Source organism: Sphingomonas beigongshangi, from assembly GCF_016820445.1.
Taxonomy (GTDB): Bacteria; Pseudomonadota; Alphaproteobacteria; order Sphingomonadales; family Sphingomonadaceae; genus Sphingomonas; species Sphingomonas beigongshangi.
The window spans coordinates 223758-336315 of record NZ_JADHDT010000004.1 but is presented as its reverse complement, the minus strand read 5'-3'; the positions used below and the strand labels follow the sequence as shown (position 1 = coordinate 336315).

Below are 112558 nucleotides of genomic sequence, written 5' to 3'. Positions count from 1 at the left end.
CGTTCTGGCTCTGAACGAGCTTGAATCCTAGTAACTAATCTACGTGCGTGGAAGCGGCGTCGGCCCTCACCGCCAACCGGCCGCCCACTCGGCGTATCCTGGGTCGTCGGCCGGGCGGGGGTGAGGGCCGCTACCGCGCCGATCCAGCGTTGCTGGATCGCACGACAGCTCTTCGACCACAGAATAAAGGCGCCCGGGCCCGTCGGCCCGGACGCCCCACGGCGTCTGGAAAAGGGAGCAACAGACGCCGAACCGGTGATCAGGCCGCCTTGGCCTCGCCCGTCTGGTTCTCGACGGCGGCGAGCGGCGCGCCCGTCTTGATCGCAATGCTCTTCGGCTTCATCGCCTCCGGCACCTCGCGGACCAGGTCGATGACGAGCAGGCCGTCGTTCAGACGCGCATCCTCGACGAAGACGAAGTCGGCGAGTTCGAAGCGGCGCTCGAAGCTGCGATTCGCGATACCGACGTGCAGGAAGTTGGCGTTGCCGCCCTTGTCTTCCTTCTTGCCGGTGACGAGCAGCAAATTCTGCTGCGCGGTGATGTCGATCTCGTCACGGCTGAAGCCGGCTACCGCTAGCGTGATGCGATAACGGTCGTCGGCGAGACGCTCGAGATTGAACGGCGGATAATTCTCGGCCGCGTTGCTGCGGGCATTGGCCTCGAGCAAGTCGAACAGTCGGTCAAAACCGATCGTCGAGCGGCGATAGGGGGTCAGATCGAGTCGCATGGTCAAATCCTCCAGATGAAGCGAGATGAACGAGCCGGCATCCACCGATGTGCGATGCCGTCGCACGACCCCGAGGGCATCGTGCGAACCGACATTTGGGGTGTGTTCCGGCCATTTCAAGACCTGCTAAGCTGTTGAAAAGGGGTGCAGTTGTTGGCGGCATGAAGCTCCGCTTCGTCGCGCCCAAGGTTCAGCCGTGTTGATCCTCCATCGGAATGATGGACTTTTGCCCAAACGGTTCAGGGGACGACACGGATGACGCTCACGCTCGCGCTGCTGCTAGCCGGCCAGACCGCCGCGCCCACCACGCCGCCCACCACCTCGCCGCCGCCCGCGCAGGCTGGCGATGCCAGCCAGGCGCCCGACGCGCCCCAGACGCAGGTCGGCGACATCGTCGTCACCGCGCGGCGACGGGCCGAATCGGTGCAACGGGTGCCGATCGCCATGTCGGTGATCGGCGGCGCGGACATCGACAAGACCGGCGCCTTCAACGTCAACCGCCTGCAGCAGCAGCAGCCTGCGCTGCAATTCTATTCGAGCAATCCGCGCAATTCCGCGATCAACATCCGCGGGCTCGGTGCGCCCTTTGGCCTCACCAACGACGGGATCGAACAGGGCGTCGGCTTCTACGTCGACGGGGTCTATATCGGGCGGATCGGCGCCTCGACCTTCGACTTCGTCGACGTCGAGCGCGTCGAAGTGCTGCGCGGGCCGCAGGGCACGCTCTATGGCAAGAACACGACGGCCGGCGCGCTCAACATCACCACCCGACCGCCAAGCTTCACGCCGGAGGCGCGCGTCGAGCTGAGCGCGGGCAATTATCAGTTCGTGCAGGCGAAGGCCTCGGTCTCGGGTCCGCTGTCCGATAGCGTCGCGATCCGCCTGTCCGCCTCGTCGACACAACGCGAGGGCACGATCCGCGACGTCACCTCGGGTCGCGACCTCCATCGGCAGGACAATAACGGCCTGCGCGGGCAATTGCTCTGGAATGCCACCGACGCGCTGCACTTCACGCTTTCGGGCGATTACAACGTCCAGAACCCTTTGTGCTGCGTTCAATATTATGCCCGGGTCGGCGCGACGCAGCGGTCTCTTGCGCGGCAATATGCCGCGCTGGCCGCCGCGCTCGGCTATCGCCCGCCGAGCACCAACCCCTTCGACCGCGTCACCGACCTCGACGCCGGCATCAATTCGCGACAGGAGATCGGCGGCGTTTCCCTGGTCGGTGACTGGGACCTCGGCCCGGCGACGCTGACCTCCGTCAGCGCCTGGCGCTATTGGGACTGGCAGCCGCAGAACGATCGCGACTTCACCGGCCTGCCGATCACCACCGTGTCGCAGAACCCGTCGCAGCAGAAGCAGGTGTCGCAGGAGCTGCGGCTGGCCTCGAACGGCACCAATCGTCTGGACTATACGGTGGGGGCCTTCGTCTTCCATCAGGTCATCAACACGCAGGGTTCGCAGGTCCAGGGACCGGCGGCGAGCCGTTTCCTGCTGTCCGGCGCGGATGCCGCCAATCCCAACGTGCTCAACGGCCTGACGTCGACCAACGCGATCCGGTTCGACAACACGAGCTTCGCCGTCTTCGGCAAGCTCAATTGGGCGCTGACCGACGCGCTGCACATCCAGCCGGGCATCCGCATCAACTACGACCGCAAGTCGGGTTTCTACGAATCGATCGTCAGCATCCGCAACGCGCAATATGCCTTCACCGCCACCGCCGATAACGTCGCGCAGCTCCTCGCCGCGCAACCGACCGCCGCGGCGCGCACGACCTTCCAGAACCAGATCAACACGCTGGCACCACAACGCTACAGCCCGCGGTTCAGCGCCTGGAACACGTCGGGCGATGTCACCGTGTCCTATGACGTCAGCGCCGATATCCACGCCTATGCGACCTATGCGCGCAGCTTCAAGTCGGGCGGGATCAACCTGTCGGGCCTGCCGCTCAACGCGACCAGCACCGGCGTCGACCTGACGACACAGACGGTGAAGCCGGAGAAGGTCAACAATTACGAGATCGGGCTGAAGACGCAGTTCCTCGACCGGCGTCTGACACTCAACCTCGCCGGCTATTGGACCGACGTGTTCGATTACCAGGCCACGGTGAACAACAATGCGATCAACGTGATCCGCGGGTATCTGGCCAATGCCGGGCAGGTCCGGTCGCGCGGGTTCGAATTCGATTCGCGCTTCCAGCCGAGCCGCCGCCTCAACCTCTATGTCAGCGGCGCCTACACGGACGCGCGTTACGTCCGCTTCACCAACGCCCCATGTCCGCCGGAGCTGTCGGGCGGCACCGCGACCGCGCCGGGTGGCGTCACCGACCCGGCCGGCACGCCGGGCGGTCGCAGCCCCGCTTTCTGCGACATTTCGGGCCAGCGGTTGCCCGGCATATCCAAATGGTCCTTCTCCTACGGCGGCGAATACAGCCTCCCCGTCGGCGGCAAGGGCGGCGAAGCCTATGTCGGCTACGACGGCAATTACCGTTCGCGCTTCTCGTCGAACCCCTCGCCCTCGGCCTATACCTGGGTGGAGGGCTACGCCCTGTCCAATGTGCGGGCGGGGTATCGCGAGGGCGGGATCAACGTGTTCGGCTGGGTCCGCAACCTGTTCGACCGCGATTATTTCGAGTTGCTCTCGACGCAATCCGGCAGCACCGGGCTCATCGTCGGCCAGCCCGGCGATCCGCGCACCTATGGCGTGACGGTATCGACCCGATTCTGATGCCCGGCCGGCCGGACGGCCTTGACCGTCGCCGGCCGGCGTTATGATCCGGTTCAGGATTGATCTGCGATAGATGACAGTGCCGGACAGGGGGTGCGAATTGGAAGCTCCCATCCTCTGCCCGGCTGATCGGGTGACCGTGCGCGGGTCGCAGAAACGGCAAACGCCCGGACCGTTTCCGATCCGGGCGCCTGCGTGACGAAAACTCGTCAGCCCCCTTTAAGTCTTGTCGAGCGTCGCGCGTATCGCTGCGCCGTCTCGCCAAGTTCCCCGAACCACGGCCTTTGCCTGTGTCTCAGATGAGTTTGTGCTAGGCACCCCGACGGCAGTTGTCACCGGCAATGTCGCGGCCTGCCGACGATTGCCGCGACCCTGTGTCGAATCCGCAACATCTCGTTGCATGGGGCCGATACGCACCCTAGAGCCCGTGCCATGATCCTCTCTCGATACGAACGGATGATCGCCCGCCGCTATCTGCTGCCGGGCAAGGGGGAGGCCTTCATCTTCCTCGTCGCGTCGATCAGTCTCGTCGCGGTCATGCTCGGCGTCGCCGCGCTGGTGATCGTGATGAGCGTGATGAACGGCTTTCGCGCCGAGCTGTTCGACAAGATCGTCGGGCTGAACGGTCATGCGGTGATCCAGAGCGTCAGCGGGCGCATGCCCGACTGGCAGGATATCGTGAAGCAGGCCCGCGCGACGCCGGGCGTGACGAGCGCTGTGCCCCTGATCGAGCAGCCGCTCGCGGCGACCTACAACGGACGCGCGGAGGCGGCGCTGGTCCGCGGCATGCGCATCGCCGACATGCGCGGCGCGGTCGGGTCGAAGATCGTCATGGGCTCGATGGCCAACATCACGCCCGGCGGCGGCCAGATCGCCATCGGCTCGCGCCTAGCGGAGGCCCTGGGGGCGAGTGTCGGCAGCGAGATCCAGCTGTTCAGCCCGCAGGGACAGACCACGCCCTTCGGTACCGTACCGCGCATCGTCAGCTATCGGATCGGCGCGATCTTCGAAATCGGCCTATACGACTATGACAAGGCCTATGTGATGATGCCGATGGAGGACGCGCAGCAACTGCTGCTGCTCGGCCAGTCGGTCGGCATGATCGAGGTGCAGACCGCGAACGCGGACAAGGTGGGCGAGATACTGGCGCCGCTGGGCGACAAATTGCCGCCCGGCACGGTCATCCAGGACTGGCGATCGATGAACGCGCAGCTGTTCCAGGCGCTGGCGGTGGAGCGCGTGGCGATGTTCACCGTGCTGTCGATCATCATCCTGGTCGCGGTGTTCAATATCCTCTCCAGCCTGATCATGCTGGTCCGCGCCAAGACGCGCGACATCGCGATCCTGCGGACGATGGGGGCGACGCGCAGCGGCATGATGCGCATCTTCATGGTCGTCGGCACGACCATCGGCGCGCTCGGCACCGTCGCGGGGTTGATCCTGGGCGCGATCTTCCTTTTCTATCGGCAGGGCGTGGTGAACTTCGTCCAGTTCGTGACGGGCCAGAACCTCTGGGACCCGTCGATCCGCTATCTCACCGAACTGCCTTCGAAGACCGATCCCGTCGAGGTGATCGTCATCACCGCCATGGCTCTCGTCTTCAGCTTCCTCGCCACGCTCTATCCCGCGTGGAAGGCGGCGAGCACCGATCCGGTTCAGGTCCTGCGCTATGAATGATGTCGAAGGCCAAGCCGCAACCCGGCTTCACCAACCGGGCGGCGCCGGAACGCAGCATGCGTCCATGACCGGGGGCGCCGTTCTCCAGACGCGCGGCCTGGCGCGCAGCTTCACGCAAGGCGGCCATACGATCGACGTCCTGCGCGGCGTCGACCTGATGGTGGGGCCGGGCGAGATCGTGGCGCTTCTCGGCCCCTCGGGATCGGGAAAGTCGACCCTGCTGCAGGCGGTCGGACTGCTCGAGGGCGGCTTCCAGGGGTCCATCCGTATCGGCGACGAGGAGGCGGCGAGCCTCGACGCGCACGGTCGCACGGTGATGCGGCGCGACCGCCTGGGCTTCGTCTACCAGTTCCACCACCTGCTGCCCGATTTCAACGCGATCGAGAACGTCCTGCTGCCGCAACTCATCCACGGCGCCGAGCGGGCGCCCGCGGAAGCGCGGGCGGCGGCGCTGCTGTCCGCGCTCGGGTTGGGTCACCGCCTGACCCACCGGCCTAGCCAGCTCTCCGGCGGCGAGCAGCAGCGCGTCGCCGTGGCGCGAGCGCTCGCCAATCGCCCCATGCTGATCCTCGCGGACGAGCCGACCGGCAATCTGGACGAGCATACGGCCGACATCGTCCTCGCCGAATTCCTCCGGCTTGTTCGTGGCGAAGGGTCGGCGGCGCTGATCGCGACGCACAACGAGCGGTTGGCGCAGCGCATGGACAGGATCGTCCGGTTGCACGAGGGCGTCCTGTCGTGAACGCCTGGGGCGAGACGCCGACGCTGGTCGGGCGTCACGTCACGCTGCGACCGCTGGCGGAGGGCGACCTGCCGGCGCTTGTCGACGTCGCGCGGGCCGGCGACCTGTGGGACATCTTCTACGCCAATGTCTCGCTCATGCGGACGCCGGAACGCTGGTGGGCGGCGGCCTCGCGCGAGCGTGATTTCGGTCGCGCCCTTTTGTTCGCCGCCGAAACGCCCGACGGCGCCGTGGTCGGCACGACGCGCTACATGCGGCTTGCCCCGACGCATCGGCGCCTCGAGATTGGCGGCACCTTCTATGCCAAGGCCGTGCAGCGTACGGGCGTGAACACCGAGGCCAAGCTGCTGCAGCTCGCGCATGCCTTCGAGGCGATGGACGTGCAATGCGTGCAGATCCGTACCGATGCGCTGAACCGGCGGAGCCAGGCGGCGATCGAGCGCCTCGGCGCGAAGAAGGACGGCGTGCTGCGCGGGCATCAGCAGATGGCCGACGGCCGCCTGCGCGATACCGTCGTCTACTCGATCCTCGATCGCGAATGGCCGGGGGTGAAGGCCAATCTGCGCTACCTTCTGGATCGGCACGCATGACTCGCATCACGGACCTCGCCGTCCGCGCCGCCGATGGCGCGACGGTGCCGCTCGATCGCTGGGCGGGGCAGGTCCTGCTCATCGTGAACACGGCCTCGCAATGCGGTTTCACACCGCAATATGCGGGGCTGGAGGCGCTTCACCGCCGCTATGCGGATAAAGGCTTTTCGATACTGGCCTTTCCCTGCAACCAGTTCGGCGCGCAGGAGCCCGGCGACGCGGCGGAGATCGCCCGTTTCTGTACGCTCACGTACGACGTCACCTTTCCGGTCTTCGCCAAGGTCGACGTCAACGGTCCGGACGCCGATCCGGTCTTCACGCTGCTGAAAGGCGCCGCGCCGGGACTGTTGGGATCGAAGGCGATCAAGTGGAACTTCACCAAGTTCCTGGTCGACCGGTCCGGACAAGTCGTCCGCCGCTATGCGCCGACGACCAGGCCGGACGCGATCGCAGCGGACATAGAGGCGCTGCTCTAGGCCGTCGGCATCGCGAAGGCGGGTGCGCCCCTGCGATGATGGACGGCAGAGACGATCGACGTCACGCCGCCGAAGAGGAAGCTGATGCCCAGGATGAAGCCGGGGAGCGTCAGCGCCGACCAGGGCAAGGTGGCGAGGACATAGATCGCCAATAGGATATTGATGACCCCCAGCGCGACCATCAGCCCGCGTCCGCGCCGGAAACGAACGCCCAGGCCGATCTCCAGCGCACCCCGTATGCCGAGCCAGACGGCGACCATGAGGGTCAGCGAGAAGGCACCCGTCGCCGGCTCGAACGCCATCAGCAGCCCGACGACGAGCGACAGGACGCCGAAGCCGATCGCATAGCCGCGCCCTTCATGCCCCTTGCCGAAAACGCCGGCGCCGACGGACACGATACCCGCGGCGATGAAGAAGGCGCCGATGACCAGCGTGGCGGCGAGCGTCGCCGCGAAAGGCCAGGCAAAGGCGGCAAGGCCCAGCAGGACCGAAACCACGCCATAGGCGAGGATCCATCCCCAGCCGGCGCCGGCAGGCGCGCCGGACAGGGGGTCGGCGAAGCGGCGATCGGTCATCTCTGGTCCTTTTGCATTCTTTCGCGGTAACGGGGTTATCCACCGCCGGTTCCACCGGGCGCCTGTTCGAATCGCATCGGAGCCGCTACATCGCTGCGATGCATTCCGGGTTCGTGCCGCTTCGTATCTTCTCGTCCTATACGATGCTGGACGGTGCGATCGAACCCAAGGCGATCGCCAAGCAGGCGAAGGCGTTGAAGTTCCCCGCTGCTGGACTCACCGATCGCAACGGCCTCTACGCTGCCATGGCCTTTTCGGAGGCCGCCAAGAAGGACGGGGTGCAGCCGGTGATCGGCACGATGCTGTGCGTCGCCAGGCCGGACATGCCGGAGGGTGTCGCGGCACCGCTCGATTGGCTCGCGCTCTATGCCCAGGATGCACGCGGCTACGACAATCTGTGTGCGCTCGTCAGTCTGGCCCATCTCGATCGTCCGCTCGAGCTACCGGCGCATGTCGACTTCGGGATGCTCGCGGGGCGGACCGACGGCCTCGTCGCGTTGACGGCGGGCGGGGAGGGCACGCTCGCGCGCTTGTTCGCGGAGGATCAGGCGGGGCGGGCGGAGGCGTATTGCGACCGGCTGCAGGCGCTGTTCGGCGACAGGCTGTTCATCGAGATCGCCCGACGCGGCGATCCGGTGGAGGAAGCATCCGAACAGGCGCTGATCGATCTCGCTTATGCCCGCGACCTGCCGCTCGTCGCGACGAACCCGTGCTGTTTCGCAGAAAGCGCGTTCCGCGATGCGCACGACGCGATGCTGTGCATCGCCAATTCCACCTATGTCGAAAGCGACGATCGCCCCAAGTCCTCGCCCGACGCATGGTTGAAGCCCGCCGATGCGATGCGTGCCCTGTTCGCCGACCTTCCGGAAGCGATCGACAACACCTTGCTCGTCGCGCAGCGCTGCGCCGTTATGGCACCCAAGCGCAAGCCGATCCTGCCAAGCCTTGCCGGCGACCGCGAGGGCGAGGCGATGATGCTGCGGCGCGATGCCCATGCGGGATTGGAGGCGCGGCTCCGGCGCATCGTCGAGCTCGAACGTGGCATCGCGACGGCAGAAGTGCCGGCCGACGCGTCGCAGCAGCCGCATCCGGACATTTGCGCGGACTATCTGCGCTCGCGCTTCCCGGAGTATTTCGAACGCCTCGACTTCGAGATCGACGTCATCGTTCAGATGGGTTTCCCCGGCTACTTCCTGATCGTCGCGGATTTCATCAAATGGGCGAAGGATCATGACATTCCCGTCGGTCCGGGCCGCGGCTCCGGTGCGGGCAGCGCCGTCGCCTGGGCGCTTACGATCACCGATCTCGATCCGATCAAGCTCGGCCTGCTGTTCGAGCGCTTCCTCAACCCGGAACGCGTGTCGATGCCCGACTTCGACATCGATTTCTGCGAAACCCGGCGCGGCGAAGTGATCCGCTACGTGCAGGAGAAATACGGTCGCGATCAGGTCGCGCAGATCATCACCTTCGGTAAGCTGAAGGCGCGCGCCGTGCTCAAGGACACCGGCCGCGTGCTGCAGATGAGCTATGGCCAGGTGGACCGGCTCGCCAAGCTCGTGCCCAATCATCCGACGGATCCCTGGGACCTGAAGCGCGCGCTCAACGGCGTGCCGGAGTTGGCGAAGGAATATGCCAACGACAATCAGGTCCGCCGCCTGCTGGACCTGGCGACCAAGCTCGAAGGCCTGCCGCGCCACTCGTCGACCCATGCCGCGGGCGTGGTGATCGGTGACCGCCCGCTCGCGCAGCTCGTGCCGCTCTATCGCGACCCGCGGTCGGACATGCCGGTGACGCAATTCGACATGAAATATGTCGAGGGCGCCGGCCTGGTGAAGTTCGACTTTCTGGGGCTCAAGACCCTCTCGGTCCTGAAGAAGGCGGTCCAGCTTCTCGCCAAGCGGGGGATCCTGGTCGATCTCGACGCGCTCTCCTGGGATGACGAGGGCGTCTATCGTCTGCTGCAGAAGGGCGACACGGTCGGCGTCTTCCAGCTGGAATCGGAAGGCATGCGGCGCACGCTGTCGGCGGTGCGTCCGACCAATTTCGGCGACATCGTCGCGCTCGTCTCGCTCTACCGGCCCGGCCCGATGGACAATATTCCGAGCTTCGGCCGCCGCAAGCAGGGAACGGAAGACCTCACCTACCCGCATCCTTTGCTCGAGCCGATCCTGAAGGAGACCTACGGGATTTTCGTCTACCAGGAACAGGTGATGCAGGCCGCGCAGGTCCTCGCCGGCTATTCGCTCGGCGGCGCCGATCTGCTGCGCCGCGCGATGGGCAAGAAGATCAAGGCCGAGATGGACGCGCAACGCGCGACCTTTGTCGAGGGCTGCGCCAAGCACAATGGCATCAAGGCGGATTACGCCAACCAGCTGTTCGACTTGATCGACAAGTTCGCGGGCTATGGCTTCAACAAGAGCCACGCCGCGGCCTATGCCTTGCTCGCGTACCAGACCGCCTGGCTGAAGGCGCATCATCCGCACGAATTCTTCGCGGCATCCATGTGCTACGACATGGCGTTGACGGACAAGCTGAGCATCTTCGTCGATGACATGCGGCGCCTGGGGGTGGCGATCGTCGGACCCGACATCAACGCGAGCGAGGCCGAGTTCGACGTGCAGGAGACGGCGGATGGCCTCGTGGTCCGCTATGCACTCGGCGCGCTCAAGTCGGTGGGCGAGGGCGCGATGGAAAAGCTCGTCGCGGAGCGGGAGGCGGCCGGGCCGTTCAAGAGCCTGGACGATCTCGCCAACCGCGTCGATCCGCGCCTGATCAACAAGCGGCAGCTCGAGACGCTTGCCGCCGCGGGCGCCTTCGACGCGATCGAGCCGAACCGCGCCGCCGTCCACGCCGTGGCGGAGACGATCCTGGGGCTCGCGGCGCACACCCACGCCGGCCGGACGAGCGGGCAGGGCGGCCTTTTCGGCGCCGACGACGTCGCCGGCGACACGATCAAGCTCAACCGTTCGCTCCGCTGGAACATGGCGGCGACCATGGAGCAGGAAAAGGAGGCATTCGGCTTCTACTTCTCCGCCCATCCGGTCGACCGTCACGCGCACCTCGCGCGGATGCACGGGGCGCGGCAATATGTGTCCCTCACCGAGCTGCGCATTCCCGAGGATGGGACACGCGCCGGCGCGACGATGGCCGTGCTCGTCGAGGATGCGCGCTGGCGCACCTCCGCACGGGGCAAGCGCTACATGATGGCGACGCTGTCGGACGCGAGCGGCCAGTTCGTCGCCACCTGTTTCGACGATGCGGTCGCCGCGGACCTGGAAGAGGCGGCGCGCGAAGGCGGCTGCGGTCTCATCACGGTGGAACTCGACCGCCGGCCCGGCGAAGAGACGCCGCGCGTCTCGGTCAAGCGCATACAGCCGTTCGAAAGCCTCGCGACCCATGCCCGCTTCACGATCGAGGCGAAGGTGGCCGATCTGGCGGCGATGACCGCGCTCGCCGATCTCCTGTCGACGCAGCGCGGCGCGCGCGGCGAGGTGCGCGTGCGCATGCCGATCGACGGCGGCGAGGCGAAGCTGTTGCTGGGCCGTGATTTCCTGCTGGATCTCGAACTCGTCGCCGCCATCGAGGCGATTCCCGGCGTCACCGAGGTCGCGCTCGACCGGGCCGCCTCGCAACTCCAGCTGGTGGGCTGACCGTTCATGCCGATCGACACGAGCCTGCCGTTCCGTCCCGTCCGCATCGCCGTCCTCACCGTATCCGACACGCGCGGACTGGCCGAGGATCGCTCGGGCGACGCGCTCGTCGCCCGCATTGCGGAGGCGGGACACGAACTGGCGGATCGCAGGATCCTGCGCGACGATGTCGATGCCATCGTCGACCAGCTCGACCGGTGGGTGGATGATCCCTCCGTCGATTGCGTCATCACGACGGGCGGGACCGGCGTGACCGGTCGCGACGTGACTCCGGAGGCGATCGAGCGGATCGCCGACAAGATGATCCCCGGCTTCGGTGAACTGTTCCGGTGGCTGAGCTATGCGAAGATCGGCACGTCGACCGTGCAGTCGCGCGCCTGCGCCTGCGTTGCCCGGGGCACCTACGTCTTCGCGCTACCCGGATCGACCGGCGCGGTGAAGGACGGATGGGACGGTATCCTGAAGGATCAGCTAGACAGCCGTCATCGGCCCTGCAACTTCGTGGAGCTCATGCCGCGCCTGACGGAACGCTGAGCACGTAACGCCGTCGGTTGCCGTGCGTTGACGGCCACCGAAGGGTCAGCTCGCGGGTCGCCAAGCCTAGGCGGGCTGGACCGCCGCCAGTTCGTGTCCATCCGGGTCGACGAAGTGGAACCGCCGGCCGCCGGGAAAGGCGAAGATCTGCCTCGTGACCCGCCCGCCAGCGCTCTCGACGGCCATTTGCGCCCGTTCCAGGTCGTCGACCTCGATCACGGGCAGCGCGGATCGCGTGCGTTCCGCCGGGTCGGCCTGGAAGCCGATATCCGTATCGCCGCTCATCGTGGCCGCATAGCTCGGCCCGAAATCGGTGAAGGTCCAGCCGAATGCGGCCGCGTAAAAGCCCTTGGCCCGCGCAGTATCCGCGACCGGCAGCTCCAAATAGTTCATCCGCGCCATGGTGCACCCCATCGTTCTTGCTATGTTCCCTTTGGCCGTCTAGCATCTGCTCATGGTGGCACGCAAGCCGAGGGCCGCGCGCGGCGCGACGTCGAACCACGAAAGCACGCGGTTCAATCTCCCGCAGCAGGAGATCGACGGGGACTGGCTGGACGCGCGCGACGCGATCGACGGCGCGCCCCTGCCGCGTGCGACGACGGTGACGGTCGAGCATCCGCGCACCATCATCAGTCGCAACGCGTCGCCCGACATAGGCTTCGACCGATCGATCAATCCGTACCGCGGTTGCGAGCATGGATGCATCTATTGCTTCGCACGGCCGACGCATGCCTTTCACGATCTGTCGCCCGGACTGGATTTCGAGAGCCGGCTGTTCGCGAAGCCCGACGCGCCCGCGCTGCTGACGAGCGAGCTGCGTCGACGGGACTATGCGGTGCGCCCGATCGCGCTGGGCACCAACACGGATCCCTATCAACCCATTGAACGCGACTGGCGCATCACGCGGGGTATCCTGGAGGTTCTCCGGAAGGCGCATCATCCGGTGACGATCACCACCAAGTCCGACCGCGTGACGCGCGACATCGATATCTTGGCGCCGATGGCGGCGGAGGGCCTGGCGGCGGTGGCGGTTTCGCTCACGTCGCTCGATCCCACCACCGCGCGCACGGTCGAGCCGCGCGCACCGCATCCGATGAAGCGACTGGCCGCCGTCCGTGCGCTCGCCGATGCGGGCATACCCGCCTATGTCTCCATCGCGCCCGTCATTCCCGCGATCACCGATCACGAACTGGAGCATCTGGTCGAGCATGCCGCCGCGGCCGGAGCGCGGGCGTGTTTCTTCATTCCGGTACGCCTGCCGCACGAGGTCGCGCCGCTGTTCCGCGCATGGCTCGAGGAGCATTACCCTGACCGCGCGGCGAAGGTCATGGCGACGATCCGGTCGTTGCGGGACGGTCGCGACAATGATCCGGGTTTCTTCACGCGCATGCGTGGCAGCGGTCCATGGGCGGAGCTGATGCGGACCCGCTTTGCCATCGCCTGCCGCCGCCACGGCCTCGCCAATCGCGGCGTGCCGCTGCGGACCGACCTCTTCAAGGCGCCGGCCGGACCGCAGGGGGAATTGTTCTGATCCGTTGGCGTAGCATTTACCATGCGCTGTCATGAAGGCGCGATGATCATGGGGCTAGGCACGGTGGCGACGGACGATCGGGGCGGATTGGCTCGCCTGTGGCTGATCCTCACCATCGCGGCGCTCGTGCTGCGGCTGCCGGACCTGGGCAATCCAGTGATCGATCTCGACGAACAGATGTACCTGCTCGTCGGCAGCAGGATGTGGCACGGCGCCTTGCCGTACGTGGACATCTGGGATCGCAAGCCGATCGGCCTGTTCCTGGTCTATGCCGGCACGCAGGGGTTCGGCGGGGATTCGGTGGTCGCCTATCAATGGGCGGCCCTGGTCGCGGCGATCGCGGCCGCAGGGATCGTTGCGCTCATCGCCCGTTCGCTGGCTGGAGCGCGCGCGGCGGTGGTCGCGGGTCTCGTGTATCTCGTCTGGATCGCCTTGTTGGGCGGGCGCGGCGGGCAAGCGCCGGTCTTCTACAACCCCCTTGTCGCGCTCGCCGCATTGCTCGTCTGGCGGACGTTGCGCGACGGTTCGGCAGCGCCCGCGCGCTGGACGATGCTGCTGATCGGCCTCGCCATCGAGGTCAAGCCGACCGCGGTCGTCGAGGGCGTCGCATTCGCGGGATTGGCGCTGATGGCGAGCTGGCGACGCGATCCGCGCCCGGGCGCTATCCTCCGGGAGGGGTCGCTCCTCGCCGCCCTTGCCCTGGCCCCGACCTTCGTGGCTGCCGCTTTCTATGTCGTGACCGGGCACGGCGACGCCTGGTGGTTCGCCAACGTCCGGTCGATCTTCCTGCGTCACGTCACCGCCAACGAGCCCGTCGCGACCAGGCTGGAAGGCGCGTTGCTGGTGCTCGTGATACCCTTGGCGGTCGGCCTGCTCGGTCTGGGAGCACTAGGCGGGCGTGCGCGGCTGCTGATGGCGACGTGGCTGTCGGCGGCGATCGCCGCATGGCTCGCCATTCCCCCCTATTACAATCATTATGCGTTGCCGCTGCTCGTGCCGGTGGCGGTCGCCGCGGGCGTCGGGGCCGCGCGGCGCGGGCCTTTCCTCGCATTGCTCGGCCTGGCGGGGGCGGCGCTGCTGGTCGTATCCGGCTTTCCGCACGCGGGCGAGACGGCGGCGGCGCGGCGGGACGTCGCTCGTGGGGCGGCGCTTATTCATCGCTATGCGGCCGGTCGCGGCTGCCCCTTCGTCTTTCAGGCGCCGCCCGTCTTCTACACGGCTGCCGATGCCTGCCTGCCGACGCGCTATCCCTTTGCTTCGCACCTCACCTTCGCGGGCGAGCGGGGCGCGATCGGGGTCGACCCCACGGACGAGGTCGTGCGGATCCTGCGCGCGCGTCCGCCGGTGATCGTCACCGCGCCGCCGCAGGGCGACGTCAATCCCGCCACCTTCGCGATCGTGATGCGCGCGATCGCCACCGACTACCGGCCTGTCGGCACGTCGCTCGGCTATACGATCTACGCACGCCGGGAGGGATCGTAAGCAGCGGCCGTCGGTTGATTCCGGGCAAGGAGACAGAGATGACCGATCCCCGACCCGACCAGCAGCAACCCGACCCCGTCGAAGAGACGGAGCGCGACGACGCCGCCGAGCAGCAGCCGGAATCGGGCGCGGGTTACGGCAATCACGCGCCCGACGAGCCTTCGGACGCGTAACTTCCCGCTCAGGCGGCGAAGCGATAGTCGCGAAACGTCTCGCGCAACGCCGTCTTGAGCAGCTTTCCGGTGGCGGTGTGGGGAAGCGAGTCGACGAAGACGACCGCGTCCGGCAGCCACCATTTGGCGACGAGCGGGCGCAGATGCGTCAGCACGTCCTCCTCGGACACCGTCGCCCCCGGCTTGCGGACGACGACGAGCAACGGCCGCTCATCCCATTTGGGATGCTGCACGCCGATGGCGGCGGCCTCCGCCACGCCGGGGCAGCCGATCGCGGCATTCTCCAGCTCGACCGAGCTGATCCATTCGCCGCCCGATTTTATGACGTCCTTCGACCGATCGGTGATCTGCATCGATCCGTCGGGGTGCAGTACCGCGACGTCGCCCGTGTCGAACCAGCCCTCGGCGTCGACCGCGTCGGTGTCCGCACCGAAGTAGCGCTGGATCACCCACGGGCCGCGGATGTGGAGCCGCCCCGCGCTCTTGCCGTCGCGTGGCAGGCGATCGCCGGCATCGTCCAAGATGCTGAGCTCCACGCCGTAGGGAATGGCGCCCTGCCGGGTCAGCAGGTCCAGCTTTTCCTCGCGCGTCCAATCGTCCCAGTCCGGCGGCGGTGCGGCGGCGGTCGCGACGGGCGACGTCTCCGTCATGCCCCACAGGTGCTTGACCTCCGCGCCCATGTCCATCAGCCGTGCGATCATCGCGCGCGGCGCGGCCGAGCCGCCGATCGTCGCCAGCTTCAGATGCTCCGGCCGCTGTCCTGTCGCATCGATGTGCGCGAACATCGCCAGCCACACGGTCGGTACGCCGGCGGAGATGGTGACCTTCTCTCGGTTCATCAGGTCGCACAGCACGGCGGCGTCGTTGACAGCCGAATAGACGAGTTTCGCACCGGCGAGCGGCGCGGCGAACGACGTGCCCCAGGCGGCGGCATGGAACAGCGGCACCACCGGCAGCAGGACCGCCGCCGAGTTGAGCGTCAGCACCGCCGGGGAGGCGACGAGCAAGGCGTGCAGCACGCTCGAGCGATGCGTGAACAGAACGCCCTTCGGATTGCCCGTCGTGCCGCTGGTGTAGCAGAGCATGCAGGGATCGCGCTCGGGACCGGTGATCCAGTCGAAGTCGCCATCCTCCGCGTCGATCAGCGCGGCGAAGCTGCCGGAGCCTTCGCCGTCCATCACGACATAATGTTCGATCGTCGTCCACCGGTCGCGGAGGCGATCGACGATCGGCTGGAACGCGCGATCGTAGAGCAGCACGCGATCCTCCGCATGATTGGCGATATAGTCGAGCTGGTCGTCGAACAGGCGCGGATTGATCGTGTGGATCACGCCGCCCATGCCGATCGCGCCATACCAGGCGGTCAGGTGATGGGCGTGGTTCATCGCCAGTGTCGCGACCCTGTCCCCGGGTCGCAGGCCAAGGCGCGTGAATGCCTGTGCCAGCCGCCGCGCGTCATGGGCGATACCCGCCCAGGTCGTGCGCGTCTCGCGTCCGTCGGCCCAATGCGTAACGATCTCGCGCGCGCTATGCTCGCGCGCCGCATGATCGAGGATCGAAGGAACCCGAAGTTCGAAATCCTGCATGCCGCCAAGCATCGTCGCGCCTCTCCCATCCGCCGAACGTCGGATCGCGTCGGCGGGGGCAACATACCCGATCGCGGAACCGCGACAAGCGCGGCGCGCGTGACGAAAGGTTGCGGTCAGTCGTGCGCGACAGTGGTCGTCGAGCGTGGCGAGACGCTGCCGTTGACCGCGATCGCCGTGGCGGGTGCGCGCGTGTTGAGGCGGACCGACGACGCGCCGGGCAGACCGGGGAAGCGAGGCCAGAGGCCCTGCGCCAGCGCAGACCGGCTGGTCGATGCCTTGCGACCGGCCTGCGCCTCGTACATCCAATAGTTGCGTAGCACGGTCGTCACATACCCGCGCGTCTCCCAATAGGGGATGCTTTCGATGTAGAGCAGCGGATCGCCGCCGTCGCGGACGATGGCGTTCCACTCGCCGACCGGCTTCGGACCGGCATTGTAGGCGGCGATCACCTTGGGCAGCAGGCCGCCCGTCACGCTCGCCATGTCGCGCAGCCTTTCGAGATGCCGCTGGCCGATGTCCATATTGGTCGAGGGCTTGGACAAGGCGGCCTTGTCCACCGTCATCCCGCGCTCGCGCATATAGTCGGTCGCCGCGGCGGGCATGATCTGCATCAGGCCATAGGCGCCGGCCGGGCTGGTCACCTTGCTCCGAAAGCCGCTTTCTTCCAGCGTGTGGGCGTAGACGAGCGCCTTGTCGACGCGCCAGCCGCTGGCGGGCGTCCAGTTCGGCGTCGGGTACCGGGCCTCGGCCGTTGCGGTGACGCCCTGCGGGCAGTTGTGGGCGAGCCAAACCGTCGTCGCCGGCAGGCTCAGCGCCTCGGCGACGCGAACGAGGCTGCCGAATTCGGCTGGATCGCCGATCCGCGCCTGCTGGCGGATCACGTCGTCGGCGAGATCCGTCTCGCCGATCTCGACCAGGGCCGCCGCGACGCGCAGATTGGGGCGCCTCTCGAGCCGTTCCCAGTCCGCCGCGACGACGCCGCTGCCGGGCTTCGCCTTGTCGCGGATCAGGAGCGCCTGCCGCGACAGCTGACCATAGAAACTCTCGGAGAATTGCGCCGCGGACTGCAAGCGCGCCTGCACCTTGTCGGGTCGACCGCAGACGATATCGGCCCGCGACGCCCAGTAGAGCGCAGCCGCGCGCAGATCGACGTCCGTTGCGCGTGCCGCGACGCCTTCGAAGCCAGCCTCCGCCGCGGCGCAATCGCCCTGGCGCCAGGCGGCGAGGGCGCCCATCCATCGGCCCTGCACGCTCCAGTCGCCCGCACCGTCGCCGGCCTGCGCGGCCATCACGCGGGTGTTGGCGTCGTCGCCGGTCAGGAAATACATCCAGGCGACCTTGGCCTGCCATTCGGTCTGCGCCTCGGGCGACAAGCCGCTCGTCGTCTCCAGCAGCGCGCGCGCTTCAGGCGCCATGTCCGCCTTGACGAACGGTTGCATCTGCACGGCCAGCGTGGCCGCGATCTCGTCGGACCGCGTCGCCTTCGCCCGTACGCGGCGCGGGGCGCCATCCTGCCAGATCAGCCGCTGCGCCATCGGCAGCGGGGGCAGGTCGGTCGCGCCGCGGGCCTTCGCGAGGCGCGTCAGATCCGCCGCCTCCGGCAGCTCGGGCGCTTCGTTCAGCAGCGCGACGAGGGGCGCCATCTCGACCTTCGGCGAACCCTTGGCGGTGTACAGCTCCGCCCGGGCGATCGCATGCAGCGGGCCCGGCTTCATCGTGTCCAGCCCGATCTGCGCATCCTGCCAGCGTGCCTCGCGGATCGCCTGGAAGACGGCGCGATACCCCTCGCGCTGCGCTGCATCGAGTTGCGCGGGAACCTGTTCGACCGGGTTCGACGCACCATTGATTGCGGCCGGCGTGGCCGGTGCGGAGTCGGGCGCCGCATGCGCGGCAGCCGGAATGAGCGTCGTCGCCAGTATGAGCGCCAGCGTGCGGGTCATGCGGGCCAATCCCCCATCAGCAATTGCAGGTCCTTCCACGCCTCGGCCTTGGCCACCGGCTTCTCGATCAGGAAGCGCGGGTGAAAGGTCGCGACCACCTGTGTCGTGCCGCGTTTATGGTTAAACGGGTGTAAAGACCCGCGCGTGCCCGGCATTTCCGCCGACAGAATCGCACGGCTCGCCGCATTGCCGAGCAACAAGAGCCGCTTGGGCGCGACAAGGCCGATGTGATGGCGCGCGATATCCGCAAGCCGTTCCTCCACCTCGACCGGCATGCGACCCGCGACGGGACGGCGTGCGCAGACCGCGGCGATATGAACCGCGTCACGCGAGAGGCCGATCGCCGCGAGCATCCGGTCGAACAGCCTTCCCGCTGCGCCGGTCAGCAGGGTGCCGGCATCGCCGTCGTCCTTGTCGGGACAATCCGCCAGGACCATGATGGCTGCATCCGCCGGGCCGCTGGCCGCTACGGAAATGCCGCGCCATGATGCCTCCGGCACGTCCTGCCCCGTGCGCCACGCCACGAAGGCATCGAGCGTCTCGGGCATGGCGAGGGCGGGTACGGCCACGGCGAGCGCCTGCGTGGCAATTCCGCCTGGGGACGTTCCGAGCGGGTCGGCCGGTTCCTGCGATGGGGGCGCCAACCAGTCGCGGGGCGCGTCGTCGACAAGCATGTCGACGCCGGCGTCCTGCCACCAGGACAATGCGCTTGCCGCCGCGCCCATCCAGTCGAGATGTTGATCCGCCCCCATCGGTGCGCCTTCTCACCGTGGTTGACGTTTTCGTCAACTTGTCCGATCGCGTTTCGTGGACAAGACGTTGCCGGCCCGCGCCCGATCGCCACGCGCGGTCGTTCCGTTACGGATACCGGCATCCGGGAGTGAGATGATGTCGAACCGCGAATCGATGCCCTATGACGTGGTGATCGTCGGCGCAGGCCCCGCCGGGCTCAGCGCCGCGATCCGCTTCAAGCAGATGGCCGCCGAAAAGGGCGCGGACCTTTCGGTCTGCGTCCTCGAAAAGGGATCGGAGGTCGGCGCGCACATCCTCTCGGGTGCGGTGATCGACCCGCGCACGCTCGACGAGCTGTTGCCCGACTGGCGCGACGACGGCTGCCCGCTTGCCGAGGTGCCCGTGACGGAGAATCTGCACTGGGTCCTGTCGGCGAAGAAGAAGACCGTGCTACCCCATCTGTGGACGCCGCCCTTCCTGCACAACAAGGGCACCTATACCGGCAGCCTGGGCAATCTGTGCCGCTGGCTGGCGGGCAAGGCGGAGGAGCTGGGCGTCGAGATCTTCCCGGGGTTCGCCGCGGCGGAGATCCTGTTCGACGAGCAGGGGCGGGTGAAGGGCGTCGCCACGGGTGACATGGGCGTCGCGCGCGACGGCACGCACAAGCCCGATTATCAGCCCGGGCTGGAGCTGCACGCCAAATACACCTTCTTCGGCGAGGGCTGCCGCGGTCATCTCAGCAAGGAGATCATCCGCACCTTCGCGCTCGATAAGGACAGCGATCCGCAGGTCTATGGCCTGGGCGTCAAGGAATTGTGGGACATCGATCCCGCGCTCCACAAGCCCGGCCGCGTCATTCACACGCAGGGCTGGCCGCTGGGCGACGACGCCAACGGCGGCGGCTGGCTCTATCATCAGGCGAACGGCCAGGTCAGCCTCGGTTTCGTCACCTGGCTCAACTATTCCAACCCCTACATCTCGCCGTTCCAGGAGATGCAGAAGTGGAAGACGCATCCGGAGATCGCCGCGATCCTGAAGGGCGGCAAGCGTGTGTCCTATGGCGCGCGCGCGATCAGCGACGGCGGCCTGCAGTCGCTACCCAAGCTCGTGTTCCCCGGCGGCGCGCTGATCGGCGACAGCGCCGGCTTCCTCAACGTCCCGCGCATCAAGGGCACGCATACCGCGATGAAGAGCGGCATGATGGCGGCCGAGGCGGCGGTCGACGCGATCCTGTCGCAGCGCGAGCATGACGAACTTGCCGCCTATCCGGAGGCGTTCGACCGGTCGTGGGTGAAGAAGGAGCTGTCGATCGTCCGCAACGTCGTGCCGCTGGTCAAGAAGTTCGGCGACTTCCTGGGCTCGGGGCTGGCCGGCGTGACCATGTGGCTCGAGCATTTCGGCATCCGCATGCCCTTCACGATGAAGCATCATCCGGACCACGAAAGCCTGTGGCGCAAGGACATGGTCAAGCCGCCCGTCTATCCCAAGCCGGACGGCGTGCTGACCTTCGATCGCCTGTCGTCGGTGTTTCTCTCGAACACCAACCACGAGGAGGACCAGCCCGTCCACCTCACGCTCAAGGACGCGCACGTTCCGATCGAGCACAACCTGCCTCTGTACGACGAGCCGGCGCAACGCTACTGCCCGGCGGGCGTTTACGAGGTTGTGGGTGTCGAGATCGGCGACCCGAAGTTCGTGATCAACGCGCAGAATTGCGTCCACTGCAAGACGTGCGACATCAAGGACCCGACCCAGAACATCAACTGGGTGGTGCCCGAGGGTGGCGGAGGCCCGAATTATCCCAATATGTAAGCGTTCGTTGATTGCGTCGGCGGCGATCCTTCTGATCGCCCGCCCGGCGCAGGCCGATACCGGCGCCACCTCGCGCGGGATCGCCGACTATATGAAGGCCCGCGCCGCGGACGCGGCGGGGCAGGTGGACGCCGCCAGCGCGAGCTATGCGCGCGCGTTGATGGCATCGCCCGGCGATGCGGCAATCGCCGGGCGTGCGTATCGCGAGGCGCTGGAGGGGGGCGATCTTGCCCTTGCCGAACGCGCCGTCGGCATCCTTCAGGGAACGCCGCAGGCGCCCGGCGATCTCGCGCTGTTCCCCCTGGCGGAGGCTGCGCGTCGTGGCGACGTTGCGGCCGCGGATCGTGCCATTGCGGGGCTGGTCGACACGCCGCTCGGCGTCCTCGCCCCCGCGTTGCGCGGCTGGACCAGCTTCGTCCGCGGTGCCGATCCGGCGCCGGCGCTCGCGTCAGCCGCCGCGCTGAAGGACCCCATCGCACAGCGGCTTGCGATGGAGACCGGCGCGTTGCTCCAGATCGCGGGTGGCGACACGGTGCGGGGCGTCGCGACCGTCCGCGCGATGCAGGCGACCGGTGCCCCCATCGACCTGCGCCTCGCTGCTGCGCAACTCCTCTTCGACAAGGGGCAGCCGGAGCCCGCGCGGAGTTTCCTGACGGGTGACGACCCCGTCATCGCGGCCTTTCGAAAGGGGATCGGGGCACGGCCGACGCTGGCGTTCGGCGTATCGCGGCTGCTCGCGCGTGTCGCCGGGGATCTGGCCGGGCAGGGGCCTTCCGTGCTGGCCGTCGCGCTGTCGCGTACCGCGCTGATCGCCGATCCTGCGAACGATCGTGCGCGCATGCTGCTCGCCAGCGCGCTGGCCGCGGAGGGGATGACCGACGGCGCGCTCGCGCTTCTCGTCGCCGTTCCGGCCACCAGCCCCTTTGCGCCATCCGCCGCCGCCGCACGGATCGACGTTCTCGCGGGGGCGAAACGGGATGCAGAAGCCTTGTCGCTCGCGGCTGACCGCGCGACGGCGAGGGGCTCCACCGCCGGTGACTGGCAGCGCTATGCCGACCGCCTGCTCGCCGCGGGTCGCTACGCGGAGGCGGCTCGCTGGTACCGCCGTATCATCGACCGGGGCGCCGGCGGCGAGTGGGCAAGCTGGCTGCAATATGGCGGGGCGCTGGAACAGGCCGGTGACTGGCCGTCCGCGCGCGAAGCACTCCGCAAGGCCGTCGCGCTGGCGCCGTCCGAACCGCTGGCGCTCAATTATCTTGGCTATGCCATGGCCGACCACGGTGACGACAGAGGAGGCGCCGTCGCCATGCTCGAACGCGCGCACAGGCTGAAGCCGCAGGACAGTTCCATCGCCGACTCGCTTGGCTGGGCCTATCATCTCGTCGGACGCGACAGGGAGGCCCTGCCGCTGATCGTCGGCGCGGCGGAGGCGCAGCCGGGCAATGCGGAGATCGGCGAGCATCTCGGCGATCTGTATTGGGCGCTGGGGCGACGGTTCGAGGCACGCTATGCTTGGCGAGCTGCCGTCCTCGGGGCGAACGCGGACGTGTCGGCCCGTCTGTCACGGAAGATCGCGGAAGGACGCGTCGCCCGATGATCGAGGAGATCGCGCCGGCGAAGATCAACCTCGCGCTGCACGTCCGCCGCCGTCGCGCGGACGGTTACCACGAGCTGGAGACGCTGTTCGCCTTCGCCCGCGACGGGGACACGATCACCGTCGTCGAAGCCGAAACGGATGATGTCGCGATCACGGGCCCTTTCGGTCATGGTCTGTCGGCCTCATCCGACAATCTCGTCACGCGCGCCCGGGACGCGTTCCGCGCGACCTTCGGCGGCGGTGCCGTGGCGATCACGCTCGACAAGCATCTGCCGATCGCGTCCGGTATCGGCGGCGGCTCCGCCGATGCCGCAGCGACGCTGAGGGCGCTCGCCCGTATCGATGGCGTCGCGGTCGACGATCCACGCCTGTTCGCCATCGCCGCCGCGCTCGGTGCGGACGTCCCCGCGTGTCTCGACGGGCGAACCACCCTTGGCACGGGCAAGGGGGAGGCGTTGACCGCAGTCGAGGGCTTGTCGGGTCGGCCGCTGCTGCTGGTCAATCCGGGCGTGGCGGTATCGACCGCCGCGGTGTTCGGCCGCTGGGACGGTATGGACCGCGGACCCCTTTCGATGGGCAGCGACCTGATGGCCACGGCACGGGCGGCACGCAACGACCTGGAACCGCCCGCGATCGCGCTTGCGCCCGTCATCGCCGACGTACGCGCGTTGCTCGACGCGGCGCCGGGGGCGACCCTGTCCCGGATGTCGGGATCGGGCGCGACCTGCTTCGCACTGTTCGAGGACGAGGCGGGGCGCGACGAGGCTGCCGATACGGCGCGCGCGCGAGGCTGGTGGACGCTGGCCACCGTGCTGCGCTGATCCGGTGCGCGTGCGTGACGGCCTGTCCCCATGCCCGGCCTGCGGCGGGCCCGTCCCGATCGGGGACTGCCAGCAGCTTTCGGCATATCATTGTCATTGCTACCGTTTCTGTACGGTTGCATGATCGGCGCACGCTCTGTCGGATGGCTCGTGAACTCCCTCCCGACAGAGCGCCCCAATGGGTGACGCGATGTATTGGCAGCACCTCGATCTGACGGACTGGATCGTTATCGGCGCAGTCGCGGCCGCACCGATCGGCGCGATCGCACTCTATCGCCACGACCTGCGCATAAAAAGCCGCCGCTATGCCGCCTGGCATCGTGCCGCGTACCATGAGGGTGGCTTGATCCGTGCCCTCATCAGCCGCTGGCCACGCGGAACGGCGCGCCTCACCGACCAGCGCGCATCCCATCAGGCTGACGAATAACCGCGGCATCGCGGGATGGTCGGGGAGACAGGATTCGAACCTGCGACATCCTGCTCCCAAAGCAGGCGCGCTACCGGACTGCGCCACTCCCCGACCGAGCGACTGCGCCTAGGGACAGATGTGCCGCGAGGCAAGCCTTTGATGACTTCGCCCGCCGACCGCTGAACGTCTCTCTGCAGTCGATCATGACTTAAAGCAGGCAGCGGGCGAGATTGAACGCGGCAGACGATGTGCAGCCGGCGTCACGCGCCGGTTCATGATGGTCCTTGGGGGCATTATCGCACCCCGTTTTGCTCATGCAGGATCAGCGCTTCGAACCATAGCTGTCCGGTTGGCGGTAATAGGCAGCCCACGCCTGACGTCGGCGGCGCTTTTCCGACCCGGCCATCCTGATCGATCCGACGAGCAGGACGAGCAGCAAGGCAAGGACGATGATAAGCGGGTCCATGTTCCCCTCCTGGAAGATCGCAAACAAACCGTTAACGCGGTCGCCGGTTCCAATTAATCGCGCTTATCGGTTGGAAAACCAAGACATACATGGGGCGGGCTAGTGCATGCAAGCGCATCGGTTCCAGGAAGCGGCACGATGACCGGGCGGGCAGTGGCCGTGGAAGGAAGGGAGAGGCCCATCGTCTGGCCGCGGCATGCGGATGCCCGGACACGTATCGGTAATGGCTTGCACCCCAATGCCTAAGCGCCTGTCCGTGGCATCTGGTCGCAACCGGAAAAGATGGTTAATTGAATCCGAATCGGCGGTTCTGCCGCCTGCCGGAGGGGTTTGATGCTGATCGAGATGGCTGGCGCATTGGCTGGCTGGCGCCGCAATCGGACCCGCGGCGGTACGGTGCTGACTCTTCAGATCGCGGATTCGGCGGAAGGTTTCCGGCAGGGAAGCTATACCAAGCTGCACCTCGCGCTGAACGACCGGCAGTTGCGGTCGCTGGCGAGGGATCTGTATCGCGCGACGGACGAGAAGGGCATCACCTTGTTCGCACCCCGGCGCTGGTGGAAGCCCTGGTCGCGTAAATTGCCCGACTGACCCGTGACGTCGCGACAAATGCCGGGGAAGCTGTAGCACCCGGTCGTCGTCGACGAGGGTGCCCCCGCGTTGATCGCGGCAGGCCGCGCGCTGTGCTCCCCCGCGACCCTTTGTCGTCTTGCAAGGCGATAGTGGTGGGCCCGGCAGGACTCGAACCCGCAACCTAGCCGTTATGAGCGGCCAGCTCTAACCATTGAGCTACAGGCCCCACCCTCGTTCCCGCCTAGCGCAGGACCGGAAAAAGAAAAAGGGCGCTTCCCGCATCGGGAAACGCCCTTTTCGAACGTGCAACATGATGCACCGGCGCGTCGGGCGGACCCGACGCGGGCGCGATTACATGTTGTCGGCCTTGGCGTCGGCGGCGTCGCGGACGTTATCGGCAGCGGCGTTCATGTTGTCGGCCGCGTTCTCGAGCGTCGCAGCAGCCGCGGCGTTCGAGGTGTTGTCGGCCATGGCGTCCATGTTGTCCGCCTGCATTTCCATGTTGTCGGCCAGCATGTCACCGTTGTTCTCGACGGCGGCAGCTTCCGGCGACTTCGAGCACGCAGCGACGGACATCAGGCCGGCGGCAGCGAGAACGAAAGCGATCTTCTTCATTCGATTGCTCCCAAGCAAAGCAAAGGTTCGCGGCCGACCCGATTGCCGACGCGAGACAGCCCAAATACCGCACGACTCCCCCCGGTCAATGCTGAAATTCATCCGCCAGCAACCAATGCGGCCGATTTGAGGCAAATCGTTACGCTCGGAGATCGGCTGGATCGGCATCGGTGAGGGCAATCGCGTTCGCCGGACGGCTCAGCGGCGCGGCGTCACCGCGCCGATCTCCTCGGGCGCGTTGGCGACGATGGCAAGCATCGTCGTCCAGGCGGCGACGTTCTGGCGCAGCTGTTCGGGGTCGATCCGATCCAGGACGTCGTCGGGCGTGTGGTGCGTGTCGAAATAGCGCGTGCCGTCCTGGTTCAGGTCGATCGCCGCAACGCCCAGCGCCAGGGTCGGGCCGACGTCGGTGCCGTCGCCACCGACACCCGCGCCGCGCCCGATGCCCAGCGGCGCCAACGCCGATTGCAACCGGTCGGCGACGGGCTTCGCGCTGTCCGGCAGGTTGACCTCGAACCGCCAGACGCGGTCCGCGCCGAAATCGCTTTCGCCGGCGGTGGCATGGCGCTCGCTGCCATGGACGCGGGCATAGTCCTTGCCGCCGAAGCCGCCCGGTTCCTCCGCGCCGAACCAGACGACACGGATCGTACGGCGCGGGCGTGGACCATCGAGCAGCCGCTTGGCCGCCGCGGTCGTGATCGCGACGCCGCTGGCGTCGTCGATCGCGCCGGTACCGAGATCCCAACTGTCCAGGTGACCGCCGACGAGCACGATTCCCGCCTTCGGATCGGTGCCCGGCACCTCCGCGACGACGTTGCCCGACGTACCGGTACCCGCGAAGCGGGGCGTGAGCACGAGCTTCATCGTGATGGGCTTGCCGCGCTCCGCCATCCTCTCGATCAATTCCGCGTCCGGCACCGACAGCGCGGCGGCAGGGATCGGGGTCACCCCGTCGGGCCAGTTGGTGCCGCCCGTGTGCGGGTTGCGGTGATGGTCGGTTCCGATCGAGCGTATCACCGTCGCCACGGCACCCTTGCGGGCCGCCAGCGCCGGTCCGACGAAGCGCGCGACGCCATAGGTGCCGTAGCTCGACCCGTCCTGCGCGGGCTGCATCGCATTGCCGACATAGGCGATCTTGCCCGCGAGGCTGCCGTCCGGGGCGTTGGCGAGATCGCCATAGGTCTTGAACACGACCACCGGGGCGGTGATGCCGCCCGCGGGCGTCGCGCCCGAATTGCCCAGCGCGACGAGCTTCAGCTGCTGCGGAAAGGGGGCGACGATCTGTGCGCTTTCCTCGCCGCGCAGCCAGACCGGCATCTGGTAGGTCTCGACATGGACGTTCCGGAAGCCGAGCGCCTTGAGCTTCGCCACCGCCCAGCTTCGCGCGCGCGCCTCCGCCTCGGTCGCGGCGAGCCGCTGGCCGACCTCGGTGGTCAAACCCTCGACGATGTCCCAGGCGACGTCGTCCTTGAGCGCGGCGTCGCGCAACGCCGCGACCTTCGGGTCGACCTTCGCCGGCAGCGGCGGGGCGGCGCGCTGTGCGCCGACTGCGGCGGGCATCGCGGCGGAGGCGACCAGCGCCAACAGGGCAAGGGCGGAACGCGTCATCAATTTCCCCTTTGGATCGTGCATGTTGCCGCGGTTTGGCGGTTGCCGGCCGGGTGCACAAGCCGGGCATTTGCGCAGAGGATCGCCGGTCGCTACATGCACGTGCAAATCCTCCCAGCTTTCTCGATCAGGAGCCGTCGGCACATGGCCGTCCAGTATACCTACGTCATGAAGGGTCTGACGAAGACCTTCCCGGGCGCGAACAAGCCCGTGCTCAACAACATCCACCTGCAGTTCCTGCCGAGCGCGAAGATCGCGATCATCGGACCCAACGGGTCGGGCAAGTCGACGCTGATGAAGATCATGGGCGGCATCGACCAGGACTTCCAGGGCGAGGCCTGGGCCGCGGAGGGCGTGCGCGTCGGCTATCTGCCGCAGGAGCCGCAGCTCGATCCCGACAAGACGGTGATCGAGAACGTGCGGCTCGGCGCCGGTCCGATCGTCGACAAGATCAACCGTTTCAACGCCATCTCCGCCGAAATGGGCGACCCGAAGGACGACACCGACTTCGACGCCCTGATGACGGAGATGGGCGACCTGCAGGCGGAGATCGATGCCGCCGATGGCTGGAGCCTCGATTCGCAGCTCGAGCAGGCGATGGAAGCGCTGCGCTGCCCGCCGTCCGACTCGCCGGTCACCAATCTTTCGGGCGGCGAGAAGCGTCGCGTCGCGCTCTGCCGCCTGCTCCTCGAAAAGCCCGACATCCTGCTGCTCGACGAGCCGACCAACCACCTCGACGCGGAGAGCGTCGCTTGGCTGGAGAATTTCCTCAAGGAATATACCGGCAACGTCATTCTCGTCACCCACGACCGCTACTTCCTCGACAATGTCGTCAACTGGGTGCTCGAGCTGGATCGCGGCCGCTACTACACCTACGAGAGCAACTATTCGGGCTATCTCGAGAAGAAGGCCAAGCGCCTCGAACAGGAGGAGCGCGAGGAGCAGGGCCGTCAGAAGGCGATCGCCGACGAGCTCGCCTGGATGCGGCAGACGCCCAAGGCCCGCCAGACCAAGTCCAAGGCGCGTATCCGTGCGTTCGACGAACTGATGGCGGCGCAGGAGAATCGCGCGGTCGGCAAGGCGCAGATCCTCATCCAGATCCCCGAGCGGCTCGGCGGCAAGGTGATCGAGGCCAAGGGACTGACCAAGGCCTATGGCGACAAGCTGCTGTTCGAGAACCTCGACTTCAACCTGCCGCCGGGCGGGATCGTCGGGGTGATCGGGCCGAACGGCGCGGGCAAGTCGACGCTGTTCCGGCTGATCACCGGCCAGGACCAGCCGGATTCCGGCTCGATCGAGGTCGGCTCGACCGTGCGCCTTGGCTATGTCGACCAGAGCCGCGACGACCTCGATCCCAACAAGAACGTCTGGGAAGAGATCTCGGACGGGCTCGACGTCTTCCGCTTCGGCAAGCAGGAACTGGGCACGCGCGCCTATGTCGGCGCGTTCAACTTCAAGGGCCAGGACCAGCAGAAGAAGGTCGGCCAGCTCTCCGGCGGTGAGCGCAACCGCGTCCACATGGCCAAGATGCTTAAGGAGGGCGGCAACGTCCTGCTGCTCGACGAGCCGACCAACGACCTCGACGTAGAGACGCTGCGCGCGCTCGAAGAGGCGCTGGAGACGTTCGCGGGCTGCGCGGTGGTGATCAGCCACGATCGCTTCTTCCTCGATCGCCTCTGCACCCACATCCTGGCGTTCGAAGGCGACAGCCACGTCGAATGGTTCGAGGGCAATTACGAATCGTACGAGGAGGACAAGCGTCGCCGGATGGGCGATGCGGCCGACCGTCCGACGCGGCTTGCCTACAAGAAGCTGACGCGCTGATGGGGACGAGCCGGCCGCACGGGGACGACCTGGGCAGCTGGCTCGCCGCCAACGGCTTCGAGCCGGTGGAAGGACCGGGCACGATCGCCGACGCGGCGCTCGTGCGGACCCTTCTCGTCGCCGCCGCGCGCGATGGGCGGTCGTTGAGTTACAGCGAATTGCTCCGCGCGCTCGGGCATCGCTTTACGCGCCCCAAGATGCGCGCCTTGTGCAAGACGCTCGATGCGATCGATACGGCCGGTGCGCAGGACGGCGAGCCGGGGCTGGCCGTGCTCGTGGTCCGCGAAAGCGACCGGCTGCCGGGGCAAGGCTGGTGGGTCGGATCGGCCGCGCGCGGCTATGCGGGGTCCTGGGACGGTCCCGACGCCGTCGCCCATATCGAGGAGCGCCAGCGCGCCGCCTTCGCCTTCTGGCGGCGGCGCGGGTAGGGTCTGATTCAGGCGCCGCGAAGCGGTGCCGGCCCTCAGCGCACGCGCTTGACGAAGACCCGCCCGTCGTCGCGGCGCTCGCTCTGGAAATTCGGCACCGCCTGGATGAGGTCGGACAAGCGGCGATAGCCGTAATTCCGCACGTCGAAGCTGGAGCGGTTCCCGGCTAGCTGGCCCATCGCCGACAGGCTGGCATAGCCCCGCTCGTCGCGCTTCACCGAACCGTACGTGTCGATGAGCAGGGCGACGAGGTCGGGATCGATAGGCTTGGCCTTCGCGGTGGCGGCCGCCCCGATCGCGGCGGGCAGCGATTCGCCGATCGGCACCTCGACCGCGACGGGCTTTTGCGGCTGCACGGGGGTCATCAGCGCGTCCACGTCGATGAACCGCGTGCACGCCTGCTTGAATGCCTCCGGTGTCTTGGCGCTGCCGAAGCCATAGACGGGGATGCCGTCCTGCCGGATCCGCATCGCGAGCGGCATGAAGTCGCTGTCGGACGACATGATGCCGAAACCCTCGATCCGTCCGCGGAACAGCAGGTCCATCGCATCGATCGTCATCTTCATGTCGGTCGCGTTCTTGCCTTTGGTCAGGTCGAACTGCTGCTGCGGCTCGATGCCGTGCCGCACCGTCATGTCGCGCCAGCCCTTGAGGCCGGGTTTGCTCCAATTGCCATAGACGCGCCGGACGTTGACCGTCCCGAGCTCGGCAAGCACGGTGAGGACCGGGTCGATCGCGTGCCAGCTGGCGTTGTCGGCATCGATCAGCAGCGCGATGTTGCGGGTAGGGGTGTCGGACATGGATCCTGCGTCGCCGCTCCGGTGCGGTCCGTCAATGGCGGTGCGGCGCCTTGACCGCTTTCACGGCCGGCATGGACGACCGTTGAAGGTTCCTTAACCACGAACCCCTAGTCGTTTGTGTATGATCGGCTCCGAAAGATCGCTCAACCAGGTCGTTCTCTCCGCCGCGCGCATGTCCGGCGAGCTCGGTATCCGTACGCTCGATCTCCAGGCGGACATCGCGGCGCTCGCCGGCCGGGTGAGCGAGCAGGCCTCGACGCTCGACCAGATCGGCGGCGAGATGAACCGCCTGACCGGCGACATCGACAAGGTCGCCGGTGCTGCGGCGGAAGCCCGCAACCAGACGGCGGCGGCGCATGCCGTCATCGGCGATTCGACCACGCAGATCAACGCGGCGACCTCGGACGTCGTCAGCCTGATCGCGGAGGTCACGCGGCTCCACGACGGGCTGGGCGACTTCGATCGGGCCCTTGCCGAAGTGGGACAGGTCACCGCGACGATCCAGGCGATCGCCCAGCAGACGAATCTCCTCGCGCTCAATGCCACGATCGAGGCGGCGCGTGCAGGCGATGCGGGACTCGGCTTCGCGGTCGTCGCGTCGGAGGTGAAGAAGCTCGCGACGCAATCCGCCGGCGCGACGCAGCGGATCGAGCAGTCGATCGCGACCTTGACCGCCGAGGCGCAGGCCATGCTCGACAGCATCGGAAAGGGCGTCGCCAAGGCCCGCTCGGCGCATCGCGGGACGATGGACATCGAATCCACGGTCGGTCGGCTCGGCAGCCTGATGGAAGGGCTGTCCCGCAACAGCGAAAACGTCGCGGACCGCATCCGGTCGATGGCGACCGCGCTCGATCAGGTCGGCCTTGGCCTCGGCGCGTTGTCGACCACGTCCACCGACAATGCCAGCGGGCTGCAACGCCTGTCCGAACGCGTCAATGTCGTCAGCAACGATACCAACGGCATGCTGCAGATGCTGGCGGAAAGCGGCGTCGAGATCCCCGATTCGCGCTACATCCGCTTCGCGCTCGACGCCGCGGCCAAGGCCGCTGCCGCGGTGCACGACGCGATCGCGCGGGGGGAGTTGTCGCTCGATGCCGCGATGGGCGAGGATTATCGACAGATCGCCGATTCCGATCCGCCGCTGTTCACGCATCCCATCCAACCGGCGATGACGGCGGGGGCAAGGCCGCTGCAGGATGCGGCGCGGTCTCTCCCGGGATTCTTCGGGATCAGCTTCACCGACCGGCGCGGCCACGGTTCGGTGGCGATGCCCGAGCGCTCGCAGCCGCAACGGCCCGGCGATGCGGCGTGGAACGCCGAACATGCGCGCTGCGGCCTGTTCTTCCGCTACCCGGAGACGATGGAGCAGGTCACGATGACCGACCCCTTCTGTCTCAAGGCATACCGCCGCCCGCTGGCGGGTGGCGGGGTGATGCTGCTCAAGCAGGTCATCGCCTCGATCCGCATCGGCGGTCAGCATTGGGGCGTGCTGCAGCTCGCCTATGAGGACCAGGGCTGAGGCGCCTCCCAGGGCATTCCTGACGCAGGATTGCCGGATCGGCGCGGCAAACCCTGCTCGCCGCGCCGCCGTTCGCCTTACAGGTGGATGTTCGCACCGAAGCGGAACGTCCGCCCGATTGCGCCGATCTGCGTATAGGTCGGGTTGTAGTTGGTCGCCGCGTAATTGCCGCCGTTGAGCGGTGCCTTGGCGTCCGTCAGGTTGATGACGTTCATGTAGAAGGTGAAGCGGTCGTTGACCTTGACGCTGCCGGTCAGGTCGACGTCGATGAAGCGGCGGACGTGGCAGTTGAAGTTGGGATCGCTGCCGCCATAGGTGCTGCCGCCGTTGCAATCCGTGGTTCCGAACTGGTCATAGGCGACCGCCTTGTAGCCCGATACGTAATAGGCCGTTGCGGTGAGCGAATACGGTCCCGCATCGATGCTGTTCTGCCAGTTGCCGCGCCATTGCGGCGTGCCCGCGCCAGACGAGGTGATGTACGGCGCCTGGGTTCCCACGAAGTCGGAATAGGGCTGATCCGCGCTCGACTTGAACAGATAGTGCAGGATGTACGTCGCCTCGGCGCGGCTCGTGAACTTCACGTCCGGTGCCGGCTTGAGCGTGACGAGCGCGGACGCGTCGATACCCGACGTCTTGAGCGCCGCGGCGTTGGCGAAGGGCGAATTCACGAACAGTGCGCGGGCGGGCGCATTCGGATAGGCCGGATCGATCACGTCGGGCGTGACGGAATAGCCCGCGGGCATCGTGCCGTTGCCGTAATAGGCGGCAAGCGCTTGGTTCGACAGCGGTCCGCCGGAAATCACGTCGGTCTTCTTGATGTTGTAATAGTCCGCGGTGAAACTAAGCCAACGCGTCGGCTGCACGACGACGCCGGCGGTGAAGCTCGTCGACAGTTCCGGCTTGATGTTCGGATCGCCGACCGTGGCGAAGCCGATCGAATAGCTCTGGTTGTACGCGCTGCCGCCGGTGCAGCCCGTTGCCGTCGCGGTTGCGCCATGCTGAAGCTGAAGCGAGCACGGCGGCTTGGCCGACGTGAAGCCGATGACCGAGCCCGACAACTCGGCGAAGCTCGGCGCACGGAAGCCCTTGGAGAAGGTGCCGCGGATCGCGACCTGCTTGATCGGGGTGAACTTGGCACCGATCTTGGGCGAGAATTTGTTATAGCCCTCCTCATAGTGATCGAAGCGACCGGAGCCGTTGATCTCAAGGCTGGTCAGCACCGGCGCGTTGATCTCGAAATAGCCCGACTCGACGGTACGATGGCCTACCGCGGTGTATTGGTTGAGGCCGATCGTCGTGAGGTTCGGATTCTGGTTCGGGTCGTTCTGGGCCTCGTAGCGGAAGGAGCCGCCGACGCCCAACTGGAGCGGGCCGCCCGGAAGCTGGAACAGGGACTTCGTGATGACGCCCTGGATCATGTCCAGGTCGCTCGTGGCTTGGGTATGGACAGCCGGCGACAGCGCGCTGCGCACGGCCGCCGTATTCTGGGTCGGGTCGACAAAGTTGTAGCTGCCGGTGTTTACAGCATTGGTCAGCGCAGCGAGGTTCAGATAGCCGTTCTGCGTGATGTCGAGCCAGGAATGCGCGACCGTGCCCGACACGGAGTAGGTCCATCCATCGCCGAACGCGCCATCGATACCCGCCGAGCCGCGCAGCACATGGCTCTTATAGTCGGACGATCCCAGGATATCGCCGAAGCTGTAGCGGATGGCGGCCGGCTGACCCGCCGCCGCGAAGGGATTGTTCGGGTTGAGCTGGCCGTTGCTGAGCAGCACGGGCAGGACGATGTTCTGCGTATTGATCGGGTTGGTCGAACGGATGCTCGGAGGACCGCCGGGGGTGAAGACCTCGTTCTGGAAATAGGACGCGAGCAGGTACGCCTGCGATCGGTCGTTGACCTGCACCGTCGCATGCGCGGTGACGCCGAAGCGGGTCTGCTCGGGCTGGATGACGCCATAGTCCGCGACGGTGTTCTGCGTGCAGCCATTGCCCGCCGCACCGCTGACGGGGGTCGTCGTACCGGTACAGCCATTGGGGTTGAGCACCTGCCACGGGCCGGTGACCACGCCTGATCCGGATAGGATGTTGCCGGGCGTCAGCTGCTGGGATGGTGCGACGATGGCGCTCGTCGTGGTGCCGGGCACCACCGATCCCGCCTGATTATTGTCGCCGCCGATCGACGTCAGGTCGGCGGTGTTGAACGGAAAGCCGCGGTTGCGCGCATAGATCGCGCCATCGTGCTGATATTCGCCGCTGATGTAGAAATTGTAGCCCTTGTCGTTCAGCTTGCCGGTGCCGAGCGTCAGCGTCGCGCGCTGTTCGCCACCGTCGCCGCGCTGGCTGACGCCGCCCTCGACGGTACCGTAGACGCCGGTGATCTCCTTCTTCATGATGATGTTGACGACGCCGCCGATCGCATCCGCGCCATAGCTCGACGAGGCGCCGTCCTTCAGCACCTCGACCCGGTCGACGATCGCGTCGGGAACCGTGTTTAGGTCGACGAACGAGCGCTGGCCGTCGTCCGACAGCGGGTAGTTGGCGGTGCGCAGGCCGTCGATCAGCGTCAGCGTTGAGTTGACGGTCAGGCCGCGCAGCGACACCGCCGACGAGCCCGCGCCGAAGCCCGAGGAGAAGGCGGTCGGGATCGAGCCGCTGCTGTCCGCGGAGATCGACCGGATCGCGTCGGAGACGGTGGTGATGCCCGCCTTCTGCAGCGCATCGGCGGTCAGGACAGTGACGGGAGAGGGGGTTTCGGTATCGGTGCGGCGGAACAGGGTGCCGGTCACGACGATGTCGCCGGTGGCTTGACCCGCCGTCGGCGCAGGGGTCGATTGAGCGGGCGACGTGTCTTGCGACGCCGCGGTCGGCGCCTGTTGCGCATCCTGCGCGAACGCCGGGGCGGTCAGAAACGCGCTACCCGCCAGCACCACCGGCGCGGCGGCGACGCCACACCGCAACAGGGCGCGAAGGGCCGAAGAATTCGTCATGCTCAACTCCTCAAAACCTTACGCGACCGAATTGCTTTTGGACCGGACGGGCCCGCATGCTGCGCGAAAGGGTACGTGGTGAGGGGAGGATTGCGGCGCGCCGGGCAGGAGTAAATGGCGGCGGGCGGGCCGCGGAGCGATCGAAATCGGCCGTGCTCAAACAGTCACAGATTATGACCTAACCGTCATCGGCTGTCGCTTGCAACATGGTGAAATGAGGGATCAAGTCACTGAGAAAAATAGATAATTAACGTCCGAAATCGACGCATTGGAATCCGTGACAGTATAGTGTCATGGAAGCGTCATCGGCAATGATTGACGCCTGCCGCGCCGGGAATCGGTCCCGCGCCATCACACCGTCGGATAGGCTATCGTGACGACCTCATATTCGCGTTCGCCCGCGGGCAACGTCACGCGGCGCAGGTCGCCGACGGCGGCGCCCCGCAGGGCCCGCGCCAGCGGCGCATTCCAGCCGACCCGGCCCGCTCCGGCATCCGCCTCGTCGTCGCCGACGAGCGTCAGCACCCGCTCGTTGTCGTCCTCGTCCGCGATCGTCACGCAAGCGCCGAACCACACGCGGCCGCGGTCTTGCTGCTGCGCCGGATCGACCACCTTCGCCGCCTTCATCCGCTTCGACAGCCAGCCTAGCCGCCGGTCGATCTCCCGCAGCCGCTTGCGCCCATAGATATAGTCGCCGTTCTCCGAGCGATCGCCGTTGCCCGCCGCCCAGGATATCGTCTCGACCAATTGCGGTCGCTCGGACGCGAACAGTTGCTCATATTCGCGCCGCAGCGCCGCGAACCCGGCCGGCGTGATGTAGTTGGGGCGGTCCATGCGATCAGCCCGGTCGGTTCTTGCCGAGGTACCAGCTGAGGTTGGCGGGCCCGTGGCTCTTCGCGCGCGCCGGGTTGATCAGGTCGTAGACCACGGCGTTCTCGAGCACGCGCTGCACGTAGTTGCGCGTTTCCTGATAGGGGATCGCCTCGATCCAATCGACCATGTCGACGCTGCCGGTGCGCGGATCGCCGTTGGCGCGCAGCCATTTGTTCACGTTGCCGCCGCCCGCGTTGTACGCCGCGATGGCGAGCGGATAGCTGCCGTAGAGGCCGTAGATGCGCTGGAAATAGCTCGATCCCAGCATGATCGACATCTTCGGATCCTCGGTCAGCGCGGAGGCGGCGTAGGTCACGCCGATCTTTGCGGACTGCTCGCGCGCCGTCGCCGGCATCAGCTGCATCAACCCGCGCGCGCCGGCATGGCTGACCGCCATCCGGTCGAACTGGCTTTCCTGCCGCGCGATCGCGTGGATCAGCGTCCAATTGTCCTCATAGCCCGCCGGTATGCTGACGGTCGGGAAACCGGTGGCGGAATAGTCCGTCAGCCCGTTCTGCATCGCGCTGCGCCCGACCAGCACGCCCAGATCGGGCCGCCCGATCTGCCGCGACAGCTCCGCCGCGAGCAGATGGTCCGTCTCGCTTTCGGCATCGCTCGCGATCTGGCGGACGAATGCGGTCTGGTCCTGCCAGTCGCCGATCTGCCCCAGGAAGCGCGCGGCGCGTACCGTCTCGCGATCGGCGAAGGCCTGTCGCGTCGCGGCGGCGATCAGGGGCGTGCCGAGCGCCGGCGGCGCCACCAGCGGCCGTCCCGTCCGCTCGAGCGCGAGCTGGCCATAGAACTGGTCGCGATAGCCGGCCGCCTGCGCGAAATATCCCGCCGCGTCCGCGGCCCTGCCGGCAGCCTCCGCGGCGCGGCCGGCCCAGTAGAAGCCCTTGGCGCGCGTCTGCGGCGACATGCTGCCGCGGCCGTAGCGCTCGAACATGACCATCGCATCGGCGGGCCGGCCAAGCTTGCGCAGCGCGGTCTGCCCAGCCAGCCACACGAGGCTGGTATAGTCGTCCCGCTCCCCATAGGGCTTCTTCGAGACGTCGGTGCCCGCCGGATAGGCATCGTCGACCTGCCGCGCGATGTCATAGGCGATCTGATACTGGCCGTCGTGTTCCGCCTCGCGCGCGACGGTGAGCAGCCCCTCGTACCACTTCTCGACATTGCCTGGCAGGCTCGCGAGCGGGCGCCGGCCGGCGAGATAGCTGCGCACGCTGGGCGCCGCGCCAGCGTTGCGCAGCCATGCCGCCCGGTCGGCGATATAGCCCGGGTCGCCCGCGTACGCATCCTGGGTGGTGGTCGCGAGTGTCGCGGCGTCGGGTGCGTTCGTACGGAACGAAAGGCGCGCGGCAAATGCCGGGCGTCGCGCCGGGCTGGTCCAGCCGATCTGTCGCTGCGCCGCGCCGGTCGCATTCTGCCACAGCAGGGCGTCCATCCGTGCGTCATGGTCGTCGGGTGACAAGGCGCCGGCGAACGTCGCCTGGACGAAGCTTTCGTCCGTCGGGGTCAGCGTGCCCATCCGCCACGCCGCGCGCGCGGCAACCTGCGCCTCCTGCAATCGTCCCAGCGACTGCAGCGCGCGCGCCTGCGCGACCAGGCCGGTCGCGGTCTGTGGCGGGAAGCGCGCGAAGAAGGCGACGACGCTGGACGGCGAGGCCGTCGCCGCCTGGCGCTCGGCCGCGCGACGGTTGGCGTTTTCGCCCGGCCAGCCGGGATGCGCGGCGAGGAAACCGGCATAACTGTCGAACGGCAGCGCGTCCGTCTGACGCAGCGCGCGCCACTGGGCGATCGTCGCCGCCATCGCGCCGTCGGTGGGGGACTGCGGCGCCACCGGCGACATATTGGCCATCTGCGTCCGATAGCGGTCGAGTTGGTCGCTGCTGTCCTGCTGGGGGACGGCGACCACGCCGGCGAGGGTCGCGAACAGGAGGGCAATCGGCGCGCTGGTCGGGTGCATGGGCAAAGAATAGAGATTCCGCCGTAATCTGTCCTGAATAAAGAGCGCGTGCGATCACGGTTCGTCGCCCGGCGCAACGGTTCGTCGCAAAGCCGGGAGACGCCGCGCCGCCGCTTGACAGGTCGTTGGTCGCGTCGCACGGCGCGGGGCATGTTCTCCGGTTCCATCCCCGCGCTCGTCACGCCCTTCGATGGCGAAGGGCAATTCGACGAACAGGCGTATCGCGACCTGATCGAGTGGCAGATCGCGGAAGGATCTTCGGCGTTGGTGCCGTGCGGCACCACCGGGGAAGCGGCAACGCTGACCGCCGACGAGCATTTCGGCATCGTGCGGATCTGCGTCGACCAGGCGAGGGGGCGGGTCCCGGTGATCGCGGGCGCCGGGTCCAACGACACGATGGTCGCGGCGGCGAACCTGCGCCGCGCGAAGGACGCGGGCGCGGACGCCGCGCTGATGGTGCCGCCCTATTACAACCGTCCCGGCCAGGAGGGCATCTTCCAGCATTTCGCGTTCCTGGCGAAGGACGCGCCGCTGCCGATCGTGCTGTACAACGTACCCGCCCGCACCGTGACGGATATCCAGCCCGCCACGCTGGTGCGGATCGTCAACGCCCACCCCGACATCTTCGTCGCCGTGAAGGATGCGAGCGGCGCGATCGCCCGCGTGTCGCAGCACCGCGCCGCCTGCCCGGACGCGTTCGTCCAGCTGTCCGGCAACGACGACTCGGCGCTCGCCTTCAACGCCATGGGGGGGCGGGGCTGCATCTCGGTCAGCGCCAATGTCGCGCCGCGTCTGTGCGCCGAATTCCAGGCGGCCTGCCAGGCCGGCGACTATGCCGCCGCGCTGCGCTACCAGGATCGCCTCTACCCGCTCCACGACGCGCTGTTCACGGACGCGTCGCCGGGTCCCGTCAAATATGCGATGACGCGCGTGCGTCCCGGCTTCCCGGCCGGCCTTCGCCTGCCGATGACCTGGCCGTCGGAGGCCGCGCGGACTGCGGTCGATGCGGCATTGACGCACGCAGGACTGATCTGAGGGGCGTTGCGCGCTTCCCCTGGAGCGCGGACATCCCTACATCCGGCCGTCCATGCCACGTCCCAAGCCCGCAACCTTCGACAAGAAGAAGATCGTCGCCGAAAACCGGAAGGCGCGATTCGAGTATAGCATCGACACCGTCTACGAGGCGGGGATCGCCCTGACGGGCACCGAGGTGAAGTCGCTCCGCTTCGGCGAAGGGTCGATCGCGGAAAGCTATGCGGAGGTCCGCGACGGGCAGGTATGGCTGGTTAACGCCAACGTGCCGGAATTCAGCCACGGCAATCGCTTCAACCACGAGGCGAAGCGGCCGCGCAAGCTGCTGCTGCACGAACGCGAGATCAACAAGCTCCATGGCGCGGTGGCGCGTGAGGGCATGACGCTCGTGCCGTTGTCCGTCTATTTCAACAGCCGCGGGCGGGCGAAGGTGGAGCTCGCGCTCGCCAAGGGGCGCAAGACGCACGACAAGCGCGAGGCGATCAAGGAACGCGACTGGAAGCGCGACGCCGCGCGCATCCTGCGCGATCGCGGCTGACGGCGCGTCCATGCCGTCCCCTTGGCAGCGCCTCGTCGCCTGGGGGCATCGCAACCTGCCCACACGCGAGTCGATGGAAGCCAACCGGCTGCTGCGCCCGGTCGCGCACCGGGTGCTGGAGCCTGGTCTGTGGCGGTTCACCCGCCGATCGGTGCCGCGCGGCGTCGCACTGGGCGTGGTTGCGGGTTTCCTCTTTCCGGTCGCGCAGATCGCGATCGCCGCAGTGTTCGCGCTGCCGTTCCGCGCGAACGTCCCCGTCGCCGCCCTCACGACCTTCATCACCAACCCGCTGACGACGCCGTTCCTGTGGTACGTCGCCTACCGGATCGGCGCCTGGCTCCTGCACAGCGAGGCGGCGACGATCGTCCAGCCTGCCACCGAGGCAGCGACCGGATGGCTGCACCGGGTGACCGGCGCGTTCCAGTGGCTGTGGGCGCAGGGGCCCTCGTTCGCATTGGGGCTGATCGTGCTGACGAGTCTCTGCGCGGTCGCCGGCTATGGCGCCTCCGCGCTCGGCTGGCGGCTGTGGATTGCGCGCAAGTGGCGGTTTCGACACGAAAAAACTGGACGTTGACGAGGCGTCTTAACCGGGTACAACACGCGTCATCCTGCGTTTCTTTTCCAAGGACCTACGATGCGCAAAACGGTTCTCGCCGCCCTTCTGCTCGCCTCCGCCGCCACCGGCGCGGTCTATGCTCAGACCGGAACCTCGGACATGGGCACGACCGCCCCGGGCAAGCCCAAGCTTGGCGATTTCGGCGTCGACCTGACCGCGATGGACAAGTCGGTGCTGCCCGGCAACGACTTCTACAACTACGTCAACGGCGCGTGGATGAAGCGAACCGAAATCCCCGCGGATCGCGCGAGCTGGGGCGGTTTCGCCATCCTCGCCGACCTGTCGGAGAAGCGCACCCGCGCCGTGATCGAGGAGGCTGCCGCATCGCCGGTCGCCAGCGGGCCGATGAGCGTCAAGGACAAGATCGGCGTCACCTACGCGACCTTCATGGACCAGGCCGCGATCGAGAAGGCGGGCGCCGCGCCGCTCAAGCCCTATCTGGCGAAGATCGCCGCCATCCGCACGCAGGGCGATCTGGCCAAGGCGTTCGCCGATGCGACGATCCACGGCATCGACGTGCCGGTCGGCGCGGGGATCGAGCAGGACCTCAAGGACAACACCGTCTACGCCGTCTACCTCGGCCAGGGCGGCCTCGGCCTGCCGGACAAGGATTATTACCTCAAGGACGACCCCAAGTTCGCCGAGGCGCGCACCAAGTACGTCACCTATATCGCCGACATGATGCGCCTCGCCGGCCAGCCCGACCCGCAGGGCGCGGCGCAGCGCATCTATGATCTCGAAAAGCAGATCGCGCAGGTCCATTGGGATCGCGCCGACCTGCGCCAGGTCGAAAAGGGCTACAACCCGATGCCGGTCGCGCAGCTCGCGACGGCGATGCCGGGCTTCGACTGGCAGGGCATGCTCGCCGCGCAGGGCCTGGGAAGCCAGACCCGCGTCATCGTCGGCCAGCCTTCGGCGCTGACCGGCACCGCCAAGATCATCGCCGCGACGCCGCTGCCGGTGTGGAAGGAATATCTGGCGTTCCACACCATCTCGAACGCCGCGCCGCTGCTGTCGTCGCCCTTCGTGAATACGCAGTTCACCTTCTACGGCACGACGCTGAACGGCACGCCGCAGCTCAAGGATCGCTGGAAGCGCGGCGTCGGCCTCGTCAACGGCAGCCTCGGCGAGGCGGTCGGCCAGGTCTATGTGCAGAAGTATTTCCCGCCCGAGGCGAAGGCCAAGGCGGACGAGCTCGTCCGCAACCTGATCGCCGCGATGGATATCCGCCTCCAGAACCTGACCTGGATGGCCCCCGAGACGAAGGTCAAGGCGCGGGCCAAGCTCGCCGCCTTCACGCCCAAGATCGGCTATCCGGACAAGTGGCGCGACTATTCGTCGCTGCAGGTGGTCAAGGGCGACGTGCTCGGCAATGCGCAGCGCGTGGCGGAGTTCGAATACAACCGCCAGCGCAACAAGATCGGCAAGCCCGTCGACCGCAGCGAATGGTTCATGACGCCGCAGACGGTGAATGCCTATGCCAATCCGCTGATGAACGAGGTGGTGTTCCCGGCCGCGATCCTGCAGCCGCCGTTCTTCGATCCGAACGCCGATCCGGCGGTGAACTATGGCGGCATCGGCGCGGTCATCGGACACGAGCTCAGCCACCACTTCGACGACCAGGGGCGCAAGTTCGACCCGAAGGGCAATTTCTCCGACTGGTGGACCCCGCAGGATGTCGAGCGTTTCAACGCGCTGACCGACAAGGTGGTGGCGCAATATGGCGCTTACGAGCCGATCCCGGGCACGCACGTCAACGGCAAGTTGACGCTGGGCGAGAACATGGCCGACCTTGCCGGCATCAACGTCGCCTATGACGCGTACAAGCTGTCGCTGAAGGGCAAGCCCGCGCCGGTAGTCGGCGGCTATACCGGCGACCAGCGCTTCTTCATGGGCTTCGGCCAGGTCTGGCAGACCAAGGCACGCGAGGCCTCGATCAAGAACCAGCTGACCACCGACCCGCACACGCCGGGCCAGTGGCGTGCCTATGTCGTGCGCAACCTCGACGCCTGGTATCCGGCCTTCGACGTGAAGCAGGGCCAGACCTATTATCTGGCGCCCAACGACCGTATTCACATCTGGTAAGCGTTACCGGATTTGATAGCCTCCCGCCGCCCGCCGATCGATTCGGCGGGCGGATGTCTTTTCGGGGGGAAAGAGCATGAGGGGATGGATCGCCGCCGCGCTGCTGAGTGGGGCCTGCGCGACCGGCGCACTGGCGGGCGATAGTGTCCGACCCGCGATCGGCAGCTTCGGGTTCGACACCGCGGGCATGGACCGCTCCGTGCAGCCGGGCGACGATTTCTTTCTGTTCGCCAGCGGCGCCTGGGAGCGCCAGCTCGCGATCCCCGCGGACCGCGCCTATTACGGCGTCTGGGACGAGCTCGACGAGAAGGCGTTGCGCGATACCCGCGCCATCCTGGAGGAAGACGCCGGCACGCCCGGAAGCAAGCCGGGCGATTTTTACGCCAGCTTTGTCGATCAGGCGGCCGCGGATGCGAAGGGCGTCGCGCCGCTTCATCCCGCGCTGGCGGCGATCGATGCCGCCGCATCGCGCGAGGCGCTGGCGGCGGAACATGGCACGATGGAGCGGATGGGCGTTTCCGCTTTCTTCCGCTTTCGCATCGGGCCCGACGACAAGGCGCCCGACCAGTATATCCCGCAGCTTTGGCAGGGTGGCCTCGGCCTTCCGGATCGCGACTATTATCTGAAGGACGATGCGGCGACCGCCGCCAACCGGGCTGCGTACCTGACCTACCTGACGCAGCTTCTGACCTTGTCGGGCCGCGTGTCCGCGGCGGACGCTCCGGCGCGCGCAAAGGCGGTCTTCGATTTCGAGCGGCAGCTCGCCGCTGCCCACTGGACGCGGGCCGATACCCGCGACGTCGACAAGGCCTACAACAAATGGACGCCCGCCGATTTCGCGGCCAAGGCGCCGGGCTATCCATGGGTCGCGTATTTCCGTGCTGTGGGCGCGGAGGCGTCCGCCGCCCTGTTGGCCTGCCAGCCCACCGCCTTTGCGGGAGAGGCGCGGCTGTACGCGGCCACGCCGCTGGCGACGCTCAAGGACCATGCGGCGCTGCGCCTGCTGGATGGGTATGCGCCCTATCTGTCGCAGGACTTTGTCGCCGCGCGGTTCGCCTATCGCGGCAAGGCGTTGAACGGCGTCCCCGAGGATCAGCCCCGGTGGAAACGCGGCGTGCAGACCGTGGAAACCTTCATGGGCGAGGCCGTGGGCAAGGATTATGTCGCCCGCCATTTCCCGCCTGCGACCAAGGCGGCGGCCGATACTTTGGTCCGCAACCTCATCGCGGCGATGGACGGGCGCCTGCGGCGGCTCGACTGGATGGCGCCCGCGACGCGGGCCAAGGCGGTGGCCAAGCTCGCGAGCTTCACGCCCAAGATCGGCTATCCGGACCGCTGGCGCGACTATTCCGCGCTCTTCATCCGACGGGACGATCTGGTCGGCAACGTGATGCGCGCGAGCCGCTTCGAGCACCAGCGGCAGCTCAACCATCTGGGCCAGCCCATCGATCGTGCGGAATGGTTCATGACGCCGATGGAAATCAACGCCTATGCCAATCCGTCGCTCAACGAGGTGGTGTTCCCGGCCGCGGTGCTGCAACCGCCGTTCTTCGACCCGCATGCCGATCCGGCAATTAATTATGGCGGGATCGGCGCGATCATCGGCCATGAGATCAGCCACCATTTCGACGACCAGGGGCGCAAGTACGACAAGAACGGCGCGCTGGTCGACTGGTGGACGGCCGAGGACGTCAAGCGGTTCAAGATGCTGACCGACCGCCTGGTCGCGCAGGCGAACGGCTACGAAGTCCTGCCGGGCGTGCACGTCCAGGGCGACCTGACGCTGGGAGAGAATATCGCCGACCTCGCCGGCATCACGATCGCCTATGACGCCTATCATGCTACGCTCGCGGGGAAGCCGGCACCGATCATCGACGGTCTGACCGGCGACCAGCGCTTCTTCCTGGGCTTTGCACAGGTGTGGCGCACCAAGATCCGCGAATCGGCCTTGCGGCAGCAGGTGAAGATCGACTTCCACGCGCCCGACCATCAAAGGGCGCTAACGACTCGCAATATTGACGCTTGGTATGCCGCCTTTGGGGCACGGCCGGGGCAACGATATTATCTGGCGCCGGATCAACGCATCAGGATTTGGTAACTCTCTGCTTTTCCGTTATCGGCCAACACGATGGGTCAACAAGACCACAGTGTTTGGGAGAGAATATGAGAATGATCGTCCTCGCCGGCCTGCTCGCAGGGTCGGCGATCGCCGGCGTCGGCGCGACTATCGGCATGGCGCAGACCGCGCCCGCCAACGCGCCGCAGATCGGCCGCTTCGGCTTCGACGAACAGGGCATGGACAAGTCGGTCGGGCCGGGCGACGACTTCTACGCCTTCGCCAACGGCAGCTGGACCAGGACCACGGCGATCCCCGCGGACAAGGCGAGTTTCGGCGCGTTCGACACGCTCGCCGACCTGTCGCGCGATCGGACGCGCACGATCCTCGAGGCGGCGGCGAAGCAGCGCGGGTCCAAGATCGGCACCGCCTATGCGACCTATCTGGACACCGCGACGATCGACAGGAAGGGGCTCGCGCCGGTCCAGCCGTGGCTCACGAAGATCAAGGCGGCGACCAGGTCGAACTATGCGGCCCTGTTGGCCGAGGCGGATCGCAACGGCATCGGCGTGCCGTTCGGCGCCGGCGTCGGCCAGGACGACAAGGCGCCGGAGACCTATGTCGTCGAGATGCGCCAGTCGGGCCTCGGCATGCCGGACCGCGACTATTATCTCGACGCCAAGAACGCGAAGGAGAAGGCGGCGTACGAGGCGCATATCGCCAAGATGTTCACGCTTGCGGGCGAGCCGAATGCCGCGGCGCGCGCCAAGGCGCTGGTCGATTTCGAGACGCAGATCGCGCAGGTCAGTTGGACGCGGATCGACAGCCGCGATGCCACCAAGACCTATAACAAGATGACGGTCGCGCAGCTGGCGCAGTCCGCGCCCGGCTTCGATTTCGTCACCTATCTGAAGGGCATCGGCACGCCCGTCGATACGTTGATCGTCTCGCAGCCGAGCGCGATCCAGGGGATCGCGCGGCTCGTCGGCGCGGCGCCGATCGCGGTGTTGCAGGACCAGCTGCTGCTCCGCACGCTCGACGGCTATGCCAGCGTGCTGCCGAGCGCCTTCGATCAGGAACAGTTCGCCTTCTACGGCACGACCTTGTCGGGGACGCCGCAGCAGGAGAATCGCTGGAAGCGCGCGGTCGGCTTCACCAGCGGCGCGCTGTCCGACGACGTCAGCAAGCTTTACGTCCAGCGCTATTTCCCGCCGGAGACCAAGGCGGCGGCCGACCAGCTGGTCCGCAACGTCATCGCCGCGATGGGCAAGCGGATCGACGCGCTGCAGTGGATGGCGCCGGAGACCAAGGTCAAGGCGCATGCCAAGCTCGCCGCCTTCACGCCGAAGATCGGCTATCCCGACCGGTGGCGCGATTATGCCGCGCTGAAGATCGTGCCCGGCGACGCCTTCGGCAACGCGCAACGCGCGCGGCAATGGGCACACGACTATAACGTGCAGCATCTCGGCAAGCCGCTGCAGCGGTGGGAATGGGGCATGACGCCGATGACGGTCAACGCCTATGCCAATTTCGGCATGGTGGAGATCGTCTTCCCGGCCGCCATCCTGCAGCCGCCGTTCTTCGACCCGAAGGCGGATCCCGCGGTCAACTATGGCGGCATCGGTGCGGTCATCGGCCACGAGCTGAGCCATCATTTCGACGACCAGGGTTCGAAATACGATGCGCACGGCCAGCTGACCGACTGGTGGATGCCGGAGGACGTCACGCGCTTCAAGGCGCTGACCCAGCAGCTCGTCGATCAATATGACGCCTATGAGCCGCTGCCGGGCATGCATGTGAAGGGCGCGCTGACGCTGGGCGAGAATACCGCCGATCTCGCCGGCCTCTCGGTCGCCTATGATGCGTACAAGGCATCGCTGGGCGGCAAGGCCGCGCCGGTGATCGACGGCTATACGGCGGATCAGCGCTTCTACCTGGGTTGGGCGCAGGTGTGGCGCCGCAACTATCGCGAGGCCAATCTGAAGCAGCGGCTGCTGACCGATCCGCATGCGCCGTCGCAGCAGCGCGCCTGGGTCGTGCGCAATCTCGATCCCTGGTACGGGGCGTTCAATCCTGCCCCGACCGGCAAGCTGGTCCTGCCGCCGGAGAAGCGCGTTCGGATCTGGTAAGCATGTCGCGACGAGCGATCCGGACGTGTCCGCCATGTGCGCGTCCGGATCGTGATCGCCTGCAATCGCTTGACGGATCGCCATGATCCACCCGAAGAACGCGGGGATGGCTTCGCTTCCGCTTTCCGCCGGTTCCTCATCGACCCGTATCGCGCTTGCCGTCGCGGGCGGAGCGGCGGTGGCGGCGACGTTCGTCGTCTTCGCGCTCGTCGGCAACGCGGTCCTTGCCGCCGGTTTCTTCGCCGCGGCGCTGGTCGTCACGGGCGTCGCGATCGCGTTGCGGCTGCTGGTTCCGCGGCCCGTCGCGCCGGTGCGCAGCGTCGACTGGGACTTTACCCGGGCAGTTGCGCAGGCGAGCGCGGATGCGGTGGCGATCACCGATCGCGCCGGCAGGCTGGTCTGCGCCAACGATGCCTATGAACAGCTGTTCGCGGGCTTTCCGACCCCGCCGGGACTGCCGCTGGGCGACGAAGACGTGGCGCGGCTGGGCGATGCCGGTCGCACCGCCTGGCGCGAGGGGCAGGGCGAGACCTCCGGCCTGCGGACGGACGAGCGCCAGCTGGTCGCCAGGGTCATGCGCGCCGGCGAGGACGGCGACATGCTGGTGTGGCGGTTTACCGTGGTCAAGGAACGTGACCTCGCCGCCTCGGCGGAGCAGCTGATCGGCGGACCGACCGGCGATCGGCTGGGGGGGGCGGGCGTCATGGCCGCGCTGCTCGGGCCGGACGGCCGCGTGCGCGCCGCCAATCGCGTCCTCGCGTTGCGCGCACTGGGCGAGCCCGGCACGCTGATCGGGCGCGATTTCGGGCGCCTGCTGATCACCGACAGTCGCGGCCTCGTGCGCTTCGAGCGCGAGGGTCTCGACGGCACGCCGCTGCGCGTGCTCCAGATACCGTTTCTGGATGGCCAGGACGCCCCGGTTCTGGTCGCCCTGCTCGACGACGAGGATACCGCGCCCGCGATCGGCGCCAGCGCGTCGGCGCACGTCCGGAGTCTCGTCAGCCTGATGCCGTTCGGCATGGCGCTCGTCGATCGCGAGGGGCGGTTCCTCCAGATGAACGACGCCTTCCTGCGCGCCGCGCAGGTCGATCCCAAGGCGGCGCCGCTCTACCCCGGCGATCTGGTGGTGCGCGAGGACAAGGCGGCGGTCGCCGATGCGATCCGCCGCTTCGCGGGGGGTGCGACGCATTCGTCCGACATGGCGGTGCGCCTCAAGGACCATCCGGAGGAACCCGTCGCGCTGACCATCGCAGGCGCGCGCGGCCTCGGCGATGCGGCGGTCCTGCTCAGCCTGAAGGACAATAGCGAGGAAAGCCGGCTGAAGCGCGAGGTCGCGCAGGCCACGAAGATGCAGGCCGTCGGCCAGCTCGCCGGCGGCGTCGCGCACGATTTCAACAATATCCTGACCGCGATCATCGGCCATTGCGATCTGATGATGATGCGCCACTCGCCAGGCGACAGCGATTACGACGACATTCAGCAGATACGCACCAACTCGAACCGCGCGGCCAGCCTGACCCGGCAGCTGCTCGCCTTCAGCCGTCAGCAGACGCTGCGGCCGCAGGTCCTGCAACTCCCCGACGTGGTGGCCGAGGTATCGAACCTGCTCAAGCGGCTGATGGGCGAGCAGATCCGGCTCGACGTCAGCCATGGCCGTGGCCTTGGCGCGGTTCGCGCCGATCCCGGACAGCTCGAGCAGGTCGTCGTCAATCTCGCGGTCAACGCGCGCGACGCCATGCTCGCGGCGAACCCGCGTGGCGGGGGGACGCTGACCATCCAGACCAAGGCGGTGACCGCCGCCGAGGTGCGGGCGATGGCGTCCGACATCCTGCCCGTGGCGGACTATACCGCGCTCGTCGTCAGCGACACCGGTACCGGCATCTCGCCGGACGTCCTGCCGAAGATCTTCGAGCCCTTCTTCACCACCAAGGAGGTGGGCAAGGGCACCGGCCTCGGCCTCTCCACCGTCTACGGCATCGTCAAGCAGTCGGGCGGCTGGATCTTCGCGGATTCGAAACCCGGCCAGGGCGCGACCTTCTCCATCTACCTGCCGGTCCATGCGGCCGGGACGGTGGCGAGGCCGCAACCGCCGAAGCCCGCGGCCAAGCCGGTCGAGATGTGGGGTACGGGCACGATCCTGCTGGTCGAGGACGAGGACATGGTCCGGGCCGTCGCCGAGCGCGCGCTCACGCGGCAGGGCTATACGGTCATGACCGCGGAGAACGGCGAGGCCGCGCTCGACCTCCTCGACCGGAACGGGCGACCCGACCTGCTGATCAGCGACGTGGTCATGCCCAGCATGGACGGGCCGACGATGGTCCGGCATGCGCGCGATCGCTATCCCGACCTGCCGGTCATCTTCATGTCGGGCTATGCGGAGGAGCAATTGCGCAAGTCGATCGACATCGATGCGGTCGCCTTCCTGCCCAAGCCCTTTTCGGTGCAGCAGCTGGCCGAAGCCGCGCGGGACGTGCTCGCGGCGCGTTGAACCGGCTGCGCAACAAGATGGTGGCAATGCGTGGTCGGCGACGGTAAGGCCGGCAGATGCCATCGCCGACACAGATCCTCATCGTCGAGGACGAACCGCTGATCGCCATGATGCTCGAGGATTTCCTCGAGGTGCTCGACAAGCAACACGTCGGCACCGTCGACACGGTCGCGGGCGCGCTCGACCGCGTGGCGAGCGGCGGCATCGACGCGGCGATCCTCGACGTCAATCTGCGGGGCGGCGAGAAGAGCACGCCCGTCGCGGAGGCGTTGGCGGCGCAGAACATTCCCTTTGTCTTCGCGACCGGCGGTGGCGACGACAGCGTCGACGCCCAGTTCCGCGATCGGCCCGTGCTGCAGAAGCCGTTCACCATGGACGGTGTCGCCAAGGCCCTCGAAGCGCTTTGATCGCCTTCGCCGGCTCGTGACGTGAATGTCACGGAACCGGCAGGGGACCTTGTTCGCTCGGCCGACATGACCGAGCCATCCAAGCCACAGCCCGTCGCCATCGTCACCGGCGGCGAATCGGGCATCGGTGCCGCCTGCGTCCACGCGCTGGCGGCTGCCGGCGCGCGCGTCGCCTTCACCTATTTCAAGGACGCCGATGCCGCGGCCAAGGTCGCATCCGCGGCGGGTGGCGACGGCAAGGCGCTGGCCGTGCAATGCGACGTCGGCGACGAGGCGCAGGTAGAGGCGCTGTTCGCCGCCGCGGAGCGGGCGTTCGGCCCGGTCACCTGGCTGGTCAATTCCGCCGGTCTCAACATGAGCGGCGTCAAGCTGGTCGACATGGAGCTCGCGCAGTTCGACCGCGTGCTGCACGCCGATCTCGTCGGCCCGTTCCTCACCTGTCGTCGCTTCGTCCGCGCGCTGACGCCGTCGAAGACCGGCGGGCGGATCGTCAACATCTCGTCGATCCACGAGCGCGCGCCACGGCCTGGCGGGGTCGATTACGATTCGGCGAAGGGCGGCCTCGCGCAGCTGACCGCGACGCTCGCGCTGGAGCTCGCGCCACAGCGCATTGCGGTCAACGGCGTGGCGCCGGGCATGATCCTCACGCCGATGAACCAGCACGCGGTCGAGGACCAGGACTATCGGCACAAGCTGGAGGCGAACATACCCTGGGGGCGTGCGGGGACGGCGGACGAGGTCGCGACGCTGGTCGCATTCCTCCTGTCGCCTGCGGCGGACTATATCACCGGCACCACCGTCACGATCGACGGCGCGCTGTCGCTGGTGATCGCACAGGGAGCCTGAGCGCGACACGATGCCGACCTATGCCGTAGAACAGCTCGACACCGTCTCGATCGCCGCCGGATCGCCGCTCGACGGCATGGATCTGATGAGCCCCTTCGTCTGGCGCGAAGGCGGGCGCTACCGGATGCTGGTGCGCGGCGTGCCGGACCCGCTCGGCCCGCACGATCCCACCGGCCTGATCGCCAGCGGCTGGAGCGATGACGGGCTGGCCTTCACGCTGGACGACACGATCGCGATCGCGCCCGGGGACGACCCGGCGGATGCGGATGCCGGCGGGTGCGAGGACCCCACCGTCTTGATCGACGGTAACGGCGATTACGTCGTCTATTACACGGGCGTCGATGCCGCACGCTCGCAGGGCGTGATGATCGTCGCGACCGGCCCGACGCTGCAAAGCCTGAAGAAGCAGCGCATCGTGCTCGCCGCGCCGCCCGGAGAGGGCAACATCAAGGAAGCCACCGTCGTCCAGATGCCGGCCGGGGACTGGCGGCTGTTCTACGAATATGCCGCGGCGGAAGAGCAGGGGATAGGCGCATCGCGCGTCGGCGTCGCGAGCGCGGCGCAGCTTCACGATCGCTGGGTGTCACTCGCCGATCCCTTCCCGATCCGCGCGGATTCGTGGGATAACTGGCACCTGTCGACGGGCCCGATCTGTCAGCTGCCGGGCGCCGATCCGGTAATGTTCTACAATGGCGCGACCCTCGACGCCCGCTGGCGCATCGGATGGGTCAGCTTCTCGGCCGACTTCGCGACGGTGACCGGACGCGGGCTCGAACCGGTGATCCTGCCGCCGCCGCCGGTGGAGCGGAGCAAGACCGATATCGCCTTCGCCGCATCGACCGTGGTCGAGGACGGCATGATCTCGCTCTATTATTCGCTCGAGGATCGCACGCTGCGGCGGGCGCGCATACGCTATTACGCGTAATAAGCTTGCGTTGAGGGGCGGTCCCGCGACATAGGGCTGCGCCATGACCCAGTTCGACAAGTCCCGCCTGCCCAGTCGCCATGTGTCCGTCGGCCCGGAGCGCGCACCGCACCGGTCCTATTACTATGCGATGGGCATTCCCGAAGAGGACATCGCCAAGCCGTTCGTCGCGCTGGCCAGCGCCGGCAACAACTCGGCGCCGTGCAACACCACGCTCGATGCGCAGGCGGATGCGGCGCAGTCCGGGGTGGTGCAGGGCGGCGGTTTGCCGCGTCGCTTCAACACCATCACCGTCACGGACGGCATCGCCATGGGGCACCAGGGGATGAAGGCCAGCCTCGTCAGCCGCGAGGTCATCGCCGATTCGGTCGAACTGTCGGTGCGCGGCCATTGCTACGACGCGCTCGTCGGCTTCGCGGGTTGCGACAAGTCCCTGCCCGGCATGATGATGGCGATGCTGCGCCTCAACATCCCCTCGATCTTCGTTTATGGCGGGTCGATCCTGCCGGGACGCTTCCGCGATCGCGACGTCACCGTCGTCGACGTGTTCGAGGTGGTGGGAAAATATGCCGCCGGCGGCTGTCCCCTGTCCGAGGTGCACGAACTGGAAAAGGTCGCCTGCCCCGGCCATGGCGCCTGCGGCGGGCAGTTCACCGCCAATACCATGGCCTGCGTCGGCGAGGCGATCGGCCTCAGCCTGCCCAACAGCAACATGACGCCCGCCCCCTATACCAGCCGCGAACAGATCGCGGTGGCGGCGGGCGCGCAGGTGATGGAGCTTGTCGCGCGCCAGCTACGGCCGCGCGACATCTGCACCCGCGCCGCCTTCGTCAACGCGGCGCGTGTCGTGGCCGCGACGGGGGGATCGACCAATGCCGCGCTCCACCTGCCGGCAATGGCGAACGAGGCCGGCATCGACTTCGACCTGTTCGACGTGGCGGAGGCCTTCAGATCGACGCCCTATATCGCCGACCTCAAGCCCGGCGGCCGGTATGTCGCGAAGGACATGTACGAGGCGGGCGGCGTCTACATGCTGATGAAGACGATGCTGGCGGGGGGCCTGCTCGACGGCGACTGCCTGACGGTCACCGGCAGGACGCTCGGCGAGAACATCGACCAGGTGACCTGGAATCCGGACCAGAAGGTGATCTACGACGTCCGGACGCCGATCACGCCGACCGGCGGCGTCGTCGGTCTGCGCGGCAGCCTCGCGCCGGACGGCGCGATCGTGAAGGTCGCGGGCATGCACCGGCTCCAGTTCGAAGGGCCGGCGCGCTGCTTCGATCGCGAGGAGGACGCCTTTGCCGCGGTCGAGGCGCGCGCGATCCGCGAGGGCGAGGTCATCGTGATCCGGTATGAAGGGCCGAAGGGTGGTCCCGGCATGCGCGAGATGCTGTCGACCACGGCGGCGCTCTATGGCCTCGGCATGGGCGAGAAGGTCGCGCTGATCACCGACGGTCGCTTTTCCGGGGGCACGCGCGGGTTCTGCATCGGCCATGTCGGGCCGGAGGCGGCGGAGGGCGGTCCGATCGCGCTGGTCGAGGACGGGGACGCGATCCGCATCGATGCGGAAGCCGGGACGATCGACCTTCTGGTCGACGACGCGATACTCGCCGAACGCCGCGCGGCATGGACGCGACGGGTGAACGATTACGGCTCGGGTGCATTGTGGCGCTATGCCCAGAATGTCGGCCCGGCCTACAAGGGCGCCGTCACCCACCCGGGAGCGCGCGCCGAAACCCATGTCTACGCGGATATCTGACCTCGTCGCGGGTGGCGGCCTGCTGCTGGTCGCCGCCTGTTCCGGCCACGCCGACCGCACCGCCAATACCGAGGCGGTCGCACGCTTCGAGACGCAGCAGCGCGAGGCCGCGAGCGACGACGGTCGCATTCTCTGCGCGCACGGCGATGCAGGATTGGCGCGTACCTGCACGGTGGAACAGATGCAGACGGGCAGCGGACTGGTGCTGACCGTGCGCCACGCGGACGACGGACGCTTTCACCGTCTGCTCGTCACCCGCGACGGCCGCGGGGTCGTCGCGGCGGACGGGGCGGAGCGTGCCGTCGTCGCCATCGCGGGCGACGGGATCGAGGTGGCGATCGGCGGAGACCGGTACCGTCTGCCCGCGACGGTCCGGCGCGCGCGATGATCGACGTTGCCGGTCGGCCGATCCTGACCGCGGCCGCGACGCGCGACGCCGAGGCTCGGCTGTTCGCCGCCGGCACCGATGCCGATACGCTGATGGACCGGGCGGGCGAGGGGATCGCGCTGGCCGCTCGCCGCTTCGCGGGCGGCGACGAAATCCTCGTTCTGTGCGGCAACGGTAACAACGGCGGCGACGGCTATGTCGCCGCGCGCCGGCTGTCCGACATGGGCCATGCCGTGCGGATCGCGGCGGTCGGTGAGTCTCGCACACCCTGCGCGGCCCGCGCGCGCGCTGCCTGGTCCGGCAGGATCGAACGGCTCGCCGATGCCCCCGCCGCGCCCGTCGTCGTCGACGCCCTGCTCGGCATCGGCACCGACCGGCCGCTCGATCCGGCGCTCGACGGCGTGCTCACCCGCTGTCGGGCGGCGGCCCGATTCATAATCGCGGTCGACGTGCCGACCGGGGTCGAGGCGGACAGCGGGCGCCTGCCGCCCTGGCTGGCAGAGGCGTCGGTCGACTTGACGCTGGCGCTAGGCGCGGTGAAGCCGGCGCATGTTCTTCAGCCTGGCGCCGGCGCCTGCGGCACGGTGCGCCTGATTGACATCGGACTGACGGACCATGATGCGACCACGTACGTCGCCGGACACCCGTGCTTGCCGGAACCGGGACCGCATTCGCATAAATACAGTCGCGGCATGGTGGCGATCGTCACGGGCGGCATGGCGGGCGCCGTGCGGCTCGCTGGCGAGGCGGCGTTGCGCGCGGGTGCAGGCTATGTCGCGCTCTACGGCGACGCGGGGCAGGGTGGACCTGCCGCGATCGTCCACCGCCCCTATGCGCCCGACGCGCTGGACGATCGCCGCATCGGTGCATGCGTGATCGGACCGGGGCTCGGCCGCGATGACGAGGCGCGACGCAGGGTGGAAACCGCCCTCGCGCATGCGGATACCCCCCTGCTCGTCGACGGCGACGCGCTCCATCTGGTCACGCCCGAGGCGCTTAGCCGCCGGCGCGCGCCAACGGTGCTGACGCCGCATGCCGGTGAATTTGCCAGTCTGTTCGGCGAGGGGGAAGGCAGCGCGATCGACCGTGCTGCCGCCGCCGCCCGCCGCGCAGGCGCCGTCGTCGTGCTGAAGGGGCCGACGACGGTGATCGCCGATGGCAGGCGCGCGATCGTCACGCAGACCGGCAATCCCTGGCTGTCGACGGCCGGAACGGGCGATGTTCTGGCCGGCGCCATCGCCGCGCAACTTGCCCATCCCGGCGCCGATCCCTTCGAGGCGGCGGTCGCGGGCGTTTGGCTGCATGCACGCGCCGCGCAGATCGCAGGCAAAAGCTTCATCGCTGACGACTTGGCAAGCGCGCTCACCCCCGCCAGAGCGGGGGCGTGACAGACAAGACCTCCGACAGCAGCACGATCCTGCGCGTCGCCGCGCGCGGCGACGGAATCACCGCCGACGGGCGCCACGCCGCCTTCGCCGCGCCCGGCGACACGCTGACCGGCGATGGCCTGGTCCTTCCCGGCCCGCACCATCAGACGCCGCCCTGCCGTCATTTCCCCGCCTGCGGCGGATGCCAGCTCCAACATCTCGACGAGGCGAGCTACGCCGGCTTCTGTACGGATCGCATCGCCTCGGCGCTGGATGCGCAGGGGCTCGCCGCGCCGCTGCGCGCCCCGCTGGTATCGCCGCCCGGCACCCGCCGCCGCGCGACCCTCCATGCGGAGGCGAAGGGCGGCCGCATCCAGCTCGGCTTCACCGGCGAGAAGAGCCATGCCATCGTCGATATCGTCGAATGCCATGTGTTGCTGCCCGAACTGTTCGCGCTCGTCGCACCGTTGCGGCGATTGCTGCAGCGGCTCGGCCTGCGGCGTCGCGCCGACATCCACCTGACGCTCGCCGACCAAGGTGTCGACGTGCTCGTCCGCGGCATCGCGGCGGATGGGCTTGCGGCAGCGGAGGCGATCACCGCCTTCTGCGAGGCACAGCGGATCGCGCGGTTCGCGCTCGACGACGGCATGGGGCCGGAAGGGCGGTGGGAGCCGCAGGCGGTGACGGTCACGCTGGGTGGCGTGCCTGTGCCGTTGCCGCCCGCGTCCTTCCTGCAGGCGACGCGGGAGGGGGAGGCGGCGCTCGTCGCCGCCATGCGCGAAGCGGTCGATGGCGCGCGGACCGTCGCCGATCTGTTCAGCGGCCTGGGCACGTTTGCCTTTGCCATGCCCGGGCGCGTCTATGCCGCCGAAGGCGCGCGCGATGCGATCATGGCGCTCAAATCGGCAGCCGCACTCGCCCAGCGCCCGATCTTCGCCGAACATCGCGATCTCTATCGCCGCCCGCTCACGGTCGCTGAGCTCGACAGGTTCGACGCAATCGTACTGGATCCCCCGCGCAGCGGCGCGCGCGAGCAGGTCGAGGCGCTGGCCGCCTGCCAGACCAAGGTGATCGGCTATGTCTCCTGCAATCCCAGCAGCTTCGCCCGCGATGCGAAGATCCTGTGCGACGGCGGCTGGCGACTGGACTGGGTGCAGCCCGTCGGCCAGTTCCGCTGGTCGACGCATGTGGAGCTAGCCGCGCGGTTCGTCCGCCCACCTCAAGGATAGACGGCCCGCACGAAGAACAGGCCGTCGGGCGGCGCGTTCAGGCCCAGGCGCGCGCGATCACGCGCCGCCAGCGCCGCGGCGAGATCGTCGGGGGTCCAGCGCCCCATGCCGACCATCGCCAGGCAGCCCACCATCGAGCGCACCTGATGATGCAGGAAGGATCGCGCCTCCGCATGGACGGTGATGCGGTCGTCCGCGCGCACCACGTCCAGCCGGTCGAGCGTGCGGATCGGGCTGTCCGCCTGGCAATGCGCGGATCGGAACGTGGTGAAGTCATGACGTCCGACCAGTCGCTGCGCGGCGTGCTGCATGGCCACCTCGTCGAGCGGCTGCGGCACCTGCCAGGCGAGCCCGCGCTCGAAGGTCAGCGGCGCGCGCCGGTTGACGATGCGATATGCATAGGCCCGGCCGACACAGGAAAAGCGCGCATGCCAATCCGTCGCGACGGTGTCGCAGGCGAGGATGGCGACGGGGGCAGGGCGAAGCCGCGCGTTGAGCGCTTCCATCAGGCGGAACGGCGCGATGGCCTTGTCGATGTCGACATGCGCGCGCATCGCCAGGCCGTGCACCCCCGCATCGGTCCGCCCCGCGCAATGGACGTTGGCCGGCTCGCCGGTCACCGCGAGTACCGCAGCCTCGATCGCGCCCTGCACGCTCGGCCCGTGCGCCTGCCGCTGCCAGCCCATGAAGGGGCGGCCGTCGAATTCCACCGTCAGTGCGAACCGCGTCAAAGCGCGATGCCCGACGCGATCGGAAATCCGCGCAGCAGCTCTTCGGCGCTCGTCACGCCCCGGCCCGCGCGCTGCACCAGCACCGGCCGGATGGCGCCGTCGCCACAGGCGATGGTCAGCCGATCGTCCACCGTCTCTCCGGCGCCGCCGGGAAAGGTGAAGGGTAGCGCCTCGCACGCCAGCACCTTGATCCGTTCGCCGCGCAGCTCGAACCACGCACCGGGCGCCGGGTTCATCGCGCGCACCAATCGCTCGACCGCCACCGCGCTTCGGGTGAAATCTATCCGCGCCTCCGCTTTGTCGATCTTGGCGGCATAGGTGACGCCCTCCTCGGGCTGCGCGACCGGGGGGTGGCCGTCGAGGTTGGCGAGCACCGTCACCATCAGCCGCGCGCCGAGTTGGGCGAGCTCCGCGGTCAGTTCGCCGGTCGTCTTTCGGTCGACCGCGACGCGCCCCTCCAGCCGGACGGGACCCGTGTCGAGCCCGGCCTCCATCTGCATGATGCCGACACCCGTTTCCGCATCGCCCGCGAGGATCGCGCGCTGGACCGGCGCGGCCCCGCGCCAGCGCGGCAGCAACGAGCCATGGACGTTCAGACAGCCATGAACGGGCGCCGCAAGCACTGCCTTGGGAAGGATCAGGCCATAAGCCGCGACGACCGCGATATCGGGCGCGAGCGCGGCGAAGGCCGCCTGCGCATCGGCATCCTTCAGCGACGTGGGCGTGCGCACCACGATGCCGAGCGCCTCCGCGCGCCGATGCACGGGGGACGGGACCAATTCCCTGCCGCGACGTCCGCCTGGCCGCGGCGGCTGGCTGTAGGTCGCCACGACGTCGTGACCAGCCGCGACCAGCGCGTCGAGCGTCGGCACCGCAAACTCCGGCGTGCCCATGAAAACGATCCGCATGGCCGCCCTTCAACGCGCTGGCGGCGGACGGCGCAACCCCCTATCTGTTCCTTCATGGCGTCTCCCGAAATCGAAGCCCTGACCCAGGCGCTGGCGCGGTTGCCCGGCCTCGGCCCCCGCTCGGCACGACGGGCGGTGCTGCATCTCCTGAAGAAGCGCGAGGCGGCGCTGGGGCCGCTCCGGGCCGCGCTGGAGGCGGTCGACGAACGCCTCGAGACATGCGCCGTCTGCGGCAATGTCGACACGGCGAATCCGTGCGCGATCTGTGCCGATCCGCGCCGCGACCAGCGCGCGCTGTGCGTGGTGGAGGAGGTGGCCGACCTCTGGGCCCTCGAACGCTCGCGCCTGTTCCCGGGTCGCTTCCATGTCCTCGGGGGGCGGTTGTCCGCGCTCGAGGGCGTCCGGCCGGAGGATCTCGCCATCGACGCGCTCATCCGCCGGATCGAGGCCGGGGGAATCGACGAGGTCGTGCTGGCGATGAACGCGACGCTGGAGGGGCAGACCACGGCGCATTACCTGGCGGATCGCATCGAGCGCTTTCCCGTCCGCGTGACGCAACTCGCGCATGGCCTGCCGGTAGGCGGCGAACTCGACTATCTCGACGAGGGCACGCTTGCCCAGGCATTGCGTGCGCGTCGCCCGGTCGCGTGACCGCCGCACGGCTTGACGCCCCGCCGGCCGCACCATAGCTGACCCGCCATGGCCGTTCTTCCCATCGTCGAAATTCCCGATCCGCGTCTCCGCCTCGTTTCCAAGCCGGTCGAGGCGATCACCGATGAAACCCGCGCCTTCGTCGCGGACATGCTCGATACGATGTACGATGCCCATGGCATCGGTCTCGCCGCGATCCAGGTCGGCGTCGACAGCCGCATCCTGGTCATCGACCTGCAGGAGGAAGAGGACGAGGAGGGCAAGCCGATCCGCAAGCCCCATGCCTATATCAATCCTGAAATCCTCTCCACGTCGGACGAACTGTCGACGTATAACGAGGGTTGCCTGTCGATCCCGGAGCAATATGCCGAGGTGAAGCGCCCGGCGCGGTGTCGCGTCCGCTGGCAGGACGAGACGGGGACGGCGCACGAGGAAGAGCTGGACGGCCTGCTCGCCACCTGCATGCAGCATGAGATCGACCATCTGAACGGCGTGCTGTTCATCGATCACATCAGCCGCCTGAAGCGCGATATGCTGCTCAAGAAGCTGAACAAGACGCGCAAGGCGGGCTGATCCAAAAACCGCTGTCCCCGTCCCGTCGTTCGATCTATGTTCCTGCTGGTCCGGCATGCCTCAACGCGGTTCGGGTGCGTGGAGAATGTCCGGACACCGTGACTTTTGAGACTTTTGGGGAATAGGCGTGGAGCAACTGGTCGTCGTGGCGATATTGGCGCTGGCCGTCGGGCTGCTTCTCGGCTGGCTGATCGCCGGTCGTCGCGCTGCCGGGCTTGCCGCCGATCTCGCCGTCGCCGAGGCACGGGCACGGGACGCGGACCTCGTCCGGCAGGCGCGCGACGCGGTCGAGCGCGAACGTAACGACGCGATGCGGGATGCCGCGTCGCTGCGCGCGCAGAACGAAGAGCGCGCGGGGCTCGCTGATCGGCTCCATGCCGAACTCGCGGCAATCCGGACCGATCGCGATGCGGCCCGCGCGGAGATCGCCGGGCTGCGGGCGCAGGCCGAGGCGTTCGAGGCGCGGCTGGTCGAACTGCGCGAGGCGAAGGAGGTGCTGTCCGCGCAGTTCGGCGAGGTGGCCAACCGCCTGCTTTCGGACGCGCAGAAGGCATTCCTCGAGCGCGCCGACGCGCGGTTCCGCCAGTCGGAGGAATTGGCCGGCCAGAACCTCAAGGCGCTGCTGCAGCCGGTCAACGAGCGCCTCGCACGCTATGAGGAGGGCGTCGCCAAGGTCGAGGCGGAGCGCCGCGACGCGTTCGGCGACCTCAAGGGACAGATCGAGCAGATGCGCCTGGGGCAGGAGCGTGTGTCGGGCGAGGCGGCCAAGCTGGTCAATGCGCTGCGCAATGCCCCCAAGGCGCGTGGTCGCTGGGGCGAGCAGCAGCTGCGCAACGTGCTCGAGACGTGCGGGCTCGCCGAGCATACCGACTTCGCCATGGAGGTCAGCGTCGCCGACGGCGACGGCGGCCGGCTCCGCCCCGATGCCATCGTCCGCGTTCCCGGCGGCAAGTCGCTGATCATCGATGCCAAGGTCTCGCTGAACGCCTATCAGGACGCCTTTGGCGCGGTGGACGAGGCGGAGCGTCAGATCGGCCTGGCCGCCCATGCGCAGTCGATGCGCGTCCACGTCAACGGCCTCGGCAACAAGGCCTATTGGGCCCAGTTCGACGACACGCCCGAATATGTCATCATGTTCGTGCCGGGCGAGCATTTCCTCTCCGCAGCGCTGGAACATGATCCGACGCTGTGGGACTTTGCGTTCGACAAGCGCGTGCTTCTCGCGACGCCGACCAACCTGATCGCGATCGCCCGCACCGTGTCCGCGGTCTGGCGGCAGGAAAAGCTCGCGAGTCAGGCACGCGAGATCGGTGCGCTCGGGAAGGAACTGTACCAGCGCCTCACGGTCATGGGGGGGCATGTTGCGCGGCTGGGCAAGAACCTCGATACCGCGATGGGGGCGTACAACGCCTTTGTCGGCAGCCTCGAGAGCCAGGTGCTCACCAGCGCCAAGCGCTTCGAGGCGCTGAACATCGATACCGGCGGTAAGGCGATCGACGCGCTTCCCGTCGGCGAACAGACCGCGCGGCCGCTGACGAAGCTGGTGCCGCTGTCGGACGAGGCTGCGTGACATGGCGAGGGGGCAGCGGCCGACACGGTTGCCGCCCCCGTTCCTGAAGCGCATCGCATTCCGCCACGACGTCGCGATCGATCGCAGCGCCTATCCCTTTTCGCTGCCTGTCCTGCGGGATGACGATTTCGAATTCACCTTCGAACAATCGGTGACGATCATCGTCGGCGAAAATGGAGTCGGCAAATCGACGCTGCTGGAGGCGGTGGCCGCGCTTGCGGGCTTCGATCAGGCGGGTGGCGGGCCGGGGTATAGGCCGCTCGATCATTCGCGTGCGCTCGAATGCAACGGCGACGCGCTTGCCTCGGTTATGCGGGCGAGCTGGCTGCCGAAGGTCGGGCAGGGGTGGTTCTTCCGCGCGGAAAGCTTCTTCGCGGTCGCGCGCTATCTGGACGAGGCGGCACGCGAATCGTGCGCGGCGCCGCCCGACTTCCTCTCCCATTCCCATGGCGAGGGTTTCCTTCGCTTCTTCGAAGAGCGCTGCGAGCGGCGGGGCATTTTTCTGTTCGACGAACCTGAATCGGCGCTGTCGCCGACGCGCCAGTTCGACTTCCTGAAATTGCTGCGCCGCATGCAGGCCGGCGGCGAAACGCAGGTGATCATGGCGACGCATTCGCCGATCCTGATGGCCCTCCCCGGCGCGGACCTTGTCGGCATGACGCGTGGTGGGCTCGATCGCATGACCCTGGCGGAGACGCCGCATTACCGCTTGATCCGGGAATTCGCGCTCGATCCCGCCGGGACGATTGCCGCGATGCTCGAAGAATAGCGCGCCATAACTTCGCTCAACGCAAAAGGCTCCGCAGCTGCCGGATATTATTGCCGCAACCGACGTTCTCGATGGTGACCAGTCAGCAATTCTGACGGTTTAGGAGAGCGATGTGAGCGGGATGCAGCGGGACACCGTCGTCATGGATCACGACGGCGTATTGGAGGGTCGCATCGTCGGCGACGTCATCGTCCGACGCGGTTGCAGGGTCAGGATCTCGGCGATGATCAGCGGCGACCTGCATGTCGAGCAGGGCGCGCAGGCCGAGGTATCGGGCCTCATCGCCGGGCGCGTGATGCAGGACGGCGGGCGCGTGCTCGTGACCGGGCTCGCCTGACCCGACGATTCAGCCGCCGCGCTGCTGCGCCAGCACCTCATAGGCCATGACCGCCGTCGCCACCGCGGCGTTCAGGCTGTCCGCCTTGCCCAGCATCGGAATCTTGACCAGCGTGTCGCACGCGGCGGCATAATCCGCGGGCATGCCCTGCGCCTCGTTGCCGGTCAGCAGGAAGGTCGGCGCGGCATAGACCGCGCGGCGATAATCCTGGTCCGTATCCAGGCTCAGTCCGACCAATTGTCCTGATCCCGCGCGCAGCCAGGCGAGGAACGGTGCCCATTCGCTGCGCACCACCTTCATGGTGAAAAGCGCCCCCATGCTCGCGCGGACAGCCTCCACCGAAAAGGGATCGACGCATTCGCCGATCAGGATGAGCCCGCCCGCACCGACCGCGTCCCCGGTCCGCAGGATCGTGCCCAGGTTGCCGGGGTCGCGCAGGCGCTCCGCGACCAGCCAGATGCCCGATTCAGTACGGTCGAGATCGGACAGCGCCACGTCGAATTCGTCGAACACGCCGACCACCGCCTGGGGATTATCCTTGCCGCTCAGCTTCGACAGGATGTCCGGCGTGGTCTGGATCGACTCGCCGCCGGCCGCTTCCACCTCGACGGACAGGGCATGGACGAGCGGATGGCCCGCGCTCTGCACCGCATAGAAGAGCAGCCGGGGTATTCGCCCCGTCTCGCGCGCCTCCGTCAGGATGCGCAGGCCCTCGGCGAGGAACTGGCGCGCCGCGCGGCGATGGCGTTTGTCCCGCAGGTCCCGGACCCGCTTGACGAGGGGATTTGAAAAGGCGGTGATCTCTCGCGGCATGTCCGGGTCCCTCCCGCATCGGCGGGCGGGTCCGCAAGCTCAATCTTCGCCGAACTTCGCTTCGACCAGCTCGCAGAGCGCGGCGACCGCCTGATCCGCGCCATCGCCCGCGGCGCTGATCGTGATCGAATCGCCCTTGGCGGCGCCCAGCATCATCAATCCCATGATCGACGTGCCGGTGACGGCGCCATCGTCCTTGCGCACCTGCACCTCGCAGGGTTGCGTCGAGGCGAGGGTGACGAACTTGGCGCTGGCGCGGGCATGCAACCCGCGCTTGTTGGTGATCAGCACCGTGCGCTCCACCGCGCTCATGCGGCGGCCTCCCCCAATACCTCGGACGCGACCGAGATATATTTGCGGCCGGCCTCGCGTGCCGCGGCAACCGCGTCGACGACCTTCATCGACTTGCGCGCCGAGCCCAGCCGGATCAGCATCGGCAGGTTCATGCCCGCGATGACCTCGACGCGTCCGCGTTCCATCAGCGAGATGGCGAGGTTCGACGGCGTACCGCCGAACAGGTCGGTCAGGACGATCACGCCGCGACCGGCATCGACCGCCGCGATCGCCGCCGCGATGTCGGCGCGCCGCGTCTCCATGTCGTCGTCGGGGCCGATGGAGATGGTCGCGATCCGCTCCTGCGGACCGACGACGTGAACCATCGCCACGACGAACTCCTCGGCGAGCCGCCCGTGGGTCACCAGTACAAGGCCAATCATCTCAGACGTATTACTCATGCTTTGGCCGGTGGCCCTTCGAGCGAGTCCTGCGGCGCGGCCCCCAGGTCGCGATGCGTGATGGTGGGCGAAAAACCGTCCGCGCGCAACCGGCTGGCGAGCGTCTCCGCGACATGGACCGATCTGTGGCGTCCCCCGGTACAGCCGATCGCGACGGTGACATAGGCTTTTCCCTCCGCCCGATATCTCGGCAGCAGCAGCTTCAGCAGCCCCTCGATCCGGTCCATCGCCTCGGGATAGGCGGGATCCGCCGCGACATAGGCGGCGACGTCCGCGTCGAGCCCTGTCCCGGGGCGAAGCGCGGCGTTCCAATGCGGATTGCGCAGGAAACGCATATCGAAGACGAGGTCGGCGTTGCGCGGCAGCCCGCGGGCGAAACCGAAGGACAGGACGGAAAGCACGGGTTCGTCGTTGCCGGCGCGTGCGAACGTCTCGCGGATCTGCTGCGCCAGGGCGTGGCTGGATAGATTGGTCGTGTCGATCAGGCGATTCGACCAGTCGCGCAGCGGAGCGAGCAATTCGCGCTCCCGGCCGATGCCGTCGCTCGCCGGTCGATCCGGCGCGAGCGGATGGCGGCGCCGCGTTTCCGAATAGCGCCGCTCCAGCTCCGCGCCGGCGCAGTCGAGGAACAGCATGCCGATGTCGAGGTCGTGCACGTCCCGCAGCCTGCGGATGCGCTCGACGATCCGCACGGGATCGAAGTCGCGCGTGCGCGTGCCGATGCCGATCGCGAGCGGTTGTCCGGCGTCGCCGGTCCCCTCGGTGAGCGGCGCGTCGAGCAGGCGGTCGAGCAGCAGCAGCGGCAGATTGTCGACGACTTCCCAGCCGATGTCCTCCAGCGTCTTCAGAACGGTCGACTTCCCCGCGCCGGAGAGGCCGGTGACGAGCAGGATGTCCTTGCGATCGGTCATGCCGGTGTCGCTTCGGGCTGGCGCAGCGCCATTTCGACCTTGATCGGGGTCGACGCGTGGTGCGGGTCGAGACTGATCTCGCGAACAGCGACGCCCGCGATCCGCCGAATTCGGCGTTCCGGCAGACGGACCGGCTGCCCGTCCAGCCGCACGACCAGGCGGACCGGCAGGTCCTCGACGTGCGGCAAGGTTACGATGCCGACTCCGCGGACCTCCATCTTGCCGCGGATGGTGTCAGGTGCCCGCGCGACCAGATCGCCGTTCCGTCGGACCAGCAGCGTGTAATCGTCGCTGATCAGGACCGCGCCGCGGTCGATCAGCCTCAGCGCGAGATCCGACTTGCCCGCGCCGGACGGCCCTTCGAGAAGCACGGCGTGCCCATCGATGGCGACCGCGGTCGCGTGAAGAGTCTCCGACGAAAGGATGGCCATGCTCTTCGTTCAATCGCCTCTACTGAACCTCGGCGCCCGGCAAGCGGACGACGAATCGCGCGCCGCTCAGGCGATCCTCGCGCGATTCGACCGCGATCGTGCCCTGATGCGCCTCGACGATGGTGCGCGCAATGGCAAGGCCCAGTCCCGAATGCTGGCCGAACGCCTCGGTCGACGGCCGGATCGACTGGAAGCGCCGGAAGATCATGTCGCGCGCCTCCTGGGGGACGCCGGGGCCCTCGTCCTCGACGCGCACGACGATCATCGCATCCTGCCGGCCGGCCCAGATCGCGACCAGGCCCCCGTCGGGAGAGAAGGACAGGGCGTTGTCGATGAGATTGTCGAATACGCGCTCCAGCCGCGCGCCTTCGCCGTTCGCGACCAAGTCGCCCTCCGCGCGATCGAAGACCAGGCGCACGCCGTGCGCGAGCCCGCGTGCCTGACGCTGCGCGACCAGCCCTGCGATCATAGCACCGACGTCGACGGCCTCGAACTTGGCCCGGCTGAGCTGCGCGTCCAGCCGCGACGCTTCCGAAATGTCGGTGATCAGCCGGTCCAGCCGATGGACGTCGTCACGCACGATCGCGAGCAGTTGCTCCTGCAAGGCCGGGTCCTTGACATGGCCCAGCCCCTCGACCGCCGACCGCAGCGAGGCCAGCGGGTTCTTCAGCTCGTGCGTCACGTCCGCGGCAAAGGCTTCGGTGGCGTCGATCCGCGCCCGCAGCGCCAGGCTCATGTCGGACAGCGCGCGCGCCAGGCTGCCGATCTCGTCGCGTCGTGAGGGAAGGCGGGGAACGACGACCTCGCGCGCACGTCCCAGCCGAACCCGCACCGCGGCACGGGCAAGGCGCCGCAAGGGGCGCACGATCGTCCGCGCGAGGAACAGCGACAGCAGGATCGAGACCAGCGTCACGCCGGCCAGCACCAGGCTGAGGCGGAACCGCTCGATGCGCACCGTCTGGGTGATGTCGCGCGCGTTGACGGTGGTCATCACCGCCTGTCCCTGCGGCAACGGTGCGGCGGAGGTGATCACCGGCGTACGGTCCGGCGCACGCCAGACGCTGGTCGACACGACGTTGCGGGCGGTCGCGGCGACGTCCGGCCACTGCCGCCCATCGGTCCGTTCGCGGTACAGGGGCGCCCGGGCCGCGCCCACGACGGTGTCGATCACGGCATCGAGGAAACGTGCGACCGTCTGGTTCCAGGGCTGCTTGTCGGGATCGAGCAGCACGGCATTGCGGACGCCGAGCGCTCGGCTGTCCGCCACCGTCGCGCCGTTGCGGTCGAAGATGCGCAGGCGCGTGCCGGTGTCGCGCGACAGGCGTTCGATCAACGCGTCGCGCTGTGCCGGCTCCACCATCGCCAGCGACTCAGCGATCAGCTCCGATTCGCGGCTCGTCTGCGCGACGCGGCTGTCGACGATGCGGCTGCGGTAGGAATCGAGATAGAAGAAGCCGCCCGCGAGCAGCAGCAGCGCAACAATGTTGACGGCGAGAATACGCCGCGTGAGCGAGATGTGGCCGGACCAGCGGAGCGCGAGGTCGCGCCCTTCGCCGCCGTCACTCTTCGGAGAATCGGTATCCGGCGCCATAGAGCGTCTCGATCGCGTCGAATTCGGGGTCGACCTGGCGGAACTTGCGACGCAGGCGCTTGATGTGGCTGTCGATCGTCCGGTCGTCGACGTAGATGTCGTCGTGATAGGCGGCGTCCATCAGCTGGTTGCGCGTCTTCACGATGCCGGGGCGCTGCGCCAGCGTCTCCAGGATCAGGAATTCCGTGACCGTCAGCGTCACCACGTCACCGGCCCAGGTCGTGCGGTGCCGCGCCGGATCCATGCTCAGCCGTCCGCGCTCGATCGGCTGGGTCGGCTCCACGACATCGTTGCCGCTTCCCTGCGGCATCGCCAGGTCCGTCCGTCTCAAAATGGCACGGATCCGCGCGATCAGCAGCCGCTGGCTGAACGGCTTGGCGATATAGTCGTCCGCGCCCATCGCGAGGCCGAGCGCCTCGTCCAGCTCGTCATCCTTGCTGGTCAGGAAGATGACGGGGATCTGGCTCTTCTCGCGCAAGCGCCGCAGCAGCTCCAGACCGTCCATCCTCGGCATCTTGATGTCGAAGATCGCAAGGTCGGGGGGATTGTCGGTCAACGCCTTCAGCGCGGCCTCTCCGTCGCTGTACACGCGGGTCAAAAAGCCCTCCGCCTGCAGCGCGATCGAGACGGAGGTCAGGATGTTGCGGTCGTCGTCGACCAGCGCGATCGTCGCGGTCATGCGGGGCAGGCCTTGCTGATCATCGCCTCCGCGGTACGTCAAAGCGGCGCCCGGCTCAACCGTATCGGACATGACGTTACGGAAACCGCCGGTTTGACGCCTGCGGTTTTGCTGCGTAAGCGAGAAGGTACAGGCCGGCGCGCGTACTTTCCCTCCCCAGGACGCGCGCGCAGGCGATTTTGACGTGGGAGGATGTTGCCTGTGAACAAGCGTATTCCGCACGCAGGTCTCGACCGGCAGGGTATCGAGACGCGCGCCGATCTCCATTGGAACATGGTCACTGCGAGGCTGGTCGAGGCCGCCGTCGCGCGCGGCGAGGGCAAGCTCAGCGCCGACGGCCCGCTCGTCGTCGAAACCGGCGCGCACACCGGCCGGTCCGCGCAGGACAAGTTCATCGTCCGCGATGCGGAGACCGACGCCACGGTCTGGTGGGGCAAGACCAACAAGGGCATGACCCCGGAGGCGTTCGCGGCGCTCAAGGCCGATTTCCTGACCGCGCTACGCGACAAGGAGAATCTGTTCGTGCAGGACCTGTACGGCGGGTCCCAGCCCGAGCACCGCGTGCGAGTGCGCGTCATCAACGAGCTCGCGTGGCACAACCTCTTCATCAGGACGATGCTGGTCCGGCCGGAGGAGCACGAGCTGAAGGGGTTCGAGCCGGAATATACGATCATCGACCTGCCGAGCTTCCGCGCCGATCCGGCCCGCCACGGCTGCCGCAGCGAGACCGTCATCGCGGTCAACTTCACCGAGAAGCTGATCCTGATCGGTGGAACCCGCTATGCCGGCGAGATGAAGAAGTCCGTGTTCGGCATCCTCAACTATCTGCTGCCGACGAGTGGCGTGATGCCGATGCATTGCTCGGCGAACATGGGCGCCGACGGATCGACTGCCGTGTTCTTCGGCCTGTCGGGCACGGGGAAGACGACGCTCTCCGCCGATCCGCAGCGCACGCTGATCGGTGACGACGAGCATGGCTGGTCCGATACCGCGGTCTTCAATTTCGAGGGCGGCTGCTATGCCAAGATGATCCGCCTGTCGCCGGAGGCCGAGCCCGAGATCTTCGCGACGACCAAGCGCTTCGGCACGGTGCTGGAGAATGTCGTGATGGACCCGGTCACGCGCCAGCTCGATCTGCACGACAACAGCCTCGCGGAAAACAGCCGCGGCGCCTATCCGATCGATTTCATCCCGAACGCGTCCGACGAGAATATGGGCGGCGTGCCGCGCAACATCGTGATGCTGACGGCGGATGCCTATGGCATCCTGCCGCCGATCGCCAAGCTGACGCCCGATCAGGCGATGTATCACTTCCTGTCCGGCTATACCGCGCGCGTCGCCGGTACGGAGATCGGCGTGACGGAACCGGACGCGACCTTCTCGACCTGTTTCGGCGCCCCCTTCATGCCGCGCCATCCCTCGATCTACGGCAATCTCCTGAAGGAACGGATCGCCAGGGGCGGTGTCGATTGCTGGCTGGTGAACACCGGCTGGACGGGCGGCCAATATGGTGTCGGGCATCGCATGCCGATCAAGGCCACGCGAGCATTGCTCAACGCCGCGCTCGACGGGTCGCTGAAGGACGCCGAATTCCGTACCGATCCGAACTTCGGGTTCAAGGTCCCGGTGGCGGTCCCGGGAGTCGACAGCGCGATCCTCGATCCGCGGGCGACCTGGGCGGACAAGGCCGCCTATGACGCCGCTGCAGCGAGGCTCGTCGATCTGTTTGTGGAGAATTTCGCGCAGTTCGCCGATCATGTCGACGACGGCGTCCGCCAGGCTGCGCCCCGGAGCACCGAGGCGGCCTGATCCTCGGCGCCGCCTGCCGGTCGAGAACCGAAGCGCTGTTCCCCTTGGCCGGCAGGTGAAGGGGAACGGTGCTTCGGCCCGCCCGCTGCGGCGTCGTACGGGATGTCAGGCGGTGGCTTGATCGGGTGGCTGGAAGAAGCGGTCGATGACCTCGCGCGCCAACCGCGCCGGCTTCAGCGTCTCGGCGTCCAGGCAGCACCAGCTCGATTTCACTTCCGCCAGCACCTCTTCGCCGCGCCGGATGACGGTGCCGTAGAACGCGCGCGCGCCCTGCACCTTTTCGAGCAACACCGTGGCGATCACGTCATCGCCGAGGAAGGTCGGCTTCCGATAGGTGATCTCGTGCTTCAGCGCGACCCAGAGGTGGGTGGCGACCGCGTCCGCGGGCGCGAGCTTCTGCCAGTGGCTGACCACGGCTTCCTGCACCCACTTCAGGTAGCTGGCATTGTTGACGTGACCCATAAAGTCGATGTCGGCGGGGTCGACGCCGATCGGCACGTCGAAGGGGATGCTGTCGCTCACCCGGCGTATATAGCATCGCATTGATGGCAGCGCAGCGACAATCGGCCAGAATGCGCCAAGTGGAGGACGTGTCGATCAATCCGCATGCGGTTCGACGATCGCGACGCCGTCGCGGATCGCGCTGATGCGGACGCGTGCGCCAGGGTCCGCCGGGGCACCGCACGCGGGCCAACTGCCGTCACCCACCCGCACGCGGCCGCCCTCCGCATCGACGCGCTGCTCGACGACCACCACCTGGCCGATCATGCGGGCGGCACGGTCGTTGAGCTGCGGATCGCTGGTTTCGACCGGATAGTCGCGATACCAGCGACGGCCGATCAGCACCGAAACGATGCTCCACGCGGCGAAGGCAGCGATCTGCACCGCGACGGGCAGTTCCGGCAACGCCAACAGCGTCAGCCCGACGATCCCGGCGGCGATCGCCAGGAAGACGGCGAACACGCCCGGGATGACCAGCTCGGCGAGCCCGAGGGCCAGCGCCGCGATCAGCCAAGCGCCCGCCGCTCCGCCGATCCCGTCGAGCGTCACGGCTTGGGCAGCTCAAACGGCCCGCGCCGCGGCTCGGCGGACGCCGCGGACGGCTTGCCCAAGGCCTCCTTGGCGAGTTCGCCGATGCCGCCCAGCGTGCCGATCAAGTTGGTCGCCTCGACCGGGAACAGGATCGTCTTCGCGTTGGGACTGGTCGCGAACTTGCCGACGGCCTCGACATATTTCTGCGCGATGAAATAGTTGATCGCCTGCGTCGACCCGCTCTCGATCGCGTCGGACACGACCTGCGTCGCCTTCGCCTCTGCCTCAGCCGCGCGCTCGCGCGCTTCCGCGTCGCGATAGGCGGACTCGCGCCGGCCCTCCGCCTCCAGGATGCGCGCCTGTTTCTGCCCCTCGGCCCGCAGGATCTCGCTGGCCCGCGTGCCCTCCGCCTCGAGGATGTTGGCGCGCTTCTCGCGCTCCGCCTTCATCTGGCGACCCATGGCGGCGACGATGTCGGCCGGCGGGCGGATGTCCTTGATCTCGACGCGGGTGATCTTGACACCCCACGGCACCGTCGCATGATCCACCACCGACAGGAGGCGCGCGTTGATCTCGTCGCGCTTCGACAAGGTCTCGTCCAGGTCCATCGACCCCATGACGGTGCGCAGGTTCGTCGTCGTCAGCTGGAGCAGCGCGACGTACAGATCCGAAACCTCATAGGCTGCCTTGGCCGCGTCGAGCACCTGGAAGAAGACGACGCCGTCGGTGGAGATGATGGCATTGTCCTTGGTGATGATCTCCTGTCCGGGGATGTCGATCACCTGCTCCATCATGTTCACCTTGCGGCCGACGCGATAGAAGAACGCCGGGTAGAAATTGAAGCCCGGTGCGGCGGTGGTGGTGTAGCGGCCGAAATGCTCGATCGTGTACTGATAGCCCTGGCGCACGATCTTGATGCTGGTCATCAGGTAGAACAGCACCAGTGCCAAGGCGAATGCTGCGATGGTAATCCCCATGTCGGCCCTCCCCGGGATACCGACTCACGCGCCGGTGCCCCATATCGCTATAGCACCCCGCGCGGCCGAACCGTAAGGCCATGTCGGTGACCCCCTAGCTAATCGGGCGGACCGCGGTTACATGGCCCGCCACTTCCCCACGCCATGCGAGGAACGGCATCTTGGATATCCGGCTCGGCCTCACTTTCGACGACGTCCTGCTCGTGCCGCAGGAGTCCGATATCCTGCCGAGCAGCGCGGATACACGCACGCAGGTGACGCGGGGCATCGCGCTCAACATCCCGATCCTGTCCTCGGCCATGGATACGGTGACCGAAGCGGACATGGCGATCGTCATGGCCCAGCTCGGCGGTATCGGCGTCCTCCACCGCAATCTGACCGTCGAGGAACAGGTCGCGGCGGTGCGCCAGGTCAAGCGCTTCGAGTCGGGCATGGTCGTCAATCCGATCACCATCGCCCCGACCGCGACGCTGGCGGAGGCGCAGGCGCTGATGGCCAACCATCGGATCAGCGGCATTCCGGTCGTCGAGGCGGACGGTCGGCTCGTCGGCATCCTCACGAACCGCGACGTCCGCTTCGCGGGCAATCCGAAGCAGCCGGTCGCCGAACTGATGACCCGCGACAATCTCGCGACGGTTTCGACCGACGTCGGCCAGGACGAGGCGCGCCGCCTGCTCCATCAGCGCCGCATCGAGAAGCTACTCGTCGTCGACGACGCCTATCGCTGCGTCGGGCTGATCACGGTCAAGGATATCGAAAAGGCGGTCACCTATCCCGACGCGACCAAGGATGCGGCCGGCCGCCTGCGCGTCGCCGCGGCGACCACGGTCGGTGACAAGGGCTTCGAGCGGACGGAGGCCCTTGTCGACGCGGAATGCGACCTGATCGTGATCGACACCGCGCACGGCCACAATCGCGATGTCGCTCGGGCGGTCGAGCGGGTGAAGAAGCTCAGCAACTCGGTCCAGGTCGTCGCGGGCAACGTCGCGACCGCGGCGGCGACGCGCGCGCTGGTCGACGCGGGCGCGGACGGCATCAAGGTCGGTATCGGTCCGGGATCGATCTGCACGACGCGGGTCGTCGCCGGCGTCGGCGTTCCGCAGCTCACCGCGGTCATGGACTGCGCCGAAGAGGCCGCCAAGTCGAGCGTGCCGGTGATCGCGGACGGCGGCCTGCGCACCTCCGGCGACCTCGCCAAGGCGCTGGCCGCGGGGGCCGCGACCTGCATGGTCGGATCGCTGCTGGCCGGCACCGAAGAGGCGCCGGGCGAGACCTTCCTGTACCAGGGACGGGCGTACAAATCCTATCGCGGCATGGGGTCGGTCGGCGCGATGGGTCGCGGCTCCGCCGACCGCTATTTCCAGGGCGATATCAAGGACCAGATGAAGCTGGTGCCGGAGGGGATCGAAGGGCAGGTCGCCTACAAGGGGCCGGCACGCGACGTCATCCACCAGCTCGTCGGCGGCATCAAGGCGGCGATGGGCTATACCGGCTCTGCGACGATCCCCGACCTCAAGAGCCGCGCGCAGTTCGTGCAGATCACCGGCGCGGGGCTCAAGGAAAGTCATGTCCACGACGTGACGATCACGCGCGAGGCGCCGAACTATCCGACCCGATGAGGCAGCGGTGACGGGAGCCGGCCGATGACGCCCGCAGCGCGCAGCCAGGCCGCGATCGACATTCTCGACCAGGTCGTCGACGCGGCGCGCGGCGGCGGTGCGGCGGCGGACACGCTCGTCGCGCGCTATTTCGCGAGCCGTCGCTATGCCGGTGCCAAGGACCGGCGCGCGGTGCGCGACCTCGTCTATGCGGCGATCCGCCGCGCCGGGGAAGCGCCCGAAAACGGTCGCGCCGCGCTGGTCGGCCTCGCCCGAGAGGATGATGCCCTTGCCGCAACCTTCGACGGATCGGCGCATGGACCGGCGCCGCTGGATCCGGCCGAGCCCGCCGCCGCTGCCGGGGTCATGCCATCATGGCTCAGCGCGGCGCTGATCGCATCGGACGTCCCGTCTTCGGCTCAGCAGGCGTTGGTCGCGCGCGCGCCGCTCGATATCCGGGTCAACCGGCTTCGCACGGACGTCGCGTCGATCCGTGCGGAGATCGGCGGTGAAGCCGTGGCCGGGTTGCCCGACGCGCTGCGCCTGCCCAGTGGCACCAACGTCGAACCGCTCGCCGGGCGCGTGGAGGTGCAGGACGCGGGCAGCCAGATCGTCAGCCTCGCCGCCCGCGCGGAGCCCGGCCAGAACATCATCGACCTGTGCGCAGGTGGCGGCGGCAAGACGCTCGCGCTCGCCGCGGCGATGGACAATCGCGGCGAGTTGATCGCGAGCGACGTCGACCGCGCCCGGCTGTCGAGGCTGGCGCCGCGCGCGGAAAAGGCGGGGGTCACGATCGCCAGGCCGCTGCTGCTCGATGCGGGACGCGAGGCGGCAGCGCTCGCGCCCTTTGCAGGCGCCGCGGATACGGTCCTGGTGGATGCGCCCTGTTCGGGGACCGGGACGTGGCGTCGCAATCCCGAGGCGCGCTGGCGCCTCACGCCACAGCGGCTGGAACGATTCGCGCAGCAGCAGCGCCACGTCCTGGAGCTCGCGGCGCCGCTCGTGCGGCCGGGCGGGGCGCTGGTCTACATCGTCTGCTCGCTGCTCGATGCGGAGGGGGCGGCACAGGTCGACGCCTTCCTCGCCACCTCTCCCGGCTGGCGTGCCGAGCCGCTCGATCTGCCTGCCGGCCGGCCGCGCGGCAGCGGCCTGCGCCTCGATCCCGCGCACGACGGGACCGACGGCTTTTTTGTCGCGCGGCTGATCCGGCTTTGCTAGCTTCCGGGCCGTGCCCCCTGTGGAGACCTTCATGCGCGTGACCTCCGTCGCCATCGCCGCCACGTTGACCCTGGTGTGCGTGTCGACCTCGCTGCACGGCCAGCGGCCGGACGACCAGATCGACGCCCGTTCGATGCAGTTGCTTGCTCAGGGCAAGGCGGCAAAGGCGGCCGGCAATCTCGACGGCGCCACGGACTTGCTGGAGACCGCGCTCGCGGTCGATCCTCGCAATCGCCAGGCCTATGTCGTGCTGGCCGAGACCGCGGACGCACGCGGCCTGCCCGGCACCGCGATCCGCCTCTACCGCGAGGCGCTGTCGCTCGAACCCAATGACGTGGCCGCGTTGCAGGGCCAGGGCGAGGCGCTGGTCGCCAAGGGGGCGGTGACGCTGGCCAAGGCCAATCTCGCGAAGATCCGGACCTTGTGCAAGGGCGCATGCCCGGAGGCGAACCAGCTTGCGGCCGCCATCGCAAAGGGGCCGCCGATCACCACCGCGCAGACGCAGGCGAAGCCGACCGCCGCCAAGGACTGACGCAGTCGCCGTATGAGGGTGCGGTCAGGCGGTGGCGGGATCGGGTATCGCGATCGTTAGCAGCGGGTCGGAGGATGCGATCAGCCGCCCGCCGCGCGCGCAATGGCGACGAATTCCGCCACGGTCAGCGTTTCCGCGCGTCGGGACGCGTCGATCCCGATCGCCTCCGCCGCTGCGAGCGCACCCGGTACCGCCTTCAGGCTTTGCCGCAGCATCTTGCGGCGCTGGCCGAAAGCTGCGGCGGTCACCCTTTCCAGCACCGCCACGTCGACGCCCGCAGGTGGTTCGGCCGGGGTGATATGGACGACGGCCGACATCACCTTTGGCGGCGGGGTGAACGCGGAGCGATGGACCGGCATCGCGATCCTCGCCGCGCTGCGCCACTGCGCCAGCACCGCGAGCCTGCCGTAATGGTCGCTTCCCGGCGTCGCGACGATCCGCTCGGCGACTTCCTTCTGGAACATGAGCGTCAGCGATTGCCACCATGGCTGCCAAGGTCCCGTCAGCCAGCCGACCAGCAACGCGGTTCCGACATTGTAGGGCAGGTTGGACACGATGTGCGGCCGCCCCGTGAAGAGGGTGGGGGCGTCCACCGCGAGCGCATCGCCCTCGATCAGGCGCAGCTTGCCGGGGAAGGCGGCGCCCAGTTCCTCGAGCGCGGGGATGCAGCGGCGGTCGCGTTCGATCGCGGTGACCTGCGCGCCCGCGAGCAGCAGCGCCCGGGTCAGGCCGCCCGGGCCCGGCCCGACCTCCAGCACCTCGGCGCCGTCGAGATCGCCGGGCACCGCCGCGATCCGCGCCAGCAGCTGGCCGTCGAAGAGGAAATTCTGGCCCAGCGCCTTGCTGGCCGAGAGACCGTAGCGCGCGATCACCTCGCGCAGCGGGGGGAGAGGCCCCCCGACCGGCGACGCGCTCACGCCGCGACCGCGGCGACGCCGGCGGGGAAGCGACGGTCGGCGATCTGGCCCGCCATGGCGATCGCCGCGATCATCGCGCCGGGATGCGCCGTATCGCGCCCGGCGAGGCCGAATGCGGTGCCGTGATCGGGCGACGTGCGTACGATCGGCAGGCCCAATGTCACGTTGACCCCTTCGTCGAAATGCAGCGTCTTGATCGGCACCAGCGCCTGGTCGTGATAGGGGCACAGGACCACGTCATAGGCGGACCGCGCGCGGGCGTGGAACAGCGTGTCGGCCGCGAAGGGGCCGGTCGCCTCGATCCCCTCGGCGCGCAGTTGCGCGATCGCGGGCGCCATCACCTCTATTTCCTCGCGCCCGATCGCGCCGCCCTCTCCGGCATGCGGGTTGAGCCCCGCGAAGGCGAGCCGCGGTCCCTTGATGCCGAACCCCGTGCGCAGGCCGGCGGCCGTGACGCGCGCGCGGGCTAGGATCAGGTCGACCGTCAGCAGGCGAGAAACCTCGGCCAGCGGAACGTGCGTGGTGATCGGCACGACGCGAAGCGACGGACCGGCCAGCATCATCACCGCATCCTCCTCCGCGACGCCGCACCGTTCCGCGACGAATTCGGTCTGGCCCGGCCAGTCGAAGCCGACGCCGTACAGCTGTGCCTTGGATACCGGTCCGGTCACCAGCGCGCGCGCCTCGCCGGTCAGCACCGCGCGCGTCGCGACTTCCAGGGCGTCGAAGGCGGCGTGCGCCCCGGCGACATCGGGCATACCGGGAACGATCTCGCCCGCCTCGCGCGCGGGCAGCACCGGCAGCGCGCGGTCGAACACCGCCAGGGCTTCCGCGGCGTCCGCGACGGTCGCGATCGGGCCGTCCCAGACCCGCGCGATCGCGCGCCGGTCGCCCACCGCCATGAATGGCGGCAGGCGGCGGACGCCCCGCACCGCCCAGCTCTTGCCGATGATCTCCGGCCCGACCCCGGCGGGATCGCCCAGCGGCACCGCGAGCGGGGCGGTCGCCGGTCCCACGCGCGCTGTGCCCAGGTCGGTCACGTCAGCGATACTCGATGACCGCGTCGCGCCGCAGGTCGCGCAGCTTGCTCTGCGCGCGCAGGTTCACACGCTGCTGCTCGAGCTGCCCCTGGATCTGGTTCGCGCTCGGCAGATTGCTCTGCTGCGGATCGTCGCGGCCGCAAAGGACGAGCGAGCGAACGCCGTCCTGCGGTGAGCCGAAGGGCGGCGTCGCCTGACCGACCTGCAGGCCGAGCAGGATCTGCTGAAGCCGCGGATCGGGGACGCTGCGCACCGGCACCGAATCGTTGTCGACGACTTCGGCGCCGACCGAGGCGGCGACCTTCTCCACGCTGCCGCAGCCCTGGATCTGCTTGAGCGCCTGGGCGAACGTACCCGCCCGCGCCTGCGCCTGCGCCATGGTCGTGTTGGCCGGGAAGTGGATCGTCAGCTGCTTCAGGCTGAGCCGCGCGTCGCGCGGGTCCGCCGCGCCGACCGTGCGCTTGTCGAGCAGATAGAGGATCGAGAAGCCGCCGGGCGTCGCGATCGGGCCGGCGACCTGGCCGACCTGCATTTGCTGCGCGGCTTCCGCCAGCGGCTGCGGCAGCGTCGCCAGGCGCAGCCAGCCGAGATCGCCGCCGACCGCCTTGGTCGAAGCCTCGGAATAGCTGCGGGCATAGAATTCGAACGGCTGCTGCCCCTTCTGCAGCTCGCCGATGATCTGCCGCGCATTGGCCGCGATCTGTTCGCGGTTGGCGTCGTTGGCGCTGAGGTAGATTTCCTGAAGGTGATATTCCTCCGCGCCCTTCGACGCCTGCAGGCGGTCGATGATCGCCTTCACCTCCTCGTCGCCGACGTTGACGAAGGGCTCGACCTTGCGGCGCAGGTACCGGGTCCAGGCAAGCTCGCCCTCGATCGCGCGGCGGGCAGAGCGTTCCGAAGAGCCCGCAGCGCGCAAGTCGCCGCGTAGCTGGCTGACGGACCGTCCCATCTGTTTCGCCAGGCCGTTCATTGCCTGTTCGATTTCTGCCTGCGTGACGGTGATATCGGCGCTCTTCGCCTCTTGAATCTCCAACGTCTCGTCGATCAGCTGCCGAAGTATCTCGAGCTTGAGCTGTTCGAGCTGCTCCGTTGGCGGCGCCTTTCCACCGTTCCTCATTATGATCAGCGCCAGCCGCTGGTCGACGTCGGTGCCGGTGATGACGAAGTCGTTGACGATCGCCGTCGGCTTGCGGACGTTGGGATCGACCTTGCCGAAGATCTGCAGATTGGCCGGGATGTCCAGCGCGGTTTCGGGCGTGCTCTGATCGGTCACCGTCTGCGCCACCGCGCCGCCGGCCATCGCCGTCAGCGCCACCCACCCCATGATCCGGCCCAGCCGGGCCGCCGGTCGAATTCGATGCGTCACGTGTTCCCGTTATCCTACAGCTGTGCGCGCAGGCCGCGCGCCTTGATCCGTCCGCCTTGACCCGACCTATGCCCTCGGCCGGCTGAATGCGGGCTTAGCGACCGATGTTCTTCAACGCCAGCGACAACAGGAAGGCGTTGCCCCCGCGCGCGTCGCCCGTGTCCTGGTAGGTTCGCCGCCACGTCACGCCAAGCCGCAGGCAGTCGTCCTCATATTGCACGCCCAACCGATGCCGGACCGGCGAGAATCCGTCGGACAGCGACAGAGGGTCCTCCGACTTGTTGGTGAGGTCGATCACCGTCGAGCCGAAGGCGGACCAGAACCGCGAGACCTGCAAGCGGCCGCCGAGGCGCAGTTCCTCGCGGTCCTGCAGGTCCTCGATGCTGGGCGTGATGTTGCGGTTGAGGCGCAGATAGCCGACGAGGACATAGGTGCTGCGCGAGCCAACCGTCGCGTCCACTTCATTGCGCCGCACCGCGAAACTGTCCTTGTCCAGGCGGTAGCGATGGGTGATCGACACGAAATCGTGGACGCGCAGTTCGGTCCTGCCCACGATGTCGGAGAAACGGTCCGACAGACCCGTACCCTGCGGCAGGATCGTGGGACGCTGCGTCAGGCGATAGCTCTGTCCGATGACGGCATTGAACGACACGCCGGGAATGTTGATCGCCCATTCCGCGCCATAGGTCACGCGCGTCGTATCCTCGAACCGGTCGTAGCCGGCGAAGCGGTTGAGCGCGAAGAGGTTCGAATCCTCCAGGTCGATCGCGCGCGCATCCTCGTTGGGCACGTCGAGATTGGCGACCTTGGGCGAAGCGACGATCTGTACCCGCGGCGTCAGCACCTGCGTGCCGCCGAGGAAGCTGCCGACGAACGGCCATTTGACGTCCGCGGCCAGCGCGCCGATCGCGCGGCCGTGGAAACCGTCGAGGCCGCGATAGCTTGCGACTTCGGTGCTCGCGATATTGTCGGTGTTGTAGACGTCGGCGCGCGCATAGGCCGTCAGCGTCACCTCCTGGCCCCAGTTGGTCAGCCGCCGCAGGTCCCATTGACCGGCAACGAAGGCCCGCTGCGTATCCTGGCCCGCGGTGCGGGTGATCGCGAGCGAATTGCCCTGCAGCTGCAACTTGCCGCCGAACAGGTCGAGCCGGCGGCGATAGTCGATCTCGGGGAGGGCGATCGGTTGCTGCCCCTGGACGTCGCCCACGCGGAGCGTCTGCACGTACCAGCCGGTGATCGCGAAATAGCTGTCCGCATCGATATGTTCGAGCGACGCCGTGGTGCGCAGGCGATCGTCGCGCGAAATGTCGTAGCGGCGGAGGAAGGTACGGTCCGTCGTCAGTCGCAGCGATCCGCTCAGCGTCCAGTCCGGGGTCAATTGATAACGGGCGACGCCGTCCAGATAGCCGCGGAACGCGCGTTCGGTCTGGTTGGCGGTAATCGTGGTCAGGTCGTCGCTGCGCCGGCTTTCGGTGGCATAGCCCGTGATGCGAAAGGCGCCCGTCTGTCCCAGCGCCTCATACTGCGCCTGCATCATGGGGATTTCGCTGGAGAAGATATGCGGCGTCAGCGTCAGCCCCTTGTTGGGGGCGAGCTTGACGTAATAGGGCGCGATCAGTTCCAGCCCGTTCGACTGGCTGATCTGGAAATCGGGCATCAGCAACCCGCTCTCCGATCCGCCGCCGACCGGCGTGGAGAAGGCGGGCAGCGGCAGTGCGGGCAGGCCGAAGAGGTGGAACGACCCGCCGCCGTAATAGAGTCGCTTGCGATCCGGACGGTAGGTGATGCGCACCGCCGTGATCTTCCACGACGGTTCCTTCGGGCAGCCGGCCGAGGTCGCGACCGCGCAGGGCGTGTAGGCGGCGGTCTGCAGCTCCACCACGCCATTGGCGTCGCGCGTGCCCTTTTCGGCGGCGAGGCGGCCGCCGCGGTTGAGCACGATCAGCATGTTGTCGACCACGCCGTCCTTGAGCGAGTCGGTCAGCTCGATCGAATCGCCATAGGCGGTATCGCCCTGCGGGTTGGTCACCGCGATATTGCCCGTCGCGGTCACCCGGCCGGTCTTGCGGTTCCACACCACGCGGTCGGCGCGCAGCCGTTCCGTCTCGCGATACATGCGCACTTCGCCGCTCGCGGTCACGATGTCGGTGTTGGTGTCATACTCCAGCGCGTCCGCGCTGAAGCGAATCTGGTCCTCACCCGCCGCCGGCGGCGGCGCGGGTTGGGCCAAAGCTGGGTCCGAGACCGGGGCAGGGGAGACGGGCCTGTCGCTCAGCGACTGGGCGACAGCCGGCGCGGCGAACAGGACGAGCGGCAGCGCACAGCCGGCCAGGAGTTGCAGACGCGACACGATGATAAAAACTCACCCCTTCAATACGCGGCAGTTGCGCCGCCCTGAACGGCACGCATGCGGTTTTCGCCTATCGCACCACCCGTGCGGCCCTGCAATCGTTGTGCTTATCGCCGACGGGTCCTAGATCGGCGTTCAACGATAAAGACACAGGATTTGTTCGCATGGACGTTCGTTTCGCTCCCGCCGTTTCGCCCGACGCCGCCGTCGTGGCCGTTCCCGTCGCCAAGGGCGCCGGGCTGCCCGACTTGGCCGGCGGCGGCGCGGTCGTCGCCGCGGCCGCAAGGGCGGCGCGGTTCGGGGGCGACGCGGGCGCGGTGGTCGACGTGTTCGTGCCCGCCGGGTCCGATGCGCGTCACGTGCTGCTCGTCGGCACCGGCGCGGGCAGCGAGGTGGATTGGCAGAAGGCCGGAGGTGCGCTCGTCGCCAAGCTGCTGACCTCGGGCGTGGAGGAGGTCGCGGTCGACGTATCCGCCTCGGGTGCCACGGCGGCCGCCGTCACCGCCTTTGCGGCCGCCGCCGCGCAGCGCGCCTGGCGCTACGACGTCTATCGCACCAAGCTTCCCGAAAAGCAGAAGCCGACTTTGCGCGTCGTGACGATTGCCGGCTCGGCGCAGGGGACCGACGCCGCCTGGGCGGATGCCGCCGCGGTCACCGCGGGCATGGCGCTGACGCGCACGCTCGTCACGCTGCCGCCCAACATCCTGTATCCGGAAAGCTTCGTCGATCACGTCCGGCGGGACGTCGACGGCCTCGGGCTCGATATCACGGTGCTCGACGAAGCGGCGATGCGCGATCTCGGCATGGGCTCGCTGCTCGGCGTCAGCCAGGGCTCGGTGCGCGATGGCCGCATCCTCGCAATGAAGTGGAACGGCGGCGGCGAAGGCGCGCCGACGATCGCCTTCGTCGGCAAGGGCGTGACCTTCGACACCGGCGGCATCTCCATCAAGCCCGCGGCGGGCATGGAGGACATGAAGTGGGACATGGGCGGCGCCGGTGCGGTGGCCGGCGTCATGAAGACGCTCGCGCTGCGCAAGGCGAAGGTCAACGTCGTCGGCGTCTGCGGGCTCGTCGAGAACATGCCCGACGGCAACGCACAGCGGCCCGGCGACGTCGTGACGTCGATGTCGGGACAGACGATCGAGGTGATCAACACCGACGCCGAGGGGCGCCTCGTGCTCGCCGACGCGATCACCTGGACGCAGCGGACGTTCAAGCCGACCACGCTGGTCGACCTCGCGACGCTGACCGGCGCGATGATCATCAGCCTGGGCAACGAGCATGCCGGGCTGTTCAGCAACGACGATGGCCTTGCCGAGCAGCTGCTGGCCGCGGCCAGCGCGAGCGGCGACAAGCTGTGGCGCTTCCCGCTCGCCGATGCCTATGACAAGCTGATCGACAGCCCGATCGCCGACATGAAGAATGTCGGGCCGCGCGGCGCCGGCTCGATCACGGCCGCGCAGTTCATCAAGCGGTTCGTCGACGACGGCGTGAAGTGGGCGCATCTCGACATCGCCGGCGTGGTGTGGGCGGACAAGCCTGGCAGCCACCACGACAAGGGTGCGACCGGCTACGGCGTCCGCCTGCTCGACCGGTTCGTCTCGGCCAATTTCGAGGGCTGATGCAGGTCGATTTCTATCACCTGACCACGACGCCGCTCGACCGCGCGCTGCCGCAGATCGCCGAGAAGGTGGTGGCGAGCGGCGCGCGGCTGCTGATCGTTGCGGAGGATCCGGAGCAGCGGGCGCAGCTCGACCGCCTGCTCTGGATCTACGATCCCGAAAGTTTTCTGCCGCATGCCCAGGCCGGCGGGGGTGGGGATGCGCTGCAGCCGGTGCTGATCGCGGGCAGCGTCGATGCGGCGAACGGCGCGCGCCATGTCGCCATCGTCGACGGCCGCTGGCGCGACGAGGCGCTGACCTTCGAACGCGCGTTCCACTTTTTCGGCGAAGACCATATCCAGGCGGCCCGAACGGCCTGGCGGGGACTGGGCGACGCGGCGGATGTCGAACGGCGATACTGGAAACAGTCGGACACCGGCCGCTGGGAGCGCGCCGCCTGATCGCGCCTGCCGATCGCTGATTGTTGCCAAGTCCCGTTCCGGCCACTAGGGCAGCGCCACTTCCAACGACAGCCCAACCACAGGAGCTCCGTGACCATCATGGCCGCGAACCGGACCTTTTCGATCATCAAGCCCGACGCCACGCGTCGCAACCTGACCGGCGCGGTCACCAAGATGCTGGAGGACGCCGGCCTGCGCGTCGTCGCCTCGAAGCGCATCCACATGACCCGTGAACAGGCCGAAGGCTTCTACGCGGTGCACAAGGAGCGCCCCTTCTTCAACGATCTGGTCGAATTCATGATCTCGGGTCCCGTGGTCGTGCAGGTTCTCGAGGGCGAGAACGCGATGCAGCGCAACCGCGACATCATGGGCGCGACCAACCCAGCGAACGCCGAGCCTGGCACGATCCGCAAGGAATTGGCCGAATCAATCGAGGCGAACACGGTGCACGGCTCGGACTCGGACGAGAATGCCGAGATCGAGATCGCCTATTTCTTCAAACCCGAAGAGATCGTCGGCTGATGACCGACTGGCGGCTGCGGCGTGCGTCTCCCGAGGATGCGCCCGCAGTCGCGCTGGTCGCGCAGGCCAGCTTCCTGGAGACGTTCGCCGGCGTGCTGGCGGGCGTCGACATCCTGGCGCATCTCGCCGCCAAGAGCAGCCCGGCGCGCTTCGACGCCTGGAGCCGCGATCCGGCCAGCGTCCTGACGCTGGCGGAGCATGCGTCCGGCCACTCGCCGATTGGCTATTCGCTGCTGACCCCGCCGGAGGAGGTGGGCGAGACGCGCGTCGGCGACATCGAGTTGCGCCGCATCTACACGCTGTCCCGGATGCAGGGCACCGGCCTCGGCCCGGCGCTGATGGCCCGCGCGGTCGCTGATGCGCGTGCGCTCGGCGCGACGCGCATGCTGCTCGGCGTGTTCGCGGGAAATGCCCGCGCCCGCGCCTTCTATGAGCGCCACGGCTTCGCCGTCGTCGCCGAACGCCGCTTCAAGGTCGGCGTGACCTGGTGCGACGACTTCGTCTACGCGCGGAACCTCTGAACCTCAGCGCAGCCGTGCCGCGTGCCAGCCGAGCTGGTCCGCCATGAAGGTCGAGACGAAGAAATAGCTGTGGTCGTAGCCTGCCTGCATGCGCAGCGTCAGGTCGATGCCGGCCGCGGCACAGGCGCCCGCCAGCAGCTCGGGCCGCAGCTGTTCCCGCAGGAACTGATCCGCATCCCCCTGGTCGACGAGTAGGGCGGGGACGCGCGCGCCGTCCTCGATCAGCGCGACCGCGTCGTGCCGCCGCCATGCCGCCCGATCCTGGCCTAGATAGCCGCCCAGCGCCTTCTCGCCCCACGGTACCTGGCTGGGCGCGACGATCGGCGCGAAGGCTGACACCGCCCGGAACCGCTCCGGGAACGTCAGGCCGATGGTCAGCGCCCCGTGTCCGCCCATCGAATGTCCCATGATCGACTGGCGGACCATGTCGGCGGGAAAGGCACTGCCGATCAGCGCCGGCAGCTCGTCCGTGACATAGGACCACATCCGATAGTGCGCCGCATAGGGCGCCTGCGTCGCGTCGACGTAGAAACCGGCGCCAAGGCCGAAGTCATAGGCGCCGGCAGGGTCGTCCGCCACGTCGTCGCCGCGCGGGCTGGTGTCCGGCGCGACGAGGATCAGGCCGAGGTCTGCGCAGGCGCGGCGATATTCGCCCTTGTCCATGACATTGGCATGGGTGCAGGTCAGGCCCGACAGATACCAGACCACGGGCAGGGTCGCGCCTGGCGCGTGATCGGGCACGAAGACCGCGAAGGTCATGTCCGTGCCCGTCGCCGCGCTGGCATGACGGTAGACGCCCTGCGTCCCGCCATGCGCACGCGCGGTCGAGACGATATCCATCAGCGCGCCTCGCGGAATGCCGCGCAGACCTTGTTGCCGGCGGGATCGCGCAGATAGGCGAGGTACAGCGGCCCGAAGGGCGTCTGGCGCCAGCCGGGCGGGTCCTCGCACGCGCTGCCGCCATGCGCCAGGCCGGCGGCATGCCAGGCGTCGATCGCATCGGTGTTCTTCGCGCTGAAGCCGACCGTGCCGCCATTGGCGTGGCACGCCGGCTGCCCGTCAATCGGCCGTGTCAACATGAACAGGGCGCCGCCATTGGCATAGACGACGCGACCCTTGTCGTCGCCACGACCCGGCGCCGCGCCCAATGCGCCGAGCGCCGCATCATAGAAAGCCTTGGATGCCTCGACATCGTTGGCGCCGAGCATGACGTGACTGAACATAAATCCTCTCCCTATCCTTGGTGTCAGTAGATCACGACGCTGCGGATCGACTCGCCCGCATGCATCAGGTCGAAGCCCTTGTTGATCTCCTCCAGCGTCAGCCGGTGCGTGATCATCGGATCGATCTCGATCAGGCCGTTCATATACCAGTCGACGATCTTGGGCGTGTCGGTGCGGCCGCGCGCGCCGCCGAACGCGGTGCCGCGCCAGTTGCGCCCCGTGACGAGCTGGAAGGGTCGCGTCGCGATCTCCTTCCCCGCCTCGGCGACGCCGATGATGATCGACGTGCCCCAGCCGCGGTGGCACGCCTCGAGCGCGGTGCGCATCACCTCGGTATTGCCGGTCGCGTCGAACGTATAATCCGCGCCGCCGTCGGTCAGCGCCAGGAGCGCGGCGATCGTCTCCTCGCGCGACATCCCCTTCGAATTGAGGAAATGCGTCATGCCGAAGCGGCGACCCCATGCCTCGCGGTCGGGATTGATGTCGACGCCGATGATCCGCGATGCGCCCGCCAGCTTCGCGCCCTGGATGACGTTGAGGCCGATGCCGCCCAGCCCGAACACGACGATATTCTCGCCCGGCTGGACCTTGGCGGTGTTGACGACGGCGCCGACGCCGGTGGTGACGCCGCAACCGATGTAGCAGCTCGTATCGAACGGCGCGTCCTCGCGGATCCGCGCGACCGCGATCTCGGGCAGGACGGTGAAGTTCGAGAAGGTCGAGCAGCCCATGTAATGGAAGATCGGCTGGCCCCTGTAGGAAAAGCGCGTCGTGCCGTCGGGCATTAGCCCCTTGCCCTGCGTCGCGCGGATCGCGGTGCACAGGTTGGTCTTGCCGCTGAGGCAGGATTTACACTGGCGGCATTCGGGCGTGTAGAGCGGGATGACGTGGTCGCCGGGCGCGACGCTGGTCACGCCCGCGCCGACTTCCCGCACCATGCCGCAGCCCTCGTGGCCGAGCACGCTGGGAAACAGCCCCTCGCTGTCGAGTCCGTCCAGCGTATAGGCGTCGGTATGGCAGATGCCGGTGGCCATGATCTCGACCAGGACCTCGCCGGCCTTGGGGCCCTCCAGGTCGAGCTCGACGATCTCCAGCGGCTTCTTGGCTTCGAAGGCGACGGCGGCGCGGGTCTTCATGGCGGCAGGCTCCGGTACGTTATTGACGCTTGCGGTAGGCAAGGCGCGCGCCCGCCGCAAGCGTCGAGGGTTGATCCGGGCGGCCGTCCTGCTAGTCGCATTTGAAACGACATTTGGAGAGGTGGCGGTTTGACACCCGATTTCGATTTCGCCCTCGGAGAGGCGGCGGACATGATCCGCGAGAGCACGCAGCGGTTCGCGACCGACCGGATCGCGCCGCTCGCGGCAAGGATCGACGCGGACGACTGGTTCCCGCGCGACGAGCTCTGGCCCGCGATGGGCGAGCTCGGCCTGCACGGCATCACGGTCGACGAAGCCGATGGCGGCCTCGGTCTCGGCTATCTGGAACATGTCGTCGCCGTCGAAGAGGTTTCGCGCGCATCCGCGTCGATCGGGCTGAGCTACGGCGCGCATTCGAACCTCTGCGTCAACCAGATCCGCCGCTGGGCCAATCCGGAGCAGAAGGCGAAATACCTGCCGAAGCTGATCTCGGGCGAGCATGTCGGCAGCCTCGCGATGTCGGAGGCGAACGCCGGGTCCGACGTCGTGTCGATGAAGCTGCGCGCGCGGGAGACCGATCGCGGCTATGTGCTCGACGGCACGAAATTCTGGATCACCAACGCGGCCTATGCCGACACGCTCGTCGTCTATGCGAAGACCGGCGAGGGAAGCCGCGGCATCACCGCCTTTCTGATCGAGAAGGACATGCCCGGTTTCTCGATCGGGCAGAAGATCGACAAGATGGGCATGCGCGGCTCGCCGACCGCCGAATTGGTGTTCGACGGCTGCGAGGTCCCGCGCGAGAACGTCATGGGCCCGCTGAATGGCGGCGTCGGCGTGCTGATGAGCGGCCTCGACTATGAGCGCGCGGTGCTCGCCGCGATCCAGCTCGGCGTCATGCAGGCCTGCCTCGACGTCGTCATCCCCTATGTTCGCGAGCGCAAGCAGTTCGGCCAGCCGATCGGCCAGTTCCAGCTGATGCAGGCCAAGGTCGCCGACATGTACGTCGCGCTCAATTCGGCGCGCGCCTATGTCTATGCGGTGGCGAAAAGCTGCGACGCGGGCAAGACGACGCGCTTCGACGCAGCGGGTGCGATCCTCTATGCGTCCGAAAATGCGGTGAAGGTGGCGCTGGAGGCGATCCAGGCGCTGGGCGGCGCGGGCTATACGAAGGATTGGCCGGTCGAGCGCTTCATGCGCGACGCCAAGCTGCTCGACATCGGCGCGGGTACCAACGAGATCCGCCGCATGCTGATCGGGCGCGAGCTGATCGGCGCAGCGCCCAAGGTCGCGCAGTGAGGCATCTGTGATGAGCGCGCCCGTCATCCCTGCCACCGCGACGATCGATCCCGCGCTCGTCGCGCACAATCGCGCGCTCGCCGAGCGACTGCGCGCCGATGTCGCGCGGGCGGCGCTGGGCGGCAGCGACAAGGCGCGAGAACGGCACACCAGCCGTGGCAAGCTGCTGCCCCGCGACCGCGTCGAGCGTCTGCTCGATCCGGGCAGCCCGTTCCTGGAGATCGGCCAGCTGGCGGCGAACGACCTTTATGACGGCGAGGTCCCCGGTGCGGGCATGATCGCCGGCATCGGGCGGGTGTCGGGCCGGCAGGTGATGATCGTCTGCAACGACGCGACCGTGAAGGGCGGGACCTATTATCCGCTGACGGTGAAGAAGCACCTCCGCGCGCAGGAGATCGCGCAGGAAAACCGGCTGCCGTGCATCTACCTGGTCGATTCGGGCGGCGCCAACCTGCCGCACCAGGCAGAGGTGTTTCCGGATCGCGATCACTTCGGCCGCATCTTCTTCAACCAGGCGAACATGTCCGCGCTCGGCATCCCGCAGATCGCCTGCGTGATGGGCAGTTGCACCGCGGGCGGCGCCTATGTCCCCGCCATGTCCGACGAGACGGTGATCGTCGCGGGGCAGGGGACGATCTTCCTCGCCGGCCCGCCGCTGGTGAAGGCCGCGACGGGCGAGGTGATCAGCGCCGAGGAACTGGGCGGCGCCGACACGCACGGCCGCCGGTCCGGCGTCGTCGATCACGTTGCGCAGGACGACGATCATGCGCTGACGATCGTCCGCGACATCGTCGCCACGCTGCCGCCGCAGCACAATGCGCCGGTCAACCGCCAGGAGGCCCGCGATCCCCTCTATCCGATCGACGATCTCTATGGCCTGATCCCGCAGGACGTGCGCGCACCCTATGACGTGCACGAGGTGATCGCGCGGCTGGTCGACGGATCGGAGTTCCACGAGTTCAAGGCGCTCTACGGCGCCTCGCTCGTCTGCGGCTTCGCGCATGTCTATGGCATGCCCGTCGCGATCCTCGCCAACAACGGCGTGCTGTTCAGCGAGAGCGCGCAGAAGGGCGCGCATTTCATCGAACTCGCCTGCCAGCGCCGCGTGCCGCTCCTGTTCCTGCAGAACATCAGCGGCTTCATGGTCGGCGGCCGGTACGAGGCGGAGGGGATAGCCAAGCACGGTGCGAAGCTCGTCACCGCCGTGGCGACGGCAAGCGTGCCCAAGATCACGATCCTGATCGGCGGCAGCTTCGGCGCGGGCAATTACGGCATGTGCGGCCGCGCCTATTCGCCTCGCTTCCTGTTCACCTGGCCCAACAGCCGGATCAGCGTGATGGGGGGCGAACAGGCCGCGAGCGTGCTCGCCACCGTCCACCGCGACGCGGAGAGCTGGTCGCCGGACCAGGCGGAGGCGTTCAAGGCGCCGATCCGCGCGCGCTACGAGGACGAGGGCAATCCCTGGCATGCGACCGCGCGGCTGTGGGACGACGGGATCATCGATCCCGCCCAGACGCGCGACGTGCTCGGCCTCGCGCTCGACGCCTGTCTCAACGCCCCCATTGCCGAAGCGCCCCGCTTCGGCGTGTTCCGGATGTGAGGCGCCGCCGCATGCCCTTCAGCTCCTCCCCGGAACGGGGAGGGGGATCGCGCCGCGCAGCGGCGCGGTGGAGGGGCAGACGCACGTGCCGCTCCCTCGATCGGCGTGCATCATGCTGAGGGCATCTGCCCCGACCGTCCTTCGGGCGCGACGCCTGCGTCGTACGATGACCCTGCCGGAAATCGTGCTGTGGCGTGCGCTGCGAGGCCGCCCGGCCGATCTCAAGTTTCGCAAGCAGCATCCTGCCGGAGTCTATGTTCTCGACTTCTTCTGTGCCGCCGCCCGGCTCTGCATCGAAGTGGACGGCGCGGCGCATGATCATGGCGATCAGCCGGGCTTCGACAAGGACCGAGACGCCTGGCTGCTGCTGCACGGGATCGCCACCATGCGGGTGACAGCCGCGGACATTTTGCGCGACCTCGATGCGGTCGTGAGCCAGATCGTCGCCGCCGCCCGTGCGCGACTTCCCCTCCGTCAGCCCTACGGGCTGCCACCTCCCCGTGCCGGGGAGGAATGAAGGATTTGAAGATGATCGAGTCCCTCCTCATCGCCAATCGCGGCGAGATCGCCTGCCGGATCATCCGGACCGCGCGGCGGCTCGGCATCCGCACCGTGGCCGTCTATTCGGACGCCGACGCACAGGCGCTGCACGTGCGCGAGGCGGACGATGCCGTGCACATCGGGCCGGCCCCGGCGCGGGAAAGCTATCTCGTCGCAGACCGCATCATCGCCGCCGCCCGCGACAGCGGGGCCGAAGCGATCCACCCCGGCTATGGCTTCCTCAGCGAGAATGCCGAATTCGCCGAAGCGGTGATCGCCGCCGGCCTGGTCTGGGTCGGCGCGCCCCCCGCGAGCATCCGCGCCATGGGGCTGAAGGACGCGGCCAAGGCGCGCATGATCGCGGCGGGCGTGCCGGTCACGCCGGGCTATCTGGGCGAGGACCAGAGCGCCGAGCGGCTCCGCGCGGAGGCCGACACGATCGGCTATCCGGTGCTGATCAAGGCGGTGGCGGGCGGCGGCGGCAAGGGCATGCGCCGCGTCGACGATGCCGCCGACTTTGCCGACGCGCTGGCGAGCTGCCGGCGCGAGGCCGCGTCCTCGTTCGGCGACGACCGCGTGCTGATCGAGAAATACGTCCTGTCGCCCCGGCATATCGAGGTGCAGGTGTTCGGCGACACCCACGGCCAGGTCGTCCATCTGTTCGAGCGCGACTGCTCGCTTCAGCGCCGCCACCAGAAGGTGATCGAGGAAGCGCCCGCGCCCGGCATGGACGCCGCGACCCGCGCCGCCGTCTGCGGCGCGGCGGTGCGTGCGGCGCAGGCGGTCGACTATGTCGGCGCCGGCACGATCGAGTTCATCGCCGACGCGAGCGATGGGCTGCGCGCCGATCGTATCTGGTTCATGGAGATGAACACCCGCCTCCAGGTCGAGCATCCGGTGACCGAGGCGATCACCGGCCAGGACCTGGTCGAATGGCAGTTGCGAGTCGCGAGCGGCGAGCCGCTGCCGCTCACGCAGGACGATCTCGCGATCCAGGGCCATGCGATCGAGGCGCGCCTCTATGCCGAGGATCCGGCGAAGGGCTTCCTGCCCTCGATCGGCCGGCTCGACGCCTTCGACCTCGGCGACCCGGCAGAAACGGGTGTGCGCATCGATACCGGGGTGGAGCAGGGGGCGACGATCACGCCCTTCTACGATCCGATGATCGCCAAGCTGATCGCGCACGCAGACACGCGCGAGGAGGCGCGGGAACTGCTCGCCGATGCGCTGGACGAGGCGCTGGTCTGGCCGCTGCGCACCAATGCCGGTTTCCTGGTGGAGGCGCTCGACCACCCCGACTTCGTGTCCGGCGCCGTCGATACCGGCCTGATCGCGCGCGAGGGCGAGGCGTTGATGCCGCCGCCGCTGCCGAGCGAGGAAGCGCTGGTTGACGCCGCCGCGGCGATCGCCGGCGCCGGTCTGCTCGGCGGCCTGCGCCTCAACGCGCCGCGCCGGCGCGTCGCCCGCCTCGACGTGGGCGGCACCCTGGTGGAGGTCGAGTTCGGCGACGCACCCTCGCCGGGCGTCGCCAGCCCGCGCCTGCTCGTGTCGGAGGGGGGGCAGACCTGGGAGGTCCGCCCATGGCGCGCCACCGCATCGGCCGCGGGCGGCGCGGCGGACGGCGCGATCCTCGCGCCGATGCCCGGCCGCATCATCGCGGTCGACGTCACCGCCGGCGCACGCGTCGTCGCGGGGCAGAAGCTGGTGACGCTGGAGGCGATGAAGATGGAACACGGGCTCATTGCGCCGTTCCCCGGAACCGTCGCGGAACTCAACGCGGAGGCGGGCGGCCAGGTCACGGAGGGCACGGTGCTGGTGCGGATCGAGAAGGACGCCTGATGGCCGGGCGCTTCTACGACGAATGGCAGGTGGGCGATCGCCTCGTCCACGAGATCCGTCGCACGGTGACGGAGACGGACAATCTCCTGTTCTCGACCATGACGCACAATCCGCAGCCGCTGCATCTCGATGCGGAGGCCGCCCGCGCGTCGGAATTCGGCCAGATCCTCGTCAACGGCACCTTCACCTTCGCGCTGATGGTCGGCCTGTCGGTCGGCGATACGACGCTGGGGACGCTCGTCGCCAACCTCGGTTACGACAAGCTGGTGATGCCCAAGCCCGTGTTCCTGGGCGACACGCTGCGCGCCGAGAGCGAGGTCGTCGAGCTGAGGGACAGCAAGTCGCGGCCCGACGCCGGCCTCGTCACCTTCCGCCACGTCATGCTCAACCAGCGCGACGAGACGGTATGCCAGTGCCTGCGCACCGCTTTGCTGAAGCGGCGGGGCTGACGCCTCAGCGGGGCTTGGCCGCCGCCCAAGCGCTCTCCAGCGCCGCGGCATCGCCGCCGGTCTGGCGCAGGCGGAACCCTTCGATCGTCAATGCGCGGCCAAAGAATCGCCGGCCGTGCGTGCGCCAGATTATGTCGTAGAGCCCGCGCGCGCTGCGCGTCGCATCGCCATCCCAATAGCGGGTCGTGATCAGCACCGGCAGTCGCCCGGTGCGCGCATCCGGCCCGCCGTCGGTCAGCTTGAGCAGCGGCTTGCGGAACATCTCCGCGTCGATGCGCGGCTCGACCGGAGCCTGCTTGCCGACACCGAGCGCCTTGGGGAACAGGATCGTCGTGTCGGTGATGTCGTGGCGCGGGTCCTTCAGCGTCACCGATGCGTCGTCCACCGTCCCGGTCAGGGCGACGCGGGACTGGGCGGTCGCATCTTTCTGCGCGGCCGCGGCGCGCGCCGCCTCGTCGGCCCGCCGGTCGGACACGTTGAGGTACAAGGTCAGCGCGGCGATCACCACACCCGCGACCGCGACTAGTTCCGCCAGCGTGATCCAGCGGCGGCGCGTGCGCGCCTGATCCGCGGTCTCGCTCATCTGCCGCCCGCTTCCAGCAGGGCCGCGGGCGCGCTCAGCTCCCAGCTGCGCGCGATCCGGTCCTCGACCAAAGTCCAGTCGACATCGTCCGCCAGGTCGATCGCGACCCAGCCCTTCGCCCCCAGATAGGCCGGCCGCGAATAGGTCGCGGGCGCGGCATCGAGCAGCATCGCCTGTTCGTCGTCGCCGCTCGTCCGCACGCAGACGACGGTGCGGCCGTCGCCATGATGGTCGTCGCGGAATTGCGCGAACTGTTTGTCCGCGACGAAGAAGGTGGGCTGGCCGTGGCTTTCGCGCTCCTCGCTGTCGGGCAGGACGAGCGCGATGGCGCGGATGCGGTCGAGCGGGGCGGTCATCGGCTGGCGAACTCCTTCACTATGGCGGGATACAGGCGATGTTCCGCCGCCAGCACCCTCGCCGCCAGGACGTCGGGCGTGTCGTCGGGCAACACCGGTACCTCCGCCTGTCCAAGCAATTCGCCGCCATCGAGTTCCTCGGTGACGATGTGCACCGAGCATCCCGCGACACGATCGCCCGCCGCGATCGCGCGGGCATGCGTGTCGAGTCCCTTGTACTTGGGGAGGAGCGAGGGGTGGATGTTGACGATCTTCCCGCGCCAGCGTGCGACGAAATCGTCGGAGAGCAGCCGCATGTAGCCCGCCAGCACGATCACCTCGGCCCCGGCCTCGCGCAACGCGGCGTCGATCGCGGCTTCGTAGGCGGGCTTGCCGATCCCCTTCGGCGACAGGGCGAAGGTCGCCAGACCCCGCTCGCGCGCCCAGGCGAGCCCCGGCGCGTCCGGCTTGTCGGACGCGACCAGGGCGACGTCGATCCCGGCGTCGACGAGCGCCATCATGTTCGATCCCCGGCCGGAGATCAGGATGCCGACACGCTTCACCTTGCGTCAGCCGTGCGTATGCGTTGCGATCCAGTCGGCGCGCGCGGACCAGGTCTCCGCCGACCCGCGCACCGTGCATCCGCGCGGTCCCGCCTCGACCCGGCCGATCGCATGGACCGTCTCGCCCGCCTGGGCCAGCGCCGCGGCGACGCCGTCGGCGGCGTCCGGCGCGACGATCACCGCCATGCCGATGCCGCAGTTGAAGGTGCGCGCCATTTCCTCCGGCTCGATGCCGCCCTGCGCCTGCAGGAACGCCATCAGCCGCGGCTGGTCCCAGCCGTCCGCGTCGACCACGGCGTGCGCGCCCTCCGGCAGCACGCGCGGGATGTTCTCGAGCAGGCCGCCGCCGGTGATATGGGCCAGCCCCTTGATCCGCCCCTCGCGGACCAGCGGCAACAGGCTCGCGACATAGATGCGCGTCGGCGCCATCAACGTGTCGATGAGCAGCCGGTCCGCGTCGAACAGCGCGGGCAGGTCGAGCTTCCAGCCCTTGTCGGCCGCCAGCCGGCGGACCAGCGAATAGCCGTTGGAATGGACGCCGGTGGAGGCAAGGCCGAGGATGACGTCGCCCGGCGCGATCGCGCGGCCGGTCAGCACGCGGTCCCGCTCGACCGCACCGACGCAGAAGCCGGCGAGGTCATAGTCGCCGTCCGCGTACATGCCCGGCATTTCCGCCGTCTCGCCGCCGATCAGCGCGCAGCCGGCCTGGCGGCATCCCTCTGCGATCGAGGCGACGACGCGCTCCGCGATACCGTTGTCGAGCTTGCCGGTGGCGTAATAGTCCAGGAAGAAGAGCGGCTCGGCGCCCTGGACGATCAGGTCGTTGGCGCACATGGCGACCAGGTCGACGCCGACGCCTTCATGCCGATCCCACTCGATCGCGAGCTTGAGCTTGGTGCCGACGCCGTCGTTGGCGGCGACGAGCAGCGGATCGGTGAAGCCCGCCGCCTTGAGATCGAAGAAGCCACCGAAGCCGCCGAGGTCCGCATCCGCGCCCGGCCGCCGCGTCGCGCGGGCGAGGGGGCCGATCGCACGGACGAGCGCATTGCCCGCGGCGATCGAAACGCCGGCATTGGCGTAGGTGTAGGGCGCGTTGGCGTCGGGATCGTGACTCATGGCGGCGCACCTAGCCACATCGCGCTTGGATTTCCACGTCTGCTTCGCCAAAAGGCTCGGCACGATGCGTCTGCGTTCCCCGTACACCCTTTTCGCCTGTGCCGCGCTGCTCGCGGGCGCCGGCGCCCTTGCCCAGATCGAGGGCAGCCGCGGCGTCGCGCCCATCGACAGCGCGGGCAATTACGAGGTGGCGGGCGTCAGCGTCGACGTCGCCGCAAAGACGGCGGAGGCGGCGCGGCTCGGCGGCTGGCGGCTCGCGCAGCGCAAGGCCTGGGTCCAGTTGTCGCAGCGGCTCGGTGCCGGCGGCGGCCTGGTGTCGGACGGGACGCTCGATCAACTTGTGTCGGGCATCGTGGTCGAGAACGAGCAGATCGGCCCGACGCGCTATATCGCGAAGCTGGGGGTGCTGTTCGATCGCACGCGCGCGGCGGGGTTGCTGGGCGTCAGTGCCTATGCCGACCGTTCGCGGCCGATGCTGGTCGTCCCGCTGATGGTGTCCGGCGGCGTCGAGACCGCGTTCGAGCAGCCGAGCGCGTGGCAGGCGGCCTGGGCCCGGTTCCGCACCGGCAACAGTGCCATCGACTATATCCGGCCGTCCGGCAGCGGCGCCGATTCGCTGCTGCTCAACGCCGGGCAGATCGCGCGGCCGGGTCGCGGCTGGTGGCGGACGATCATCGACCAATATGGCGCGTCCGACGTGCTGATTCCGGTCGTCCGGCTGTACCGGACCTATCCCGGTGGCCCGATCATCGGGGTGTTCCAGGCACGCCATGGCCCCGACAACCGCTTCCTGGGCAGCTTCACGCTGCGCGTGGGCAGCGCCGCCGGTCTCGCGCAGTTGCTCGATGCGGGCGTGACGCGCCTCGACGCGCTCTATCAGCGGGCGCTGCGCGGCGGTGATCTCAGTCCCGACACCAGCCTGTCGCCCCCGCCAGCGCCGGAGCCGGTGGTCGCGCCCGAGGATACCGAGGCCAGCGGCGAGACGCTGGCGGAGATCGTGGGCGATACCGCCTCCGCCTCGGCCGGCATTCCCATCGTCGTCCAGGCCGATACGCCGAGTGCAAGCTCGGTCGCCAATATCGAGGGGCTGCTGCGCGGCATAGCCGGCGTCCGCGCGGCGACGACGACCAGCCTCGCGCTGGGCGGCGTCTCGCTGGTGCGCGTGACCTATGACGGCGATCCGGCGGCGTTGCGCGCGGCGCTGGAGGTGCGCGGCTATCAGGTGACCGGTTCGGGACAGACCCTGCGCATCCGCCGCGCGCCGCAGCTTCAGCTGCCCAATCTTCCCCCAGACACGCAACCCGCCGGATGACGCAGCTCGCGCTTCCGCTCGGCTGGCCGGCCGACCCCCGCGACGATGCTTTCCTGGTCACGCCGTCCAATGCCCGCGCCGCGCACACGCTCGAACATTGGGCAGCGTGGCCGGTCATGACCGCGGTGCTGACCGGGCCGCGCAAGTCCGGGCGCAGCCTGCTCGCACGCATCTTCGCGGCCAAGAGCGGCGGCGCGATCATCGACGACGCGGAAAGCGTCGCGGAGACCCAGATCTTCCACGCCTGGAACCGCGCGCAGGCGGAGCGGCGGCCGCTCGTCATCGTCGCCGACGCCCTGCCTCCTGCCTGGGCGGTGTCGCTCCCCGATCTGCGCTCGCGGCTTGCCGCCAGCCCGCATGCGGCGATCGACGCGCCCGACGACGCGCTGGTCCGCGACCTGCTGGCCCACATGTTCGACCGGCGTGGTCTCGACGCCCGGCCGGACCTGATCGACTGGCTGGCGACGCGGATCGAGCGTAGCCACGTCGCGATCGAGCGGACGGTCGACGCGCTCGACCAGGCCGCGCTGGAGCATCGCCGGCGACTGTCGATCCCGCTCGCCCGCGGCGTGCTCGGGCAGGCAGGGATCGTCACGCAACCGCAATCGTTGCTACCTACCGACGACGCATGACCAAGCCAGCACATCTCGCCCATCTTTCCGATGCCGACGACGATCCCTTCGTCCCGGAGGTCAACGACCGCTATTTCAATCGGGAACTGTCGTGGCTGGCGTTCAACCGGCGGGTGCTCGACGAGGCGTGCAATCCGGCGCATCCGCTGCTCGAACGGCTGCGCTTCCTGTCGATCTCCGGCTCGAACCTCGACGAATTCTTCATGGTCCGCGTGGCGGGGCTGAAGGGACAGCAGCTCAAGGAGGTCGACCGCCGCTCCACCGACGGGCTCACCGCGGGGCAGCAGCTGGCGGCGATCAACGAACAGGCCGACGCGTTGATGGCGGACCAGCAGGCGGTGTGGGGCGACCTGCGCACGCAGCTCGATGCCGCCAATCTCCACGTCCTGCGCCGCGACGAAGTCGACAGCGACGCCGCGGCCTGGCTCGAACAGCATTTCCGCGAACAGATCTTCCCGATCCTGACGCCGCAGGCGCTCGACCCGGCCCATCCCTTTCCGTTCATCCCCAACAAGGGGCTGTCGGTGATGTTCGACCTCGTCCGCCAGTCGGATCGCGAGCCGGTGCGCGAACTGGTGATGATCCCGGCGAGCGCGCGCCGCTTCGTGCGCCTGCCCGGCGAACCGGCGCGCTACGTGTCGATCGAGGCGATCCTGAAGCGCTTCGCCGCGCTCGTCTTCCCTGGCTATGACATCAACGGCGCCGCCGCCTTCCGCGTGCTGCGCGACAGCGACATCGAGATCGACGAGGAGGCGGAGGATCTCGTCCGCTACTTCGCCAATGCGATCAAGCGCCGCCGCCGCGGCCGCGTCATCCGCCTGGAGCTGGAGACGGGCATGCCCGACGCGCTCGCGGAAGTGTTGCGCGACGAGCTTGGCGGCGACGCCATCGTCACCGAGAGCGGCAATCTGCTCGGGATCGGCGACTTGGATGCGGTGATCGACGAGGACCGGCCCGACCTCAAGTTCCTGCCCTTCGTACCGCGCTTTCCCGAGCGGATCCGCGAATTCGGCGGCGACTGTTTCGCCGCGATCCGGTCCAAGGACATCATCGTCCACCATCCCTATGAGACGTTCGACGTCGTGCTCGCCTTCCTCAAGCAAGCGGCGCAGGACCCTGACGTCATCGCGATCAAGCAGACGCTCTATCGCGCGGGCAAGCAGTCCGCCGTCATCAACGCGCTGATCGCCGCCGCGGAGGCAGGCAAGTCGGTCACCGCCGTCGTCGAGCTGCGCGCCCGGTTCGACGAGGAACAGAACATCCTGTGGGCGAGCGCGCTGGAGCGCGCCGGCGTGCAGGTCGTCTATGGCTTCCTCGAGTGGAAGACGCACGCCAAGGTGTCGATGATCGTGCGGCGCGAGAACGGCCAGTTCCGCACCTACTGCCATTTCGGCACGGGCAATTACCATCCCGTGACCGCGCGCATCTACACCGATCTGTCGTTCTTCACCGCCGATCCGCGCATCGGCCGCGACGCCGCGCAGATGTTCAACTACGTCACCGGCTATGTCGAGCCTACCGACATCGCCAAGCTCAGCCTGTCGCCGCGCGACCTGCGCCGCCGCTTGCTCGAACTGATCGACGAGGAGATCGCCACCGCGCGCGCGGGCGGCTGCGGCATGATCTGGGCGAAGATGAACAGTCTCGTCGACCCGGCGATCATCGACAAATTGTACGAGGCGAGCAACGCCGGCGTGCAGATCGAACTGGTGCTGCGCGGCATCTGCTGCCTGCGCCCCGGCGTCGCGGGCATGTCGGAGAACATCCGCGTCAAGTCCGTCGTCGGCCGCTTCCTGGAGCACAGCCGCATCTTCTGCTTCGGCAACGGCGCGGCGCTCCCCAACGACGATGCGAAGGTGTTCATCTCGTCGGCGGACTGGATGCCGCGCAATCTCGACCGCCGCGTCGAGTATATGCTGCCGATCGAGAATCCGACCGTGCACGACCAGGTGCTGGACCAGGTCATGGTCGCCAACCTGCTCGACACCGAGCAGAGCTGGGAGCTTCAACCGGACGGCCGCTACATCCGCGACGTGCCGGGGGAAAAGCCCTTCAACCTCCACCGCTATTTCATGACCAACCCGTCCCTGTCGGGCCGTGGCCAGGCGCTGTCCGAAAGCGGCGCGGTGCCGACGCTGTCGCTGCGGCGGAGGCAGCCGTCCTGACCCGATCCTATCCCCGTACCGCGATCATCGACATCGGCTCCAACTCGGTCCGGCTTGTCGTCTACCAGGGGCATCCGCGGGTGCCCGCGGCCCTGTTCAACGAAAAGGTGATGGCCGGCCTCGGGCGCAGCCTGTCGGCGACGGGGGCGATCGATGCCGGCGCGATGGCGCTGGCGACGGGCGCGCTGGCGCGCTTCGCGGCGGTGGCGCGCGAGATGGAGGCGAAGACCCGCACCGTCGCGACCGCCGCGGTGCGCGATGCGTCGAACGGCCGCGACCTCATCGCCGCGGCGGCCGATCTCGGCCTGACCGTCGAGCTGCTGTCGGGCGAGCAGGAGGCGACCGCCGCCGGCATGGGCGTTCTGTCCGCCATCCCCGAGGCCGATGGCATCGTTGGCGACCTGGGCGGCGGCAGTCTGGAACTCGTCCGCGTCGTCGCTGGCACGGTGACCGACCGCATTTCCTTCCCGCTGGGCGTGCTCCGCATCGCCGCGTTGCGCGAACAGCGCGGCAGCGGCTTCGACCGGCAGGTGACCCGCATGATCCGCGAGGCGGGCTGGACCGGGCGGGGCAGGGGTCTGCCCCTCTACATGGTCGGCGGCTCGTGGCGGGCGCTGGCGCGGCTCGACATGAGCCTGACGCACTATCCGCTGCCGATCATCCACGGCTATGCGCTCGCGCCGGAAACCGTCGGGCGGCTCGGGCGCAGCATCGCGCATCTCTCGCGGCAGCGTCTGCGCGCGGTGCCCGGTATGTCAGCCGCCCGCGCCGCCGCGCTCGGCGACGCGACCGCGCTGCTGGGCGTGGTGATGCGCGAACTGGGCAGCAGCGAGGGCGTCGCCTCCACCTTCGGGCTGCGCGAGGGCCTGCTCTATGCCGCGCTCGACGCGAAGACGCGCGCGCTCGATCCGCTGATCGTCGGCGCGCGCGAGGAGGGGCGCCTGCTCGGCCGCTTTCCGGAGCATGGCGACCTGCTCGCGACCTGGATCGCGCCGCTGTTCGCCGACGAGACGCCGCATCTCGCGCGCCTGCGCCACGCCGCCTGCCTGCTCGCGGACGTCGGCTGGCACGCCAATCCCGAGTTTCGCGACGAGCGCGGCTTCGAGATCGCGCTGCACGGCAATTGGGTCGGCATCGATGCGGCCGAGCGCGCGATGCTCGCGCAGGCACTCCATACCAGCTTCGGCGGCGCGACCACGCCGCATCCGCTGCTGCTCGGCCTCGCGACCGGCGCGCAGCTCGCCGCGGCGATCACCTGGGGGCTGGCGATGCGCTTCGGTCAGCGGTTCAGCGCCGGCCTCGCGGGGCCGCTGCAGCGCGGCGCGCTGACGGTGACGCCGCGCGACCTCACGCTGACGCTGTCGCGCGCGGATGCCCCGCTTTATGCGGAAATGGTGGAACGCCGCCACGCGGCGCTGGCGACGGCGATGAAGCGCAAGCCCGCCTGCGCGATCCTGGCCGACTGATCAGCCGCAGCGCAGCCCGTCGATCCGCCCGCCGTCGTCGAGGTGGATATCGATGCGCTCGGGCCGGAAATCCATCGTCGCGGGCACGCCGTCGCGCAGGATGCGCGCGACCGGGGCGTTGGCGTCGCGCTGGATCGTCCGGCGCAGGCGTTCGCGGAATGTCGCGCCGGCATAGCGTTGGTGCATGGCCTGCGTGACGTGGCAGGGGCCGGTTAGCGGCGCCTCGGTCATCGTCGCGCAGCCCGCCAGCGCCAGCGCGCTCACCGTCGCCCCGATCGTCCCTGCCTTCATGCCGCCTCCTCCGCGCGCGTCATCGCCAGCTTGCCGCCCTTGACCGCGAAGCCGAGCCGCCCCTCGACGAGGTCGAGCGCGTCGCGCCCGAACTGGTCGTAGCGCCAGCCCTGCAGCATCGGCAGGCCGGTCCGCACGCCCGCGGCGAGCATCTCCAGCTCGTCCGACCGGGCAAGAAGGCGCGATGCGACGTCGATGTCGCGCGCCCGAATCTTCAGCAGAAGCTTGAGCAGGTCGGCGACCAGCGCCCCGTCCTTGCCCAGCCCCGGCTTGCGATCGTCGCGCGGCGGCATCTCGTCGGCGGACAGCGGCTTCGCCTCCTCGAGCGCGGCCATCAGCCGGCCGCCGATATCGTTCGACGCCCAGGTCGCCGACAGGCCGCGCACCTTGGCGAGGTCCGCCTGCCGCCGCGGCGGATGACCCGCGATATCGCCCAGCGTCTCGTCCTTGACGATGCGGCCGCGCGGCAGGTCCTTGGCCTGCGCCTCCAGTTCCCGCCAGCGCGCCAGCGCCTTCAGCCGGCCGAGCACGTCGGGCTTGCGCCCCGATATGCGCACGCGCTTCCACGCGCTGTCGGGATCATTGGCATAATTGGCGGGATCGGCGAGCCGCTCCATCTCCTGGTCCAGCCACGCGCCGCGCCCGGTCTTCTTCAGGCGTTCGAGCATCTTGGGGAAGATCCGCGACAGATGCGTGACGTCGCCGATCGCATATTCGATCTGGCGCGCGTCCAGCGGCCGCCTGGCCCAGTCGGTGAAGCGCGCGCCCTTGTCGATGCTGATCCCGAGCCAGCTGTCGACCAGGTTCGAATAGCCGATCTGTTCGCCCTGGCCCAGCGCCATCGCCGCCACCTGCGTGTCGAACAGCGGATGCGGCGTCTTGCCGGTCAGGTTGTAGATGATCTCGATGTCCTGGCCCCCGGCATGGAAGACCTTGAGCACGTCCTGGTTGTCGGTGAGCAGCGCGAGCAGCGGCGACAGGTCCAGCCCCGGTGCCATCGGATCGATCGCCGCCGCCTCGTTGGTATCGGCGATCTGGATCAGGCAGAGTTCGGGATAATAGGTACTCTCGCGCATGAACTCGGTATCGACCGTGACGAAGTCTGCATCGGCGAGGCGGTTGCAAAGATTGGCGAGGGTCGCGCTGTCGGTAATCAACGGGTGGATGTGCATTCGACCTCTCATAGACCGCGACCGCGGGTTGACAAAGAGGGGATGGACGGGGGAGGGCGCGCCCATCGACAAAACGTCATCCCCGTGCGGTTCGCCGTGACGGAAGAGTGTTTGGAACCTGACTATGCACGCCTATCGTACCCACACCTGCGCCGCGCTCGGTGCCTCGGCCGTCGGCGAGACCGTCCGCCTGTCGGGCTGGGTCCATCGCAAGCGCGATCACGGCGGCGTGCTATTCGTCGACCTGCGCGACCATTACGGCATCACCCAGATCGTCGCCGACAGCGACTCGCCCGCGCTGCCGATCCTGGAGCAGGTCCGCGTCGAGTCGGTGGTGACGATCGACGGCAGCGTGAAGGCGCGGTCGGCCGGCACCGTGAACCCCAATCTCGCCACCGGCGAGATCGAGGTGTTCGCCCGTGCCGCGACCGTGCTGTCCGCCGCCGACGAACTGCCCATGCCAGTCGCCGGCGAGCAGGAGTATCCGGAGGACATCCGCCTGCGCTATCGCTTCCTCGACCTGCGCCGGGAGACTCTGCACGCCAATATCGTACGCCGGACGAAGGTGATCGCCGACATGCGCCGCCGCATGGAGGCCGCCGGCTTCACCGAATATTCGACGCCGATCCTCACCGCCTCCTCGCCCGAGGGCGCGCGCGACTTCCTCGTGCCCAGCCGCATCCACCCCGGCAAATTCTATGCGCTGCCGCAGGCGCCGCAGCAGTACAAGCAGCTGCTGATGGTCGCCGGCTTCGACCGCTATTTCCAGATCGCGCCCTGCTTCCGCGACGAAGATCCGCGCGCCGACCGCCTGCCGGGCGAATTCTACCAGCTCGACCTCGAGATGAGCTTCGTCACCCAGGAAGAGGTGTGGGAGACGATGGAGCCGGTGATCGGCGGCATCTTCGAAGCCTTCGCTGACGGCCGCAGCGTGACGCCGACCGGCCAGTTCCCGCGCATCCCCTATGACGAGGCGATGCTGAAATACGGCAGCGACAAGCCCGACCTGCGCAACCCGCTGATCATCACCGACGTCTCGGCGCATTTCACCCAGTCCGGCTTCGGCCTGTTCGAGAAGATCGTCGGCTCGGGCGGCGTCGTCCGCGCCATCCCCGCGCCGGGCACCGCGGACAAGAGCCGCAAGTTCTTCGACGACATGAACGAATGGGCGCGCGGCGAAGGTCATGCCGGCCTTGGCTACGTCACCCGCAAGGGCGGCGAGTTCGGTGGTCCGATCGCCAAGAACCACGGCCCGGAGAAGATGGAGGCGCTGTACGCGGCGCTGGGCCTCGGGCCCGACGACGGCCTGTTCTTCGCGGCGGGCAAGGCGGAGGCGGCGGCCAAGCTCGCCGGCGCCGCGCGCACCCGCGTCGCCGACCAGCTCGGCCTGATCGAGCAGGGCGCCTTCCGCCTGTGCTGGATCGTCGACTTCCCCTTCTACGAATGGGACGAGGAATCGAAGTCGGTCGAGTTCGCGCACAACCCCTTCTCGATGCCGCAGGGCGGCCTCGCGGCGCTGGAGGGGCAGGACCCGCTCACCATCAAGGCGTTCCAGTACGACCTCGTCTGCAACGGCTTCGAGATCGCCTCGGGTTCGATCCGCAACCAGAGCCCCGAGCTGATGGTGAAGGCGTTCGAGCTCGTCGGCCTGTCCAAGGCGGACGTCGAGGAGCGGTTCGGCGGCCTCTACCGCGCCTTCCAGTACGGCGCCCCGCCGCACGGCGGCATGGCGGCGGGCGTCGACCGCATCGTCATGCTGATCTGCGGCGCGCAGAACCTGCGCGAGATCACGCTCTTCCCGATGAACCAGCGCGCCGAGGACCTCCTGATGGGGGCGCCCAGCCCCGCGGCGCCGAAGCAGCTACGCGAACTGGCGATCCGTTCCACCGTGCCGGTCGAGCCGGCACCGGGCGTGACCGCGACCGTGGCACCAAGCGCGGGCTGATCTTCGGCCGGTCGGCGAGCCGCGTCCTTCGCCATGCTGGACCAGATCCGGCATGGAGGCTGCAACGCCGCGCGAGACGCGGGCGGGCCGGCGCTTCGCGCGCGTCGCCCGCAAGCCTCGGGCCCGATGGCCCGTGATCGTTCAAGTCGGCGGACGCTCTCGGTCGGCCCGTGCGGCCGGCTGGGGTCGGCGTAGCGCCTGTCCGTCTGTCTCTCGACCAGGCCAAACGGCGGGCGTATCGTCGGCGGCATCCGTGGGGAGAAGGGGACGATCCGTGGGGGCATGGGGCGCGCTGATCATGAGCTTCTTCGGAGCCGTGTTCGCTTCGTTGACGCTATATTGGCAGTGGCATGTGTCCGGGGCGCCTTTGGCTTTACCCTTTTTGGCATTTGTCCTGATCGGTGCCGCCGCAGGCTATGTGATCCGCATTCCCGGCGAGGGCATAAGGCCGTCACCGAAGGAAGAACGCGCGATCATGTGGAGCAGCATCGGGGAAGGCGTCGGCCTTTTCCTTGTCGCCAACCTCGTCATAAACCTGCATCGGCCCGACCTCCTGCTGCCATCGATGGCGCTGGTCGTCGGCCTGCACTTTCTCCCGATCGCTTTGGCTGCTGGATTTCGCCCGTATCTCGTTCTCGGAACGGCGCTGATCGGCGCGTCGATCATGGGTTTCTTGGTGGGAGCGCCGACGGGCGGCGAGCTGACCGGCTTCATGGCCGCCGGTGCGCTCTGGGTTGCATCCGGTATCGCGGTTCGACGTGACTGGTCGGCAAAGCGGCGAACCTTGGCGACCGTCTGACCCTTTCCGCGTCACCACCCCATCCGTGATGCTCACCGAAGGCGGACGCACATGTCCGTCCCTCATGCGACGACGCGGTCAGTGCGCATGCGCTGGAGTCGACCTCGCCGTCAGGACGATCCGTTTCGGATATATCTTCGTTTTCCTACACGGCGCGATCGTGATAGCGTCCACCAGCTTATCGGTGTGTCCTGCGGCTCTTTGACATCGTTCGCGGATCACCAGCTTCAGCGGCACGCCGTGGCGCAAGGCGAAAGGGTGCGACTTTTGTGACCTTTCGCCGGCGCGCTAAGGTCGTGCCTGCCGCATTCTCATTTATTTGATCGATGCGCGGTCGGCCGGCTCAATCGTTTCCGCTCACCCAGTCGCCGAACCCGCCCAGCACCGAGCCCTCGCCGCGATTGCCGCCGCGTCCGTTCGCCGCCGCGAGCATCCGCCCGGCAAGCCGGGAGAAGGGCAGGGACTGGATCCACACCGTGCCCGGCCCACGCAGCCGCGCGAAGAACAGGCCCTCGCCGCCGAACAGCGCGCTGCGCACGCCGCCCACGGTGACGAGGTCGAAGTCGACCGTGGCGGTCATCGCCGCGAGGCAGCCGGTGTCGACGTGCAGTTCCTCGCCCGGCGCGAGCGTGCGTTCGACGACGGTCCCACCCATGTGGACGAAGACCCAGCCGTCGCCGGTCAGCGACTGCATGATGAAGCCTTCGCCGCCGAACAGGCCGGTCAGCACGCGGCGCTGGAAATAGATGCCGAGCTGCACGCCCTTCGCCGCGGCGAGGAAGGCGTCCTTCTGGCAGATCAGCTGGCCGCCGACCTCGGACAGGCGGATCGGCATGATCGACCCCGGCGTCGGCGCGCCGAACGCGACGCGCGCCTTGCCCCGGCCCTCGTGCGTGAACACGGTGGTGAACAGGCTCTCTCCCGTCACCAGCCTTTTGCCCGCGCCGAGCAATGCCCCCATGAAGCCGCCGCCCTGCGCGCCGCTGCCGTCGCCGAAGACGGTGGTCATCGCGACGTCGGCGTCCTTCCACACCATCGCGCCGGCCTCTGCCACCGCGCTTTCGCCGGGATCGAGCTCGATCTCGAGGAACTGCAGCTCCTCGCCCTTGATCTCGAAATCGATGTCGTCGGCCTGGCCGGAACGTCGCATCGGCTGCCACGGACTCTCATAGGGCATGATCGTCTCCCCAAGGGTGCGTTGCACGTATAATGCACCGAAACCGGGGATGGGAAGGGAAAACGGCCTTTCGCCTGATCGTTAACCATGTCACTACCCCGCCGGGGTAGACGCGGGGGACGATGCTGGACGATCAACTGCTTCCCCGGGCCGCGCGGCCGTTGGTGCGCAGCCTGGGCGTGACAGGCGTGCTGTTCCTGACGCTGTCGGTCGCCACCCCCGCATCGTCCGTCTTCGTCATCGTACCGGGCATGCTCCAGGTCGCCGGCACAGGCGCGATCTGGGCGATGGTGCTCGCGGGGATCGTCTGCGTGGCGACCGCCTTCGTCTATGCCGAATTATCCAGCGCCTGGCCGGTCGCGGGAGGCGAATATGTCGCCGTCGCCCGGACGCTGGGGCCGCTCGCCGGCTTCGTGATGCTGGGCGTCAACGTCTTCAACAACCTGTTCTTCCCGCCCGTCGCCGCGCTCGGCATCAGCGCTGTGCTGTCGACCGTCTGTCCCGGTCTGCCCACGGTGCCGATCGCGGTCGCCGTCGTCGCCGCGTCGACGCTGGTCGCGGTGCTGCAGATACGGGTCAACGCCTGGGTCACGGGCATCTTCCTGCTGGGCGAGGTCCTCGCCCTGGTCGCCGTCACCGCGCTCGGGCTGATCGACGTCGCGCGGCCGCTGGCGGCGATGCTGGCGGCACCCGTGATGCCGGCCGGTGGCGCGCTGGTGCCGGCGAGCGCCGCCTCGATCGGCCTGGCCACGTCGATCGCCATATTCGCGCTCAACGGCTATGGCGCCGCGGTCTATTTCGGCGAGGAGATGAAGGAGCCGTCCCGCCTCATCGCCAGGGCGATCCTCGCCAGCCTGGCACTGACGCTGGCGTTCGAGATCGCGCCGACGGTGGCGTTGCTGATGGGCGCGCGCGATCTGCACGCGACCGTCACCGCCGGCGATCCGTTCGGCCTGGCCGCGCGTCTGCGGGCAGGGGGCTGGATGGCGGATGCGATCGCGATCGGCGTCGTCGTCGCGATCGTCAATGCGATCATCGCCTGCATCCTCGCCTGCGCGCGCTTCTTCTACGGCACCGCGCGCGACGGCAGCTGGGGGCGCCCGCTCGATGCGTGGATGGCGACGATCCATCCGCGTTTCGGTTCGCCCTGGGTCGCGACGCTGATCGTCGGCGGGGTGGGGGTCGGCTGCTGCTTCCTGCCGTTGACGCTGCTGCTCGTCCTCAGCGGAACGGGGCTGGTCGCGATCTACGCGGGCATCGCCGTCGCGGCGATCGTCGGCCGGCGGACGGGGGCGACCGGGCATGCCGCCTATCGCATGCCGCTCTATCCGCTCGCCCCGGTCGCGACGCTGATCGCGTTGGGATATGTCACCTGGACGAGCTGGCTCGACCCGGACGAGGGGCGACCCGGCCTGATCATGACCGCGCTGCAGATCCTCGGCTCCGCGGCCTATTACTGGTTCGTGCTGCGTCGCCGCGGGGATTGGCGCGTTCACGTGCCGGAGGTGACGGATGATAGACCTGAACGACTATGAGAGCGACCGCCACTACAAGGGTGAGTATGCCGGCGATCTCAAGGCGCTGCAGAAACGGCTCGAACATATCCTGGTCGCGCATATCGTCCAGGGGCGCGCCGCGGTCGTCATGCTCGAAGGGTGGGATGCCGCCGGCAAGGGCGGCATCATCGAGCGGCTAACCCAGCGCTGGGACCAGCGGCGCTACGAGGTCTTTCCGATCGCCGCGCCGACCGACGAGGAGAAGCGTCACGACTTCCTCTGGCGGTTCCGCCAGCATCTGCCGGCGCCGGGCAACATCAGCGTCTTCGACCGCAGCTGGTACGGCCGCGTGCTGGTCGAGCGCGTCGAGGGCTATGCGACCGAAGAGGAATGGCGACGGGCCTATGACGAGATCAACCGCTTCGAGGCGGAGCTGATCGAAGGCGGCACGGCGCTGGTCAAGCTGTTCGTGCACGTCAGCCAGAAGGAGCAGGACAAACGGTTGAAGGCGCGGCTCGAAGACCCGTGGAAGCGCTGGAAGACCGGCCTCGACGATTACCGCAACCGCGCGCGGCGTGGGGCGTATCTCACCGCGATGCACGACATGTTCGCGCGGACCGACACCGGCGGCGCACCCTGGACGGTCATCGCCGGCGACGACAAGAAATCGGCGCGGATCGCGGCGTTGACCGCTGTCGCCGATTCCCTGGAGCAGCATGTCGAGATGACCCCACCGCCGCTCGACCCGGAACTGGAACGCGTCGCCAGAGAGGCGCTGGGTCTGCGCTAGACCTGCGCAATCGGCTATCCGACGGCTCCGGCCCGTCACCGCACCGGCACGGCTTGGGTGACGGGTCCGGAGCCGGGCATCATGCCGCGGCGAAGCGGCCCTGATCGTCCATGACGTGCAGGACGCCATCGGCAATGGCGAAATAGGCCCCGCGCAGCGCGAGCTTGCCGGCGTCCTCGCGCTCCTTCACGAACGGGAAGGTACGCAGGTTGGCAAGGCTGACGCGTACCGCCTCATGCTCCATCGCCCGCGTCGCCTCGGGACCGTCGAGCTTTTCCGCGCGCACCTTCTCACGCGCCTCGTCGAGCAGACCGACCCATTGCGCGATGAAGCCACCGTCGCCGGGCGCATGGCCGTCGAACGCGCCGGACAGCGACGCCGCGCACCCGCCGCAGGAGGCATGGCCCATGACCACGACCTCCGGCACCTCCAGCTGGGTCACGGCGAATTCGAGCGCCGCGGACACGCCATGGCGCCCACCGCCGACCTCATAGGGCGGAACGAGGTTGGCGACGTTGCGCACCACGAAGATCTCGCCCGGCGAGACGTCGAAGATCTGCGCCGGATCGACCCGGCTGTCGGAGCAGGCGATCACCATAACCTTGGGGCTCTGGCCGTCCTTCAGCTCGTCCCACCGCTCGCGCTGCTGCGCCCAGCCGGTGTCGCGAAAGCGATGGTAGCCCTGGATCATGTCGGCAAAATCGGTCACGTTCGTCTCCCAAGCTCGTATCGCCGCGCAAACGCGCGTCGGGCCTTTGCGGTCCCATAGCAACGCTTCGTGGCACACGCGTTGTTTCCGGCGGCCACAGGCGCTATCTCGCGCCCATGAACGAGATGACGCAGGTGGCCCGCCCCGAGCGGCAGCGCAAGCCCGACTGGATCCGAGTGAAGGCGCCGACCAGCGCGGGGTTTGCCGCAACGCGCGAACTGATGCGCTCGAAGAGCCTGACGACGGTGTGCGAGGAGGCGGCGTGCCCGAATATCGGGGAATGCTGGTCCAAGAAGCATGCCACGGTGATGATCCTTGGCGATACGTGCACGCGCGCCTGCGCCTTTTGTAACGTCAAGACGGGGATGCCGCGCGCGGTCGACCCGATGGAGCCGCAGAACGTTGCCGACGCTGCCGCGCAGATGGGGCTCGAGCATATCGTCGTCACCTCCGTCGATCGCGACGACCTTCCCGATGGTGGGGCCAAGCAGTTCGTCAAGGTGATCGAAGCCATCCGTCGCTCGAACCCCACGACGACGATCGAGATCCTGACACCCGATTTCCGCAACAAGCACGAGGCCGCGGTCGAGGCGATCGTCGCGGCGCGCCCGGACGTCTACAACCACAATCTGGAGACCGTCCCGCGGCTCTATCCGACGATCCGGCCGGGCGCCCGCTATTACGCATCGCTTCGGCTGCTGGAGAGCGTCAAGAAGCTCGATCCCTCGATCTTCACCAAGTCGGGGATCATGCTCGGGTTGGGCGAGGAGCGGCTGGAGGTCCATCAAGTCATGGACGACATGCGCTCCGCCGACATCGACTTCCTGACCATGGGGCAGTATCTGCAGCCGACCCCGCGACACGCGAAGGTCGCGGAGTTCGTCACTCCGAAGGCCTTTGCCGCTTATGCGTCGATCGCTCGGGCAAAGGGTTTCCTGCTGGTCGCGTCTTCGCCACTGACCCGTTCGAGCTATCACGCCGGCGACGATTTCGCGAAGATGAAGGCCGCGCGCGCGGCGAAGTTGGCGGGGACGCAGCCGGTTCATGCCCAAGCATAATGAGACGCGCCGGCTTCCCTATACGCCGGAACAGATGTTCGATCTCGTCGCCGACGTGAAGCACTATCCGGAGTTTCTGCCGTGGGTCAGCGCGATGCGCGTGCGCCAGGACAGTGATACGGCGACGCTCGCCGACATGATCGTCGGCTTCAAGGGGCTGCGCGAGACCTTCACGTCGAAGGTCGAGAAGGAGCGCCCCGGCCGCATCCATGTCGAATATATCGACGGGCCGCTGAAGTATCTCCACAATGACTGGCGTTTCCGGCCCGACGGGGAGGGATGCGCCGTCGACTTCGTCGTCGACTTCGCCTTCAAGAACCGCGTTTTCGAAATGCTGGCGGGCCAGGTCTTCGGCATGGCGCTTCGCAAGATGATCGGCGCGTTCGAGGAGCGTGCCGCGCAGCTCTACGGCAACAACAGGTCGAGCGCGACCAGCGCGGCCTGAAGTCGCACGCCGCCGCGCCCCAGATCACCGAACGCCTTCATGTCCGCGTGGACGTCGGCCGGATCGGCGCCTTTCTCGGCGCGCGCGAAGATGACGGTGCCGACCGGCTTCTTCGCCGATCCCCCGCCCGGTCCTGCGACCCCGGTGATCGCCACGGCCACGTCCGCTCCGCTTTGCGCCAGGGCGCCCTGCGCCATCGCCCAGGCGGTCGCGATCGACACCGCGCCGAACGTGTCCAGCACGTCCGCGTTGACCTTCAGCAGCGCACGCTTCGCGTCGTTCGAATAGGTGACGAAGCCCGCGCCGAGCACGTCGGAGGATCCGGGTATCTCGGTGAGCGCCGCGGCGACGAGGCCCCCGGTGCAGCTTTCCGCGACGCTGACCATCCGTCCCGCGGCGCGGTTTGCCTCGATGACTTTCGTCGCCGCCGCGACGAGTTCGGCTGGGAGCACGCTGTCGATCATCGCGCGCTTCCTGCGCAAAGCGGCAGGTCCGGCACGGCGCTGTCCTTGCCCTTCGCCTTCTCGGCTTTCAGGTAGCCGAGCGTGGTGACGATCACGCCGGCGGCATTCTGCGGCGGGAGCGGAGACAATTGCGTTACCAGTCGATCGATGGTGCCGCAATCCGCGGGGTTGATCCTTCCGACCAGCAACGGCGCCAGTGCGGCGGTCAGCAACGGTCGGGCATAGTCGGACTGAAGCAGACCATCGATCAGCGGATCACTGAGCTTGACGATCGCCGCACGGGCGTTGGGCCAAGCGCGTTCCGCCGCATCCTTGTAGCGTGCGAGGAACGGACCGTCGCTCTGCCGAAGCAGGCTCGACGTCGGCAGCCGCGTCGCGCACACGACACCCGTCTGCTCTAGGATGGTCGGAAGCGCGACGAGCGTCACCGCCTCGGCTTCCGGCGCGGTGAGACAGCGGCTTTGTGCCTGGACCGGCTGCGCGAGCAGCAGCATCGCGGCGGAGAGGAACAGCGCAGTCTTCATCGCGGTTGCTCCGGAAGCCGGATCGTCGCCACGGCCTGTGCGGCAATACCTTCGCCGCGGCCGGTGAAACCGAGCCTCTCCGTCGTTGTAGCCTTCACGCTGACGCGCGCCTCAGGCAGGTCGAGAAGCGTGGCGATCCGCGCCCGCATCGCGGAACGGTGCGGACCGATCTTGGGGGATTCGCAGATCAGGGTCAGGTCGACGAAGTCGACGCGACCGCCGACATCCGCCACTAGAGCGGCGGCATGGCGGAGAAATTGACCGGACTCGGCGCCTTTCCATTGCGGATCGCTGGGCGGGAAATGGGTGCCGATATCGCCCGCGGCGATCGTGCCGAGCAATGCATCGGTGATCGCGTGCAGCGCGACGTCGGCGTCGCTGTGGCCCGACAGGCCCTTGTCATGCGGGATGAGGACGCCGCCCAGCCACAGTTCCTCCCCGTCCTCGAGACGATGGACGTCGAATCCGGAGGCGCTACGTGTTTCCCATGCCACCCTTTTTTCGGCGGCAGCGAAGTCTTCGGGATGCGTGACCTTGTCGAGCATCGGATCGCCCTGCACCAGAACGACGCGTCCGCCAAGCCGCCGCACCATCTGGGCGTCGTCGGTCGCCTCCTCGCCGTCCGGCCATTGGCGGTGGGCGGACCGCAATGCCTCGAGGGTGAAGCCCTGCGGCGTCTGCACGCGTGACAACCCGTCACGCGACACCACTGCGCCGTCGCGCACCAAAGTGTCGGCGACGGCGAGCACGGGATAGGCGCCATCGGCTTGGTCCAGCGCCGAGACGACGCGGTCGATGACGGCCGCGGGTACGAAAGGTCGGGCGGCGTCGTGAACGAGGACGCGCTCCCCCTCGATCGCCGCCAGCCCCAACGCCACCGACTCGCGACGGGCTTGCCCCCCCGTCACCAGGCGAACGTCGCCAAGCACGTCCCGAGCCTGGGCCTCCGCGCCCGGCGCGACCACGACGACGACGGAATCAACCGCCGGATGATTGGCGAATGCCTCATAGGCATGGGACACCAAGGCCTTGCCGGCGATTTTGGCGAATTGCTTCGGTATCGCACCGCCGGCCCGCGTGCCGGAGCCCGCCGCCAGGATCAGCGCAGTCGTTCGTGGTCGATCGTTCATCGGCGCAGCCCTAGCTCCGGTCGTCGCACCTTGCCAGCGCACTGCCGAAGCGGTACGGCGTGCCTGATTTTTAGGCAGTCCGATGCGTACCCTTACCCCCATCCAGATCGGCCCCGTGCGGATCGACCAACCTGTCGTGCTTGCGCCGATGACCGGCGTCACCGACATGCCCTTCCGCACGCTCGTCCGTCGCTATGGCTCCGGTCTCAATGTCACCGAGATGATCGCCAGTCAGGCCGCCATCCGCGAGACGCGCCAGTCCATACAGAAGGCGGCCTGGCACCTTTCGGAAGAGCCGGTCTCGATGCAGCTGGTCGGGTGCACCCCCTATGAGATGGGGGAGGCGGCCAAGCTCGCCGAGGATCGTGGTGCCGCCATCATCGACATCAACATGGGCTGCCCGGTCCGCAAGGTCACCAACGGCGACGCGGGATCGGCCCTGATGCGCGACCTGAAATTGGCCGCGGCGCTGATCGATGCCGTCGTCAAGGCCGTGGCCGCGCCCGTGACGCTCAAGATGCGCATGGGTTGGTGCCACGACAGCCTGAACGCCCCGGAACTGTCGCGAATCGCGCAGGACCTCGGCGTCAAGCTGATCACCGTTCACGGCCGCACCCGCAACCAGATGTACAAGGGGCAAGCCGACTGGGCGTTCATCCGTCGGGTCAAGGATGCCGTCGACCTGCCGGTGATCGCCAATGGCGACATCTGCTCGATCGAGGATGCCGAGGCGGCGCTGGAGCAATCCGGCGCGGACGGCGTGATGATCGGCCGGGGCGCCTACGGCCGGCCGTGGCTGTTGGGGCAGGTGATGCACTGGTTTGCGACCGGAGAGCGGCGCGCCGATCCTGATATGGATGAGCAATATCGCATCATCGCCGAGCATTACGAAGCGATGCTCGATCATTATGGCACCCACACCGGCGTCAACATGGCACGCAAGCATATCGGCTGGTATACCAAGGGGCTGAATGGATCGGCCGAGTTCCGAAATGCGGTGAACCAGGAGCCGGACGCGACCGTCGTCAAGCGCATGCTTGCCGACTTCTACGCGCCGTTCCGTCGTCAGCCCTCGCTGCGCGCAGCTCCGCTGTCAGAAGCGGCCTGACCTCTCTTGGCGGGTCGGCCGGGATTTGCCGATCTGTTCGCCGCCCTTCCGGTGGCGGTGCTGGTCGTCGACCCGGAGGCGCGCATCGCCCATGCCAACGCCCTGGCGGAGGGCCTGCTCAACCTCTCGGAGCGCGTGATGCGCGGCCAGCCGCTGACGGCGATCCTGCCGCCGCCGGAGGACAACGGGCGCGACGGTCATGGCCTGGCCGTCTACGACGTCGACATCGCAACTCCGCGCGGACGCATCAGGGTCGACTATGCCGCGGCGATGCTCGCCGACTATCCCGGCTGGCGCGTGATATCCCTGCACGCCTCCGCGAGCACACGGGGCCTGGGCCATTCCGCCGGTCGCGTCGCCAGCGCCCGGGCGGCGAGCGGTGCTGCGGCGATGCTCGCGCACGAGATCAAGAACCCGCTGTCGGGCATCCGCGGTGCTGCCCAGTTGATCGGGGCAGGTGAGCTGACGACCCTCATCGTCACCGAGGTCGACCGCATCGCCGCGCTGATCGACCGGATGCAGGATTTCAGCGACACGCGCCCTTTGCCCGTCCGTGCCGAAAACATCTATCCGCTGATCGCGCATGCGCGCCGCCTCGCGCTTGCCGGCTTCGCACGTGGCCTGACGATCGAGGAGCGCTTCGATCCATCGCTGCCGCCGGCGATGGTCGATCGCGACGCGCTGCTGCAGATCCTCATCAACCTGCTCAAGAACGCGCAGGAAGCCACGCGCGACACGCGCCAGCCCCGTCTGGTCCTGACGACGGCCTATCGGCATGGCATGTCGGTCAGCGCCGCGCCGGGCCGGCCACGCATACCACTGCCGATCGAGATCTGCGTCATCGACAACGGGCCTGGCGCGCCGCCCGATATCGCGGACCATCTGTTCGATCCCTTCGTCTCCGGCCGTCCGGAGGGGCAGGGACTTGGGCTCGCGCTCGTCGACAAGCTGATGCGCGACATGGGCGGCATCGTACAATATGCCCGCGAAGGAACCCCGGAGATGACGACCCTGCGCCTGCTGCTGCCGAGGGCTGCCTCGTGACTCGCGCCGTCAACCGGATCCTCGTCGTCGACGACGACGCCGCGATCCGTACGGTCGTCAGCCAGGCGCTCCGTCGTGCGGGCCACGACGTGCAGACCGCCGAGACGCTCGCGCAACTCGACCGCATCCTGGCCACCCGCGTACCGGACGTGCTCGTGACCGACGTCGTCCTGCCGGACGGCGACGGGATCGCGC

106 protein-coding genes and 2 tRNA genes (1 of these 108 running past the window's edge) are annotated in these 112558 nt (G+C 68.1%); 63 read left to right on the top strand and 45 right to left on the bottom strand.

All coding sequences use genetic code 11. The features are described from left to right. Positions 1 to 259 precede the first annotated feature (259 nt). Complete coding sequence (locus IQ292_RS09340; RefSeq protein WP_203310037.1) at positions 260 to 727, bottom strand: Hsp20 family protein; 468 nt, start codon at positions 725 to 727, stop codon at positions 260 to 262. 255 nt (positions 728 to 982) lie between these two features. On the opposite strand from IQ292_RS09340, the gene IQ292_RS09335 reads away from it, so the two are divergent. The 5 genes from IQ292_RS09335 (at position 983) to IQ292_RS09315 (ending at position 6939) form a co-directional block, all read left to right on the top strand. Beyond that, entirely contained in the window at positions 983 to 3454 is a 2472-nt protein-coding gene (locus tag IQ292_RS09335) for a TonB-dependent receptor (RefSeq protein ID WP_203310036.1), read from the top strand. Between the two features lie 432 nt (positions 3455 to 3886). Continuing rightward, positions 3887 to 5131 carry a lipoprotein-releasing ABC transporter permease subunit gene (locus IQ292_RS09330; protein WP_203310035.1) on the top strand — a complete coding sequence of 415 codons (1245 nt, stop codon included), beginning with the start codon at positions 3887 to 3889 and terminating at the stop codon, positions 5129 to 5131. Positions 5132 to 5195: 64 nt separating this feature from the next. Continuing rightward, the gene (locus tag IQ292_RS09325; RefSeq protein WP_203310034.1) at positions 5196 to 5873 is read left to right on the top strand and encodes an ABC transporter ATP-binding protein; all 678 of its coding nucleotides are present in this window, start codon (positions 5196 to 5198) and stop codon (positions 5871 to 5873) included. Next, positions 5870 to 6463 (top strand): GNAT family N-acetyltransferase, encoded by a 594-nt coding sequence (locus IQ292_RS09320; RefSeq protein WP_203310033.1) that lies wholly within the window; start codon positions 5870 to 5872, stop codon positions 6461 to 6463. The genes IQ292_RS09325 and IQ292_RS09320 overlap by 4 nt, the downstream gene beginning before the upstream one ends. Beyond that, positions 6460 to 6939, top strand: coding sequence for a glutathione peroxidase (locus tag IQ292_RS09315; protein ID WP_203310032.1), 480 nt, complete (start codon positions 6460 to 6462; stop codon positions 6937 to 6939). Before IQ292_RS09320 ends, IQ292_RS09315 begins: the two co-directional genes overlap by 4 nt. Here IQ292_RS09315 and IQ292_RS09310 read toward each other — a convergent pair. Continuing rightward, positions 6936 to 7514: an HdeD family acid-resistance protein gene (locus IQ292_RS09310; RefSeq protein WP_203310031.1), complete on the bottom strand. Its 579-nt coding sequence runs from the start codon at positions 7512 to 7514 to the stop codon at positions 6936 to 6938. The two genes, IQ292_RS09315 and IQ292_RS09310, sit on opposite strands and share 4 nt — an antisense overlap. A gap of 98 nt (positions 7515 to 7612) precedes the next feature. Between IQ292_RS09310 and dnaE the strand changes: the two genes are divergently transcribed. Together dnaE and moaB are read left to right on the top strand one after the other, a co-directional pair. After that, positions 7613 to 11164: a DNA polymerase III subunit alpha gene (gene dnaE, locus IQ292_RS09305; RefSeq protein WP_203310030.1), complete on the top strand. Its 3552-nt coding sequence runs from the start codon at positions 7613 to 7615 to the stop codon at positions 11162 to 11164. 6 nt (positions 11165 to 11170) lie between these two features. Further along, complete coding sequence (moaB, locus tag IQ292_RS09300; protein WP_203310029.1) at positions 11171 to 11698, top strand: molybdenum cofactor biosynthesis protein B; 528 nt, start codon at positions 11171 to 11173, stop codon at positions 11696 to 11698. A gap of 66 nt (positions 11699 to 11764) precedes the next feature. On the opposite strand, the gene IQ292_RS09295 is transcribed toward moaB, so the two are convergent. Further along, positions 11765 to 12100, bottom strand: a complete 336-nt coding sequence (locus IQ292_RS09295) for a VOC family protein (RefSeq protein WP_203310028.1) — start codon at positions 12098 to 12100, stop codon at positions 11765 to 11767. A gap of 52 nt (positions 12101 to 12152) precedes the next feature. Between IQ292_RS09295 and IQ292_RS09290 the strand changes: the two genes are divergently transcribed. From IQ292_RS09290 to IQ292_RS17800, 3 genes are read left to right on the top strand one after another with little or no spacing between them, the layout of a single operon-like run. After that, a complete protein-coding gene (locus IQ292_RS09290) occupies positions 12153 to 13229 on the top strand; it encodes a PA0069 family radical SAM protein (RefSeq protein ID WP_203310027.1) in 1077 nt (358 codons plus the stop codon). A 42-nt stretch (positions 13230 to 13271) separates the two neighbouring features. After that, positions 13272 to 14711 carry a glycosyltransferase family 39 protein gene (locus tag IQ292_RS09285; protein ID WP_238940941.1) on the top strand — a complete coding sequence of 480 codons (1440 nt, stop codon included), beginning with the start codon at positions 13272 to 13274 and terminating at the stop codon, positions 14709 to 14711. Positions 14712 to 14749: 38 nt separating this feature from the next. Then, a complete protein-coding gene (locus IQ292_RS17800) occupies positions 14750 to 14884 on the top strand; it encodes a hypothetical protein (protein WP_275298323.1) in 135 nt (44 codons plus the stop codon). Between the two features lie 8 nt (positions 14885 to 14892). On the opposite strand, the gene IQ292_RS09280 is transcribed toward IQ292_RS17800, so the two are convergent. From IQ292_RS09280 to IQ292_RS09270, 3 genes are all read right to left on the bottom strand, one after another. Continuing rightward, on the bottom strand, positions 14893 to 16482 hold the full coding sequence (locus tag IQ292_RS09280) for a long-chain fatty acid--CoA ligase (protein ID WP_203310026.1): 1590 nt from the start codon (positions 16480 to 16482) through the stop codon (positions 14893 to 14895). Between the two features lie 104 nt (positions 16483 to 16586). Continuing rightward, on the bottom strand, positions 16587 to 18413 hold the full coding sequence (locus tag IQ292_RS09275) for a lytic transglycosylase domain-containing protein (RefSeq protein ID WP_203310025.1): 1827 nt from the start codon (positions 18411 to 18413) through the stop codon (positions 16587 to 16589). Continuing rightward, a complete protein-coding gene (locus IQ292_RS09270; protein ID WP_203310024.1) occupies positions 18410 to 19165 on the bottom strand; it encodes a uracil-DNA glycosylase in 756 nt (251 codons plus the stop codon). Before IQ292_RS09270 ends, IQ292_RS09275 begins: the two co-directional genes overlap by 4 nt. Before the next feature lie 136 nt (positions 19166 to 19301). On the opposite strand from IQ292_RS09270, the gene IQ292_RS09265 reads away from it, so the two are divergent. The 4 genes from IQ292_RS09265 to IQ292_RS09250 all read left to right on the top strand — a co-directional run bounded on the left by IQ292_RS09265 (position 19302) and on the right by IQ292_RS09250 (position 23802). Beyond that, positions 19302 to 20957 carry an electron transfer flavoprotein-ubiquinone oxidoreductase gene (locus IQ292_RS09265; RefSeq protein ID WP_203310023.1) on the top strand — a complete coding sequence of 552 codons (1656 nt, stop codon included), beginning with the start codon at positions 19302 to 19304 and terminating at the stop codon, positions 20955 to 20957. Between the two features lie 7 nt (positions 20958 to 20964). Next, positions 20965 to 22554 (top strand): tetratricopeptide repeat protein, encoded by a 1590-nt coding sequence (locus tag IQ292_RS09260; RefSeq protein ID WP_238940940.1) that lies wholly within the window; start codon positions 20965 to 20967, stop codon positions 22552 to 22554. Then, a complete protein-coding gene (locus IQ292_RS09255) occupies positions 22551 to 23375 on the top strand; it encodes a 4-(cytidine 5'-diphospho)-2-C-methyl-D-erythritol kinase (RefSeq protein WP_203310022.1) in 825 nt (274 codons plus the stop codon). Before IQ292_RS09260 ends, IQ292_RS09255 begins: the two co-directional genes overlap by 4 nt. A 178-nt stretch (positions 23376 to 23553) precedes the next feature. Further along, positions 23554 to 23802 (top strand): hypothetical protein, encoded by a 249-nt coding sequence (locus IQ292_RS09250; RefSeq protein WP_203310021.1) that lies wholly within the window; start codon positions 23554 to 23556, stop codon positions 23800 to 23802. A gap of 16 nt (positions 23803 to 23818) precedes the next feature. On the opposite strand, the gene IQ292_RS09245 is transcribed toward IQ292_RS09250, so the two are convergent. Together IQ292_RS09245 and IQ292_RS09240 are read right to left on the bottom strand one after the other, a co-directional pair. Beyond that, a tRNA-Pro gene (locus tag IQ292_RS09245) sits at positions 23819 to 23895 on the bottom strand. A gap of 211 nt (positions 23896 to 24106) precedes the next feature. Continuing rightward, positions 24107 to 24250, bottom strand: a complete 144-nt coding sequence (locus IQ292_RS09240; protein WP_203310020.1) for a hypothetical protein — start codon at positions 24248 to 24250, stop codon at positions 24107 to 24109. 333 nt (positions 24251 to 24583) lie between these two features. On the opposite strand from IQ292_RS09240, the gene IQ292_RS09235 reads away from it, so the two are divergent. Continuing rightward, entirely contained in the window at positions 24584 to 24841 is a 258-nt protein-coding gene (locus IQ292_RS09235) for a hypothetical protein (protein ID WP_203310019.1), read from the top strand. Between the two features lie 132 nt (positions 24842 to 24973). Here the strand turns inward: IQ292_RS09235 and IQ292_RS09230 are convergent. From IQ292_RS09230 to IQ292_RS09220, 3 genes are all read right to left on the bottom strand, one after another. Continuing rightward, positions 24974 to 25049 (bottom strand) — tRNA-Ile (locus IQ292_RS09230). Positions 25050 to 25174: 125 nt separating this feature from the next. Then, positions 25175 to 25438, bottom strand: coding sequence for a hypothetical protein (locus IQ292_RS09225; RefSeq protein WP_203310018.1), 264 nt, complete (start codon positions 25436 to 25438; stop codon positions 25175 to 25177). Positions 25439 to 25636: 198 nt separating this feature from the next. Next, positions 25637 to 27046: a M28 family peptidase gene (locus IQ292_RS09220; RefSeq protein ID WP_203310017.1), complete on the bottom strand. Its 1410-nt coding sequence runs from the start codon at positions 27044 to 27046 to the stop codon at positions 25637 to 25639. Positions 27047 to 27190: 144 nt separating this feature from the next. Between IQ292_RS09220 and ettA the strand changes: the two genes are divergently transcribed. Both ettA and IQ292_RS09210 read left to right on the top strand, forming a co-directional pair. Beyond that, positions 27191 to 28870 carry an energy-dependent translational throttle protein EttA gene (gene ettA, locus IQ292_RS09215; RefSeq protein WP_203310016.1) on the top strand — a complete coding sequence of 560 codons (1680 nt, stop codon included), beginning with the start codon at positions 27191 to 27193 and terminating at the stop codon, positions 28868 to 28870. Further along, complete coding sequence (locus tag IQ292_RS09210; RefSeq protein ID WP_203310015.1) at positions 28870 to 29298, top strand: ribose-phosphate pyrophosphokinase; 429 nt, start codon at positions 28870 to 28872, stop codon at positions 29296 to 29298. Before ettA ends, IQ292_RS09210 begins: the two co-directional genes overlap by 1 nt. A 35-nt stretch (positions 29299 to 29333) precedes the next feature. Here the strand turns inward: IQ292_RS09210 and IQ292_RS09205 are convergent, their stop codons facing one another. Beyond that, entirely contained in the window at positions 29334 to 30098 is a 765-nt protein-coding gene (locus IQ292_RS09205; protein ID WP_203310014.1) for an NYN domain-containing protein, read from the bottom strand. 121 nt (positions 30099 to 30219) lie between these two features. On the opposite strand from IQ292_RS09205, the gene IQ292_RS09200 reads away from it, so the two are divergent. Then, complete coding sequence (locus tag IQ292_RS09200) at positions 30220 to 31617, top strand: methyl-accepting chemotaxis protein (protein WP_203310013.1); 1398 nt, start codon at positions 30220 to 30222, stop codon at positions 31615 to 31617. A gap of 77 nt (positions 31618 to 31694) precedes the next feature. Here the strand turns inward: IQ292_RS09200 and IQ292_RS09195 are convergent, their stop codons facing one another. The 3 genes from IQ292_RS09195 to IQ292_RS09185 all read right to left on the bottom strand — a co-directional run bounded on the left by IQ292_RS09195 (position 31695) and on the right by IQ292_RS09185 (position 37443). Further along, a complete protein-coding gene (locus IQ292_RS09195; RefSeq protein ID WP_203310012.1) occupies positions 31695 to 34604 on the bottom strand; it encodes a TonB-dependent receptor plug domain-containing protein in 2910 nt (969 codons plus the stop codon). A gap of 351 nt (positions 34605 to 34955) precedes the next feature. Beyond that, on the bottom strand, positions 34956 to 35438 hold the full coding sequence (gene greB, locus IQ292_RS09190; protein WP_203310011.1) for a transcription elongation factor GreB: 483 nt from the start codon (positions 35436 to 35438) through the stop codon (positions 34956 to 34958). Positions 35439 to 35442: 4 nt separating this feature from the next. Next, positions 35443 to 37443: a lytic transglycosylase domain-containing protein gene (locus tag IQ292_RS09185; protein WP_203310010.1), complete on the bottom strand. Its 2001-nt coding sequence runs from the start codon at positions 37441 to 37443 to the stop codon at positions 35443 to 35445. A gap of 150 nt (positions 37444 to 37593) precedes the next feature. Here IQ292_RS09185 and dapA point away from each other — a divergent pair, with 150 nt between their 5' ends. The 14 genes from dapA (at position 37594) to IQ292_RS09115 (ending at position 55311) form a co-directional block, all read left to right on the top strand. Further along, positions 37594 to 38478: a 4-hydroxy-tetrahydrodipicolinate synthase gene (dapA, locus tag IQ292_RS09180; protein ID WP_203310009.1), complete on the top strand. Its 885-nt coding sequence runs from the start codon at positions 37594 to 37596 to the stop codon at positions 38476 to 38478. 52 nt (positions 38479 to 38530) lie between these two features. Further along, complete coding sequence (gene smpB / locus IQ292_RS09175) at positions 38531 to 39013, top strand: SsrA-binding protein SmpB (protein ID WP_115380282.1); 483 nt, start codon at positions 38531 to 38533, stop codon at positions 39011 to 39013. 10 nt (positions 39014 to 39023) lie between these two features. Further along, complete coding sequence (locus IQ292_RS09170; RefSeq protein ID WP_203310008.1) at positions 39024 to 39587, top strand: DUF2062 domain-containing protein; 564 nt, start codon at positions 39024 to 39026, stop codon at positions 39585 to 39587. A 60-nt stretch (positions 39588 to 39647) separates the two neighbouring features. After that, on the top strand, positions 39648 to 41714 hold the full coding sequence (locus IQ292_RS09165) for a M13 family metallopeptidase (protein WP_203310007.1): 2067 nt from the start codon (positions 39648 to 39650) through the stop codon (positions 41712 to 41714). Between the two features lie 76 nt (positions 41715 to 41790). Continuing rightward, positions 41791 to 43812 (top strand): M13 family metallopeptidase, encoded by a 2022-nt coding sequence (locus tag IQ292_RS09160; RefSeq protein ID WP_203310006.1) that lies wholly within the window; start codon positions 41791 to 41793, stop codon positions 43810 to 43812. Between the two features lie 65 nt (positions 43813 to 43877). Then, a complete protein-coding gene (locus IQ292_RS09155; protein WP_203310005.1) occupies positions 43878 to 45899 on the top strand; it encodes a M13 family metallopeptidase in 2022 nt (673 codons plus the stop codon). 106 nt (positions 45900 to 46005) lie between these two features. Then, positions 46006 to 48387 (top strand): hybrid sensor histidine kinase/response regulator, encoded by a 2382-nt coding sequence (locus IQ292_RS09150; RefSeq protein ID WP_203310004.1) that lies wholly within the window; start codon positions 46006 to 46008, stop codon positions 48385 to 48387. Between the two features lie 56 nt (positions 48388 to 48443). Further along, positions 48444 to 48794, top strand: a complete 351-nt coding sequence (locus IQ292_RS09145) for a response regulator (protein WP_203310003.1) — start codon at positions 48444 to 48446, stop codon at positions 48792 to 48794. Positions 48795 to 48860: 66 nt separating this feature from the next. After that, a complete protein-coding gene (locus IQ292_RS09140; RefSeq protein ID WP_203310002.1) occupies positions 48861 to 49640 on the top strand; it encodes an SDR family NAD(P)-dependent oxidoreductase in 780 nt (259 codons plus the stop codon). A gap of 10 nt (positions 49641 to 49650) precedes the next feature. Then, a complete protein-coding gene (locus tag IQ292_RS09135) occupies positions 49651 to 50565 on the top strand; it encodes a glycoside hydrolase family protein (protein WP_203310001.1) in 915 nt (304 codons plus the stop codon). 43 nt (positions 50566 to 50608) lie between these two features. Then, the gene (gene ilvD / locus IQ292_RS09130) at positions 50609 to 52327 is read left to right on the top strand and encodes a dihydroxy-acid dehydratase (RefSeq protein WP_203310000.1); all 1719 of its coding nucleotides are present in this window, start codon (positions 50609 to 50611) and stop codon (positions 52325 to 52327) included. Next, positions 52308 to 52715, top strand: coding sequence for a hypothetical protein (locus IQ292_RS09125; protein ID WP_238940939.1), 408 nt, complete (start codon positions 52308 to 52310; stop codon positions 52713 to 52715). Before ilvD ends, IQ292_RS09125 begins: the two co-directional genes overlap by 20 nt. Beyond that, a complete protein-coding gene (locus IQ292_RS09120) occupies positions 52712 to 54103 on the top strand; it encodes an NAD(P)H-hydrate dehydratase (RefSeq protein WP_203309999.1) in 1392 nt (463 codons plus the stop codon). Before IQ292_RS09125 ends, IQ292_RS09120 begins: the two co-directional genes overlap by 4 nt. Further along, positions 54100 to 55311, top strand: coding sequence for a class I SAM-dependent RNA methyltransferase (locus IQ292_RS09115; RefSeq protein WP_203309998.1), 1212 nt, complete (start codon positions 54100 to 54102; stop codon positions 55309 to 55311). The genes IQ292_RS09120 and IQ292_RS09115 overlap by 4 nt, the downstream gene beginning before the upstream one ends. Here IQ292_RS09115 and truA read toward each other — a convergent pair. Both truA and fmt read right to left on the bottom strand, forming a co-directional pair. Then, positions 55302 to 56042, bottom strand: a complete 741-nt coding sequence (truA, locus tag IQ292_RS09110; protein WP_203309997.1) for a tRNA pseudouridine(38-40) synthase TruA — start codon at positions 56040 to 56042, stop codon at positions 55302 to 55304. The genes IQ292_RS09115 and truA overlap by 10 nt on opposite strands. Beyond that, the gene (gene fmt, locus IQ292_RS09105; RefSeq protein WP_203309996.1) at positions 56039 to 56950 is read right to left on the bottom strand and encodes a methionyl-tRNA formyltransferase; all 912 of its coding nucleotides are present in this window, start codon (positions 56948 to 56950) and stop codon (positions 56039 to 56041) included. Before fmt ends, truA begins: the two co-directional genes overlap by 4 nt. Positions 56951 to 57004: 54 nt before the next feature. Here fmt and recR point away from each other — a divergent pair, with 54 nt between their 5' ends. The 5 genes from recR (at position 57005) to IQ292_RS09080 (ending at position 60850) form a co-directional block, all read left to right on the top strand. Further along, positions 57005 to 57601 carry a recombination mediator RecR gene (recR, locus tag IQ292_RS09100; RefSeq protein WP_203309995.1) on the top strand — a complete coding sequence of 199 codons (597 nt, stop codon included), beginning with the start codon at positions 57005 to 57007 and terminating at the stop codon, positions 57599 to 57601. A gap of 48 nt (positions 57602 to 57649) precedes the next feature. Then, entirely contained in the window at positions 57650 to 58174 is a 525-nt protein-coding gene (def, locus tag IQ292_RS09095; RefSeq protein ID WP_203309994.1) for a peptide deformylase, read from the top strand. A 127-nt stretch (positions 58175 to 58301) separates the two neighbouring features. Continuing rightward, positions 58302 to 59744: a DNA recombination protein RmuC gene (gene rmuC / locus IQ292_RS09090; RefSeq protein WP_203309993.1), complete on the top strand. Its 1443-nt coding sequence runs from the start codon at positions 58302 to 58304 to the stop codon at positions 59742 to 59744. A 1-nt stretch (position 59745) separates the two neighbouring features. Next, entirely contained in the window at positions 59746 to 60513 is a 768-nt protein-coding gene (locus IQ292_RS09085) for an AAA family ATPase (protein ID WP_203309992.1), read from the top strand. A 112-nt stretch (positions 60514 to 60625) separates the two neighbouring features. Next, positions 60626 to 60850, top strand: a complete 225-nt coding sequence (locus IQ292_RS09080; protein WP_420853668.1) for a hypothetical protein — start codon at positions 60626 to 60628, stop codon at positions 60848 to 60850. 9 nt (positions 60851 to 60859) lie between these two features. On the opposite strand, the gene IQ292_RS09075 is transcribed toward IQ292_RS09080, so the two are convergent. Genes IQ292_RS09075 through IQ292_RS09045 form a run of 7 tightly spaced genes read right to left on the bottom strand, consistent with a single transcriptional unit; the run spans position 60860 to position 66009 of the window. After that, a complete protein-coding gene (locus tag IQ292_RS09075; protein ID WP_203309991.1) occupies positions 60860 to 61663 on the bottom strand; it encodes a TrmH family RNA methyltransferase in 804 nt (267 codons plus the stop codon). Between the two features lie 39 nt (positions 61664 to 61702). Beyond that, the gene (locus tag IQ292_RS09070; protein ID WP_203309990.1) at positions 61703 to 61975 is read right to left on the bottom strand and encodes an HPr family phosphocarrier protein; all 273 of its coding nucleotides are present in this window, start codon (positions 61973 to 61975) and stop codon (positions 61703 to 61705) included. Next, positions 61972 to 62379 carry a PTS sugar transporter subunit IIA gene (locus tag IQ292_RS09065; protein WP_203310094.1) on the bottom strand — a complete coding sequence of 136 codons (408 nt, stop codon included), beginning with the start codon at positions 62377 to 62379 and terminating at the stop codon, positions 61972 to 61974. Before IQ292_RS09065 ends, IQ292_RS09070 begins: the two co-directional genes overlap by 4 nt. Positions 62380 to 62393: 14 nt before the next feature. Next, a complete protein-coding gene (rapZ, locus tag IQ292_RS09060; RefSeq protein WP_203309989.1) occupies positions 62394 to 63308 on the bottom strand; it encodes an RNase adapter RapZ in 915 nt (304 codons plus the stop codon). Beyond that, positions 63305 to 63739, bottom strand: a complete 435-nt coding sequence (locus IQ292_RS09055; RefSeq protein ID WP_203309988.1) for an HPr kinase/phosphorylase — start codon at positions 63737 to 63739, stop codon at positions 63305 to 63307. The genes rapZ and IQ292_RS09055 overlap by 4 nt, the downstream gene beginning before the upstream one ends. 19 nt (positions 63740 to 63758) lie before the next feature. Beyond that, positions 63759 to 65330 carry a sensor histidine kinase gene (locus IQ292_RS09050; protein WP_203309987.1) on the bottom strand — a complete coding sequence of 524 codons (1572 nt, stop codon included), beginning with the start codon at positions 65328 to 65330 and terminating at the stop codon, positions 63759 to 63761. Continuing rightward, on the bottom strand, positions 65299 to 66009 hold the full coding sequence (locus IQ292_RS09045) for a response regulator transcription factor (protein WP_203309986.1): 711 nt from the start codon (positions 66007 to 66009) through the stop codon (positions 65299 to 65301). The genes IQ292_RS09050 and IQ292_RS09045 overlap by 32 nt, the downstream gene beginning before the upstream one ends. A 192-nt stretch (positions 66010 to 66201) precedes the next feature. On the opposite strand from IQ292_RS09045, the gene IQ292_RS09040 reads away from it, so the two are divergent. Further along, positions 66202 to 67818, top strand: coding sequence for a phosphoenolpyruvate carboxykinase (locus tag IQ292_RS09040; RefSeq protein WP_238940938.1), 1617 nt, complete (start codon positions 66202 to 66204; stop codon positions 67816 to 67818). 105 nt (positions 67819 to 67923) lie between these two features. On the opposite strand, the gene IQ292_RS09035 is transcribed toward IQ292_RS09040, so the two are convergent. Genes IQ292_RS09035 through IQ292_RS09025 form a run of 3 tightly spaced genes read right to left on the bottom strand, consistent with a single transcriptional unit; the run spans position 67924 to position 69827 of the window. Beyond that, a complete protein-coding gene (locus IQ292_RS09035) occupies positions 67924 to 68361 on the bottom strand; it encodes an acyl-CoA thioesterase (RefSeq protein WP_203309984.1) in 438 nt (145 codons plus the stop codon). A gap of 54 nt (positions 68362 to 68415) precedes the next feature. After that, complete coding sequence (locus IQ292_RS09030; protein WP_203309983.1) at positions 68416 to 68868, bottom strand: NfeD family protein; 453 nt, start codon at positions 68866 to 68868, stop codon at positions 68416 to 68418. Beyond that, positions 68865 to 69827 (bottom strand): SPFH domain-containing protein, encoded by a 963-nt coding sequence (locus IQ292_RS09025; protein WP_203309982.1) that lies wholly within the window; start codon positions 69825 to 69827, stop codon positions 68865 to 68867. Before IQ292_RS09025 ends, IQ292_RS09030 begins: the two co-directional genes overlap by 4 nt. A 161-nt stretch (positions 69828 to 69988) precedes the next feature. On the opposite strand from IQ292_RS09025, the gene guaB reads away from it, so the two are divergent. The 3 genes from guaB to IQ292_RS09010 are packed head-to-tail and all read left to right on the top strand — an operon-like array spanning position 69989 to position 73175. Further along, positions 69989 to 71446 (top strand): IMP dehydrogenase, encoded by a 1458-nt coding sequence (gene guaB / locus IQ292_RS09020; protein WP_203309981.1) that lies wholly within the window; start codon positions 69989 to 69991, stop codon positions 71444 to 71446. Positions 71447 to 71470: 24 nt separating this feature from the next. Then, the gene (locus IQ292_RS09015) at positions 71471 to 72643 is read left to right on the top strand and encodes an RsmB/NOP family class I SAM-dependent RNA methyltransferase (protein WP_203309980.1); all 1173 of its coding nucleotides are present in this window, start codon (positions 71471 to 71473) and stop codon (positions 72641 to 72643) included. A gap of 31 nt (positions 72644 to 72674) precedes the next feature. Beyond that, complete coding sequence (locus IQ292_RS09010; protein WP_203309979.1) at positions 72675 to 73175, top strand: tetratricopeptide repeat protein; 501 nt, start codon at positions 72675 to 72677, stop codon at positions 73173 to 73175. A gap of 80 nt (positions 73176 to 73255) precedes the next feature. Here IQ292_RS09010 and rsmA read toward each other — a convergent pair whose 3' ends face one another. The 4 genes from rsmA to IQ292_RS08990 form a co-directional block, all read right to left on the bottom strand. Then, a complete protein-coding gene (gene rsmA, locus IQ292_RS09005; RefSeq protein ID WP_203309978.1) occupies positions 73256 to 74092 on the bottom strand; it encodes a 16S rRNA (adenine(1518)-N(6)/adenine(1519)-N(6))-dimethyltransferase RsmA in 837 nt (278 codons plus the stop codon). Beyond that, entirely contained in the window at positions 74089 to 75132 is a 1044-nt protein-coding gene (pdxA, locus tag IQ292_RS09000) for a 4-hydroxythreonine-4-phosphate dehydrogenase PdxA (RefSeq protein WP_338057611.1), read from the bottom strand. Before pdxA ends, rsmA begins: the two co-directional genes overlap by 4 nt. Position 75133: 1 nt before the next feature. Continuing rightward, positions 75134 to 76498, bottom strand: coding sequence for a peptidylprolyl isomerase (locus IQ292_RS08995; protein WP_308814104.1), 1365 nt, complete (start codon positions 76496 to 76498; stop codon positions 75134 to 75136). A gap of 94 nt (positions 76499 to 76592) precedes the next feature. Next, on the bottom strand, positions 76593 to 78848 hold the full coding sequence (locus tag IQ292_RS08990) for an LPS-assembly protein LptD (protein ID WP_203309977.1): 2256 nt from the start codon (positions 78846 to 78848) through the stop codon (positions 76593 to 76595). A 164-nt stretch (positions 78849 to 79012) separates the two neighbouring features. Between IQ292_RS08990 and IQ292_RS08985 the strand changes: the two genes are divergently transcribed. From IQ292_RS08985 to IQ292_RS08970, 4 genes are all read left to right on the top strand, one after another. After that, entirely contained in the window at positions 79013 to 80470 is a 1458-nt protein-coding gene (locus tag IQ292_RS08985; RefSeq protein ID WP_203309976.1) for a leucyl aminopeptidase, read from the top strand. Further along, a complete protein-coding gene (locus IQ292_RS08980) occupies positions 80470 to 80910 on the top strand; it encodes a DNA polymerase III subunit chi (protein WP_203309975.1) in 441 nt (146 codons plus the stop codon). The genes IQ292_RS08985 and IQ292_RS08980 overlap by 1 nt, the downstream gene beginning before the upstream one ends. A 99-nt stretch (positions 80911 to 81009) precedes the next feature. Next, positions 81010 to 81432, top strand: coding sequence for a nucleoside-diphosphate kinase (gene ndk, locus IQ292_RS08975; RefSeq protein WP_115381414.1), 423 nt, complete (start codon positions 81010 to 81012; stop codon positions 81430 to 81432). Beyond that, on the top strand, positions 81432 to 81953 hold the full coding sequence (locus tag IQ292_RS08970) for a GNAT family N-acetyltransferase (protein ID WP_203309974.1): 522 nt from the start codon (positions 81432 to 81434) through the stop codon (positions 81951 to 81953). The genes ndk and IQ292_RS08970 overlap by 1 nt, the downstream gene beginning before the upstream one ends. Before the next feature lie 3 nt (positions 81954 to 81956). Here the strand turns inward: IQ292_RS08970 and fghA are convergent, their stop codons facing one another. From fghA to IQ292_RS08955, 3 genes are read right to left on the bottom strand one after another with little or no spacing between them, the layout of a single operon-like run. Next, on the bottom strand, positions 81957 to 82793 hold the full coding sequence (fghA, locus tag IQ292_RS08965) for an S-formylglutathione hydrolase (RefSeq protein ID WP_203309973.1): 837 nt from the start codon (positions 82791 to 82793) through the stop codon (positions 81957 to 81959). Further along, positions 82793 to 83176: a VOC family protein gene (locus tag IQ292_RS08960; protein ID WP_203309972.1), complete on the bottom strand. Its 384-nt coding sequence runs from the start codon at positions 83174 to 83176 to the stop codon at positions 82793 to 82795. Before IQ292_RS08960 ends, fghA begins: the two co-directional genes overlap by 1 nt. Before the next feature lie 23 nt (positions 83177 to 83199). Continuing rightward, positions 83200 to 84312, bottom strand: coding sequence for an S-(hydroxymethyl)glutathione dehydrogenase/class III alcohol dehydrogenase (locus tag IQ292_RS08955; RefSeq protein ID WP_203309971.1), 1113 nt, complete (start codon positions 84310 to 84312; stop codon positions 83200 to 83202). A 171-nt stretch (positions 84313 to 84483) separates the two neighbouring features. Between IQ292_RS08955 and IQ292_RS08950 the strand changes: the two genes are divergently transcribed. The 5 genes from IQ292_RS08950 (at position 84484) to IQ292_RS08930 (ending at position 90039) form a co-directional block, all read left to right on the top strand. After that, positions 84484 to 85611, top strand: coding sequence for an isovaleryl-CoA dehydrogenase (locus IQ292_RS08950; protein ID WP_275298322.1), 1128 nt, complete (start codon positions 84484 to 84486; stop codon positions 85609 to 85611). Positions 85612 to 85621: 10 nt separating this feature from the next. After that, positions 85622 to 87211 carry a carboxyl transferase domain-containing protein gene (locus IQ292_RS08945; RefSeq protein ID WP_203309969.1) on the top strand — a complete coding sequence of 530 codons (1590 nt, stop codon included), beginning with the start codon at positions 85622 to 85624 and terminating at the stop codon, positions 87209 to 87211. A 166-nt stretch (positions 87212 to 87377) separates the two neighbouring features. Beyond that, positions 87378 to 87728 (top strand): endonuclease domain-containing protein, encoded by a 351-nt coding sequence (locus IQ292_RS08940; RefSeq protein ID WP_238940937.1) that lies wholly within the window; start codon positions 87378 to 87380, stop codon positions 87726 to 87728. Positions 87729 to 87739: 11 nt separating this feature from the next. Then, positions 87740 to 89590, top strand: coding sequence for an acetyl/propionyl/methylcrotonyl-CoA carboxylase subunit alpha (locus tag IQ292_RS08935; protein ID WP_203309968.1), 1851 nt, complete (start codon positions 87740 to 87742; stop codon positions 89588 to 89590). Then, positions 89590 to 90039, top strand: a complete 450-nt coding sequence (locus IQ292_RS08930; protein ID WP_203309967.1) for a MaoC family dehydratase — start codon at positions 89590 to 89592, stop codon at positions 90037 to 90039. The genes IQ292_RS08935 and IQ292_RS08930 overlap by 1 nt, the downstream gene beginning before the upstream one ends. 4 nt (positions 90040 to 90043) lie before the next feature. Here IQ292_RS08930 and IQ292_RS08925 read toward each other — a convergent pair whose 3' ends face one another. From IQ292_RS08925 to purM, 4 genes are read right to left on the bottom strand one after another with little or no spacing between them, the layout of a single operon-like run. Continuing rightward, complete coding sequence (locus IQ292_RS08925) at positions 90044 to 90622, bottom strand: hypothetical protein (RefSeq protein ID WP_203309966.1); 579 nt, start codon at positions 90620 to 90622, stop codon at positions 90044 to 90046. Then, the gene (locus IQ292_RS08920) at positions 90619 to 90978 is read right to left on the bottom strand and encodes an MmcQ/YjbR family DNA-binding protein (protein ID WP_203309965.1); all 360 of its coding nucleotides are present in this window, start codon (positions 90976 to 90978) and stop codon (positions 90619 to 90621) included. The genes IQ292_RS08925 and IQ292_RS08920 overlap by 4 nt, the downstream gene beginning before the upstream one ends. Beyond that, positions 90975 to 91478 carry a phosphoribosylglycinamide formyltransferase gene (gene purN, locus IQ292_RS08915; RefSeq protein WP_203310090.1) on the bottom strand — a complete coding sequence of 168 codons (504 nt, stop codon included), beginning with the start codon at positions 91476 to 91478 and terminating at the stop codon, positions 90975 to 90977. Before purN ends, IQ292_RS08920 begins: the two co-directional genes overlap by 4 nt. A gap of 48 nt (positions 91479 to 91526) precedes the next feature. Further along, a complete protein-coding gene (purM, locus tag IQ292_RS08910; protein ID WP_203309964.1) occupies positions 91527 to 92636 on the bottom strand; it encodes a phosphoribosylformylglycinamidine cyclo-ligase in 1110 nt (369 codons plus the stop codon). A gap of 64 nt (positions 92637 to 92700) precedes the next feature. On the opposite strand from purM, the gene IQ292_RS08905 reads away from it, so the two are divergent. Genes IQ292_RS08905 through IQ292_RS08890 form a run of 4 tightly spaced genes read left to right on the top strand, consistent with a single transcriptional unit; the run spans position 92701 to position 98211 of the window. Beyond that, entirely contained in the window at positions 92701 to 93948 is a 1248-nt protein-coding gene (locus IQ292_RS08905) for a heavy-metal-associated domain-containing protein (protein WP_203309963.1), read from the top strand. Then, the gene (locus tag IQ292_RS08900; RefSeq protein WP_203309962.1) at positions 93945 to 94580 is read left to right on the top strand and encodes an HdaA/DnaA family protein; all 636 of its coding nucleotides are present in this window, start codon (positions 93945 to 93947) and stop codon (positions 94578 to 94580) included. Before IQ292_RS08905 ends, IQ292_RS08900 begins: the two co-directional genes overlap by 4 nt. Continuing rightward, positions 94577 to 96745 carry an RNA degradosome polyphosphate kinase gene (locus IQ292_RS08895; protein WP_203309961.1) on the top strand — a complete coding sequence of 723 codons (2169 nt, stop codon included), beginning with the start codon at positions 94577 to 94579 and terminating at the stop codon, positions 96743 to 96745. Before IQ292_RS08900 ends, IQ292_RS08895 begins: the two co-directional genes overlap by 4 nt. Then, the gene (locus tag IQ292_RS08890; RefSeq protein WP_203310089.1) at positions 96742 to 98211 is read left to right on the top strand and encodes a Ppx/GppA family phosphatase; all 1470 of its coding nucleotides are present in this window, start codon (positions 96742 to 96744) and stop codon (positions 98209 to 98211) included. The genes IQ292_RS08895 and IQ292_RS08890 overlap by 4 nt, the downstream gene beginning before the upstream one ends. Here the strand turns inward: IQ292_RS08890 and IQ292_RS08885 are convergent, their stop codons facing one another. Together IQ292_RS08885 and rnd are read right to left on the bottom strand one after the other, a co-directional pair. After that, a complete protein-coding gene (locus IQ292_RS08885; protein WP_203309960.1) occupies positions 98212 to 98502 on the bottom strand; it encodes an I78 family peptidase inhibitor in 291 nt (96 codons plus the stop codon). Continuing rightward, entirely contained in the window at positions 98499 to 99674 is a 1176-nt protein-coding gene (gene rnd / locus IQ292_RS08880) for a ribonuclease D (protein ID WP_203309959.1), read from the bottom strand. The genes IQ292_RS08885 and rnd overlap by 4 nt, the downstream gene beginning before the upstream one ends. A 124-nt stretch (positions 99675 to 99798) precedes the next feature. On the opposite strand from rnd, the gene aspS reads away from it, so the two are divergent. Both aspS and IQ292_RS08870 read left to right on the top strand, forming a co-directional pair. After that, positions 99799 to 101619 carry an aspartate--tRNA ligase gene (aspS, locus tag IQ292_RS08875; protein WP_203309958.1) on the top strand — a complete coding sequence of 607 codons (1821 nt, stop codon included), beginning with the start codon at positions 99799 to 99801 and terminating at the stop codon, positions 101617 to 101619. A 298-nt stretch (positions 101620 to 101917) separates the two neighbouring features. Next, the gene (locus IQ292_RS08870) at positions 101918 to 102418 is read left to right on the top strand and encodes a hypothetical protein (RefSeq protein WP_238940936.1); all 501 of its coding nucleotides are present in this window, start codon (positions 101918 to 101920) and stop codon (positions 102416 to 102418) included. Between the two features lie 343 nt (positions 102419 to 102761). Here IQ292_RS08870 and IQ292_RS08865 read toward each other — a convergent pair whose 3' ends face one another. Further along, entirely contained in the window at positions 102762 to 103595 is an 834-nt protein-coding gene (locus tag IQ292_RS08865; protein WP_203309956.1) for a TIGR00266 family protein, read from the bottom strand. A gap of 122 nt (positions 103596 to 103717) precedes the next feature. Here IQ292_RS08865 and IQ292_RS08860 point away from each other — a divergent pair, with 122 nt between their 5' ends. Beyond that, entirely contained in the window at positions 103718 to 105130 is a 1413-nt protein-coding gene (locus IQ292_RS08860) for an APC family permease (protein WP_203309955.1), read from the top strand. Continuing rightward, entirely contained in the window at positions 105108 to 105881 is a 774-nt protein-coding gene (locus IQ292_RS08855) for a polyphosphate kinase 2 family protein (protein ID WP_203309954.1), read from the top strand. The genes IQ292_RS08860 and IQ292_RS08855 overlap by 23 nt, the downstream gene beginning before the upstream one ends. 79 nt (positions 105882 to 105960) lie before the next feature. Here IQ292_RS08855 and IQ292_RS08850 read toward each other — a convergent pair whose 3' ends face one another. Then, a complete protein-coding gene (locus IQ292_RS08850) occupies positions 105961 to 106590 on the bottom strand; it encodes a carbonic anhydrase (RefSeq protein WP_203309953.1) in 630 nt (209 codons plus the stop codon). A 116-nt stretch (positions 106591 to 106706) separates the two neighbouring features. Here IQ292_RS08850 and lipA point away from each other — a divergent pair, with 116 nt between their 5' ends. Continuing rightward, a complete protein-coding gene (gene lipA, locus IQ292_RS08845; protein WP_203309952.1) occupies positions 106707 to 107648 on the top strand; it encodes a lipoyl synthase in 942 nt (313 codons plus the stop codon). Beyond that, the gene (locus IQ292_RS08840; protein WP_203309951.1) at positions 107635 to 108093 is read left to right on the top strand and encodes a type II toxin-antitoxin system RatA family toxin; all 459 of its coding nucleotides are present in this window, start codon (positions 107635 to 107637) and stop codon (positions 108091 to 108093) included. The genes lipA and IQ292_RS08840 overlap by 14 nt, the downstream gene beginning before the upstream one ends. Here the strand turns inward: IQ292_RS08840 and IQ292_RS08835 are convergent. The 3 genes from IQ292_RS08835 to IQ292_RS08825 are packed head-to-tail and all read right to left on the bottom strand — an operon-like array spanning position 108054 to position 110211. Continuing rightward, complete coding sequence (locus IQ292_RS08835) at positions 108054 to 108557, bottom strand: CinA family protein (protein ID WP_203309950.1); 504 nt, start codon at positions 108555 to 108557, stop codon at positions 108054 to 108056. The two genes, IQ292_RS08840 and IQ292_RS08835, sit on opposite strands and share 40 nt — an antisense overlap. Beyond that, the gene (locus IQ292_RS08830; RefSeq protein WP_203309949.1) at positions 108554 to 109081 is read right to left on the bottom strand and encodes a hypothetical protein; all 528 of its coding nucleotides are present in this window, start codon (positions 109079 to 109081) and stop codon (positions 108554 to 108556) included. Before IQ292_RS08830 ends, IQ292_RS08835 begins: the two co-directional genes overlap by 4 nt. Next, entirely contained in the window at positions 109078 to 110211 is a 1134-nt protein-coding gene (locus tag IQ292_RS08825) for a bifunctional 2-C-methyl-D-erythritol 4-phosphate cytidylyltransferase/2-C-methyl-D-erythritol 2,4-cyclodiphosphate synthase (protein WP_203309948.1), read from the bottom strand. Before IQ292_RS08825 ends, IQ292_RS08830 begins: the two co-directional genes overlap by 4 nt. An 82-nt stretch (positions 110212 to 110293) precedes the next feature. Here IQ292_RS08825 and dusB point away from each other — a divergent pair, with 82 nt between their 5' ends. The 3 genes in view from dusB to ntrC are tightly spaced (at most 6 nt apart) and all read left to right on the top strand, a layout consistent with a single transcriptional unit that may run on beyond the window. Next, positions 110294 to 111319 (top strand): tRNA dihydrouridine synthase DusB, encoded by a 1026-nt coding sequence (gene dusB, locus IQ292_RS08820; RefSeq protein ID WP_203309947.1) that lies wholly within the window; start codon positions 110294 to 110296, stop codon positions 111317 to 111319. A 6-nt stretch (positions 111320 to 111325) separates the two neighbouring features. Continuing rightward, on the top strand, positions 111326 to 112363 hold the full coding sequence (locus tag IQ292_RS08815) for a two-component system sensor histidine kinase NtrB (RefSeq protein ID WP_203309946.1): 1038 nt from the start codon (positions 111326 to 111328) through the stop codon (positions 112361 to 112363). After that, on the top strand, positions 112360 to 112558 hold the start of the coding sequence (ntrC, locus tag IQ292_RS08810; RefSeq protein ID WP_203309945.1) for a nitrogen regulation protein NR(I). 1229 nt of this gene lie beyond the right edge of the window; 199 of the gene's 1428 nt are visible here — the first part of the coding sequence; the start codon lies at positions 112360 to 112362; its stop codon lies off the right edge, out of view. The genes IQ292_RS08815 and ntrC overlap by 4 nt, the downstream gene beginning before the upstream one ends.

Coding starts and splice junctions, on each gene's coding strand:
- IQ292_RS09340 (WP_203310037.1), bottom strand. CDS start 727: ATGCGACTCGATCTGACCCCCTATCGCCGCTCGACGATCGGTTTTGAC.
- IQ292_RS09335 (WP_203310036.1), top strand. CDS start 983: ATGACGCTCACGCTCGCGCTGCTGCTAGCCGGCCAGACCGCCGCGCCC.
- IQ292_RS09330 (WP_203310035.1), top strand. CDS start 3,887: ATGATCCTCTCTCGATACGAACGGATGATCGCCCGCCGCTATCTGCTG.
- IQ292_RS09325 (WP_203310034.1), top strand. CDS start 5,196: ATGACCGGGGGCGCCGTTCTCCAGACGCGCGGCCTGGCGCGCAGCTTC.
- IQ292_RS09315 (WP_203310032.1), top strand. CDS start 6,460: ATGACTCGCATCACGGACCTCGCCGTCCGCGCCGCCGATGGCGCGACG.
- IQ292_RS09310 (WP_203310031.1), bottom strand. CDS start 7,514: ATGACCGATCGCCGCTTCGCCGACCCCCTGTCCGGCGCGCCTGCCGGC.
- dnaE (WP_203310030.1), top strand. CDS start 7,613: ATGCATTCCGGGTTCGTGCCGCTTCGTATCTTCTCGTCCTATACGATG.
- moaB (WP_203310029.1), top strand. CDS start 11,171: ATGCCGATCGACACGAGCCTGCCGTTCCGTCCCGTCCGCATCGCCGTC.
- IQ292_RS09295 (WP_203310028.1), bottom strand. CDS start 12,100: ATGGCGCGGATGAACTATTTGGAGCTGCCGGTCGCGGATACTGCGCGG.
- IQ292_RS09290 (WP_203310027.1), top strand. CDS start 12,153: ATGGTGGCACGCAAGCCGAGGGCCGCGCGCGGCGCGACGTCGAACCAC.
- IQ292_RS09285 (WP_238940941.1), top strand. CDS start 13,272: ATGATCATGGGGCTAGGCACGGTGGCGACGGACGATCGGGGCGGATTG.
- IQ292_RS17800 (WP_275298323.1), top strand. CDS start 14,750: ATGACCGATCCCCGACCCGACCAGCAGCAACCCGACCCCGTCGAAGAG.
- IQ292_RS09280 (WP_203310026.1), bottom strand. CDS start 16,482: ATGCTTGGCGGCATGCAGGATTTCGAACTTCGGGTTCCTTCGATCCTC.
- IQ292_RS09275 (WP_203310025.1), bottom strand. CDS start 18,413: ATGACCCGCACGCTGGCGCTCATACTGGCGACGACGCTCATTCCGGCT.
- IQ292_RS09270 (WP_203310024.1), bottom strand. CDS start 19,165: ATGGGGGCGGATCAACATCTCGACTGGATGGGCGCGGCGGCAAGCGCA.
- IQ292_RS09265 (WP_203310023.1), top strand. CDS start 19,302: ATGTCGAACCGCGAATCGATGCCCTATGACGTGGTGATCGTCGGCGCA.
- IQ292_RS09255 (WP_203310022.1), top strand. CDS start 22,551: ATGATCGAGGAGATCGCGCCGGCGAAGATCAACCTCGCGCTGCACGTC.
- IQ292_RS09250 (WP_203310021.1), top strand. CDS start 23,554: ATGGGTGACGCGATGTATTGGCAGCACCTCGATCTGACGGACTGGATC.
- IQ292_RS09240 (WP_203310020.1), bottom strand. CDS start 24,250: ATGGACCCGCTTATCATCGTCCTTGCCTTGCTGCTCGTCCTGCTCGTC.
- IQ292_RS09235 (WP_203310019.1), top strand. CDS start 24,584: ATGCTGATCGAGATGGCTGGCGCATTGGCTGGCTGGCGCCGCAATCGG.
- IQ292_RS09225 (WP_203310018.1), bottom strand. CDS start 25,438: ATGAAGAAGATCGCTTTCGTTCTCGCTGCCGCCGGCCTGATGTCCGTC.
- IQ292_RS09220 (WP_203310017.1), bottom strand. CDS start 27,046: ATGACGCGTTCCGCCCTTGCCCTGTTGGCGCTGGTCGCCTCCGCCGCG.
- ettA (WP_203310016.1), top strand. CDS start 27,191: ATGGCCGTCCAGTATACCTACGTCATGAAGGGTCTGACGAAGACCTTC.
- IQ292_RS09210 (WP_203310015.1), top strand. CDS start 28,870: ATGGGGACGAGCCGGCCGCACGGGGACGACCTGGGCAGCTGGCTCGCC.
- IQ292_RS09205 (WP_203310014.1), bottom strand. CDS start 30,098: ATGTCCGACACCCCTACCCGCAACATCGCGCTGCTGATCGATGCCGAC.
- IQ292_RS09200 (WP_203310013.1), top strand. CDS start 30,220: ATGATCGGCTCCGAAAGATCGCTCAACCAGGTCGTTCTCTCCGCCGCG.
- IQ292_RS09195 (WP_203310012.1), bottom strand. CDS start 34,604: ATGACGAATTCTTCGGCCCTTCGCGCCCTGTTGCGGTGTGGCGTCGCC.
- greB (WP_203310011.1), bottom strand. CDS start 35,438: ATGGACCGCCCCAACTACATCACGCCGGCCGGGTTCGCGGCGCTGCGG.
- IQ292_RS09185 (WP_203310010.1), bottom strand. CDS start 37,443: ATGCACCCGACCAGCGCGCCGATTGCCCTCCTGTTCGCGACCCTCGCC.
- dapA (WP_203310009.1), top strand. CDS start 37,594: ATGTTCTCCGGTTCCATCCCCGCGCTCGTCACGCCCTTCGATGGCGAA.
- smpB (WP_115380282.1), top strand. CDS start 38,531: ATGCCACGTCCCAAGCCCGCAACCTTCGACAAGAAGAAGATCGTCGCC.
- IQ292_RS09170 (WP_203310008.1), top strand. CDS start 39,024: ATGCCGTCCCCTTGGCAGCGCCTCGTCGCCTGGGGGCATCGCAACCTG.
- IQ292_RS09165 (WP_203310007.1), top strand. CDS start 39,648: ATGCGCAAAACGGTTCTCGCCGCCCTTCTGCTCGCCTCCGCCGCCACC.
- IQ292_RS09160 (WP_203310006.1), top strand. CDS start 41,791: ATGAGGGGATGGATCGCCGCCGCGCTGCTGAGTGGGGCCTGCGCGACC.
- IQ292_RS09155 (WP_203310005.1), top strand. CDS start 43,878: ATGAGAATGATCGTCCTCGCCGGCCTGCTCGCAGGGTCGGCGATCGCC.
- IQ292_RS09150 (WP_203310004.1), top strand. CDS start 46,006: ATGGCTTCGCTTCCGCTTTCCGCCGGTTCCTCATCGACCCGTATCGCG.
- IQ292_RS09145 (WP_203310003.1), top strand. CDS start 48,444: ATGCCATCGCCGACACAGATCCTCATCGTCGAGGACGAACCGCTGATC.
- IQ292_RS09140 (WP_203310002.1), top strand. CDS start 48,861: ATGACCGAGCCATCCAAGCCACAGCCCGTCGCCATCGTCACCGGCGGC.
- IQ292_RS09135 (WP_203310001.1), top strand. CDS start 49,651: ATGCCGACCTATGCCGTAGAACAGCTCGACACCGTCTCGATCGCCGCC.
- ilvD (WP_203310000.1), top strand. CDS start 50,609: ATGACCCAGTTCGACAAGTCCCGCCTGCCCAGTCGCCATGTGTCCGTC.
- IQ292_RS09125 (WP_238940939.1), top strand. CDS start 52,308: ATGTCTACGCGGATATCTGACCTCGTCGCGGGTGGCGGCCTGCTGCTG.
- IQ292_RS09120 (WP_203309999.1), top strand. CDS start 52,712: ATGATCGACGTTGCCGGTCGGCCGATCCTGACCGCGGCCGCGACGCGC.
- fmt (WP_203309996.1), bottom strand. CDS start 56,950: ATGCGGATCGTTTTCATGGGCACGCCGGAGTTTGCGGTGCCGACGCTC.
- recR (WP_203309995.1), top strand. CDS start 57,005: ATGGCGTCTCCCGAAATCGAAGCCCTGACCCAGGCGCTGGCGCGGTTG.
- def (WP_203309994.1), top strand. CDS start 57,650: ATGGCCGTTCTTCCCATCGTCGAAATTCCCGATCCGCGTCTCCGCCTC.
- IQ292_RS09085 (WP_203309992.1), top strand. CDS start 59,746: ATGGCGAGGGGGCAGCGGCCGACACGGTTGCCGCCCCCGTTCCTGAAG.
- IQ292_RS09075 (WP_203309991.1), bottom strand. CDS start 61,663: ATGCCGCGAGAGATCACCGCCTTTTCAAATCCCCTCGTCAAGCGGGTC.
- IQ292_RS09070 (WP_203309990.1), bottom strand. CDS start 61,975: ATGAGCGCGGTGGAGCGCACGGTGCTGATCACCAACAAGCGCGGGTTG.
- IQ292_RS09065 (WP_203310094.1), bottom strand. CDS start 62,379: ATGATTGGCCTTGTACTGGTGACCCACGGGCGGCTCGCCGAGGAGTTC.
- rapZ (WP_203309989.1), bottom strand. CDS start 63,308: ATGACCGATCGCAAGGACATCCTGCTCGTCACCGGCCTCTCCGGCGCG.
- IQ292_RS09055 (WP_203309988.1), bottom strand. CDS start 63,739: ATGGCCATCCTTTCGTCGGAGACTCTTCACGCGACCGCGGTCGCCATC.
- IQ292_RS09050 (WP_203309987.1), bottom strand. CDS start 65,330: ATGGCGCCGGATACCGATTCTCCGAAGAGTGACGGCGGCGAAGGGCGC.
- IQ292_RS09045 (WP_203309986.1), bottom strand. CDS start 66,009: ATGACCGCGACGATCGCGCTGGTCGACGACGACCGCAACATCCTGACC.
- IQ292_RS09040 (WP_238940938.1), top strand. CDS start 66,202: ATGTTGCCTGTGAACAAGCGTATTCCGCACGCAGGTCTCGACCGGCAG.
- IQ292_RS09035 (WP_203309984.1), bottom strand. CDS start 68,361: ATGCGATGCTATATACGCCGGGTGAGCGACAGCATCCCCTTCGACGTG.
- IQ292_RS09025 (WP_203309982.1), bottom strand. CDS start 69,827: ATGGGGATTACCATCGCAGCATTCGCCTTGGCACTGGTGCTGTTCTAC.
- IQ292_RS09015 (WP_203309980.1), top strand. CDS start 71,471: ATGACGCCCGCAGCGCGCAGCCAGGCCGCGATCGACATTCTCGACCAG.
- IQ292_RS09010 (WP_203309979.1), top strand. CDS start 72,675: ATGCGCGTGACCTCCGTCGCCATCGCCGCCACGTTGACCCTGGTGTGC.
- IQ292_RS08985 (WP_203309976.1), top strand. CDS start 79,013: ATGGACGTTCGTTTCGCTCCCGCCGTTTCGCCCGACGCCGCCGTCGTG.
- IQ292_RS08980 (WP_203309975.1), top strand. CDS start 80,470: ATGCAGGTCGATTTCTATCACCTGACCACGACGCCGCTCGACCGCGCG.
- ndk (WP_115381414.1), top strand. CDS start 81,010: ATGGCCGCGAACCGGACCTTTTCGATCATCAAGCCCGACGCCACGCGT.
- IQ292_RS08970 (WP_203309974.1), top strand. CDS start 81,432: ATGACCGACTGGCGGCTGCGGCGTGCGTCTCCCGAGGATGCGCCCGCA.
- fghA (WP_203309973.1), bottom strand. CDS start 82,793: ATGGATATCGTCTCGACCGCGCGTGCGCATGGCGGGACGCAGGGCGTC.
- IQ292_RS08960 (WP_203309972.1), bottom strand. CDS start 83,176: ATGTTCAGTCACGTCATGCTCGGCGCCAACGATGTCGAGGCATCCAAG.
- IQ292_RS08955 (WP_203309971.1), bottom strand. CDS start 84,312: ATGAAGACCCGCGCCGCCGTCGCCTTCGAAGCCAAGAAGCCGCTGGAG.
- IQ292_RS08950 (WP_275298322.1), top strand. CDS start 84,484: ATGATCCGCGAGAGCACGCAGCGGTTCGCGACCGACCGGATCGCGCCG.
- IQ292_RS08945 (WP_203309969.1), top strand. CDS start 85,622: ATGAGCGCGCCCGTCATCCCTGCCACCGCGACGATCGATCCCGCGCTC.
- IQ292_RS08940 (WP_238940937.1), top strand. CDS start 87,378: ATGACCCTGCCGGAAATCGTGCTGTGGCGTGCGCTGCGAGGCCGCCCG.
- IQ292_RS08935 (WP_203309968.1), top strand. CDS start 87,740: ATGATCGAGTCCCTCCTCATCGCCAATCGCGGCGAGATCGCCTGCCGG.
- IQ292_RS08930 (WP_203309967.1), top strand. CDS start 89,590: ATGGCCGGGCGCTTCTACGACGAATGGCAGGTGGGCGATCGCCTCGTC.
- IQ292_RS08925 (WP_203309966.1), bottom strand. CDS start 90,622: ATGAGCGAGACCGCGGATCAGGCGCGCACGCGCCGCCGCTGGATCACG.
- IQ292_RS08920 (WP_203309965.1), bottom strand. CDS start 90,978: ATGACCGCCCCGCTCGACCGCATCCGCGCCATCGCGCTCGTCCTGCCC.
- purN (WP_203310090.1), bottom strand. CDS start 91,478: ATGATGGCGCTCGTCGACGCCGGGATCGACGTCGCCCTGGTCGCGTCC.
- purM (WP_203309964.1), bottom strand. CDS start 92,636: ATGAGTCACGATCCCGACGCCAACGCGCCCTACACCTACGCCAATGCC.
- IQ292_RS08905 (WP_203309963.1), top strand. CDS start 92,701: ATGCGTCTGCGTTCCCCGTACACCCTTTTCGCCTGTGCCGCGCTGCTC.
- IQ292_RS08900 (WP_203309962.1), top strand. CDS start 93,945: ATGACGCAGCTCGCGCTTCCGCTCGGCTGGCCGGCCGACCCCCGCGAC.
- IQ292_RS08895 (WP_203309961.1), top strand. CDS start 94,577: ATGACCAAGCCAGCACATCTCGCCCATCTTTCCGATGCCGACGACGAT.
- IQ292_RS08885 (WP_203309960.1), bottom strand. CDS start 98,502: ATGAAGGCAGGGACGATCGGGGCGACGGTGAGCGCGCTGGCGCTGGCG.
- rnd (WP_203309959.1), bottom strand. CDS start 99,674: ATGCACATCCACCCGTTGATTACCGACAGCGCGACCCTCGCCAATCTT.
- aspS (WP_203309958.1), top strand. CDS start 99,799: ATGCACGCCTATCGTACCCACACCTGCGCCGCGCTCGGTGCCTCGGCC.
- IQ292_RS08870 (WP_238940936.1), top strand. CDS start 101,918: ATGAGCTTCTTCGGAGCCGTGTTCGCTTCGTTGACGCTATATTGGCAG.
- IQ292_RS08865 (WP_203309956.1), bottom strand. CDS start 103,595: ATGCCCTATGAGAGTCCGTGGCAGCCGATGCGACGTTCCGGCCAGGCC.
- IQ292_RS08860 (WP_203309955.1), top strand. CDS start 103,718: ATGCTGGACGATCAACTGCTTCCCCGGGCCGCGCGGCCGTTGGTGCGC.
- IQ292_RS08855 (WP_203309954.1), top strand. CDS start 105,108: ATGATAGACCTGAACGACTATGAGAGCGACCGCCACTACAAGGGTGAG.
- lipA (WP_203309952.1), top strand. CDS start 106,707: ATGAACGAGATGACGCAGGTGGCCCGCCCCGAGCGGCAGCGCAAGCCC.
- IQ292_RS08840 (WP_203309951.1), top strand. CDS start 107,635: ATGCCCAAGCATAATGAGACGCGCCGGCTTCCCTATACGCCGGAACAG.
- IQ292_RS08835 (WP_203309950.1), bottom strand. CDS start 108,557: ATGATCGACAGCGTGCTCCCAGCCGAACTCGTCGCGGCGGCGACGAAA.
- IQ292_RS08830 (WP_203309949.1), bottom strand. CDS start 109,081: ATGAAGACTGCGCTGTTCCTCTCCGCCGCGATGCTGCTGCTCGCGCAG.
- IQ292_RS08825 (WP_203309948.1), bottom strand. CDS start 110,211: ATGAACGATCGACCACGAACGACTGCGCTGATCCTGGCGGCGGGCTCC.
- dusB (WP_203309947.1), top strand. CDS start 110,294: ATGCGTACCCTTACCCCCATCCAGATCGGCCCCGTGCGGATCGACCAA.